Origin of the sequence: Roseobacter litoralis Och 149, assembly GCF_000154785.2 — a bacterium.
GTDB lineage: Bacteria > Pseudomonadota > Alphaproteobacteria > Rhodobacterales > Rhodobacteraceae > Roseobacter > Roseobacter litoralis.
Window position 1 is genome coordinate 1 of record NC_015728.1, and the last position, 83129, is coordinate 83129.

At 58.8% G+C, this 83129-nt stretch carries 92 protein-coding genes and 1 pseudogene; 34 read left to right on the plus strand and 59 right to left on the minus strand.

All coding sequences use genetic code 11. From position 1 onward, the window contains the following. Positions 1-100: 100 nt before the first annotated feature. From repA to RLO149_RS22090, 5 genes are all read left to right on the plus strand, one after another. The gene (gene repA, locus RLO149_RS22070; RefSeq protein ID WP_013959840.1) at positions 101-1318 is read left to right on the plus strand and encodes a plasmid partitioning protein RepA; all 1218 of its coding nucleotides are present in this window, start codon (positions 101-103) and stop codon (positions 1316-1318) included. Between the two features lie 73 nt (positions 1319-1391). Beyond that, a complete protein-coding gene (repB, locus tag RLO149_RS22075) occupies positions 1392-2387 on the plus strand; it encodes a plasmid partitioning protein RepB (RefSeq protein ID WP_013959841.1) in 996 nt (331 codons plus the stop codon). A gap of 164 nt (positions 2388-2551) precedes the next feature. Then, positions 2552-3817 (plus strand): plasmid replication protein RepC, encoded by a 1266-nt coding sequence (gene repC, locus RLO149_RS22080; protein WP_013959842.1) that lies wholly within the window; start codon positions 2552-2554, stop codon positions 3815-3817. 61 nt (positions 3818-3878) lie between these two features. Beyond that, positions 3879-5042 (plus strand): ATP-binding protein, encoded by a 1164-nt coding sequence (locus RLO149_RS22085; RefSeq protein ID WP_044025813.1) that lies wholly within the window; start codon positions 3879-3881, stop codon positions 5040-5042. A 272-nt stretch (positions 5043-5314) separates the two neighbouring features. Next, on the plus strand, positions 5315-6214 hold the full coding sequence (locus tag RLO149_RS22090) for an ArdC family protein (RefSeq protein ID WP_013959844.1): 900 nt from the start codon (positions 5315-5317) through the stop codon (positions 6212-6214). A gap of 132 nt (positions 6215-6346) precedes the next feature. Here the strand turns inward: RLO149_RS22090 and RLO149_RS22095 are convergent, their stop codons facing one another. After that, positions 6347-7225: a LysR family transcriptional regulator gene (locus RLO149_RS22095; RefSeq protein ID WP_013959845.1), complete on the minus strand. Its 879-nt coding sequence runs from the start codon at positions 7223-7225 to the stop codon at positions 6347-6349. Positions 7226-7354: 129 nt separating this feature from the next. Here RLO149_RS22095 and RLO149_RS22100 point away from each other — a divergent pair, with 129 nt between their 5' ends. From RLO149_RS22100 to RLO149_RS22110, 3 genes are read left to right on the plus strand one after another with little or no spacing between them, the layout of a single operon-like run. Further along, entirely contained in the window at positions 7355-7834 is a 480-nt protein-coding gene (locus tag RLO149_RS22100) for an ester cyclase (protein ID WP_013959846.1), read from the plus strand. 26 nt (positions 7835-7860) lie between these two features. Then, the gene (locus tag RLO149_RS22105; RefSeq protein ID WP_013959847.1) at positions 7861-8355 is read left to right on the plus strand and encodes a nuclear transport factor 2 family protein; all 495 of its coding nucleotides are present in this window, start codon (positions 7861-7863) and stop codon (positions 8353-8355) included. 45 nt (positions 8356-8400) lie between these two features. After that, positions 8401-8949, plus strand: coding sequence for a luciferase domain-containing protein (locus tag RLO149_RS22110; RefSeq protein ID WP_013959848.1), 549 nt, complete (start codon positions 8401-8403; stop codon positions 8947-8949). Between the two features lie 150 nt (positions 8950-9099). On the opposite strand, the gene RLO149_RS22115 is transcribed toward RLO149_RS22110, so the two are convergent. Then, positions 9100-9516, minus strand: a complete 417-nt coding sequence (locus RLO149_RS22115) for a MerR family transcriptional regulator (RefSeq protein WP_013959849.1) — start codon at positions 9514-9516, stop codon at positions 9100-9102. Positions 9517-9587: 71 nt separating this feature from the next. Between RLO149_RS22115 and RLO149_RS23345 the strand changes: the two are divergent. Then, a pseudogene (locus tag RLO149_RS23345) lies at positions 9588-9788 on the plus strand (transglutaminase); the annotation flags it as partial. On the opposite strand, the gene RLO149_RS22125 reads toward RLO149_RS23345, so the two are convergent. The 5 genes from RLO149_RS22125 to RLO149_RS24590 are packed head-to-tail and all read right to left on the minus strand — an operon-like array spanning position 9740 to position 12428. Then, positions 9740-10936 (minus strand): VirB4 family type IV secretion/conjugal transfer ATPase, encoded by a 1197-nt coding sequence (locus tag RLO149_RS22125; protein ID WP_013959851.1) that lies wholly within the window; start codon positions 10934-10936, stop codon positions 9740-9742. The pseudogene RLO149_RS23345 and the gene RLO149_RS22125 sit on opposite strands and share 49 nt — an antisense overlap. Continuing rightward, on the minus strand, positions 10926-11204 hold the full coding sequence (locus RLO149_RS22130; protein ID WP_013959852.1) for a VirB3 family type IV secretion system protein: 279 nt from the start codon (positions 11202-11204) through the stop codon (positions 10926-10928). The genes RLO149_RS22125 and RLO149_RS22130 overlap by 11 nt, the downstream gene beginning before the upstream one ends. Further along, complete coding sequence (locus tag RLO149_RS22135) at positions 11204-11485, minus strand: TrbC/VirB2 family protein (RefSeq protein WP_013959853.1); 282 nt, start codon at positions 11483-11485, stop codon at positions 11204-11206. Before RLO149_RS22135 ends, RLO149_RS22130 begins: the two co-directional genes overlap by 1 nt. Before the next feature lie 21 nt (positions 11486-11506). Next, positions 11507-12109, minus strand: a complete 603-nt coding sequence (locus RLO149_RS22140; RefSeq protein ID WP_013959854.1) for a lytic transglycosylase domain-containing protein — start codon at positions 12107-12109, stop codon at positions 11507-11509. Then, complete coding sequence (locus RLO149_RS24590) at positions 12072-12428, minus strand: hypothetical protein (protein WP_013959855.1); 357 nt, start codon at positions 12426-12428, stop codon at positions 12072-12074. Before RLO149_RS24590 ends, RLO149_RS22140 begins: the two co-directional genes overlap by 38 nt. A gap of 128 nt (positions 12429-12556) precedes the next feature. Between RLO149_RS24590 and RLO149_RS22150 the strand changes: the two genes are divergently transcribed. Then, positions 12557-13135: a hypothetical protein gene (locus RLO149_RS22150; RefSeq protein WP_013959856.1), complete on the plus strand. Its 579-nt coding sequence runs from the start codon at positions 12557-12559 to the stop codon at positions 13133-13135. A gap of 15 nt (positions 13136-13150) precedes the next feature. On the opposite strand, the gene RLO149_RS22155 is transcribed toward RLO149_RS22150, so the two are convergent. After that, a complete protein-coding gene (locus tag RLO149_RS22155) occupies positions 13151-13729 on the minus strand; it encodes a PIN domain-containing protein (RefSeq protein ID WP_013959857.1) in 579 nt (192 codons plus the stop codon). Then, positions 13726-14190 carry a helix-turn-helix domain-containing protein gene (locus RLO149_RS22160; protein ID WP_013959858.1) on the minus strand — a complete coding sequence of 155 codons (465 nt, stop codon included), beginning with the start codon at positions 14188-14190 and terminating at the stop codon, positions 13726-13728. The genes RLO149_RS22155 and RLO149_RS22160 overlap by 4 nt, the downstream gene beginning before the upstream one ends. A 158-nt stretch (positions 14191-14348) precedes the next feature. On the opposite strand from RLO149_RS22160, the gene RLO149_RS22165 reads away from it, so the two are divergent. Next, positions 14349-14597, plus strand: a complete 249-nt coding sequence (locus tag RLO149_RS22165) for a hypothetical protein (RefSeq protein WP_044025800.1) — start codon at positions 14349-14351, stop codon at positions 14595-14597. Position 14598: 1 nt separating this feature from the next. Here RLO149_RS22165 and RLO149_RS23695 read toward each other — a convergent pair whose 3' ends face one another. The 7 genes from RLO149_RS23695 to RLO149_RS22195 all read right to left on the minus strand — a co-directional run bounded on the left by RLO149_RS23695 (position 14599) and on the right by RLO149_RS22195 (position 18751). Further along, entirely contained in the window at positions 14599-14796 is a 198-nt protein-coding gene (locus RLO149_RS23695) for a hypothetical protein (protein ID WP_148264524.1), read from the minus strand. Positions 14797-14829: 33 nt separating this feature from the next. After that, positions 14830-15042 carry a helix-turn-helix domain-containing protein gene (locus tag RLO149_RS22170; RefSeq protein ID WP_044025801.1) on the minus strand — a complete coding sequence of 71 codons (213 nt, stop codon included), beginning with the start codon at positions 15040-15042 and terminating at the stop codon, positions 14830-14832. Between the two features lie 290 nt (positions 15043-15332). Further along, entirely contained in the window at positions 15333-15857 is a 525-nt protein-coding gene (locus RLO149_RS22175; protein ID WP_425357870.1) for a L,D-transpeptidase, read from the minus strand. A 140-nt stretch (positions 15858-15997) separates the two neighbouring features. Beyond that, positions 15998-16555, minus strand: a complete 558-nt coding sequence (locus tag RLO149_RS22180; RefSeq protein ID WP_013959862.1) for a methyltransferase family protein — start codon at positions 16553-16555, stop codon at positions 15998-16000. After that, entirely contained in the window at positions 16552-17469 is a 918-nt protein-coding gene (locus tag RLO149_RS22185; protein WP_013959863.1) for a cation diffusion facilitator family transporter, read from the minus strand. Before RLO149_RS22185 ends, RLO149_RS22180 begins: the two co-directional genes overlap by 4 nt. Beyond that, positions 17459-18214, minus strand: coding sequence for a transglutaminase-like domain-containing protein (locus RLO149_RS22190; protein ID WP_013959864.1), 756 nt, complete (start codon positions 18212-18214; stop codon positions 17459-17461). The genes RLO149_RS22185 and RLO149_RS22190 overlap by 11 nt, the downstream gene beginning before the upstream one ends. A 108-nt stretch (positions 18215-18322) precedes the next feature. Continuing rightward, entirely contained in the window at positions 18323-18751 is a 429-nt protein-coding gene (locus tag RLO149_RS22195) for a MerR family transcriptional regulator (protein WP_013959865.1), read from the minus strand. A 171-nt stretch (positions 18752-18922) separates the two neighbouring features. Here RLO149_RS22195 and RLO149_RS22200 point away from each other — a divergent pair, with 171 nt between their 5' ends. The 10 genes from RLO149_RS22200 to lnt are packed head-to-tail and all read left to right on the plus strand — an operon-like array spanning position 18923 to position 26381. Beyond that, positions 18923-19525 (plus strand): SCO family protein, encoded by a 603-nt coding sequence (locus tag RLO149_RS22200; RefSeq protein ID WP_013959866.1) that lies wholly within the window; start codon positions 18923-18925, stop codon positions 19523-19525. Positions 19526-19530: 5 nt separating this feature from the next. Further along, on the plus strand, positions 19531-19953 hold the full coding sequence (locus RLO149_RS22205; protein WP_013959867.1) for a disulfide bond formation protein B: 423 nt from the start codon (positions 19531-19533) through the stop codon (positions 19951-19953). Continuing rightward, positions 19950-20609 carry a DsbA family protein gene (locus RLO149_RS22210; RefSeq protein ID WP_013959868.1) on the plus strand — a complete coding sequence of 220 codons (660 nt, stop codon included), beginning with the start codon at positions 19950-19952 and terminating at the stop codon, positions 20607-20609. The genes RLO149_RS22205 and RLO149_RS22210 overlap by 4 nt, the downstream gene beginning before the upstream one ends. Before the next feature lie 23 nt (positions 20610-20632). Further along, complete coding sequence (locus tag RLO149_RS22215) at positions 20633-21100, plus strand: copper chaperone PCu(A)C (protein ID WP_013959869.1); 468 nt, start codon at positions 20633-20635, stop codon at positions 21098-21100. After that, positions 21100-21726 (plus strand): SCO family protein, encoded by a 627-nt coding sequence (locus RLO149_RS22220; protein WP_013959870.1) that lies wholly within the window; start codon positions 21100-21102, stop codon positions 21724-21726. The genes RLO149_RS22215 and RLO149_RS22220 overlap by 1 nt, the downstream gene beginning before the upstream one ends. Further along, complete coding sequence (locus RLO149_RS22225) at positions 21723-23096, plus strand: M23 family metallopeptidase (RefSeq protein ID WP_013959871.1); 1374 nt, start codon at positions 21723-21725, stop codon at positions 23094-23096. Before RLO149_RS22220 ends, RLO149_RS22225 begins: the two co-directional genes overlap by 4 nt. 3 nt (positions 23097-23099) lie before the next feature. Continuing rightward, positions 23100-23555 carry a DUF411 domain-containing protein gene (locus tag RLO149_RS22230; RefSeq protein WP_013959872.1) on the plus strand — a complete coding sequence of 152 codons (456 nt, stop codon included), beginning with the start codon at positions 23100-23102 and terminating at the stop codon, positions 23553-23555. Positions 23556-23567: 12 nt separating this feature from the next. Further along, positions 23568-24350 (plus strand): ZIP family metal transporter, encoded by a 783-nt coding sequence (locus RLO149_RS22235; protein ID WP_013959873.1) that lies wholly within the window; start codon positions 23568-23570, stop codon positions 24348-24350. A gap of 4 nt (positions 24351-24354) precedes the next feature. Next, positions 24355-24837, plus strand: coding sequence for a signal peptidase II (lspA, locus tag RLO149_RS22240; RefSeq protein WP_013959874.1), 483 nt, complete (start codon positions 24355-24357; stop codon positions 24835-24837). Then, a complete protein-coding gene (gene lnt / locus RLO149_RS22245; RefSeq protein WP_044025803.1) occupies positions 24804-26381 on the plus strand; it encodes an apolipoprotein N-acyltransferase in 1578 nt (525 codons plus the stop codon). Before lspA ends, lnt begins: the two co-directional genes overlap by 34 nt. A 9-nt stretch (positions 26382-26390) precedes the next feature. Here lnt and RLO149_RS22250 read toward each other — a convergent pair whose 3' ends face one another. Next, entirely contained in the window at positions 26391-26903 is a 513-nt protein-coding gene (locus RLO149_RS22250) for a L,D-transpeptidase family protein (protein WP_013959876.1), read from the minus strand. A gap of 63 nt (positions 26904-26966) precedes the next feature. Continuing rightward, positions 26967-29333 carry a heavy metal translocating P-type ATPase gene (locus tag RLO149_RS22255; RefSeq protein ID WP_013959877.1) on the minus strand — a complete coding sequence of 789 codons (2367 nt, stop codon included), beginning with the start codon at positions 29331-29333 and terminating at the stop codon, positions 26967-26969. Positions 29334-29552: 219 nt separating this feature from the next. Between RLO149_RS22255 and RLO149_RS24290 the strand changes: the two genes are divergently transcribed. After that, positions 29553-29783, plus strand: a complete 231-nt coding sequence (locus tag RLO149_RS24290) for a hypothetical protein (protein WP_245538201.1) — start codon at positions 29553-29555, stop codon at positions 29781-29783. Positions 29784-29802: 19 nt separating this feature from the next. On the opposite strand, the gene RLO149_RS22265 is transcribed toward RLO149_RS24290, so the two are convergent. The 5 genes from RLO149_RS22265 to RLO149_RS23360 all read right to left on the minus strand — a co-directional run bounded on the left by RLO149_RS22265 (position 29803) and on the right by RLO149_RS23360 (position 37246). Further along, entirely contained in the window at positions 29803-30444 is a 642-nt protein-coding gene (locus tag RLO149_RS22265) for a L,D-transpeptidase (protein ID WP_013959879.1), read from the minus strand. Between the two features lie 207 nt (positions 30445-30651). Continuing rightward, positions 30652-31167 carry a disulfide bond formation protein B gene (locus RLO149_RS22270; protein ID WP_013959880.1) on the minus strand — a complete coding sequence of 172 codons (516 nt, stop codon included), beginning with the start codon at positions 31165-31167 and terminating at the stop codon, positions 30652-30654. A 101-nt stretch (positions 31168-31268) separates the two neighbouring features. Beyond that, complete coding sequence (locus tag RLO149_RS22275) at positions 31269-31610, minus strand: copper-binding protein (protein ID WP_013959881.1); 342 nt, start codon at positions 31608-31610, stop codon at positions 31269-31271. A 33-nt stretch (positions 31611-31643) separates the two neighbouring features. After that, positions 31644-34826 carry an efflux RND transporter permease subunit gene (locus RLO149_RS22280; RefSeq protein ID WP_013959882.1) on the minus strand — a complete coding sequence of 1061 codons (3183 nt, stop codon included), beginning with the start codon at positions 34824-34826 and terminating at the stop codon, positions 31644-31646. Next, the gene (locus tag RLO149_RS23360; protein ID WP_013959883.1) at positions 34823-37246 is read right to left on the minus strand and encodes an efflux RND transporter periplasmic adaptor subunit; all 2424 of its coding nucleotides are present in this window, start codon (positions 37244-37246) and stop codon (positions 34823-34825) included. The genes RLO149_RS22280 and RLO149_RS23360 overlap by 4 nt, the downstream gene beginning before the upstream one ends. A 631-nt stretch (positions 37247-37877) precedes the next feature. Here RLO149_RS23360 and RLO149_RS22290 point away from each other — a divergent pair. The 3 genes from RLO149_RS22290 to RLO149_RS22300 are packed head-to-tail and all read left to right on the plus strand — an operon-like array spanning position 37878 to position 41279. Continuing rightward, positions 37878-38633, plus strand: a complete 756-nt coding sequence (locus RLO149_RS22290; protein WP_158308180.1) for a DsbA family protein — start codon at positions 37878-37880, stop codon at positions 38631-38633. A 59-nt stretch (positions 38634-38692) separates the two neighbouring features. After that, positions 38693-39148, plus strand: a complete 456-nt coding sequence (locus RLO149_RS22295; RefSeq protein ID WP_013959886.1) for a rhodanese-like domain-containing protein — start codon at positions 38693-38695, stop codon at positions 39146-39148. Between the two features lie 16 nt (positions 39149-39164). Next, positions 39165-41279 carry a protein-disulfide reductase DsbD family protein gene (locus RLO149_RS22300; protein ID WP_013959887.1) on the plus strand — a complete coding sequence of 705 codons (2115 nt, stop codon included), beginning with the start codon at positions 39165-39167 and terminating at the stop codon, positions 41277-41279. A 110-nt stretch (positions 41280-41389) separates the two neighbouring features. Here the strand turns inward: RLO149_RS22300 and RLO149_RS22305 are convergent, their stop codons facing one another. The 25 genes from RLO149_RS22305 to RLO149_RS22430 all read right to left on the minus strand — a co-directional run bounded on the left by RLO149_RS22305 (position 41390) and on the right by RLO149_RS22430 (position 66343). Further along, a complete protein-coding gene (locus tag RLO149_RS22305) occupies positions 41390-42715 on the minus strand; it encodes an APC family permease (protein WP_013959888.1) in 1326 nt (441 codons plus the stop codon). A 198-nt stretch (positions 42716-42913) separates the two neighbouring features. Beyond that, a complete protein-coding gene (locus RLO149_RS22310) occupies positions 42914-43579 on the minus strand; it encodes a methyltransferase family protein (RefSeq protein WP_044025823.1) in 666 nt (221 codons plus the stop codon). Beyond that, complete coding sequence (locus RLO149_RS22315) at positions 43579-43842, minus strand: DUF2933 domain-containing protein (RefSeq protein ID WP_013959890.1); 264 nt, start codon at positions 43840-43842, stop codon at positions 43579-43581. The genes RLO149_RS22310 and RLO149_RS22315 overlap by 1 nt, the downstream gene beginning before the upstream one ends. A 16-nt stretch (positions 43843-43858) precedes the next feature. Continuing rightward, a complete protein-coding gene (locus tag RLO149_RS22320) occupies positions 43859-46243 on the minus strand; it encodes a copper-transporting P-type ATPase (protein ID WP_013959891.1) in 2385 nt (794 codons plus the stop codon). A 292-nt stretch (positions 46244-46535) separates the two neighbouring features. After that, complete coding sequence (locus tag RLO149_RS22330; RefSeq protein ID WP_013959892.1) at positions 46536-46901, minus strand: DUF5676 family membrane protein; 366 nt, start codon at positions 46899-46901, stop codon at positions 46536-46538. Between the two features lie 84 nt (positions 46902-46985). Beyond that, positions 46986-47537, minus strand: a complete 552-nt coding sequence (locus RLO149_RS22335) for an EF-hand domain-containing protein (protein WP_245538197.1) — start codon at positions 47535-47537, stop codon at positions 46986-46988. A 606-nt stretch (positions 47538-48143) separates the two neighbouring features. Beyond that, positions 48144-48839: a CBS domain-containing protein gene (locus tag RLO149_RS22340; protein WP_013959895.1), complete on the minus strand. Its 696-nt coding sequence runs from the start codon at positions 48837-48839 to the stop codon at positions 48144-48146. A 112-nt stretch (positions 48840-48951) separates the two neighbouring features. Next, positions 48952-49131, minus strand: a complete 180-nt coding sequence (locus RLO149_RS22345) for a hypothetical protein (protein WP_013959896.1) — start codon at positions 49129-49131, stop codon at positions 48952-48954. Between the two features lie 6 nt (positions 49132-49137). Continuing rightward, a complete protein-coding gene (locus tag RLO149_RS22350) occupies positions 49138-50901 on the minus strand; it encodes a DUF3141 domain-containing protein (protein WP_013959897.1) in 1764 nt (587 codons plus the stop codon). After that, on the minus strand, positions 50894-51097 hold the full coding sequence (locus tag RLO149_RS22355) for a hypothetical protein (protein WP_245538198.1): 204 nt from the start codon (positions 51095-51097) through the stop codon (positions 50894-50896). The genes RLO149_RS22350 and RLO149_RS22355 overlap by 8 nt, the downstream gene beginning before the upstream one ends. A 218-nt stretch (positions 51098-51315) precedes the next feature. Next, positions 51316-51942, minus strand: coding sequence for an RNA polymerase sigma factor (locus RLO149_RS22360; protein WP_013959899.1), 627 nt, complete (start codon positions 51940-51942; stop codon positions 51316-51318). Positions 51943-52168: 226 nt separating this feature from the next. Further along, on the minus strand, positions 52169-53065 hold the full coding sequence (locus tag RLO149_RS22365; RefSeq protein ID WP_013959900.1) for a DMT family transporter: 897 nt from the start codon (positions 53063-53065) through the stop codon (positions 52169-52171). A gap of 304 nt (positions 53066-53369) precedes the next feature. Beyond that, a complete protein-coding gene (locus tag RLO149_RS22370; RefSeq protein ID WP_013959901.1) occupies positions 53370-54608 on the minus strand; it encodes an ABC transporter transmembrane domain-containing protein in 1239 nt (412 codons plus the stop codon). 17 nt (positions 54609-54625) lie between these two features. Next, a complete protein-coding gene (locus RLO149_RS22375) occupies positions 54626-55270 on the minus strand; it encodes a cupredoxin domain-containing protein (RefSeq protein ID WP_013959902.1) in 645 nt (214 codons plus the stop codon). After that, on the minus strand, positions 55267-55980 hold the full coding sequence (locus tag RLO149_RS22380; RefSeq protein ID WP_013959903.1) for a copper-binding protein: 714 nt from the start codon (positions 55978-55980) through the stop codon (positions 55267-55269). The genes RLO149_RS22375 and RLO149_RS22380 overlap by 4 nt, the downstream gene beginning before the upstream one ends. Before the next feature lie 44 nt (positions 55981-56024). Continuing rightward, positions 56025-57383, minus strand: coding sequence for a multicopper oxidase family protein (locus RLO149_RS22385; RefSeq protein ID WP_013959904.1), 1359 nt, complete (start codon positions 57381-57383; stop codon positions 56025-56027). 13 nt (positions 57384-57396) lie between these two features. Continuing rightward, positions 57397-58857, minus strand: coding sequence for a TolC family protein (locus tag RLO149_RS22390; protein WP_013959905.1), 1461 nt, complete (start codon positions 58855-58857; stop codon positions 57397-57399). After that, on the minus strand, positions 58857-59078 hold the full coding sequence (locus RLO149_RS22395; protein WP_044025807.1) for a hypothetical protein: 222 nt from the start codon (positions 59076-59078) through the stop codon (positions 58857-58859). Before RLO149_RS22395 ends, RLO149_RS22390 begins: the two co-directional genes overlap by 1 nt. Before the next feature lie 586 nt (positions 59079-59664). Beyond that, positions 59665-60432 carry a MauE/DoxX family redox-associated membrane protein gene (locus RLO149_RS22400; protein WP_013959907.1) on the minus strand — a complete coding sequence of 256 codons (768 nt, stop codon included), beginning with the start codon at positions 60430-60432 and terminating at the stop codon, positions 59665-59667. 16 nt (positions 60433-60448) lie between these two features. After that, on the minus strand, positions 60449-61384 hold the full coding sequence (locus RLO149_RS22405) for a DUF305 domain-containing protein (protein WP_013959908.1): 936 nt from the start codon (positions 61382-61384) through the stop codon (positions 60449-60451). A 65-nt stretch (positions 61385-61449) separates the two neighbouring features. Beyond that, the gene (locus RLO149_RS22410) at positions 61450-61968 is read right to left on the minus strand and encodes a potassium channel family protein (RefSeq protein ID WP_148264525.1); all 519 of its coding nucleotides are present in this window, start codon (positions 61966-61968) and stop codon (positions 61450-61452) included. 31 nt (positions 61969-61999) lie between these two features. Further along, a complete protein-coding gene (locus RLO149_RS22415; protein WP_013959910.1) occupies positions 62000-62380 on the minus strand; it encodes a rhodanese-like domain-containing protein in 381 nt (126 codons plus the stop codon). 9 nt (positions 62381-62389) lie between these two features. After that, positions 62390-63289: an MBL fold metallo-hydrolase gene (locus RLO149_RS22420; protein WP_013959911.1), complete on the minus strand. Its 900-nt coding sequence runs from the start codon at positions 63287-63289 to the stop codon at positions 62390-62392. A gap of 105 nt (positions 63290-63394) precedes the next feature. Beyond that, complete coding sequence (gene cueR, locus RLO149_RS22425) at positions 63395-63820, minus strand: Cu(I)-responsive transcriptional regulator (protein ID WP_013959912.1); 426 nt, start codon at positions 63818-63820, stop codon at positions 63395-63397. 12 nt (positions 63821-63832) lie between these two features. Then, entirely contained in the window at positions 63833-66343 is a 2511-nt protein-coding gene (locus RLO149_RS22430; RefSeq protein WP_013959913.1) for a heavy metal translocating P-type ATPase, read from the minus strand. On the opposite strand from RLO149_RS22430, the gene RLO149_RS24595 reads away from it, so the two are divergent. After that, complete coding sequence (locus RLO149_RS24595) at positions 66303-67325, plus strand: hypothetical protein (protein ID WP_425357869.1); 1023 nt, start codon at positions 66303-66305, stop codon at positions 67323-67325. The two genes, RLO149_RS22430 and RLO149_RS24595, sit on opposite strands and share 41 nt — an antisense overlap. Positions 67326-67419: 94 nt before the next feature. Here RLO149_RS24595 and RLO149_RS22445 read toward each other — a convergent pair whose 3' ends face one another. The 11 genes from RLO149_RS22445 to RLO149_RS22495 form a co-directional block, all read right to left on the minus strand. Beyond that, positions 67420-68088 (minus strand): L,D-transpeptidase, encoded by a 669-nt coding sequence (locus tag RLO149_RS22445; protein ID WP_013959915.1) that lies wholly within the window; start codon positions 68086-68088, stop codon positions 67420-67422. Positions 68089-68142: 54 nt separating this feature from the next. After that, positions 68143-68871 carry a DsbA family protein gene (locus RLO149_RS22450; protein ID WP_013959916.1) on the minus strand — a complete coding sequence of 243 codons (729 nt, stop codon included), beginning with the start codon at positions 68869-68871 and terminating at the stop codon, positions 68143-68145. A 10-nt stretch (positions 68872-68881) separates the two neighbouring features. Then, the gene (locus RLO149_RS22455; protein WP_013959917.1) at positions 68882-69358 is read right to left on the minus strand and encodes a c-type cytochrome; all 477 of its coding nucleotides are present in this window, start codon (positions 69356-69358) and stop codon (positions 68882-68884) included. Further along, positions 69355-70740 (minus strand): multicopper oxidase family protein, encoded by a 1386-nt coding sequence (locus RLO149_RS22460; RefSeq protein WP_013959918.1) that lies wholly within the window; start codon positions 70738-70740, stop codon positions 69355-69357. The genes RLO149_RS22455 and RLO149_RS22460 overlap by 4 nt, the downstream gene beginning before the upstream one ends. Next, the gene (locus RLO149_RS22465) at positions 70737-71459 is read right to left on the minus strand and encodes a copper resistance D family protein (RefSeq protein WP_158308181.1); all 723 of its coding nucleotides are present in this window, start codon (positions 71457-71459) and stop codon (positions 70737-70739) included. Before RLO149_RS22465 ends, RLO149_RS22460 begins: the two co-directional genes overlap by 4 nt. Before the next feature lie 147 nt (positions 71460-71606). After that, positions 71607-71951 carry a copper resistance CopC family protein gene (locus tag RLO149_RS22470; protein WP_013959920.1) on the minus strand — a complete coding sequence of 115 codons (345 nt, stop codon included), beginning with the start codon at positions 71949-71951 and terminating at the stop codon, positions 71607-71609. A 26-nt stretch (positions 71952-71977) separates the two neighbouring features. Next, complete coding sequence (locus RLO149_RS22475; RefSeq protein ID WP_013959921.1) at positions 71978-72352, minus strand: c-type cytochrome; 375 nt, start codon at positions 72350-72352, stop codon at positions 71978-71980. A 65-nt stretch (positions 72353-72417) separates the two neighbouring features. Beyond that, positions 72418-72990, minus strand: coding sequence for a L,D-transpeptidase (locus RLO149_RS22480; protein ID WP_013959922.1), 573 nt, complete (start codon positions 72988-72990; stop codon positions 72418-72420). 121 nt (positions 72991-73111) lie between these two features. Further along, positions 73112-74566 (minus strand): ATP-binding protein, encoded by a 1455-nt coding sequence (locus RLO149_RS22485; RefSeq protein ID WP_013959923.1) that lies wholly within the window; start codon positions 74564-74566, stop codon positions 73112-73114. Beyond that, entirely contained in the window at positions 74563-75291 is a 729-nt protein-coding gene (locus RLO149_RS22490; RefSeq protein WP_044025829.1) for a response regulator, read from the minus strand. Before RLO149_RS22490 ends, RLO149_RS22485 begins: the two co-directional genes overlap by 4 nt. 2 nt (positions 75292-75293) lie before the next feature. Beyond that, a complete protein-coding gene (locus RLO149_RS22495; protein ID WP_148264527.1) occupies positions 75294-76601 on the minus strand; it encodes a sialidase family protein in 1308 nt (435 codons plus the stop codon). A gap of 117 nt (positions 76602-76718) precedes the next feature. Between RLO149_RS22495 and RLO149_RS23710 the strand changes: the two genes are divergently transcribed. The 8 genes from RLO149_RS23710 (at position 76719) to RLO149_RS22535 (ending at position 82714) form a co-directional block, all read left to right on the plus strand. Next, on the plus strand, positions 76719-77165 hold the full coding sequence (locus tag RLO149_RS23710; protein WP_044025810.1) for a DUF6010 family protein: 447 nt from the start codon (positions 76719-76721) through the stop codon (positions 77163-77165). Between the two features lie 3 nt (positions 77166-77168). Next, entirely contained in the window at positions 77169-77420 is a 252-nt protein-coding gene (locus tag RLO149_RS22505) for a hypothetical protein (RefSeq protein WP_013959927.1), read from the plus strand. 55 nt (positions 77421-77475) lie between these two features. Continuing rightward, positions 77476-78000, plus strand: a complete 525-nt coding sequence (locus RLO149_RS22510; RefSeq protein WP_013959928.1) for a hypothetical protein — start codon at positions 77476-77478, stop codon at positions 77998-78000. A 108-nt stretch (positions 78001-78108) separates the two neighbouring features. Further along, on the plus strand, positions 78109-78666 hold the full coding sequence (gene petA / locus RLO149_RS22515) for a ubiquinol-cytochrome c reductase iron-sulfur subunit (RefSeq protein WP_044025811.1): 558 nt from the start codon (positions 78109-78111) through the stop codon (positions 78664-78666). Positions 78667-79113: 447 nt separating this feature from the next. Continuing rightward, positions 79114-79563, plus strand: coding sequence for a hypothetical protein (locus tag RLO149_RS23895; RefSeq protein WP_052304825.1), 450 nt, complete (start codon positions 79114-79116; stop codon positions 79561-79563). Between the two features lie 133 nt (positions 79564-79696). Then, complete coding sequence (locus RLO149_RS22525; RefSeq protein ID WP_013959931.1) at positions 79697-81553, plus strand: ParB/RepB/Spo0J family partition protein; 1857 nt, start codon at positions 79697-79699, stop codon at positions 81551-81553. Between the two features lie 272 nt (positions 81554-81825). Beyond that, complete coding sequence (locus tag RLO149_RS23900; RefSeq protein WP_158308182.1) at positions 81826-81975, plus strand: hypothetical protein; 150 nt, start codon at positions 81826-81828, stop codon at positions 81973-81975. A gap of 400 nt (positions 81976-82375) precedes the next feature. Continuing rightward, positions 82376-82714: a DUF736 domain-containing protein gene (locus RLO149_RS22535; RefSeq protein WP_013959932.1), complete on the plus strand. Its 339-nt coding sequence runs from the start codon at positions 82376-82378 to the stop codon at positions 82712-82714. Positions 82715-83129: the final 415 nt, after the last annotated feature.

An 83129-nucleotide genomic window follows, 5' to 3' on the forward strand; every position in this document is an offset into this window, starting at 1 on the left:
GCCGCCCGCTGAAAAAATCGTTGTGGATAACCCACTTCCGCTGTAGTCACAGTTTAACGAAAGAAATCGCGATAAAAGCGATATTAGGCGAGGCGGCAGGATGGCGACAGCACCATTCCGGCAAGATACAGGCGAGTTGGCCTTCGATGAAATCATTCTCCAGCAAGGAGAACTGATTTCCGACCGACTCAATATCTTGCGTCAGGAACAATACCCCCCCGATGCCCAGAAGGGTCTGCGGCAGTTTTCTCTCGCCGAGGTGGCCTATTTCCTCGGCGTCACGCAGTCGACGATCAAGAAGCTGCATCTGGAGGGCAAAGGGCCGGAGCCACAAACCTCGGCCTCTGGGCGGCGATCCTATTCCGCAGCACAAATGCTCGAGCTGCGCGCCTATCTCGATGCCCATGGCCGTCCGGGCAAGCGGCGTTACCTGCCCCACCGCACCGAAGGCGAAGATCTGCATGTTATCTCCGTCGTCAACTTCAAGGGCGGCAGCGGCAAGACAACGACCGCTGCCCATCTGGCGCAGCACCTGGCGCTCAAGGGCCATCGCGTGCTGGCGGTCGATCTCGATCCCCAGGCCTCGCTCACCGCATTGCACGGGATTCAGCCTGAATTAGACTCTGTTTCCTCGCTCTATGAGACCCTGCGCTATGACGCGGAGCGCCAGCCGATCAGCGCAGTCATCCGCTCCACGAATTTCCCAAACCTCGATATTGTCCCGGCCAGCCTCGATCTTCAGGAGTACGAATACGACACGCCGGTGGCCCTCACGAGCCGTGACCCGTCCGAAGGCCGCGCCTTCTTCACCCGCATCTCAAAAGCGCTGGAGGAGGTCGAAGACCGCTACGACGTGGTGGTAATCGATTGCCCGCCCCAGCTTGGATATCTGACCCTAACCGCGCTGACAGCCTCGAGTTCGGTGCTGATCACCGTGCATCCCCAGATGCTCGACGTGATGTCGATGAGCCAGTTCCTCCTGATGCTGGGCGGTATCCTGCGCACCATCCGCGAAGCCGGGGCCGAGATGCGGCTCAAATGGTTCCGGTATCTCGTCACGCGGTTCGAACCCACCGATGGGCCGCAAAAGCAGATGGTCGGCTTCCTGCAGGCAATGTTTCCCAACCAGATGCTCGAAGCGCAGATGGTGAAATCGACGGCGATCTCGGATGCCGGGATCACCAAGCAGACGCTTTACGAGGTCGAGCGGGCGCAGTTCGTGCGGTCGACCTATGACCGCGCGATCACCTCTCTGAATGCCGTCAACGACGAGATCGCCGGTCTCGTGCATCAAGCCTGGGGGCGAGAAGGCCCATGAGTTTGACAGCCGTGCAGATGCGTTTTGACAGCCGTGCAGACAGGGGGCGCCGTGCGCCGGAAAGGAGGGCATCATGGCCAGAAAAGACCTGTTGAAATCCGTGATCGGGCAGCCGACCGACCCGCCGGTCGATGGGGGCCGCTCGAGCTATGCGATGCGGGGTGCTTCGAAGTCCATGAAGGTCTCGATCGACAGTCTCGCCGAAAACTCCAAACGCCTCCTCGAAGGCGAAACCATCGTCGAGATCGATCCCGCCCTGATCGATGCCTCCTTCGTCAATGACCGGCTCAGCGGTGATGACGAGGCCTTCGAGGAGTTGAAAGCCTCGATCGCATCAAGCGGGCAGGACACGCCGGTCCTGCTCAGGCCGCATCCGGAGGCCGCCAATCGCTACATGGTCGTCTTCGGGCATCGCCGGGTGCGTGTCGCGCGCGCGCTCGGACGGCCGGTCCGCGCCGTGGTCAAGGAGATGGACGATGTCGCCCATGTGCTGGCGCAGGGCCAGGAGAACACGGCCCGGGCCGATCTTTCCTTCATCGAGAAGGCGCTTTTTGCCAGGAACCTGCATGATCTCGGCCAGGCCAAGGAGGTGATCCAGCAGGCGCTGACCATCGACGGCACGCTCTTGTCGCGCATGCTGTCGGTCGCGGGGACCGTGCCGGGCCATGTCATCGCCGCGATCGGACCCGCCAAGCAGATCGGGCGCGACCGTTGGGAAGACTTCAAGAAGCTGATGGCGGTCAAAAGCAATGTCGCGGTGGCCGACCGTATCCTGGCCACGGAGGGGTTTGACCAGCTCGACAGCGACACAAAGTTCGAGATTCTGCACAGCAAGGTGACCGAGGCGGGCAGGGCACCCCGGCGCCGGGCGGCGAAAGCCACCCCGGCCAAGCGCACCTGGACCGCCGGAGAGGGTCGGATCAAGGGCGTCATCGGACGCGCGGGCCGCGCCTATACCATATCGCTGACATCCAAGGATTCCGCAGGCTTTGGAGAGTTTCTCTCGGAGAACCTCGACCAGCTCTATGCGGAGTATCTGTCTCAATCGGAGGAGACATCGACATCATGACCTGAGGCAAAAGAAAAGCCCCCAAGCCGATCCGGCCCGAGAGCTTATCCAAATAGATTAGACACCTTCTGGATACCGCTCCCGCGAATCACTGTCAACGAAAGAACGTCGTTTTGGCGCACGGGACTCTTTTGCCTCCACAAAACCGGAGGTGAGATACAGGCATGACACAGAGCGGTTGGCGCAAGCCGACGCCGGCTCTCGGGACCGCGGATCAGCTGGCCCGAGACGGCGAACAGATTTCCATTGCCAAGACACGCAGTGTTGTCGCGGCGAAACGTGTGGGGGCCCATATCGGGCTGAAAGCGGCGGATCTTCTGCTGCTCGATACGCTTGCGGCCTTTACCCAGCCCCAGGATTGGGAAGAGGGGCGACGACCCATCGTCTGGGCGTCGAACGCCTATCTGATGGAGCGGACCGGGTTTTCCCTGTCGACGCTCAAACGCCACGCCCGGCGCCTGGCGGAGGTCGGCGTGATCACTTTCCGGGACAGCCCGAATGGCAAACGCTGGGGCCGCCGCGATGCCGATGGTGTGATTGTCGAGGCCTACGGGTTCGATCTCGCCCCCTTGAGCGCCCGGGCCGCGGAGTTCGAGGCAGTGGCGGCCGATCTGGCGGCGGAGCGCGCGCTCTGTCAGCGTCTTCGGCGTCAGATCACAATTGCCCGGCGCAGTATCCGAGCGCGTCTCGAGGCGGCGCTGGAGCGCCAGGAACACGTGCCGGGGCTCCGGAGCCTGCAACAGGCCTTCGAGGCGCTTCTGGCATGCCTGCCGGGCCCGCGTGCGGGGGCCGACATGCTTCAGCGACTGGTTGATCGCTTCGCTGATCTGCTGTCGCGGGCCGAGAAGGTGTTTCTGCGGGAGGTAAAACCTGTGGGTCAAAGTACCGAGATGATCGAAGAAAGAAAAAATATGGACCCCAGGGAGGTCAGTTCCGGACCTCACATACCAATTACAAAACAACTTCATCCTGTAATTCGTAATTCCTCAGAAAATGAGGAAGCGGCAGCCGAACCGCCCGGACCGGCACAGCCAGCGCCTGTGGCACGGACAGCGTCGGACAGTGGGGCAGGGGAGGCGAACAAGCCGCAGGTCGGGATCGAATTGGGAACGATATTGCAAGCCTGCCCGGAATTTACCTCCTGGGGACGCAATCTGGGCGGCTACATCCGTGATTGGCGCGATTTCGTGCGGGTCGCCGGTGAATTGCGGCCAATGATCGGCATTTCAGAACATGCCTGGGTCGCCGCACAGGAGCAGATGGGCAAACCCGCCGCTGCGGCTGCATTTGCCTTGGTCTTCGAGAAGGTCCATTCAGGCGAGGTCAACTCGCCGGGCGGATATCTGCGGGGCATGGTCGAAAAGGCCGGGGCAGGGGAGCTGCATCTGGAGCGCAGTTTCTTCGGTCGGCTGAGTGAGATGGCGGCGTGAGACGGGGCTTCGCCTCTCGAAGTCCTTGCAAATCTTCCACGAGGTGGAATAAATGCAAGGTATGATCGTGCGCAATCACCTCAAACGGGTCGAAGACGCCCTCGATGCCCAGGCGGGGGTCGTCCTCCTCGGGCCGCGTCAGGTCGGCAAGACCACGCTCGCCCAGGACATCGCGGAGACCCGCGAGGCGATCTATCTCGACATGGAGCGGACCGCGGACCGGCGGATCCTCGAGGAGCCCGATCTCTATCTCGATGCGCAGATGGGCAAGCTGGTGGTGATTGACGAAGTGCAGCTGATGCCGGGGCTGTTTGGTGCCCTTCGGGGGCAGATCGACCGCCGTCGCCGGGCCGGGCACCGCACCGGGCAATTCCTGCTCCTGGGGTCGGCCTCCAATACGCTGTTGCAGCAAAGCGCAGAATCGCTGGCAGGCCGGGTCAGCTATCACGAACTGACGCCGTTCACGCTGGATGAAGTGGGGCAGGGGGCCTTGCAGGGGCTCTGGCTGCGCGGCGGCTTTCCCGACAGCTTTCTTGCCCAGTCGGACCGGGCCAGCCTGACCTGGCGCGAGGATTTCATTCGCACCTATCTCGAACGCGACATCCCGAGCTTCGGCCTGCGCATCCCGGCCGAAACCTTGCGGCGGTTCTGGACCATGCTGGCCCATGAGCAGGGCGGGCTCTTGAATGCGGCAAAGCTGGCGGCGGGGCTGGGTGTCTCCGGCCAAAGCGTCGCGCGCTATCTCGATCTGCTGGTGGACCTGATGCTGGTGCGACGGCTGCCGCCCTGGCACGCGAATACCGGCAAGCGGCTGGTGAAATCGCCCAAGGTCTACATCCGTGATGCGGGCCTGACCCACGCGCTCTTGGGGATCGAGACCGCGGAAGCGCTGCTCGGTCATCCGGTGGTCGGCGGCTCCTGGGAAGGTTTCTGCATTGAAAACCTGATTGCGGCGGCCCCGCGAGGCACGGAAGCCAGTTTCTATCGCTCCTCGGCCGGGGCCGAGATCGACCTGATCCTGAAATTGCCCGGCGGCGCGCTTTGGGCCATTGAGGTCAAACGCACGACCAGCCCCAAGGTCACCCGCGGGTTCCACATAGCTGCAGACGATCTCGACGTGGCGGAGCGGATTCTGGTCTATGCCGAGACCCGCGAGGTGCCGGGGCAGGGCGGTCTGCGTGCCATGCCGCTCTCGGCCGCAATCGACCGGCTGCGCGCGCTATAGGAGCGCGTCTCCGCCTGGGTTCCAGGCCAATCCGCGGCCCAAGCGCCGATGACACGGGGCTGATCAATCCTCGACCCGCCTGCCAGCTGCGCCTTCCGTCAGGTCCCCCGTGCGAGCAGGGGAGCGCGGGCGTGACAGACGCCGCCGCCAGCGCAATGGCCTGCCCGCGCCGGTCGCGGACGCTCCCCCGTGTTGACCATGCGCCGTCGGCTCACGGCGTCCGTCCTGCCTTTTCGCGTCCCGCACGAGGGACCTGCCGAAAGGAGGACATCATGGCAAAACGACCCGACATCTACACCCGCGTCACCGCGAAGATCATCGCCGATCTCGAAGCCGGGACCCAACCCTGGCACAAGCCCTGGAACACCGAGCATCTTGCGGGGCGGGTTTCCCGACCCTTGCGGCACAACGGGGTCGCCTATCGCGGTCTCAACATCGTCCTGCTCTGGATCGCCTCGGTCGCCAAAGGCTTCGCCGCGCCGACCTGGATGACCTATCGTCAGGCGTCAGAACTCGGCGGCCAGGTGCGCAAGGGCGCGAAGGGCGAGTTGGTCGTCTATGCAGACACCTTTCGCAAGACCGAAACCGACGCCGCCGGTCAGGATCGTGAAGTCGCGATCCCCTTCATGAAAGGCTACACGGTTTTCAACGTCGACCAGATCGAGGGCCTTCCCGAGGGGTTCTACGCCGTCCCGGAGCCGATACTCGACACAGTCGAGCGCGATGCAGCTGCAGACGCCTTCTTTGCCGCGACAGGGGCCGACATTCGTCACGGGGGAACCCAGGCCTATTACGCCGTTGAGCCGGACTACGTGCAGATGCCGTCCTTCGAGACTTTCCAAGACCCGGAGAGCTACTACGCAACACTCGGTCATGAGATCACCCACTGGACCCGCCATCCCGATCGCCTGGACCGGAGTTTCGGTCGAAAACGCTGGGGCGATGAAGGCTATGCGCAAGAGGAGCTTGTCGCGGAACTGGGCGCTGCGTTTCTGGCCGCCGATCTGGGATTGTCGCCGGAACCGCGCGCGGAGCATGCCGCCTATATCGATCATTGGCTTCGCGGTCTTCGGAGCGACACGCGATATATCTTCCAGGCCGCGGCCCATGCGCAGCGTGCAGTCGATTTTCTGCATGATCTGCAACCGGATCGGGACGAGGCCGTCGCTTAGGCGGTCGCAAGACAGACCTGCCTAAGGGTTCGCAGGTGACGGTTACGGACCTTCATCGCGCCAATAATCGGTGGCGGCAATGCGGGACTTAGTGAGCTTTCGCTGCGGCTGCGCCAAGGGCTGCTTTAACAATCATCTCTGGCTCAGAGCGTCCAACGCCAGATGAATAAGGCCGTGCTTTGGAGCATTAGCTGGCCAGGTTGCGAAGACATCAATAGCGCGTAACTTCCAATCGGGCAGAACGTAGCTCATTGATCCGGCTTCCACGTCTTCACTGGCCAGAAAATCTGGAACGATTGCAAGCCCCGCGCCCGCACGGGCCAGACGATAGAGCGCCTGGGCATCGTTTGCAAAGATGTGCGCTTCTGGTTTGATGGTTGCTTGAACGCCGCCAGATTTTCCAAACTCCAAGGGCACGTTTTGCGCAGGTGTCAGAGCCAGCCAATCCCAACCAATCAGGTCCTTTGGATCATCGGGGCCCGGTCGCAATGAGAGGTACTCAGCAGAGGCGACCAACTTACGCTCGACCGAAAAGAGTTTGCGTGAAGTCGCAGTGTTCTTCGCCTTCGGCCCCATTCGGATCGCAATATCAAAGCCGTCATCAATGAGCGCACGACGTGTGTCTGAGAAATCCAGAAATAGTTTGATCCGAGGGTATGTTCTGGAAAAGGCGGCGATTTGCTCTGTGAAATTCGATTGCGACAGGACAGAAGGAATGGTGACACGAAGCTCACCGCTTGGCGCACTTGCGGAAACAGACAAATCAACCAATTCGCCTTCGACGGCCTCCAGCATCTTGTGAGTCGCGGCCAGCAGCCTGTGACCCTCCGATGTCAGCGTCAGCTTTCGGGTCGAGCGATAGATCAATGCGACCCCAAGGATTTCTTCAAGCTGCGAGACGTGGTGGCTGACCACCGACGGTGACAGCCGAAGTTCCCGAGCCGCGCCTCGGAAAGATCCGTGATCAATCGTTTTGGCGAAGATGGCCATCTGGCGAAGTCGATCAATCATTATGTAAGTAATCCGAACGGTTAAATTTGTTTATCCCATCTTATGATTGTATCTGGATTTGTCCATCTTGGATGCACAGCGCTCGCAACCCCGTGAGGCATAGTCATTTATCGACCAGGAGACATATCTATGAACGCGTTCCGAACAACTCTCGCAGCGGCCTCACTTGGCCTCGCATCCATCGCAACGAGTGCCGCAGCCGACGACACAGCCACTGTGCAAGCTGTCTACAACCTGCTGAGCAATCCCGGTTCCGAGGCGCAAGTGGCCGCATTTCTCAGCGCAACCTCAGAGAACTGGGAGAGCATTGGCGACTACTCCGACGAGAATGAGGGTCGCGATGGCTTCGTCGGCCAGATGGGTTTCTTCAGCCAGCTCATTCCCGACCTCGACTGGTCCGTACAAGCCATGCATCAGGACGGTGATTTCGTGACCGTTCGCAGCCGTGCAACGGGAACGCCGACGGGCCCATTCCTTGGTGTTGATGGTGAAGGGCGCAGCTTTGACATCCTGACCATCGATATCCACGAGCTGGACGATGGCGTGATTATCCGCACCTATCACGTCGAAGACTGGGCCAGCGCCTTGCAGCAGCTTTCCGGCCAGTAATCATCACCCAAGATTGGATTATCCCTATGGATAGACGACAACTTCTCACCGCATCGGCAGCCGCCGCAACGGGGCTCGCCCTTTCTGCGCCAGCAAGCGCGCAAACTGCAGATGATGAGACCCAAGCATCTTTTGATACGGTCATGGCCTTCATGGGGGCCATGGGCGGCGGAGACATGGACAGCATGGGCGGGCTTATGGCGGATGACATGGTCTGGCAAAACGAAGGCGACCCCGACCTTCCATGGATCGGCACGTGGGAAGGCAAGGAGACGATCTTTGGTTTCCTCGGCACATTTTCGCAGAATGTTCAGGTGACTCATTGGGAAAACCAAGATGCCTTCGCCTCTGGTGATACCGTGGCCGTGTTTGGTCGGATGAAAATGTTGCTGACTGGATCAGGCGCAGAAACGGAGGAGTTCACCTTTGCTTTGCGGGCCAAGGTGCGCGACGGTCAGGTCGTGCTTTGGAACTGGTTCGAGGACACCTACGCTGTGAGCCAAGCCTTTCACGCGGCCTAAGTCACTCTCAATCAACGCTGCGGCCGGGATCATAAGGATTTAGATGTGACGACGTTTCCAAAACTGTGTTTGATATCGGCCGTCGCTTCCATGCTGGTTATGGTTGCGCCTGCACTCGCCCAAGACAGTGCCTTCCCAATGCGTGAAGCCCCTCGGCCTGAGACAACGAATGGGGTGCCGCATGTGCAGATCGATGTGCAGGCAATCCCTGAACTATCAGAAGAAATGCTGCGTCAGGTCGCAGAGTTTCCCGGAGTTGTGCTCGGGGCGACCCGCGTGTCTCTCCCCGGTGCCGTCGGATTTCAACTTGGGAGTGATGTCCCAATAGCCCAACCGCAAGCCATTGTCGGGGGCCGCGAGTTTGCGCATCTTCATCCTGATGGCAGCCTTCATGCGTCGCTCCACCCGGACACAGCTCGCGCCGCAATAGATGCTGGTTGGGCCGTGGCACATCCGTGGGCCGATCAACGCGCAGGTTGGGAAGGGTTCGTAATGATCTACACCCCGACCACCGAAGCCGAATTGGACGTGGTGCTTAAATTGGTGCGCGGGTCATACAGCTTTATTACAGGCGAGTTGTTGCCCGAAACATAACGATGGCAGCCATTGGTGCAACGTGAAGCATGCGTCAAAGTGGTCTCTTTCCGAACCTTCGCCGCAACAAGGGCTAAGGTCGGTATGCGAGACATATACCTTTTTGATCAATTGAGATTGCTGCTGACAGAAACATCCGATCTTGGCCTATCAATGCTCCCGCTCGCACAGCTCGTGGTCGGCCAAGGATGTTAGCACGTAGCAGTCCTCTGACACGCCTTCGCCATCACACCCTTTAGTGATACGGAGTAACTCTTTCTCCAGCGCACGGAGCCTTCTGATCTTCGCCCGGACATCCGAGAGTTGCGCGGCCGCGATATCGGTTGCCGCCTGGCAGGACCGGTCGGGATGGTCTTGCAGCTCGATCAGCGACGAGATCGCTTCAATCGAAAACCCGAGGTCGCGTGCATGCCTGATGAAGCTCAATCGTTGCAGACCCGCCTGATCGTACCGTCTCTGGTTGCCTTCGGTGCGCTCGGGCGCGGTCAGCAGGCCGACAGTCTCATAGTAGCGGATGGTCGGAACCTTGACCTTGGTGCGTCGTGAAAGCTCGCCGATGGAGAACATCAGAATATTCCTTGAACCTCTAGTCGCTAGAGACATTATCCTGTCTGGGACAACGAATCCAGAGGCTCGCCATGTCCCGTGACCATCTCTCCGCAACGCCGCTTCTCGATTTTAAAGCGCAGTCTATTCAAGGGCTGATTGCCGCGCGTGGTTGGTCTGCCCTCGCGACCCATGACCGGGTCGGGGTCGTCTATGATTTTGTCCGCAACGAAATCCTGTTTGGCTACAATCGCGCCGATGACATTCCGGCATCCGAGGTGCTGTCTGACGGGTAGCCGTAGTTACCGGGAGCCTGCCCAAAATAGGTTGCCTTGAGGGCCATGTTCTCTCGCACGATCACGGCCATGATTTCCTGCCCCAGACGTTTGATCTCGGCTGCGGCCTGTTCGAGCGTCGGTTGATCGGGCGCGTGGACGGCGATGGACAGGTGATGATCGCCGAATGCAATGCGCCCTGCTTCCTGGTCATCGGCCGCTTCCATGAGTTGATCCCGCAAGGAGACTGCCGCATCATCGGCCGCGCGCATCTGCCGAACGATCCGTTGAATCCGTTCTGCCATGATATTGGTGGGGATCGGCGTGAAGGAATTCGTCAGCACGACATCAAGCGGAAGGTCGAGACCGTCAAACAGAGAGACATCGGTCAGTGCAGGATAGCTCTTGATGCTGAAGAGGGCCCCATACCGTGTCTCACCCGTCGTGCCACATGTGATCCGAGCCGTATCTGCGTCAAAAGTCGCTCGGCAGGACCCAAGCGCGTAGGCCAGGGGCAGGGGGGCGTTTGGTCGGGCAATCGGGGCGTATTGGCCGGTGAGCAGCGTCGCAAGAAACCCGAGCCATTCGCCGGTGGTGTTGTCGAGACGAACAGGTTTTGCAGGCCCAAGCGCAGTCTCGAAGAATCCGGCCACTTCATCGAGTTCCCGCGCGCGACCCGCGCGGTCTTTCATCCAGGTTCGCTTGGCAAAGGCGTTGAGCAGCGGGACCCGTGCCCCGATCTCCGGACGTCGCAAGATGCTCAGATAAAGCTGCGGTTTCTTGGGCGCGAGTTGCGCGATGTGAGCTTGCCAGCGTCGGTCGATCTCGGCTGCAAAGCCGTCACGTTGTACAGGAGGCAGCGTGAGGTTCTGGGGAACAAATATGCGGTGAACATAGAAGCCGTAGAGATTGCCTGTTTGCGCGATAACCGCCGCGACCGCGCGTTTCATGGCATCGAGATCGATGTCCGGTGTCGTCGGTGCCGCAAGTCCCTCGAGGCGGAGCGTGGCCATCAGATCGCCCTCCCGCAAGACCATGACGTCGGGTTCGGCGAAGGCGACGTAGGGCAAATGCTCGGCGAGATGGCTCTCGCGTGCCAAGGCTGGGCCGCTGGTTTCAATGACCGCCGGGCTGGGCTTTGCATATTTCATCCCGTTAAGCGCCATAGCTGTCTCCGCCGTGAAGCGCTCGATTGCGCGTGCCGCGCACCGTGCCGTAGGAGACGCGCAGAACTTCGAAGAAATGCGGCTCCTTGTCGGCAACAAACCAGAGGACAGGATAGGCGAGCGCACCGACCAGAAAGAAGACCGGTGACTTCGTCCAGATAAAGGGCAGGACCACGCCAAGCGTGAGCACGACGAGATATCCGACCGGCAAGCCGAGATATTTCGGTGGGCGGGCCAACCCGAGAAAGAGAGGGGATCGCATGGCCATCAGGTAAACCCGTCAACGATGGTGCCCGCGGAGAAGATCAGGACGATCCCGATCACCACGGAGGCGAACCATCCCCAGTTGAGCCGCCCCATCATGCACATGAAGCCAGTGCCGATGACGGCGAGCGTCGCGACCGCGATGCCGATTGGGCCGGTGAGCGCCGCTTCGATTGTCTCGAGCATTGTCTGGATGGGCGAGAGGTCCTGGGCAAGGGCAGGGGAGGCCCATAAGGCCAGAAGGCCAATGATTGGAGGTAGGTATCCTGGAGGCAATCTTCGCATCGGTTTCCCTCGTTTCAGGTCTTACTTCAGGTCGAGCACGACGACGGGACGCGTGGCGTCGCGCATCGTCGGTCCGGTCAGGTCTTGCGTGGCTGCGCCGGAAAGGCGCGCTCGAATGCGATGCACCCGGGCGATGTAGTCGCGTGTTTCCGTGAAGGGTGGCACGCCCCCGTATTCTACGACGCGATGCGGCCCGGCGTTGTAGGCGGCCAGCGCCAGATCGACATCGTTGAAGGATTCTAGCTGCGCCAAAAGGTACCGTGCTGACCCGTCGAGGTTCTGCGCGATATCGGTTCTGTCCACGCCAAGGTCGTGTGCGGTGGCGGCCATGAGTTGGCCGAGACCATAAGCGCCTTTGTCACTGATGGCGTCAGGGCGATAAGCGCTTTCAGTTTCGATCAAGGCGCGGAATAGAGCCAGCCAGTCATCGGAGCTGATCTCGAGTGCTCGTAGGGCTCGGTTGCGTTCATGTCTTGAAGCTGTCGCATGAATGGCCGCCAGCACATCCGACGGGGCCGTGGTCGTAAAGTTCTGAGAGTGTGTGGGCGGGGGGTTCTTGTCTACCTGGCCGTGAACCGTCCAGCCGTCAGTTGTTCTGACGCTTCCGTCCGCTCCGAAGATCATCGCCTCCGCCGGGAGCGTCGAAGGGGATAGAGTAGTCGCTGTCAAAACACAGAGTGCGACCATCGCCGAACTCGTAGTGATGTTTGAAGAGGCCGGGCCAGATGTTGAAGAGGCGGGGTTCTGGTCCGTAAGGTCCGAACCGTGTGGAGACGAGGATCGCCTCGGGCTCTCCTTCGCGCAGGTAGACACACTGATAGCGGGGCTTCCCATCGTCCGTGAACTCGACAAGCTCGTACCGACAGCGGAAGTCGACTCCCGACCCGATGAGGTCCTTCACCCCATCAATAGTAATCAAGATTTGGTCTCTTGCGATCGGCACCGGACTCCCCCACTGGGAGTCCTTCTACAATCGGCAGCATTCCGCAGAAAGCCATCACTCTGCAATATATAATATTGCGCAATACGTATTTTGAGCGAGAATTGGCCTAGTCACTCCAGGAGGCCGATATGAGACACACCCGCCTTGCGTCACTGGTTCTCGCAGCCGGGCTGACGGTCGATGCCCAGAAAGCCCGTGCCTACGATATGGATTGCGCCATCATGCTGTGTATGGCCGGGGGGTTTCCGTCGAGTGCTGTGTGTTCAGCCGCCTATGCCGAAATGATCCGGCGGATTACGCCTTGGCCGAGCCGGCCACCCTTTGGGGTTTGCACCTATGCTGCCGTTCCGGTTGCTTTGGGCGGACCGCGGGGAGAGGATGCTCTCGATATTTCGACACCGGACTACGAATGGCTGCGCCGAACGCGCGTGCTTTGGTGGCGCGGTCGATCTTATGAGCCGCGCGATGAACCACGTCAGTGGGACTGGTCCATCAGATCCTGCGATCATGAAAACAAGAACTGTCATTACATCGTGCGCGTCTACGGCTCACATTCGCCTTGGCCGGCTTCGTTCGCGTCGGAAAACGGTCAGGACATCCCGACACCTGGCTCGGGTGGGCTTTGGACCTTCTATAGCCGCGCCGTCATGATGGAGTATGGCGATTACGACGGCGCCATGGATTACACCGATTGGGTCAGATACTGAGGCGTCGTTCGGCAACTAAAGGTATTCGATATCGGCACGGGCCTGCGCCGCCAGTTTCGACAGGCCATGCCGGGTCAGGTCGAGCAGGAACTCGGACGGCGTCATCGGCGGGTTTTCATACCTTTTTCTCACGCGGCGGAGTGCACGGGCGCCGCCAGATGGATACAGGTCGTAGGTATTGGCGAGCATGTCATCCGAGCCGAGCGTTTCAACGCCATACTCGTCGAGAACTTCGCTTGGGAAGTCTCGATGGTTTTCTGTCACAATAACCTGTGCCGAGCATCGAATCGCCGCCGCGAGAACGTGTCTGTCGTCCGGGTCCGGCAGGTCCAGACCAGCAATCAAGGGCTGGTATCCGGTCACGAAGCATTCTTCGAAGGTCTCTCTGATGGCGGCTTCCTGCTGGCGAACGCTCTCTTCGAGATGTGGTTTGAGCGCGATCAGGTTGCGTGTCCATTCGTCGAGAATCTCATCGGTGACCCTGGCCCGAAACAGGCCTTCTTGTGTGAACGTTAAGAGGACGTCCCGAACCCGGAACGGAAACAGGACGTTGGCATCGAGGACAACCACGAATGGGTTGGCCACAAAACTCATGCGTTGTCGAACTCCTGACCCAATCGCGCAAGGTCGCGCATCGCCTGCTCCTGGCGCCGCTCTTTCTCTTCCCGGTATTGCATGAGCGCCATCAGAGGCACGCGCCGGTGCTTGCCCACCTCTTCAAATCGGATTTTCCCCTCCTTGAGCAACTTCGTGAGATGAGGGCGGGATACGTTCAGCATGTCAGCGGCTTGTTGGGTTGTGAGCATGGTGCCTACCGGAACCAGCGTGACCATGTTGCCATTGCTCACATGGCCGAGCAGTTCGATGATCAGTTTTCCAACCTCTGGCGCGATGGAGACCGGATCGCCGTTCTCTCCCGAGACTTTCAAGCCTCCGTCCAGCTCCATAGCCACGGCGATGGCCGTTGCGGCATGCGCGGCACTGTCGATTTCTTCCGGGGTCGGCGGGCGCTCCATGAGGCCGCTCTGGGCTGGTCTTTCCGCGGTATCGGCCATGGTTTTTCTCCTCGGTTCACCCCCTTAGATGTACCCAGGGAGTCACGCATGCAAGAGAAATAAACGGAATAAGTGAAATAAGTGTAAAGATTTGATAGACGGGTCGCGCCATAGGATGTAGACAAAACAGGAACAGAATCGCCTTACGGAGCAGTATCATGGGCAAGAACACGAAACGCACCTCGCGGAAAGTCGCATCGCAGGCAGCGGCCACGCTAAGCGACCCGAACGCCTCCGCAACCGCCAAGAGCCTGGCGGCATCGGCGCTGGCGCAGTCCGGGACTGGTAAACAGACGGGGGCGGCGATGGAGGACAAAGCCTCCAAGGTCCTGCAAAGCGACAAGTACAGCAGTGACACGAAATCGTTGGCAGGAACGGTTCTCTCGCAATCGAACAAGGCGCGCTAGACTAGGCGGGTCCGGATCTATCGAGATCGATATCTCGTTCGATGATATTGACTACGCAAATCTCCTCGGGCCTTACGAGCCAGACCCGCGTGCGGTCGCCAGTGTTCCAGAGATGCTCTTGCCAGACGACAAGTTCTGACCCGTTCACGATTGCTACGCCTTCGCGCACGGGCACGCCTTTGAGCGGACGATCATCCACCCGCCATCCCGGAGCAGGGTGTCGTCCGGCCTCCTAGCTGCGGGGTTTGAGAAGTTCCGAAGGATCGATGTTCAGAGCTTGGGCGATCTTTTCGAGCGTTGTCAGCGAGGCGGAATACTTGGCGTTTTCGATCTTGCCGACATAGCCGCGGTTCACACTTGCACGATGCGCCAATTCCTCCTGACTGATGCCCTTGGCGCGCCGGGCATCTTGAAGATTCAGACCTACTCGTTCCTTCAGATTCATGACCGAAGCTCGGCCATGATGTGGCGTATTTAACCACGCAATATACTATACATTCGACGATGAAGCGGCTGATACTGTGTGATTTTCGGTTTCTAAAGGTGTCGATCAAGCTCGCCATTTGGTTGAATAAGATAGCATGGTGACTTCATGCAGCGAGGCGGTGTGGTCCTGTTGGGCAAAGTTTTGCCCATCGTCGCGGCTGAGGCAGGGATGGGCCGAGCGGGCATTCCGAGTCTGATAAGGTTTATTATGTAAAGAGTTTGGAAGTATCAGCCATCTTTCCTTGGCAATCAAAATATCCTGACTTGGGTTCCCACTTCTGCCAGAGCAAAAAGTTCAGCAATGTGCTCGTTGTAGAGCCCAATACAGCCGTTTGATGATTGCCGACCGATTTTGCGCGTGTCACCGGTTCCGTGCACCCGGTAATACTGCCACGACAGATAAAGTGCGTGTGTTCCAAGCGGGTTGTCAGGACCCGGCGGCCAATAGTCAGGCCATTCAGGGTTACGCTCTTTCATTGATGGAGTGGGCCGCCAACTCGGCCCCTCCACCTTCCTTATAACCTTTGTATATCCTCGGCGGGTCAACTCTTCCGAGGCAGGGACACTCGACGGGTAGAGTTTGTAGACACTTTCGTCTTCCGACCAATACTGGACTGCACGCGAGTCGATGTCGCACAAAATTGCACCGTGCTGAAGGTTATCGAAGTGGTCTTGCCAGGGATCCGCGCTAAAGGACGAAATATTTCTGCGTACCGCCGAGGGCTCCTGCTCCTGAGCACGGAGAAGGGAAGGTGTTGCCAGAAGTCCGATCATAGTTGTCGAGACGAACTGGCGTCGTGTTTTCAGTGTTTTTGTCATATGCCTTGCCTCACTCTTTTGTTGGCTGACGGATACGACCTCTAGTAGCTGGAGGTTCAACTGAAAAACGATGACGTTCTCGTGAGGCAGCGAGTTTACAGGTATCGACGCGTTTCAGCGCAATAGTCGCGATACTTGGAGCCGTATTGTTCATGCAGCCATGGCTCTTCCGCGAGCGGGGCAAGAGCCAGCGCGGCAACTCCAACGATGACGATAGCCCAAACCCAAGGTGAGGCGAAGAGAAGACCACAGCCTATCAGGATGGCCATGTCGGCAAGGTATTGCGGATGCCGAGAGAAACGGTAGAGACCCGAAGTGATCAGCTCGTCTTTCGCACCGCTGGTGGCTTTCAGTCCAATGCTGAATGCCCCCCACCAGACGATCAGATTTCCGGTTGCGATCAAGAACGGCCCGACCGCCCAACGGAGTGCGTTGGCCATAGAAGCGGATTTCCAATCCAAGATGCCCAAACCGATCACCGCCCCAAACACGGCCAATGTGAGTCCCCATGCAATGTTTGGTATGACTGAATGCTCTCTGTTTGGAGGCCAGATGCGCTTGGACGGGCGGGCGATCGACCAAAGGAGCGCACCAATCAAAACCAGACCGGACAGCAGGCCAACGACCACTAGTATGCCTTGGGCAATCGTCATGAGCGGTGTCCGAACACCTGCGCCTCCTGATGCGCATTGTCGCTCGCTTCGAATTCAAGCGTGGAATGCTCGATTGAGAAACGTTCATGCAGCACCGATTTGACGTTTTCTTTAATCTTGTCGGCCTCACCCATCCGTTCGCGTTCGACGACAATATGGCAGTCCAATGCCGCAGCGTGCTCCTGCATTTGCCACAGGTGGACATGATGCACGTCCACAACGCCATCGACACTCTGGATCGCTCTGACCACGTCATTTCCATCAATATCTGGTGGGCTCCCAAGCATCAGGGTTCGAATTGGGCCCCCTATTTCGGTGAAGGACAGATACAGAATATAGAGTGCGATCCCGATGGTGATGGCCGGATCAACCCAACGCATATCATAAAGTATAATGAGCGTCCCGCCGACTATGACGGCCACTGAAGCCAACGCATCCGAAAGGTTGTGGAGAAACAGCGCGCGGATGTTCACGCTCCCCTTCTGCATCGAATAGGTCAGCATTGCGGTCAGCGTGTCGACCACAAGCGCGATTCCACCGAGAATGACGACGGTCCACCCCATGACTTCGGGTGGATCAATCATGCGCATGCCACCTTCGTAGATCAGATAGAAGCCGATCACGATGAGGGTGGTGTAGTTGATCAGGGCCGCGACGATTTCGACCCGACCATAGCCGAAGGTCATGCGCTCATCGGCTGGGCGGCGCGCGATCTTGCGTGCGGCGAAGGCAATGACAAGCGAGGCCATATCGGAAAAGTTGTGCAGCGCATCGGCGATCAGTGCCAGACTGCCTGACAATATGCCCCCGACGATCTGCGCAACGGTAAGAAGCCCGTTCGCCCAGATCGCAATGGCAACCCGCCGATCGCCGGAATCCGGATCGATATGCGCGTGCCCATGATCATGCGGCATTGGCAGGCTCCTCATGCGCGTGTGTCGCGCGTCGGTCAGTCTTCAGGCGGCCGCTGCGGAAACCACGTACGCGCGCATTCATCCAGTGGCGTATGATATGACGGTAAAGGGCACCACGCAGCCATCCAAAGGATTGCCCATGGGACAAATAGAAGGTGTCCGGCGTATCAAACACGCCGAAATCCTGCACGATACCGGTTTTCTGAATGTAGGTATCTTCTCCGTTCCAGTCGACGGGAGGCGCGCCAAGGCAATCCGTGCCCGCGCCATAACCGCAGAGACTGTCCGTGTCCGGGAACGACGTTTGCAGGACTTTCAGGAAAGCGTCATCCAGAATGAAGCCTTCGAGGTTGATCCAAGCCCCTTGAAATTCGATCTCTACCCATGAGTGGAGAATTTCCTGCGGAGCAAGCGGATACACCAACTCTGGGACAGCACCGCGCTGCAAGCCTTTGTGGATCGTAAACCCATGCAACCGGCAACGAATGCCAACACCACGCAGCAGGGCCATCAAGAGCGTGCCTTTGGTATTGCACTGCCCGTAGCCGTCGGAAAGCACTTCGGATGCGGGGATGTCGTCAGCTCGATTGTATCCGAACGCGATTTCATTCCGAACGAAATCATAGGCAGCTCCGATCCGATCGTATTCGGATAAGCCGCGCCAACTGCGGTTCTCAATTAGATGCGCAAGAGGCGCGGCATCAAAATCCAGTAGTTTGGTGGGTACAAGTAGGGGGTCGGTCATCTGCAACGGGTCGCTCCTCGAATCGTCTTGGAACAAGACTAATTGCTATAGTCACTGTAGCTTCAACCCTTTGCTCAAAGATTTTTGATTTTTGCCCCAACTTTTGAATTATGCCCCGATTTCCTCGTGCTCGGTCAAGCATTCCGAATGGTCCCGCAACACCTCAAGCACCTTGCAATCTCCCGTCCGCCCGCCGCTGCATTCGTGAACCATGCGTTTCAGTTCCGTGCGCAGCGCCTTCAGGCGGGCCATGCGCTGCTCCACCTGTTTGAGCTGGCGACGCGCGATGGCATCTGCCTCGTCGCAGGGGCGGTTGGGATGGTCGCTGAGGTCGAGCAGCTCGCGGATCGCATCGAGCGAGAAACCGAGTTGCCGCGAATGGCGGATGAAGGACAGTCGGTCGAGCTGTGCATTGTCGTAGCGCCTCTGTCCGCCTTCCGTCCTGCCAGGTTCGGGCATGAGTCCGATCTGTTCGTAGTACCGGATGGTCTGCACCTTTGTGCCAGTTTTCTTTGACAGAGTACCGATCGTGAGCATTTTCGCCTCCATGAAAAAGATACAGTTTGTGTAGGTTTTGCCGTCGGAATAAACAAGTGTCGGATTCACAGACGCGTGAGTTCAAGCTATACCATGATTTCGTGCTTGAACCTCTAGCGGCTAGAGGATGTATCCGCACATGCAATAAGAATCAAAAACAGGCGAACAGGATTGTCCCTTACATCGGCACAGAAGTTTCTTTGGGTTTTGGCAGGCGTGGCAGCGCTTGCCTTCGTATGGCTCTTGCTATGGTCCGATTATCGTGCCGATAGCGCCCGAACTGACGCCGAGCCGCCTTTTTTCGCTGAGTTCGAACTGACGGACCACCAGGGTATGGTTCAAACGGAGGAGGACTTTGCGGGGCGTTGGATGCTGGTTTTTTTCGGCTTTACCAACTGCCCCGACGTCTGCCCGACGACCCTATCTGAGGTCGCGGCGGTGATGGAGGGTCTGGGCGACGATGCCGCCAAGGTCCAGCCGATTTTCATAACAATCGACCCTGAACGAGACACGCCCGCAGCACTCGCCGAATACGTCCCGCTGTTCGATGCGGGCATCATCGGGCTGACGGGCACGCCGGAACAGATCGCCGCCACGTCCGAGACGTTTCCAATCTTCTTTGAGCGCGTCGAAGAGGCCGCAGCGCCGGATGGTTACACGATGGGCCACACGTCGCATCTGTTCCTCTTCGATCCCGACGCGGGCTTCGCCGACTCGTGGCCCTACGGCACCTCCGCCGAAGAGATCCTCGCCGATCTGGAAGAGAGGATCTGACCGAAATGAACCGCATATCCGGAGAAACAGCCCTCGGGCTGGCGTGGATCATCGCACTCGTCGCCTCGCTTGCCGTGCTTTTTATCGGCGAGGTGCTGGGGCAGACGCCCTGTTTGCTGTGCTGGTTCCAGCGCGCCTTCATGTTTCCCTTGGCCATTGTCCTCGGGCTCGGCCTTTGGTGGCGGGACGGCCGCGTGGGGCGCTACGGCATCGCATTGGCGCTTGGCGGCGGCGCAATCGCCCTCTGGCACATGGGGCTGTACGTCGGTCTTGTTCCCGAACGCATCCAGCCCTGCACGGCCACCGGCCCCTCTTGCACCGATGACAACCAACTGGTCTTCGGCATCCCGATCCCGCTGATGGCGCTCGCCGCCTTCGCGCTGATCGGGGCGCTGTCGGCCCTTTCATTGAAGGACACACGAACATGAACCGACGCGGCCTGATCCTGTCCGTTCTCGCCCTCGGCGTCGCCGGTTTCGGCGGAGCCACCTGGTTTGCAACCCGCCCCGGCCCGGTGGCCGAAGCGGAGCCTGTTGCGCCGGAACTCGCGGACGCGATGATCCGCCCCTACTCGCCCATCCTCGGGCCTGCGGAAGCGCCCGTCACGATCGTCGAATTCTTCGATCCGGCCTGCGAGGCCTGTCGCGCCTTTCATCCCATCGTGAAGGACATCATGGCCGAGCATGGGGATGCTGTCCGCGTCGTGATCCGCTACACGCCCTTCCACGGCGCGGCATCCGAGGAAGCGATCCGCGTGCTCGAGGCGGCGCGCATGCAGGACGTTTACGTGCCGGTGCTTGAGGCCGTTCTGCGGGAACAGCCGAGATGGGCGTCGCACGGTGCCCCGGCGCCTGGCCTGATCCTTCAGATCGCCGCCACGGCCGGACTCGATGCCGAGGCCGCGCGCACGCAAATGCTGGCACCCGATGTCGTGGCGATCCTGAACCAGGATCGTGCTGACGTCGAGACCGTGGGAATTCGCCAGACGCCCACATTCTTCGTGAACGGCAAGCCGCTCGATCCATTCGGAGAGGCAGAATTGCGTCGTCTGGTGGCTGCCGAAGTCGCTGCCGCGCAAAGCTGAATAGAAAGGGCAGGATCAGAACGATGAAAAAGTATATTTTGACCAGCACACTGGCGGCGCTTTTGACCCTTGGAGGGTTCTCAGCGCCCGCGCTGGCCGGACTCGAGTATGTTGTCGTCGAGAACGCGTGGTCCCGCGCCTCCATCGGGATGAACCGTCCCGGGGCCGCTTACATGACGATCCGCAACACTGGCGACGAGCCAGTGACGCTGATCGGCCTTACAACACCGCTCGCGATGATGCCCGAAATTCACGAGACGAAGACAAATGCCGAAGGTGTGAGTTCCATGAGCCCGGCGGGGGAGATCGCGATCGCCCCGGGCGAGAGCGTCGCGCTCGAACCGGGGGGCCTGCACGCAATGCTGATGCGGCTACAAGAACCGATGACGGAAGGGGACACCTTTCCGCTGACCCTGCTTTTCGACGACGGAGGCGAAGTGACGGTCGAGGTGCCGATCCTTGGAATCGCCGCGCGGGGGCCAGAGGACTGATGCGGCGACGGGCGATCCTGGGGTACGGGGCGGCTGGTGTCGGGGCGGTCGCCCTGATGCTCTTCGTCGGTTGGTGGCAGGTCGATGGACCCGGTGGACCCGAACCTGTCGGGCAGCGGCCTGTGGCCCTGACCGAGATGGATTTCCGTCTGACGGATCATGAGGGCAACGCGGTCGGGCCAGAAACCCTGATCGGTCGCCCGACGATGGCGTTCTTCGGCTTCACCTACTGTCCCGATGTCTGCCCGACCACGCTCTCGGACATTTCGGGATGGCTCGACGATCTGGGAGACGAGGCCGACGAAATGAACGTGGTTTTCATCACGGTCGATCCCGAGCGCGACACTGTCGAAACGATGGCCGAATATGTCGGCTACTTCCATCCTGGGATACGTGGCTGGACGGGACCGGAAGAGCAGATCGCGCGCGTCGCGGACGGCTTCCGCGCCACCTACGAGCGGGTGCCGACGGAGAGCGGCGATTACACGATGAACCACACCGCGAGCGTCTTCCTGTTCGCAGCCTCTGGGCGGTTCGTCACCATGATCGACTATCACGAACCCAGAGAATTCGCGGTGCCGAAAATTCGCCGCGCGCTAGCAGAAGAAATGGAGGGGGCGACATGAGGCTCAGAACTTTGGCGGCGGGTGTCGCAATTGCGGGGACGGTTTCGGGAGCGGCTATCGCCATCTCTGATTTCATGTCGAAAGAACCCGTGCCGCCGGAACTTGCCCAGGCAGGTAGCTGGATGCCCCAAGGTCCTGAAGCCCCTAGAAACGTTGAAATCCTCGTGACGCTGCCCGCGACGGCATGGGCAGAGGATGCACCCGACCTCGGCCCCCTACCCCTTCTGCAGGTCGCGTTTGCCGACAGGCCGGTAAGGGCGATCGAGCCACCGCTGTCGACGTGGTCGCGCGACATTGCACCTGGCGAGACGCTCGATTTCTTGCTGTCCGAAGCTGGACTTGCGGCACCTGACAGAGCCGAAGTTGCCCTCGCGCTTGGCGCGGAATACGATCTGCGACGGCTGCGGCCGGGGCACTCGGTCACTGTCGCTTCGACCGTGGACGGCAGCCCCCGCACCGTCTCACTCGCCGTCGAGGACGGGGTTCGGATCGAGGTGGTTTTCGGCGAGAAGTTGTCCACGCAGGTCGTGGCTCCGGATCCGGAGATCGTAACCCTTGCCGGCGAAGCGGTGATCTACAGCTCGATCTTCGCGGCACTCGACGAAGCCGGCATACCCGCCCGTTTTTCCGTGGACCTTGCGCAGATGCTGGGTGGGACCGTGGACTTCCGCCGCGAGTTGGCCGGTGGCGAGACACTAAGGCTTCTCTGGCGCGAGGCGCGTGTGGGCGAGGACAGGATCGGACAGCCCGAGCTCGCCTTCGCCGCATTGGAGATCGGCGGTTCGCTTTACGAGATCGTATGGCCAAACGACGGCAGCGGTCAGGCGACGATCTACGTCGATGGCGAGGTGCTGCGCGTCTTCGCACAGCCGGTCGAGGGTGCGCGCCTCAGCTCGGTGTTCGGACGCCGTACGCATCCGGTCTTTGGCAACGTCCGGATGCACACCGGCGTCGATTTCGCAGCGGCACGTGGGACACCGGTTCAATCGACGGCACCGGGGCGGGTCAGTTTCATCGGCTGGCGGGGCGGCTATGGTCGAGTGGTCGAAATCGCCCACGGCTCCGACACCATGACGCGCTACGCGCATCTGAGCGCCGTGCCGGAAGACCTGGCACAAGGCCAACGCGTTGCGGCGGGAGATGTGATCGGCCGCGTCGGCGCGACTGGTACGGCGACAGGTCCGAACCTGCACTACGAAGTCCTCGTGGATGGGCGCCCGACTGACCCCCTCGCTGACGACCGGCTCGCCGAAGCAGCCGAGAGCGAAGCGGATGATACCGCCGCGCTCTCGCGTCTGGCCGAGGCGCGCGCGCTTCTGAATCAAAACCTCGGCAGCGAGATTGCCGAAACGACAACCGAAAGGCTCTGACCCATGAAACGTATGACCCAAGCTCTTGCCATCACGCTCGCCCTGTTCCCGGCGGCACAGGCCCTCGCAGAGGCAACGGCGATCGACGTCCGCAAGACGAACGGTTGCGGCTGCTGCCTCTCGTGGATGAACCATCTCGAAGAAAACGGGTTTGCGCCGACGGGCGAGAACATGTTCGGTGGGTCGTTGGTTCGCTTCAAGCTCGACAACGGCGTGCCGCAGCGCATGGTCTCCTGCCACACCGCGCTCATTGATGGCTACGTGATCGAAGGCCATGTCCCAGCCGCTGACATCCGCCGCCTTCTCGAGGAGCGCCCGGACGCCGTCGGCCTCGCCGTTCCGGGGATGCCCTATGGCTCGCCCGGCATGGGGCCAGAAGACGACCGCGAGGCCTATGATGTCTTCCTCATCCGCAAGGACGGGTCGACGGAAGTCTTTTCGAGCTACGCCGAAGGATAATCTGGCCCGCCCATGGAAAATCTGTCTCCGATAATGCTCGGCTTTCTCGGAAGTCTCGCTGCCGGTTCGCTCACGGCAGTCGGGGCAGCTCCCGTGCTGTTCGGGCGCATCCCGTCCCGGGCCACGCGCGATCTGTCGCTCGGCTTCGCTGCCGGTGTCATGCTGTCAGCCTCGTTCTTTTCGCTGATCATCCCGGCATTGGATGCGGCAGAGCCAATGTTCGAAAACGGCGCGATGCCTGCGGCCATCGTATGCGTCTCGATCCTTCTGGGCATGGGGGCTGTCGCGCTGATGAACGAAAAGCTGCCGCACGAGCACTTCAAGACGGGACGCGAAGGGCCCGAAGCGGCGTCTTTGCGGCGGGTCTGGCTGTTCATCATCGCGATCACGATCCACAACTTCCCCGAAGGCCTCGCGGTCGGGGTCGGCTTCGGATCCGGAGGTATGGAGGGCGGTCTGCCGCTCGCCATCGGCATCGGGCTTCAGAATGCGCCCGAAGGATTGGCCGTCGCTGTATCTCTGCTGGGCGAGGGATATCCGAAGCTGCGCGCCTGGGGCATCGCGGCGCTGACGGGCATGGTCGAGCCGATTGGCGGCCTGCTCGGGGCCGGGATCATCACACTGTCGGAACCGCTGCTGCCTTGGGGTCTGGCCTTTGCCGCGGGAGCGATGCTCTACGTCATCAGCCACGAAATCATCCCTGAAACCCATCGCAGCGGCCATCAGAACAGGGCAACGCTCGGGCTGGCAGTCGGGCTCGTTCTGATGCTGTTCCTTGATGTCTGGTTGGGATGAGGCAATGTCACTAAACAAGGTATCTCCGGTTATCGGCGTCTTCGCGGCGCTTGCTGCGTTCGCGATTGATCAGATCACCAAAGCCATTGTCGTTGCGAATTCCGCCACTTTAAGCGCCGGGATTTCCGTGTTTCCGCGATTCAACCTCGTCTTTTATCGTAATGACGGCGTGACTTTCGGGATGCTGGGCGGCGCGCCGTGGTGGAGCCTCATCGCTCTCGCTCTTGTCATCTGTGTTTGGCTGGGGATTATGCTGTTTCGCGCCGACAATGCGGTCGAAACGCTTGCCTATGGCGCGATGATTGGCGGAGCCCTGGGCAATGTCATCGATCGTGTGCGGTATCGGGCTGTAACAGACTTTCTCGATTTCTACATTGGCACAACACATTGGCCTGCCTTCAACTTGGCCGATGTATTTGTCGTCAGTGGCGTGGGGCTCTTGCTCGCCGCGCCATGGATCAGCGCGCGGCGTTCGATCAAGTCGTGAAGCCGGAAATTCTGAACCGCATCGCTCTGCGCCACCGTTTTCTTTCGCGGATGACGCTTGGTTTCGTCGCCGGGGCGCTGACCGTTCTGACTTTCCCGCCTTTCTCGCTTCTCTTGCTTGTTCCCATTGCCTATTCCGCGTTGTTTGTCGGTCTTCGCGATCTCTCCTTCGGGCGCGCTTTCCTCGTCGGCTGGGCATTTGGTCTTGGCCAGTTCGGTTTCGGGATTTCGTGGATTGCAGAGAGTTTCTACGTCGAGGCCGAGCGGTTTGGGACGATGGCGATCCCGGCGGTCGCGGGATTGTCCGCAGGTCTCGCGATTTTCCCAGCCATTGCCGCCGCGCTTTTTGCCGAAATCGCGCGGCGCGGAGCCATGGGCAGTCTCTTGGCCTGCCTCCTGTTCGCGACCTCCTGGACCGCTGCCGAGTGGTTGCGAGGTCACGTTTTGACAGGATTTCCGTGGAACCTCGCCAGCTACGCTCTGGTCGATTACGCCGCTTTTCGCCAGCCCGCCGCCTGGGTCGGAAGCTATGGGTTAAGCTTTCTCACCGTGTTCGTTGCGGTACTCCCCGGCGCGGCTGCCATGGCGTCCGGGCGGCAACGATTGACCATCTCGCTCATGGCGCTGGCCGGCATAGCGACGATGTGGGCTGTCGGCACGCTTCGCCTCCAGTCGGATGCACAACAGCCATCCGGTGTCGACCTGCGCATTGTCCAAGGCAACATTCCACAAGAGGAGAAATGGGCGCCCGAGAACCGCGAGGCGACATTCGCGCGCTATCTTGAGCTTTCAACCCGGCGCGGCGATTTCGACGTTCTTCTCTGGCCGGAAACCGCCTTTCCGGGTTTCCTCGATGAGGATACGGAGGCGCAGACCCGCATTGCCGCTGCGCTACCAGAAGGCAGCGTGCTGCTCACCGGGGTGCCGGACCGGGTACCGAGCGAGGATGGCACCCGATATTTCAACACGGTCCAGGCTTTTGGCGCGACCGGCGGAATCCTGACCGGATACGCGAAACACCATCTCGTACCCTTCGGCGAATATGTGCCATTCCGCGGCTGGTTGCCCATCGAGCGGCTCACGGCGGGTCTGGGCGATTTTACGCCCGGACCGGGCCCGAGAACGCTTGCGCTTCCGGGTGTGCCGCTGGTCGCCGTGGCGATCTGCTATGAGATCATCTTCCCAGGGCATGTGGTCGACGACCTGTTCCGGCCGGACTGGATTTTGAACGCGACAAACGATGCCTGGTTTGGCACCAGCATCGGACCCGAGCAGCATCTGGCTTCCGCACGTATGCGCGCCGTAGAGGAAGGCCTTCCAGTCATCCGAGCCGCGAATACGGGCATCTCTGCGGTCATCGACGCGAGCGGAGAGATCGTTGCGCGGCTCGATACCGGCGAAACGGGCATCATCGACGCTAGCCTGCCCTCCGCGCGACCGCCGACACTCTACGCGAGCTTCGGGGACTGGATGCTGTTGGCGCTCATCTTGGCTTCGTGGAGCTGGGCAATGGCGCCAATGCGACGGCTCACTACCGCCGCATGAGAAAGACCGTCATGCAAAGATGTGGATAGGTGTTCCGTCTTTCACCATTGCATAGATGTCCTCGATCTGCCGATCTGTGACCGCGATGCAGCCAGCTGTCCAGTCGCGGACGTCCGTTGGGTCGATGCCCGGGCGTGGACCACCATGGATGAAGATGTCGCCGCCGGGGGAAAGGCCCTGCGCTTCGGCAAAGGCGATGTCGACCTCGTTCGGATAAGAGATACCAACTGAAAGATGATACGTACTTTCAGGGTTGCGCTTATCTACTATGTAGGTGCCCTCCGGGGTCCGGCCGTCTCCCTCGAATTGCTTGTGACCCTCAGGAGCGAAACCCAGCCCGACCGGATAGGTTTGCAATACGCGATCGGCTCCGTCGAGAACAAGCAAGCGCTGTCCCTTATAAAGCCGAACACGGGTCACCTCGGGTCCGCCATAGCTGCGGAACTTGCTGGCACAGCCGGACAAAAACGCTGCCAACCCGCCCAACAGGACGGCACGGCGGGGAAATCGGATGGTTTTCACTGCTCGATGCCTCTTTCGTGAGGTCTGATATGGACCTTACGTTACCTTGCAAATGCTGCGTGATCAATGGCCGTGGGCAAGCGCGGCCTTTGTCATCTGTGGACCAACCTGTTCACCGCCGGACGGCGGCGCCTTGGCCTCTTGGCTGTTAAGCAGGCGCAGGGCGTTGGCCACCACCAGCAATGACACTCCTACGTCGGCTGCAATAGCGCCCCACATCGATGCCACTCCGAACGCAGTAGCGACGACGAAAACACCCTTGGTCGCCAAGGAAATACCGATGTTCTGATGGATAATCGACATTGTCCGGCGCGAATGACCGATCAGCCAAGGCACCTTGCCGAGGTCGTCGGTCATCAGGGCAATATCCGCCGTCTCGATTGCCGCGTCCGAACCAACAGCACCCATCGCGATGGCGTAATGCGCACGTGCCATGGCGGGGGCGTCGTTCACCCCGTCGCCGATCATGGCCACCATGTCATGCGTTTCGACCAGTTCTTCGATGGCAGTCACCTTGTCTTCGGGCAGAAGCTCGGCGCGGACCTCGTCGATGCCGACCTCGGCGGCAACGGCGCGCGCTGTCCGCTCGTTGTCGCCCGTCAGCATGACGATGGTCTTCACGCCTTGCGCGTGGAGCCGTGCCACGATGCCCTTGGCGTCGGGGCGGATACGGTCGCGCAATTCCAGAATGCCCGTCACGCCGGTGTCGTCGCCCACGGCAACAAGGGTGCTGCCGGCGCCTTCGATGCGGTCGCGCAAATCCTTCGGAATGGCGTCGCCGAAACCCTTATCCTCGGCAAACCGGTCGGACCCTAGCCAGATCGACCGGCCGTCTGTGCGTCCTTCAAGTCCCCTACCGGGAACGGTTCGGGTATCTTGCGCGGCGGACACATTGATCCCGTCGGCTTCTGCCCGCGCGAGAATGGCGCGCGCCAAGGGATGCGAGGAACGTGCCTCCAGTCCAGCGGCGAGGGTCATCAGATCTTGCGCCGATGCTTTGCCCAGCGGATGCACCGCCGCCACCTCGGGCTCGCCCATGGTGATCGTGCCGGTCTTGTCCATGGCCAGTGCAGTCGTCTTGCCCGGTGCCTCAACATATGCGCCGCCCTTGATCAGCACCCCGGCCCGCGCTGAGGCGGTGAGTGCAGCGACGATGGAGACCGGTGTCGAGATGACCAGAGCGCATGGGCAAGCGATCACCAGCAGCACGAGTGCATTGTAGAACCAATAATCCCAGGCCCCCCCGAAAATGAGCGGCGGCAGCAGGGCAATTGCGATGGCGAGAGCCATGACGATAGGCGTGTAGATGCGGGCGAACTTCGCCACCCACTGCTCCACCGGCGCGCGGCGGGCATGGGCGTCACCGACCATGCGGATGATCTTGGCCAACACGGTATCCGAGGCGGCCTTCGTGGCGCGCACCGTCAGTGTGCCTTCGCCGTTGATCGTACCGGCGTAGACTTCGTCGCCCCGTTCCTTCGGGACCAGCGCACTCTCTCCGGTGATTGGCGCCTGATCGACGGCCCCTGCCCCATCGACAACCTCACCATCCAATGGGATGCGGTCGCCGCCCCGCACGATGAAACGTGCGTTGATAGCAACCGCGGAAGCCGGAACGTCCGCTTCCGTGCCGTCATCATTAAGAACTCTTGCCGTCGGCGGCGCGAGGTCGAGCAGAGCTGAAATCGCATTCCTCGCACGCCCGACGCTCCAGCTTTCGAGGAAAAGCGAGAGCGAGAAGAAGAACGCGACCGTTGCCGCCTCGAAAAATTCGCCAAGGCCAATTGCACCCGCGACTGCGACGACCATCAGCAGGTTCATGTCGGGCGACAGCCGCCGTGCGGACGACCATGCCTTGGGTGCCACGAGCCAGACACCGAACAGGATCGCAACCGCGAATAGCCCTGCCTCGACCAGTGGCATCGGCGCTTCGCCGTGCCCCGCGAAGAGGCCGAGTGCCCCCCCCATGCCGGTCTCGATGATGTGCCACAGAAATCCCGCGGCCCAGAAGCCGCCGCTCAGAATCGTGAACCATTTCTGTTTGGCGAGATACGACGCCTGATCGGCGCTGGCATTGTCCGCGTCCCACGCACGGGCCGTCATCCCCGTGCTGGCAACCAAGTCCAAGATCTGGCTGTCCGAAATCTGGTCAGCGCTTTCCAGCACGGTCATCCGACCGTTGATCACATCAAAAGCCAAGTGCTCTGCCCCGCCGAGTTTCGGGCCGACGACTTTGGAAAGGATAGAGACCTCTTCGACGCAGTCGAGGCCGCTCACCTGAAAGCTTCGGCCATGCTCGGGCGGCGTTGAAGGGATTACGCCCCCAGATCCCGTGCCGCCACCGCAGCAGGTTGCCTCACCAGACTCATGCGTTGGATGGTCGTATGCGTGAGAGACGTCGTGTTGCTCGGTCTCGGAATTTGCCGCCATTTGATCTCTCCAGAATCATATGTTGAAATGATTCTAATGTCTCCAGTGGCTTTAGGTTCAAGGCCTAACTCCAATGTCGTTGTAGATTTCCAAACGGCACAACTGAGGTCGTTGCAACATGGCGCAGAGAATGCGATTGATATCCGTAGAAACGCAAATTGTGTGAACTGGCAGGGGGTTGTCGTGCGAATTGGATCAGGAACACTATTGGCAGGCGCTATTTTATTGAGCGCGTGTTCAGCTACGACGCCTCCAAACGGGCCATCCGATATCGGGAACGTCCCGGAAGCCGTGGTTGAGTTGGCCGGGCCTGGTCAGAATCTGGCTACAGCCCGCCTTCGCCCAGAAGACGGTTGCTACTGGTACGAACACAGTGGCCCTGTCGAAACCACGCTGTTGCCGTTGCGCACGGCGCGCGGCAACCCGATTTGCGTGGCCAAAGAAGCCTGACCGTTGCTCGTGGAAGAGGTCATTCGGCAGCGTAAAGGTGTGCTGTCGAGCCAATCTGTACATTTGGGTAGAGATCGTTGATATGCGCCATCACCATACGGACGCAGCCTGAACTGGCCCGACCACCGATAGATCGCGCCTCAGGCGATCCGTGTATTCTTAGATAGGTGTCTCGATTGCCAACAAAGAGGTAAAGCGCACGGGATCCAAGCGGATTACTCGGCCCCGGTTCCTGCCCATCTGCCCATTGAGCGTATTCGGGGTTCCGCTCGATCATGGAGGCCGTTGGCGTCCAATGCGGCCATTCAACCTTGCGCTTTATTGTGTAGGTTCCCGGCTCGTAGAGATTACCCCTCGCAATGGCCACACCATAGCGCATCGCTGTGCCGCCATCCTCGATGTGGTAGAGATAGCGCGCAACTGCATCGACGTGAATGTCCCCCGGTTTCAGCCCATCGTTCGCAGTCACTCGCTGCGGTAGAAACCGAGACTGCAGCCCCCATGGGTTTGACGTCGCCGGATCGTACCCTACCGGAGTAACTTGCGCATCCCAGGCGGCCTTCTCGCTATTTGTCGGCCAGCTTTTTGCCAACACGGGGCTTGCCAACGGTGCCGAGAACAATGCAGCGCTCGTTGAAATGAAATGACGTCGTGTCAGCATTAATCGTACTCCGGCTTCTAATTCCAACAGTCTTGTGGCGTTTGTCATCGGGTTTTATCGTGGTGATACAACCTCAAGCAACTATAGGTTCAAGTGTCCATCTCAGTTTTCTGGTCAAGTTTTCTTGAGTAATGGGGCTGATGAAACAGCCGAATTTGGCCATTCACATGTCATATCCCACCGAATTCCCTGAATGCGAGTAACGCGTCACAACGGTTCCTGTTGCGCGATTTTGGGTTGCGTGAATGAATGCTTGTAAGCGGCGTAGGCCCAAACCACTGCAAGCATAAGACTAAGCACGGCGTTCCAACTCGCCATAGACAGGCTGAGGAACTCCCAGGCGACTTCGTCGCACATGACCAAGGCCGATGCTGTGGATGATGCAGAGGGCAGAAGGTCCGCAGCTGACAAGTTTGACATATCAAGACCAGAGCCTGTGCAAGATGTCGGACCTTCCCACCAACCTCGTTCGACGCCGGTATGAAACATCCCGATGCCTGCTGTCACGGACGCAGCGACAGCGCCTGCCATCAGTAGCAGTAAGATGGGCAAACCAACCATGAGGAGCGCGCCAATAGCGATGGCGATCGCGTGAGGGTATCGCTGCCAAATGCACATCGCGCATGGTGCGTAGCCCGCTGCCTGAAACAAGAAGGCAGCCAGCAAAAGAACGGCCGATCCGCCGGCAGCGATCAAACCAAGTTGTTTCGAAGACAGCGGCATTCACTTTCCTTTCGCCTACATGCAGCTCGGCGGTCGAATTCGGTGTACCTCTCCAAGCACGCGCCGCAGTTGCCGATTTCTCGGCAACTGCGCATTCGTGATCAGTTCGGCATTATGGCCCCGATTGCGTACATGCCATCCTCGCCCTTGACGAGCATCAGGGTCACCTCGTCACCATCGGTCACCTCTCCCATCATCTGCGCGTTTTCCAGAACCGTCATATCCATCGTCATTGCAGGCCAGCCGATCTCGGGAATCGGGTCATGGCTCACATTTGCAGTGCCGTCGCCGATCGAATTGATCACGGCCTTCGCGTGAACTGCGCCCTCCATTTGTTCGGCGGACATCGGCATGTCCGAATGATCCATATTGTGGTTCATTTGTGCGATAGCCCCTGTCGCGGACAGGGTCAGAAGTGCGAGACTTGCAGTCAGTATCTTCATGAGAAGCTCCATTCTTGAGGTTTGTGCGTTCGATTATTCGGCAGGCAGTGCTGCATCGACGGGCTGCTGAATTGGGGACGTGATTTCGCGGTTTACGCGTTTCAGCGCGAGCCGTTTCCAAATCACGAATGTGGAAGGAATGACAAAAAGCGTCAGCAGGGTCGCTGTCACCATACCGCCGATCATCGGTGCAGCGATGCGTTGCATGATCTCCGAGCCAGTGCCGGTGCCATACATGATCGGTATCAGCGCCGCGAAGATGGTGGCCACGGTCATGACTTTGGGTCTCACCCGAAGAACAGCTCCCTCAAAGACGGCCTCCTCGATATCGTCTTGTGTCAGCTTGCGGCCTTCGGATTGACCGAGTTTGCGTCGCTTTTCCCAGGCGAGATTGAGATAAAGCAGCATGACGATGGCTGTTTCGACGGCCACGCCGGCCAGGGCAATGAAGCCGACGAGGACGGCGATCGAAATGTCGAAGCTGAGATACCACAGAAACCAGACACCGCCTGCCAACGCGACAGGAAGCGCGGCGAGAATGATGCCAACTTCGATCACCCTATTGAACGCCATGAACAACATCAGCGTGATGATCATAAGCGTGGCGGGGGCGACGATCGCCAGCCGGTCCTGCATCCGCTCGATGTACTCATACTGCCCGGACCATGTCAGAGAATATCCGGGCGGCAGGCGCACCTGATCGGCCACGACCCTCTGCGCCTCGGCGACATATCCGCCGAGGTCTCGTCCTGCGATATCGATAAACACGAACCCCGTGCGCCGAGCGTTCTCTGATCGGATCATGCCCGGACCATCTACAATTCGGACATCGGCCAAGGCGGTCAGCGGCACATGAGCCCCCGATGGGGTGACAACGGGCAAGTTTTCGAGGCGTTCGGGGCTGTCGCGCCACGCCTGCGGATAGCGCAGGTTAATCGGAAAGCGCTCCAGCCCTTCAACGGATTCCGATACCTGCATCCCACCGATGGCGGTTTGCACCACATCCTGAACATCCCGCACGCTCATCATGTATCGCGCTGCGGCGTCGCGCTTGACGTCGATTTCTATGAAGCGCCCGCCTACCGGGCGCTCCGCATAGGCGGAGGCAGTTCCCTCGATATCCGACACGGCTCGTTCCACTTCGATCCCGATGTCTGTGATGACGTTCAGATCAGCACCCGAGATCTTGACACCAACCGGCGTTCGTATCCCGGTGGCAAGCATGTCGATCCGGTTCTTGATCGGCTGGATCCAGACATTGGTCACGCCTGGAATCTGCACAGTCCGATCAAGCTCATCGCGAATTTTTCCCATGGTCATGCCAGGGCGCCACTCAGCTTCTGGTTTGAGTTGGATCGTAGTTTCCACCATCGTGAGTGGTGCAGGATCGGTCGCTGTCTCTGCGCGCCCCACTTTGCCGTGCACAGTTTCAACCTCTGGGATTGTAGCGATCAGACGATTGGTCTGCTGCAGGACCTCGCGCGCCTTACCGATCGACACTCCCGGGTAGAAGCTTGGCATATAGAGGAAGTCGCCCTCATTCAGCTCGGGCATGAACTCGGACCCGAGCCGTTGGTACGGATACCACATTGAAGCCACGAGGGCGCCGGCAAGCAAGGTTGTCGCCCACGGCCAAGCGATGGCTGCATCCAGAAAGGGACGATACAGGAAGACCACCAATCGGTTCAGTGGGTTTTTGCGCTCGGGCAAAATCCGGCCCCGGACAAAGTATCCCATCAAGACCGGAACCAGTGTGATTGATAGGATCGCGGCGGCGGCCATCGCATAGGTCTTTGTATAGGCCAGCGGGGCAAAAAGCCTGCCCTCCTGATTTTCCAGCACAAAGACAGGCAGAAAGCTGACCGTGATGATTGCCAAGGAGTAAAAGAGGGCCGGACCGACCTCAGAGGCGCATTCCTGCACGATCCTCCACCTGTTTTCTGCGGTCAGCTTTTCCTTCTCCAGCCGCCTGTGCATCGCCTCGATCATCACGATCGACGCATCGACCATGGCCCCAATGGCAATCGCGATGCCACCAAGCGACATGATGTTCGCATTCACACCCTGCGCTTTCATCAGAATGAAGGCAGCGAAGATGCCGAGGGGCAACGACAGCAGGATCACCAGTGATGAGCGCAGATGCAGCAGAAAGGCCGCACAGACGAGGACGACGACAACGAATTCCTGAGTCAGCTTCTTCTTGAGATTGTCGATTGCGCGTTCGATCACGCCGGACCGGTCATAGGTCGTGATAATCTCGACACCTTCCGGCAGGTTCGGCCGCAACTCTTCGATGCGGGCCTCCACCGCTTTGATGGTCGCAAGGGCATTGCCACCCCATCGCATGATGACCACGCCGCCAACGGCATCGCCCTGCCCGTCAAACTCTCCGACTCCGCGGCGCAATTCCGGTCCTAGGCGAATGTCAGCAACGTCGCCGAGGGTCAGAGCGGCTCCACGCTCGTTGATCATTAGGGGGGCGCTGGATAGATCAGAAAGCTCATCGATGTATCCGGACGAGCGGATCATGAATTCTGCTTCGCCCATCTCGATCACGCTTCCGCCGGTCTCTCGATTGGCCGCCTGTATCGCGTTCCTGAGTTGTGTCAGTGTGATATCGTAGGCCCGCAATTTGTTCGGATCGACGACGACCTGATACTGTTTGACCATGCCGCCAATCGTTGCGACTTCAGACACACCGTCGACAGCCTGCAGTTCGTATTTCAGAAACCAGTCCTGCAGCGTTCTCAGTTGCGCGAGATCGTGTGTGCCGGTTCTGTCGATCAACGCATATTGGTAGATCCATCCGACCCCGGTGGCATCCGGGCCAAGCTGAGGGGACACTCCGTCCGGCAGGCTCCCGGTGATCTGCCCAAGATATTCGAGGACGCGGGATCTTGCCCAATACAGGTCCGTGCCATCTTCGAAAACGACATAGACAAAACTGTCACCAAAGAAGGAAAAGCCGCGTACATCCTGTGCGCCAGGTACCGCCAGCAACGATGTGGCGAGCGGATAAGTGATCTGGTTTTCGACCACTTGCGGCGCCTGCCCCGGATAAGGGGTGCGGACGATCACCTGCACATCGGACAGGTCCGGTATCGCATCGACCGGTGTCTCGCGGATGGCCCAGATGCCTGCGACACCCATCATGACGGCAAGGACCAGAATAACAAACCTATTGGCCAGCGAGGCGCGGATGATCGCCGGGATCACTGGGTAACCCTCCCGTCACGGACAACATCGATCAATGTCATCGAGAAATCCGGGTTGCGCCGCAGGATGAGCGTGACGTCCGTTCCCACTGTGAGTTGGGAAATCTCGAGTTCCTCAGCCAAGGGAAAATCCATTGTCATTCCGGGCATGCCGATATCGGTCATCGGCCCATGGGTGATGTTCGCCGTCCGTGATTGAGCATCGATGGAGTTGATTTGACCTGAAACCTGCATGGGCGGTGCCACAGGTTCGGCCGCCGCCAGCACCATATTCATGCCGTCCGGGCGCGCGAAAGTGAGCACCATCTCCACATCTGTCATCAAAGCGGCAGCGTCGAGTGACGGATCAATATCAAAGGCCATGGTCATGCCAGGCATGCCGATATCGGTCATCGGTCCATGGGTGATCGTGGCCTTTGAGGCGTTTGTATCGACACTATCGATCGTGCCTGAGACCACGATGGGCGGTGCCGCAGCTGCCTCAAGCTCGACATCAGACAAGATCATGTTTAAGCCATCCGGCCGTGCAAATGTGAGGGTCATTTGGACGCCGGTTTTCAGCGATGCCATGTCCAAGCCCGGATCGATAGGGAAATCCATGGTCATGCCTGGCATTCCGATCTCAGCCATGGGCCCGTGGGTGATCGTTGCGGTTTCGGAATTCAGATCCAGGTCGTCGATGGTGCCGGACACCATGATCGGCGCTGCGGCATTTGTTTCAGCCGCTTCCACCTCTTCGGGATCGGTGCCCTCGGCGCGGACCGCGACTACGGAGAAAAGGCCGCCATCACCTGCCGTGAGATCGAATTCGATCGGCGCATCGAGAGGCACGGCCTCAAGATCAACCCCCAACACCGGCAGGTCCATCGTCATTGCGGGCCAGCCAAGCTCTGGGATCGGGCCATGCTCCAGCGTTAGCTTGCCATCCGACGTCACCGCGCGTGCAATCCCAGTGCCGGTACCGGCAATTCCATCATCTGGCGCAAGTTCGGTGAGGCTCAGGAGTCCATCTGCGCCACGGGCCACGAGAAACGCGACTGCCTCCCCCTCCTTTAGCCGATCCAGGGGAACATCGGCTCTCACCGGGAAGTCGGATGTCATCGCTGGCCAGTCCAGGCTTTCCAGGGCGTCATGCTGCACGGTTGCCACCCGACTCTGTGGATCGAGAGCAACGAGAACACCGCTGCCCCGCGCCGGGTCGGCATCCGTTGGCGCCATGCGCGTGAAGCCTGCGCTCAAAGCGCTTTCGCTGTCGATCAGGAACTGTGCGGAGGCAACGACCTCTTCACCCGGACCCAGGCCCTGAAGAATTTCTGTCCGCCCGCCTTCTCCGAAACTGTCCCGGAGACCGGCAGTCACCAATCTCGGTCGGAAGGTCCCCTCCCCTGTTTTCAGGATGACGCGCTCAGCCGACCCTGTGCGTATTACGGCCTCAGATGGCACTGTCAGGACCGTCCGGCTTTCGTTGGGTGTGAGACTGACACTTCCGAACATTCCGGGGCGGAGCACGCCATCGGAATTGTCAAACCTCAGTCGAACAGGAAGCGTTCGTGTTTGGGGATCGAGTTCGGGATAGATGTAGTCGATGTCGCCTTCAAACACGCGCCCTGGCAAGTGTTCGAACCGAGCGATGGCCCGCATATCCTCAGACAGCCGGGCAATATCACGTTCAAAGACATCTACAATGAGCCAGACCTTCGACAAGTCAGCGACGGAGAAGGCAAGCGTTCCAGGTTGCAGATACATGCCATCGGCCGCATTCAGGGCGATGACCACGCCGTTCTGTGGTGCTTCGATCTCGATGTTGCGAACCATTTCGCCGCCCGCCTCGATCTCCGCAATCTGGCGGGCGGACATGCCATGGCTCATCAGCTTGCTGCGCGCCGCATCCAGAATGCGGGGGTCACCAGCCTCGACTGCGCGCACAAGGTCCCCGGTCGCCGTCGCGATGAGCGGCGAAAAAAGCTCAAAAAGTACCTGTTCTTGGCTGACCCGATCGCCGACTGCTCGTACTTCGAGCTTCTCGATCCATCCCTCAGCTCGCGTATGCACATGACTGGTCAGATGCTCGTCATACCCCACGAAACCCACAGTCTCGATCTGGGGTCGCACTTCACTCATGCGGGCGACCGCCGTGCGTACGCCGATTGCGTTGATTTCGGCCGCGTTCAGTGTGACCTCGGCAGGATCACCAGATGGCTCCTGTCCGGCATAGACGGGAATAAGATCCATCCCCATGGGCGACTTGCCGGGTCCTGGTTGACGGAAATTCGGATCCATGGGCGCAACCCAATAGAGAACCTCGGGGCCTTCAGATCCGCCTTGCACTGCTGGATTCAGGTACAACCGCTCAACGTAAACCCCACCACCAAGGCCGGCTGCCAAGGCAAGAACTGAAAGTGCCGCGTATCTTCCACGCATAAAAATCGTCTCCTGACGGCTGCATTGGATGCAGCGATCGATTGGTCAAACAGCCCGCATATGCGGGCACCGAAATGTCAGGAGTGTCGGGGCGGGCGATCGGGCACGAGGGGCTCACGGGATACATGAGCCCTGAAAAATCCGACCCGTGTTGGCGCTGTAAAAGCGGTTTCTTCAGACCGATGATCTAGATGTTGCTGGTAGTCCATGACACAGCAAAGACCGTTGTGACACCCGTCGCCGTGTCCTGCGTGAGCGTCCGCTTGCCGCTCGCCATTGTTTTCGGGGTGGTGCGCGTGGACGTGGTTGGGCACTTCTCCCGCAGAAGCGACAGCGGGGATTTGCGGACCGCACTCCGCGCTGCTCATCTCTCCTTCAAACGGCATTGCCTGCGTTCCGACGACGGTAATCGTCAGACACACAAAGGCAAGACATGCCGATCGCAGGAAAGAGAACGCATTCCAAACCATACGCGTGAAGTAGCGCTCTTCAGAAGTTGCAGCAATTGAAGCGGGGCTGAAAGATTGTATCATTTTGTAAAGTTGACCTTTTCCAAGTTGTGCCAGTACGACTCCAACGGTGGCATAATCAGATCAGGCGTCAGATGGATTCCAAGAAACGATCAACACTCTTGACGATCGGTGCGGTCATTGCAGGCTATGCGGCGCTTCGAACCGTGCCCTCTTTGCTGCCGGAAAAACTTGAACTTGAAGCACTCGATCGTCCGAAAGGCTTCCGGAGATTTATCGCTGGTGAGACATCCGGATCGTTTGACGCGTTCGTCGGCTTGGACAGTCCGGACAGTGTGGATGTGGCAGCACGGAAGGCGGCGGCTATCGAGCGAGTCTCAGCAGATATTTGCGGCGCTCTCTACGGAGACCTCGACATGAGCAATGCACGTATCCCTCTGGCATCATTTTCTGACTATTATTGTCCTTTTTGCAGAGTACAAACCAAGAGCTTCGCCGATATGACAAGCAAAATGCCAGATCAGGTTGCAATAGCATGGCACGAGCTTCCTCTGCTGGGCGACAGCTCTAATCTGGCAGCAAAGGCGGCCTTGGCCGCCAAGCGTCAAGGTGCCTACGTCGCATTCCAGGAACGTTTGATGACCTCGCCATTTCAAGCCACACCGGAATACCTTGCCCGTCTCTCTGAAGATCTGGGCGTTGATGGCGAACAATTGGTCGCTGACATGGAGAGCCCCGAAGTCGCGCGCGAGCTGGAAAATAGCGCGGCTCTCGCGCAGGTTTTTGCCTTTGTTGGCACGCCTGCCCTCGTCATCGGTCGTACAGTTGTCCAAGGTCAGGTCAGCGACAGAATGATACGAAAGATCATTGACCTTGAGCGTGAGGAGGGCTGGGACCTTGCCTGTGTGTCGGCCTGACAAACCTATGCTGTCTGCTGTTCTCTCCGCCTTACTCTTCTATCGAAATTGGAGACGGAATGGATAGACGGCACTTCATCCTACTAGCTTCTGCGTTGGTCATGGTCCCCTATTCTGTGACGGCCGCCACGCGCAAAGTCTGGTCAGCCGTCGAAGCCTCGGCCGCGTTGGCGCAGGGCGAGATTTCTCTGATTGATATTCGTTCACGCGTTGAGTGGAGGGACACAGCCGTGGCGAAAGACGCCTGGCCGATCAGTATGCATGAACCGAGGTTTGAGCAGAGGTTGTTCGCTGCACGCGATCTGTCTGGCGAAAAACCAATCGCCTTGATCTGTGCCACCGGAGGGCGGAGTGGCCGTCTCTTGAGCGCTCTAAATCGAGCGGGATACCCGGGCTTCATCGATGTCTCAGAAGGCATGTTGGGATCACTGAAAGGGCCAGGCTGGATCGCACACGGTTTGCCTGTGATGGATCTGGAGGCGGCCTTGGCCAATCTGCCGGACGTTCTCCGTTGATCGTGGGTCCGCGTCCATGAAGGGAGCGGTTTCTCAAATCTGGGCTGGGTTGCTGTCGATTGTTTTGGGTTGCGTAATCATCCTTGCCGCCGCTGGCGCCGATGCCGCGGAATCCGAGTCTGTTTCAAATCCTGCGGTCACGGCACGTCTGATCTCGGCCGAAAACGGGATTGCGCCGGATGCCGCCTCCGTTTCCCTTGGATTGGCCTTGGAGTACGGCGAGGGCTGGAAAGGATACTGGCGTACGCCCGGCGAGGTTGGCTTGGCACCCGAGATCAACTGGTCGGGTTCAACCAATCTGAAATCCGCCGAGCTCCTCTGGCCCGCGCCGGAACGGTTCGAGGCCTTCGGGATCGAGAACTTCGGCTATTCAGGTCAGGTTGTCTTGCCGATCCGCGCGAGACTTGAGGACGCCGGCCAGCCTCTGGAACTGCGTGCCCGCGTGTCCTTGCTGACATGTTCGACTGTCTGTGTGCCCCATGACTTCGAACTTTCACTCGCCCTGCCACAAGGCGTCGGGATCGATACAAACTCGGCTCGCCAGATTGCCACTTATGCCGATCGCGTTCCCGCGGTACCCGAGAACAGCGACATCAGAATATCGGTCACGGCCCTCGATGCGCGCGACTCGGCTCTCATCGTTGTGGCAACGAGCGACACACCGTTCGATGAGGTCGACGTGTTCCCGGAATTCGGACCCCTTGTGACCTTTGGCAAACCAGATATCCGATTGGATCGGGATAGAACGGAACTCTGGGCACAAATACCGATCAACGCCTGGACCGAAGAGCACGCAGAGCCTTCGGTGACGATCGCAGACACCGCACGTGCAATCACGGCGCCGATCACGCTTACCTCAGATCCCCCTGCCCCACCGTTTTCAAGCGCAAACCCTCGAACGAGTCTGCTGAAGGTCGTGGCGGTGGCCGCCATCGCCTTTCTCGGTGGTCTGATCCTCAATGTCATGCCCTGCGTGTTACCCGTTCTATCGATCAAGCTCACATCTGTTTTGAAGGCAACCGGTCAAACCCGGCAGATGACGCGCAACGGATTCCTGTTTTCAGCTTTGGGGGTACTGGCTTTTGTCTGGGCGCTTGCGGCTGTTTTGCTGTTTCTCCAATGGATCGGTGTATCCGTCGGCTGGGGCATGCAGTTCCAAAACCCGGTCTTCGTGACGCTGATGTTCATGGTCATCACTGTCTTTGCGGCCAATCTCTTTGGGGCATTCGAGATAACCCTGCCCGCGGCCCTTCAAGACCGCCTGGGTGCCAGCAATGCCAGAGCCGGGTACATCTCAGACTTTGGCACCGGATTGCTTGCGGCCATCCTCGCTACACCGTGTTCCGCCCCGTTCCTCGGCACCGCGATCACCTTTGCGCTCGCTGGTACATCACTGGACGTGATAGTGATATTCACGGCACTCGGTCTTGGACTGGCCCTCCCCTACCTCGTCATTGCCGCACGTCCCGAGTTGGTCACGCGACTGCCCCGGCCCGGGCGATGGATGCTTCTGGTCAGGATCCTTCTTGGCGGTCTGTTGCTGGCAACGGCCGCATGGCTCTTGTTCGTTCTTGTCGGCGTGGCGGGTGGGCGGGCAGCTGCCTTTATCACGTCACTCACAGCTGTGTTCATCGTCGCCGCATCAATCCCACAGGCAAACCAATGGGTACGGCGTGCGGTTCTCAGCGCCTGTGTTTTTCTGGCGATTTTCGGGGCAGGTCTCACCTCAACCCCTGACCGCACCACTCCGGGGGTTGATGCGACGTCCCATTGGCAGGATTTCGAACCCCTCGGCATCGCGCGCCGCGTCTCTGAAGGCGAGACGGTGTTCGTCGATGTGACCGCGGATTGGTGTCTGACCTGCAAAGCCAACAAGTCTCTCGTGCTTGACAGGGATCCAGTGCGTGCGCGGTTGCGCGGCGGTTCCGTGATCGCCATGCAGGCGGATTGGACCCGCCCGGATGACAACATAGCGCGGTTTCTCGAGCGATATGACCGCTACGGCATTCCGTTCAATATCGTCTTCGGGCCAGGGTCGCCTTCCGGCATCGCTCTCCCGGAGATTCTAACGCCACAGGCAGTGCTCGACGCGCTCGACACCGCTTCTGTGCGCAGTCTCGTGTCAGAGTGATATGCCAACTTGCGCGTGTTTGATCGAGTTGACTACTTCCACATATGATTTCCCCGTTGTCTGATACCTTTGCGTCGTATCCCATGCGAAAGTCCGAATAAACTCTAGCATCAGTTTTCGTGAGCACCCTGCGGTGCGAGCCAGCGCGATAGATACAGTCGTTCAAGTATAAAGACCGCGGTAATTCCGACGGCGGCATAAAGCACGATGGCCGGGTCACTTTGCAGTTTCATCGCAGTGAAGGCTGCCAGCACAAGCGCATCGAATGCGAGTGCCAAGAGCAACACAGAAGCCGCCGCTCCGATCTCCTTCCGGCGGAAGCGGAAGACGCCCCAATGCACGACCATATCCATGATGAGATAGAAAAACGCGCCCAATGAGGCGATCCGGCCCAGATCGAAGAACACAGCCAGTGTCGAGGCGATCACCACCGTATAGATAAGCATGTGGCGCTGGATCCTGCCTGACATGCCAAAGTGGCTGTGCGGGATCATTTTCATGTCCGTCAGCATTGCGAGCATTCGTGACACGGCGAACACACTGGCCAGAACGCCTGATGCAGTAGCCACGGCGGCCAGCAAGACGGTTAGATAGAACCCGACCTGCCCAAGCGCGGGGGCCGCCGCTTCTGCCAGAGAATAATCACGTGCGGCAATGATCTCGTCGAGTGTCAGGCTGGCGCCGACGCCGAACGCCACAAGCAGGTAGACAACCACGCAAATCGCGATGGAGATCATGATCGTGCGGCCCACGTTGCGATGGGGATCGGTGATCTCTCCGCCGCTGTTGGTAATGGTCGTGAAACCCTTGAACGCAAGGATGGCCAGTGCGACAGAGGCAATGAACCCCACGATCCCTGATGGCTCGGCCGTCTGCGATGCGGCGGCGAACTGAAATCCGCTCGACCACAGAGCGGCAATACCAAAAAGAGCGATGCCGCCGATCTTGATTGCCGCCATGATCAGCGAAAACAGCCCGACGGAGCGGTTGCCTGCAATATTGACAAGAAACGCGAAAACGATCACTGCAACCGCCAGAATGGGGACGAGCGGCCCGCCGGTGATGTCGAAGGGGCGCAGGACGTAGGTGGCAAATGTCCTTGCCACGAGGCTTTCTGCAATCACCATGCTCAGCGCCATCAGAAGCGCTGCTCCCGCCGCGACTGCGCCTGATCCATAGCATTTCTGGAGGATCATCGCGATCCCACCCGCCGAGGGCCAGGCGTTCGACATCTTGATATAGCTGTAGGCGCTGAAGCTGGTGACGATGGCACCGGCGATGAAGGCCAGCGGGAAAAGTGGTCCGGCCAGTTGGGCGATCTGCCCGGTCAGCGCAAAGATGCCCGCCCCGATCATAACGCCCGTGCCCATGGCTACGGCACCGCCGAGGCTTATTGATCCTTCGTCATAATCGCTGCTTCTCTGGTTATGCTGCATACTGGTTCTTGCCTGCTTTCAGATTTCTCGTTTCATTTGGCGCATCGCTGTTCTGGCCAGAACCTATTTCTGCAGTTCCATTATCGCACCCGATCGAACCCTACTGGCCTTCAGCTCTCGCTGGCAAAAGGCCCGAAAATGCAGTCAACGATGGGGACAACTAGCAATGCTAGGTACGGGCCTCATTTCCACATATTCTCAGACTTCGCGGCTGTCGTGTTTATTGCCCGCCCCCGCAAACCTTGGAATAAACGCTGGCACTGATTGCGCGTATTGCTCATAGACCTGTCCGAAACGGGCGCTGGTGTCGGCCTCCTCGCTGCGTGCCAATCGGACGTACATCCAGACCAGTACCGGGAACATCGCCAGTGTCAGAATGGTCGGCCATTGAACGAGAAATCCGAGCATGACCAGAATGAATCCCACGTATTGGGGATGTCTGATCCTCGCATAGGGCCCGGTGACGGCCAACCGGCCCTGCCGCTGTGCATTCCACAGTTGGTGCCATGCCACCGAGATCAGCCAGAACCCTCCTCCGATCAGGGCGAAGCTCAACAGGTGGAACGGTCCGAAATGCGGGCTCGACTTCCAGCCGAACATCATTTCGGGCAGATGTCCGCTATCGTGGGCTAGCCAGTCGATGTCCGGCCAAGTGGATTGCAACCAGCCGGACAACACAAAGATCGTCAACGGGAACCCGTACATTTCGGTGAACAGTGCCAAGATAAAGGCGCTGAATGCACCGAAGCTCCGCCAGTCTCGGGACGTTTGCGGCTTGAAGAAGCTGAAAGCAAAAATGATGAAGACAGCCGAGTTGATGAAGACCAGAAGCCAAAGGCCATATGATGCGCCTGCATCAGTCATCATTGATCATCTCCCTTGCCATATCCGCCGTGGCCTCCATGCCCGCCATGCATGAAGAAGTGCATGCCAACACAGAGCAGCAACGGCAGCCAGATCAGCAACCCGCTGCCCAGAATGTGCACCCGATGCTCGTAACCCAGCAGAAGTCCGCCAAGGACAAGCGCGAAGATAAGGTAGATGCCAGACCGTGACTTCCAGAACGAGGGCGGCGTCGGCGGATTGTCCTGCGGTTCTTGATTGTCGTGCGTCGAAGGGTTTTCCATATCACTCGTCCTTTTGTCAGATTTTCGCGCCGCGCAGCCGCAAAGCGTTCAGAACCACAGAGATGGACGAGGCGCTCATCGCGAAGGCGGCGAACATCGGGCTGATCAGGATGCCAAGGAAGGGAAACAGTACGCCCGCAGCAACCGGCACGCCCGAAGCATTGTAGATCAGTGCAAAGAACAGGTTCTGTCGGATGTTGCGCATCGTAGCGCGCGATAGACGCCGAGCGCGCACGATCCCGTCAAGGTTGCCTTTGATCAGCGTGAAGCCCGCGCTTTCGATAGCGACATCCGCACCGGTGCCCATGGCGATGCCGACATCCGCCTGCGCTAACGCGGGCGCATCGTTGACGCCGTCGCCCGCCATGGCGACCTTGCGACCGGCTTCCTGCAACTCGCGGATGATCCGTGCCTTGTCCTCAGGCAGAACATCGGCGCGGATCTCGTCGATTCTCAGCCGTGCGCCAATGGCCTTTGCGGTGAGTTCGTTGTCACCTGTGGCCATGATGATCCGAAAGCCCAGATCATGCAGCGCCTTTAGCGCAGCTGGCGTCGTTTCCTTCACCGGGTCGGCGACGCTGACCAGCCCGGCAATCGTGCCTTCCAGTACGACAAACATCACCGTTTCGCCTTCGTCACGCCGCGCGTTAGCCTTTGCGGTCAGCGCACCGGCCTCTAGACCCATATCCGAAATCAATGCGAGATTTCCCAGAGCCACCGCGTGGCCGTCGACCACACCCTTGACGCCCTTGCCGGTCACCGCCTCGAAATCGCTGGCGTTCGCCATATCCACGCCGCGGTCTTCAGCACCACGCACGATGGCTTCGGCCAGCGGATGTTCCGATCCGCGTTCCAGCGAAGCGGCCAGTCGCAGCACCTCGGCCTCGTCATGCCCCGGTTCGGGCAGGACTGCGATCAGCCGGGGCTTGCCTTCTGTGAGAGTGCCGGTCTTGTCTACGATTAGAGTGTCTACCTTCTCGAACCGCTCCAGCGCCTCGGCGTTCTTGATCAGAACGCCCGCCTGGGCACCGCGCCCTGTGGCCGTCATGATCGACATTGGCGTCGCCAGACCCAGCGCGCAGGGACAGGCGATGATGAGGACCGCCACTGCAGAGATGAGGGCATAAGAAAGGGCGGGCGCTGGTCCCCAGATCGCCCACGCGATGAACGACAAGATGGCGACCACAATCACTACAGGCACGAAGAACCCCGCGACTTTGTCGGCGTATTTCTGGATCGGCGCGCGCGACCGCTGGGCATTCGCCACCATTTCGACAATCTGCGCCAGCATCGTGTCGGCTCCTACTCTCGTCGCCTCCATCACCAGGCTGCCGGTGCCGTTGATCGTAGCCCCCGTCAGCACGTCACCTTCGGTTTTCTCGACCGGAACCGGCTCCCCCGAAATCATGCTTTCATCCACCGAAGAGCGTCCATCGACCACGGTGCCATCGACCGGTACCTTATCACCGGGACGAACACGTAGATGGTCACCGACTTCCACCTCTTCCAGCGGAATTTCCTCTTCGCTCCCGTCTTCGCGGATCACGCGCGCAGTCTTGGCTGCCATGTCCAGCAGCGCGCGGATCGCTTTGCCGGTGCCTTCACGGGCGCGCAATTCCATCACCTGCCCTAACAGGACAAGGGTAACGATCACCGCCGCAGCTTCAAAATAGACGCCAACATGGCCTTCGGGATCGCGGAAGCCATCGGGAAAGATGTCAGGTGCAAGAACGGCCACGATGCTGAAAAGCCAGGCCGCCATCACGCCCATGCTTATGAGCGAAAACATATTGAGGTTCATCGTCCGGAATGAATTCCAGCCGCGCACCATGAACGGCCAGCCGCTCCAGAGGACGACGGGTGTGCCCAGTACAAGTTCGATCCACAAGGTCGTGCGTTCGCCGAATATGTCGCGGACGCCCCCAAAACCTAGATAAGGGCCCATCGTCAGAACCAGTAGCGGCAGGGTCAGCACTGCGCCGACCCAAAACCGGCGCGTAAAATCCACCAGCTCGTGGTTCGGTCCGTCCTCGACCATCGTGGCGCTTTCGAGCTCCAGCCCCATGCCGCAGATTGGACAGGATCCCGGATCGGTCTTGCGGACTTCGGCATGCATTGGACAGGTGTAGACTGCGCCTTGGTAACCGGCGGGCACGGTGTCGTATCTGCCTCCCTTTTCACCAGTCGTGGTGGCGGAATGCCCATGGGCGTGGTGGCCGTGCCCGTCCGCGGCACCGTGTCCGGCGTGATCATGTTGTGGAGCCGCAACCTCGCCTTCAGGCACAAGATGCATGCCGCATTTCGGGCAATCTCCAGGTTCGGTCTTGCGCACTTCGTGATGCATCGGACAAGTATAGATCACACTCTCTTGCGTCGGGTCAGGATTGGGTCTTTGGTTCATGTGTCCGCCTCAAACGTATTCGGGTTTCTCAAGTCGTTGTGGGTGTCAGGACAGCGTGTCGAGCCTAGGTCGGCGGCCGACTACGCAGGGTCCGCACCGCATGGGTCGCTAGACACCGCGTTCGATTCCTTGCTCATCGGCAAAATCCCGATGTTTCGATACATATTGCTGTACTTCGTCCAGTAGCTGGAAGGTCAACACCTCTTATCACCATGAGGCAGATTTCGGCGACGACGGGTGATGTGTCGATATCATTCGACACGCGTGCCACTGATCGGTTGGGGAGTTGGCGTCATAACTTTACCCCCTTATTGGCCATGGCGTTGAAGAGCCCGCCGAAGATCAGCGCTGCATACCAGCCATAAAGAAAGCTTTCGGCCAGACCGATAATGAAGCTCATCGGGGTCAGCCAGACGAACCCAGGCAGCAGGCCAGCCCAGGTTTCATACATCGCGTAGTCGGGGAAAATCATGTCGAACGCGACGCAGACAACGAATGTCACTGCCAAAAACAGGCTTAGTGCCCAGCCCAGCGGAATAAGCGGCAAACCTGCACGCCCTGCCCCAGTATTTGCGCCCATGACACAGGCCCCGCAGGTCATGCGCAAGGCCAGAAAAAGGATCGCCGCTATCGCAGTGAAATAGATAATTGGCAGCATGGTTCGCTCCTTTTTTGTCGGTCAGATTGAGAACGAAGAGATCCCGCAAAATGCCGGGCAAGCTGGCTTACCCGGCATTATATCCTAGTTGTCGGAATTATCCGTCGACATAGCGCCCATCCTCTCGCGCATGCTCATCCGACCGGCCGGAGCAACCATCTCCGAGGGGCTCACTGTGCCATCTCCGTCGGCATCCAGATGCTGGAACCGGTCAACCATGGACTCGCGGATCATTGCGCTGTGCAGGGTTTCAAATTCGCTCAGGGACAGGCTGCCATCGCCATCCGCGTCAAACTCGCTCAACCGCGCTTGCATCGCCGCGGTAGCCTCCTCGACCGAGGGTACTCCCATCATTCCAGGGCCCATCATCATCTGCATCATGCCCCGATCCATCATAGCCATGCCCGGTCTGTCGCCATGATCCATCATCCGGGCGTGCATGCCCATCATCATGGGCATCATCTTTTGCATCATGTCGGTCTGATCACCAGTCATGGGACCAGACTCGCTATCGCTTGTTCCCGTGGCCACACCAGGCTGCTGAGCACCATGACCGTGACCGGCCTGGGCAAAAACCACACCCGTAGCAGCCAGCAACAGCGTGGCGGAGGTCGCGAGTATCTTAAGAGTTTGCATTATGTATTTCTTTCTTGTTTCAGTTGATCATGTTTAGCAGAAACGGCCTTGCGACCGTCTGAATCAGAGACGCCAGTGCGTCAGTTGCTGCTGCAACAGCAGCCCCCTTTGCCCGCCTTTTCCGGCTTGCTGTCTTCCGTTGGTCGCGATTCTGTCTCGGCAACGGCCTCGGTTTGAGTCACGCTTCCGCAGCATTCTTTCGACGACCCAGTGTTAATGTCTTGGGCCGGGGTATCGGAACGATTGTCCATCTGAACCTCCTCGGGTTTTTGCGTTCATTCAGTAGACGCTCACCGTCGAAAAACGTTACAGAAAAAGAAAAGTATCATGATTTTGGGGATGAGATCCGGCAGCCGCGTTGATAAAAAACGACCGGATATTAATGCCTTGGCAATCGTTTTCTGGAATAGCGACACACGGGTCCATAGACCCCCTTGAAAGTGGTCCTGCTTGTCCTCTCACTCGTTGGTCAGTTCGAATTGGACCCGACAAATCGTGTCCGTCGATATTTTTTGGAGCTCTGTCTCCGCTCCCGCGATGGTCGATCATCCCCACGCAAATGCTGTGCCGACTTCCAATCGCCGGTATCTGTTTGGGCATGCGCTCTCAAATGCCGTAGGCCCATGCCGCCAGTCGGCCCATGTGGATGTCAACACTATGGACACCGGACACGTTTTCCACGGCGACCCGAATGGCGTTCTCTTCGAAATCGCTGTCTGCAACGCCCCAGATCGCGACATTGCCCTTGTCCACGGTGTAGTTGATCAAATTGACTGTCGCACCGGGAACCTCTTTCAGGGCTTCATCTATCTTCGAGCGCAGCACCCTATCATCTTCCGATGGTTCCCCCAGTGCCCCGTCCGGGAGTGCCGACAAAGCATGGAGCAGGTTCGCACGACTGACAATTCCAACGACGGGCCCCTCTCGCAGCACCGGCACCCGTTTGATCCGGTGCTTTTCCAGAAGGCGCGCGATCTCGGCAACCGGTGCGTCTTCCTCGACCGAAACGACATCGCGGGTCATCACGTCCGCGATATGGTGGCTGTTGAGCTTGACGAATTCCTGGGCAGAATTGCCCGACCCGCTCAGCAGTTCGAGCCACCAGGATCGGCGCGGGCCGTCGGTGTCGCGGACGCGCCGCATCAGGTCTCCTTCGCTGACCAGTCCCTTCAGGGCGCCGTCCACGTCTACGACGGGTAGCGCGCTGACGTGATGGTCGAGCATCAGGCGCACGGCGTCCTCGATTTTTCCGTCCTGCGGGACGGAGATCACGGACGTCGTCATGATATCCTTGGCTTGCATGTCGTTGTCTCCTTCTCAAATACTGTGTTGACGCGTCGATCAGTTGCCGATGACCAGGCCCTTGCGACCGGACAGGTCCAAGAGTTCCATGGGATCGCAGCATTCGGGGAAGTCAGGCATCTTCCGGTTGAACCCGGGTATCGGCGGGTGCGTCTAGCACCTTCTTCTGTGCAGTTTGACGCTTCGCGGTCTTGCCGTGCTTATGCCCGCCGTGTCCATGCCCGAAGAGATGCATCACAGCCATTCCGCCGATCACGAGGACCAGAATCCAGTTTTCGATAATCCATTCCATGATTGTTCACTCCTTGTTTGATGTGTCGGGCGGCTGGCCCGTTTGCGTGGTGGTGGCGAAAGGAAAACTGCCGTACATCGCGCCGAAGACATGTGTGAGCCATGCGTCGCGCGCTTTGCGCAATGACGCCAGGCTTTCGCCGGTACGCGCCAACAGCGCGCGTTCGGCAAGGATGGCAGGATGGTCTTTCGGCAGGGGATCGCGCGTCTCGCGCACGGAGTCGGCTGTGGATTTCACCAGCGCCATCCATGGGTTCACACGTTCGGAAAACATCGTTGTGGTCCATCGCATCGGATGCAGGGCGCGCAGCATCTCGGCACTGGCCGGGGACGTCGCGGCCTTGATCCAAGGGCTGACGAATGTCGAATAAGCCGCCTCGTTGATCCGTGATATCTGCGCGACCTGCGCCAGCGCTCCATGGTCTGACCCAAAACCGAGATCTTCGACGTCGCGCTTCACAAAACGCACGTCGTAGTCGCTGGTTTTGCGCTTTGCGCCGCCCGAAGGAATATCGAATACCATCTCATAAAGCCCGGGCGCCAGCGCCTCGACCGCCTCCAGGCTTTCCAGGATCGTCCGATGCTGAAGCCGCGCGACAGACCCGGAGACGAAGATACCCAGATGCCCGACAGTCTCGTGCGTCATGTAGACGATGCGCTGTCCTGCGGCCTTGAGCGCTTCGGTGTCAGGATACAACTTGGCAATCCAGCCCAACGCCTGCTGCGGTGGGGTGATGTTGTCGCCCTCCGAGGCAAAGACGATGATCGGGTTGCGGATCCGTTTCAGATCGATGGTGCAATGCGCGTCCAGTTGCATTTCGCCCTGCTCCAGCCGATTGCCGATAAAAAGGTTCTGCGTGATGCCGAGAATTTCCTCGCGGCTCAGCGTATAGTAGCCATTCCACCAGCGTTCGAAGTCGAGGAACCGTTCACGTTCGGTATCGGCATGGGAAAAGAGGTTGACGTATTTCTCCCAGATCGCCTTTTCGGGTTGCAGTGTTTCGAAGTTTTGCGCCAGCCACGCGCCGTCGAACCGCCCGTCGCCCAGATCGGCAATCATGTGCGCCGCCCACGACCCGCCCGAGAGCGCGCCGAGCATCCGCATCGGGCTGCTGGCCGCCTCGCCCGACCAGTAGCTGAGCGGCGAGCCATTCAGGACGATGGGTCCGGTTAGACCGTCGCAATCGGCAGCCAGCAGCGCGGCGGCCCAACCAGCCTGGCAATTTCCGTAGAGTACAGGTGCTTTGTCCGGGTGACGGCGGGCAACTTCGGTGACGAAGTCACGCAGGGCATAGTGTACGTCGGCCAGCGTCTGTCCTGGCACCGGCTCTAGAAAGAAGATCACGAAATAGACCGGATGGCCCTCGTGCATAGCCATGCCGACCTCGCTGTCGTGCTTGAAGCCGCCGATGCCCGGCCCATGACCCGCGCGCGGGTCGATGACGATGACCGGCGGTTTCGCCTCGTCCACGCAATCCTCCCAGCAATCGTCTCCGACTCGCGTGATCCAGAGCAGCGCATAATTGGCGGGCCGGACGAAAGTGCGGGCATCCAGCAAAAGCTCGTAATCGAAATCCAGAAGCGGCGGCATGCCCAGCCGGTCATGCGCGATCATGTTATCCGCGCGTTCACGTAAGGTATCAAGGAACAGCAGCCAGCGTTCGAAGGCGTCTTGGGCGTACGGCACATTCGCGCCAGCCGAGGTCTGTTCCGGCACAGGTTGTGAGGATTGAGTGGGCGTCACAGTTGCAAGTCGCAAGCTCTTATTCATCATCAGTTCCCTTCTGATCATTGATTTCTCTAGATGGCCGCCCTGCAAGAAGCGCAAGTGCCATGTCCTTTGCGACATCCTCGCGCAGACCGGCCAGCAGGTAGGCCGCATCACCGGGTTTCAGACCCAGTGCGCGGGCCGCCAATTCCAAGGGTTGCTTCAAGACTTCCACGCGCTGGAACAACGCCAGAGCCATCGGAGCGTCTGAATGCGCGGGAGGCTCTGCACAATTGCATATCATCCGCGACACGAGCCCCGGAACGGCGGCATCCCGCGAAGATTCCGTTGCTCCCGAGCGCCTATTCGTCCTGACCCGTGGCATGTTCCGGTTCCTCCTGCTGTGCTGCTATAAGGTGCAGTTACAGAAGAAGACGTCGGTAGACGGAGAACGTTACAGAACCGACCGCGTTTCGATCAGGAACTCTGCTGATCTGCTTCGCAATCTGTTTTGTGCTCGGCGTTCTTGCAACCCTCAGGCTGACAATAGCAATCGTCACGGTCATCTTGGCAGCAAGCGCCGCAATGATTTGTCAGCGCCTCGCGCAGAGCCGTGCGCGCCCGGTGTAGCCGAACGCCAAGGGCGTTGCGGGTCAGTCCAAGGTCGCACGCCACGTGCTCGCGGTCCTCTTCGCCGAAGTCGATGCGCCGGAGTAGTTCCGAATCCGCCGGGCGCAGTTCGGAGATTAGTCCACGATGACAGGTGCACAACCGCGCCATCTGAGTCGGCGCATCGGCGATCCATTCCTCCGGTTCGCGCGCCACTGCCGCATCCAATCGACCACGCCGCATGCCCTTGCGGTAGAAGTCATTCAAAGTGGACCTCAGGATCGCATAGAGCCAGGCATCCATCCGTTCGACGTCTCTGAGCTGATCCTTGCGTCCCAGCACGCGAATGCAGAAGTCTTGCAGGACATCCTCTGCATCCGCCCGATTTCCAAGCCGTTTGATCAGAAACCCCAGAAACGCGGTCCGTCCATCCAGCAACGCACGTTCCGGCGAGGTGTCCGGCACCTTCGCTTTTCCGGTATCTTGCAGTACCATAACGTTCCTGTCCTTTCCAAGTTTTCAGAGATTTAATCGATCAACAACGAGATCATCGTCTTTTTTCACATTCAATGCTTCGAGACGCTAACATGAACTATCCATCCTCCTTTCGTTTCATCGCGCCGAATTCCATGAAGACTCTTCCGTTTTGCTGAGAAGTCATTCGACGACGACAACCACGATAACCGGAGCGCCTTAACTCATTGAATTGATTTTTTCCTTTCTAGATTTTGCTAAGCTGATCCTGCAGTCTACCGTTAAGATTGACGAACGAAATGCCCACAATGACCAATAAGATGCCGAAGAGTTGGACAGCGGAAAGACGCTCGCCAAAGAACAGTGCACCAATTGTGAGGCCGAAAATCGGCACTAAGAAGCTGAACACGATCGCTCGGTTTAGTTCCACGACCTCCAGCACAGAAAACCAAAGCCAGTAAACCAATGCAGAGCCAAACAAGGCCAGACCCAACAGCGACATTACGAAAACCGATGTCCATTGGATGGCAGATTGATCTTCAAGGAGTAGGGCCGCCACGGCAAGAGGGACGCTGCCGATCAGCATCTGAAATCCCATTGCAAACAGACCGTCAACCTCACCTGCGATAGATTTGATAGCCACGTTGCTGATCGTCACTCCAACGGCTGCTAGAACAATGTACGCAAAGCCGATGGCCGTTTCATCCTGCACTTCGTTTTCCAATTGCGGCAGTGCGATCACAAGTATCCCGGCGAAACCGATCAAGAGCCCGCCCCACCCGACCTTCGCCAGTCGCTCGCCAAGCCATGCGACACCGAGCATCGCGGCAAGTAGCGGCTGAGCATTGGCGACAACTGTAGCGAGTCCGGGAGATACGAATTCTGCCGCATGAAACATTCCCACGAAACCCAGACTTGTCGCGCCAACGCCAACAACACAAAGCGTCAGCCATGTGCGACGGCCATGCGGAATCGGCCGACCCAAAAATATTGCAATAAGCACCAAGGCGACACCGGCCAGAACCGCACGCAGTGTCGCAAACGTCAGATGTGGCGAATACTGCAGTCCCGCCGTGATCAGCGGGAAGCACAGGGCCCACAAAAGCATGGCCATAACGATCTTGGTTGTTGTCGTCAGCGACACTGGGCTTCCTTTTTCATGTCAACAGCAGCGGGAATTTCCGGAAATCATCCGGTTGGTAACTGTCGATCGAGGGCAATACCAAAATTGCACACGCAATAGATTCAAAACGCAGCCCTGGCGACAATCCAATTGATCATACAAAACGCCTACCAAACATACCAAACACCTGCCGCCAACGCGACTAAGGCAAAGAATAGGGCCGCCAATCTCATAATTTTTATTCCTTCGATGTTTGGTCGGCCTAGGTATCGCCCACATACGTCGGCAGACTTCTCCTAATCACCCACCGGAAGCAGAACGAAAATCACGCATGTACTACCTCCAAAGCAAAATCATGCCTTGGCACTTCCTTTCGGTTTGCCTCAACCTTTGAGAAGAATGTGGTTATCTCGTGATATCTAATCCGGGTGTCTTCCAGAGTCTGATAATAGCGAAACAGTTCTTTCAGAGGCGCTGAAAAATCTTTGTGTGCCGCCAGCACAGCAACTAGCGCACCAAGGCTGATGCGTCCTTCGATAACGAAGTACCCTCCTAGGGAGTAGAACAGGAATGGCGTCAGCGCGGTCAAAAAGTTGTTCAGGGACTTGATAAAGAATTTCAAATGGAAAATGCGACGTCTTACTTGCTCAAGCTCACGAAAGCTGGTGCTTGTCCGTAAAAGAGGCTGGGACCCGGCTGCCTCTCCTCGTAATTGGTCGCTCAGAAGCCTGCCCAGTTGGCGAACCTCGGAAATTCGCTTTCTAGAAAGGATATTCACCCGTCTTTGCAGTTTTGGAAGCAGGATAAGTTGTATCGGCAAGACAGTCAGCGCAGCGGCACCCAAAACCGGGTCTTGCATGAACATGAACAAGAGAATGGTCGCAAGGGTTCCCCCCTGCATGATGGGTAGCGTAAGCACGTCGGCCGCGAAGCCACCGATTGGCTCAACCTCCTGTGCGAGTATGGGAACAATCTCACTCTGGTTCTTGGAATCCGGATCACTGCGCCACTGACGGAAAACCAATAATCTGAAGCGACGCAGGAACCTCTCGGCAACATAGCCCTTGAAGACGTTCAGGATGTATTTGTTCAGTCCGCTAAGTATGATGGCAAACAAGTAGAGGCCACACAAAACAAGGAGGAACGCCACCTGGTCAAATTCATAGTCCCAAAAACGGACTGGGAACCGATCAGAGTCCAATGCATTGTTCACGATTTGCTTCGGCAACTCGAGTGTCAGATATAAGATGGGCATGGCGATAAGGCTCAACGTGATCATCAAAGCCTGTTGTTTTCGCGAATGCCGCAGGACAGCGTTGAATAGGCGAGGGTCCAACCCGCGAATCCAATCTCGCTGCGGCGTTACAACTCTTGGGCGACGCCACTGTTTGAGGATAAATCGAATTGTGAGAAAACCAGTAACAGCAGTGAGAAGTGCTGGCGCAAGCACCAAGATCAGGTGTAAAAATGGGTGAACCCAATCTGGAGTTGACTCGTGATAGTGATATCCAAATGTGGCGGATATTTTGTGAAAGACGTCGTGATAACGATCCAACAGAGACATGCGTTTGATTCTCGAGCTTATGGTCTTGAGCGGAAATGATCATGCACAATGATCACACCGAACATGCCTGCCTCACGGTGACCCGGGATCAGACACACAAACTCCAGATTGGTTATGTTCGAAAACTCCCAATCCAACGTCGCAGTCTTTGCGCTTGGAATTTTAACTGAGTTCTTTTCACTATGCTCCATATCAGGGTGCTTCTGCATCCATTGTTGATGTTTGGCTATCTCATCAAAGGAACCCAAAAAGAACTCATGGTCGATTGAACCTGAGTTATCTACTACGAACCGCACCACCGATCCGTGCTCGATATTGATCACATCCGGTTCAAACAGCATATAGCCGCTCTCAGTTTCCTTTATGTTCACTTCAATTGTTCGGGTGATATCCGCGCCGGCGGCCGGTCTTCCGATTGAGGTATGCCCAGGTTGTTCATATGCATTCTCATGAGGTCGAGCGCCAACCCCGGAATCTGCGCCAGCTATCATTGGCGGCAGGCTGGCTACAATACCAATAGCGATTGCCATAAACAACTGCTTCGGTTTCTTAATCCAACGGCCAAGCTTCAGAAGCGCGAGACAGTTCAGCATTTTCACTCCAATCAAATCCGAGGCGAGGTGAAAGGAGACGATAAAGAATATCGCCTCCTTTATGGTCATTTGAGTTGAGTGACAGTCAACTTGCCTTTTACGCGGTCGGCAACGAATTCGATGTCTTGACCTTCGGACATCTTGGCAATCATCGCCTCGTCGGCGCGAAACACCATTGTCATCGCGGGCATGTCGAGATTGACTAGAGGGCCGTGGATGATCGTCACCTTGCCAGCCTTAGCGTCGATCTTCTTGATCTTGCCGGTCGTGTAGTCCACATCCGCTTGCGCCATCTGGTCCCCAACTGCAACCTTACGGTGCATGCCAGACTCGTAGTGGCCGGGGATCAGGCACGCGGCCTCGAACGTACCGGCATTTGCGAAAGTCCAGACGACCTCACCAGATGCGCCCGCATCGAGGCGGATGCGGTTCGGGTCGTCGTGTTCCATGTCCATCTTGGCCATTTCAATCTTGTGCTCGGCATTGCGCTCAACCGTGTCGAGGACAAATTCGTGCTCCAATTCACCCTCGTTCGTGATCTTGAAGCGTATGGTCTCACCCTGTTTGATGTTCATCTCTTCGCTCTGGATCAGCATTTCGCCGTCATCGTTCTCAAGCAGAATGACATCAATGGTGCGATCAACTTTTTCCGAATGGCCCGGCATGCCGACAATCATTTCCGATGCATCCGTTGTTTCTTTTTTTGCATGGCCGACATCCGCGAAAGCGCCTGATGCGAACATAATGGTGATAGCTGTGCTCAGAAGTAGTTTTTTCATTTGATTTCCTATGGTTTTGGGTGGGTCGAACTTGAAGAGGCTAGTCAGCCCTTCGAGTTTGGTTTTGGTGTGAGAATGGTCTTGGGGCTGTTGTTCGAGGCGAACTCGGGCAACTCGCCGGTCCATTCGTAGGCCATCTCGCCCGGAGGATTTTCGTACCAGCCGGGGTCGGAGTAATCGTCCGCGTCGATGCCGTCCCGCACCTTTACGACCGAAAACATGCCGCCCATCTCGATGGGGCCGTAGGGCCCCCAACCCGTCATCATCGGGATGGTGTTGTCAGGCAGCGGCATTTCCATTTTCGCCATGTCCCCCATGCCGGACATCCCCATGGGCATGTATTCCGGCTGGAATTGACGGATCTTCTGGGTCAGTGGTTTCTTGTTGACCCCGATGAATGTGGGCACGTCGTGTCCCATCGCATTCATGGTGTGGTGCGACTTGTGGCAGTGAATCGCCCAGTCACCCAGATGGTCTGCGACGAACTCATATGCGCGCATCGCGCCCACGGGGATGTCGATGCTGACCTCGGGCCACTGAGCAGACTCCGGAACCCAACCACCATCAGTACAGGTGACTTTGAAGTCGTAGCCGTGCATGTGGATTGGGTGGTTTGTCATGGTCAGGTTGCCAACCCGAACCCGCACGCGGTCGCCCTTGTTGACGACCAGCGGGTCGATGTCCGGAAAGATCCTGCTGTTCCACGTCCAGAGGTTAAAGTCTGTCATCGTCATGATGCGAGGGACATAGGTACCTGGATCAATGTCGAATGCGTTCAGCATGATCAGGAAATCGCGGTCCACTGGCATGAACGTCGGGTCCTTCGGGTGGACCACGAACATCCCCATCATGCCCATCGCCATTTGGGTCATCTCATCGCCGTGTGGATGGTACATGAACGTGCCCGACTTCACCAAATCGAACTCGTAAATGAATGTCTTGCCCGGTGGGATACTAGGATGGCTCAGACCTGAAACACCGTCCATGCCCGAGGGCAGGATGAGCCCGTGCCAATGAACTGTCGTTCCTTCGGGTAGCTTGTTGGTGACGTAGATACGTACTCGATCGCCCTCGACCGCCTCGATTGTGGGACCCGTGGACTGGCCATTGTAGCCCCACAAATGCGCGATCATGCCGTCTGCAAGTTCGCGTTCGACGGGTTCGGCAACAAGATGGAATTCCTTGACGCCGTTGTTCATCCGATAAGGCAACGTCCAGCCGTTCAGCGTGACAACCGGGGTATAATCCACGCCCGAAGAGGGGCGCGGCGTCACCTGTGTGGCAGCGGTGTCCATAAGTGCCGCTTCCGGCAGACCCATGTTCAGTGTCTGGCCCCAAGCTTTGGAGGATACCAGGGTCGCACCTGCGGCACCGGCTCCGAGTAGTTGACGTCTATTTAACATATCATCATTCCTTTCAGTGTCCTGGGCCGCCGCCGGCGGCTACGGCTGCGCCCTCACCATCGCCACCACCGGCGACGCCACCGCCGTAGATCGCGGCTGTAATGTTGGCTTGGGCAATGTAGAAGTCGCGCTTCGCGTTAGCTGCTTCCAATGAAGCTGCCAGTTTTTGACGGACGTCCGTCAACAATTCAAACGTGTTGGTAATCATGCCGTTGTAGGAAAGAAGGCCTTCCTCCTCGACCGTCGCGCGCAACGGAACCAAAACGTCCCGATAGTGCCGTGCGATCTTGTATGAGGAGTGATAAGCGACTTCCGCGCTTCTGGCCTCGGACCGGACATTCACCGCCCTTTCGGCCAGAACATTGGCCGCCTGAAGGTACATCAGTTCAGCCTTGCGCATGCGTGCCTTGCCAGTGTCGTAGATGGGGATCGCGAATTCGACCTCAAGTTGCGGCAGGGTTTCGGTTTCCGTATTGCCATCCTCGCGCTCACGTTCCGATTCGACACCGGCGACAAGCTCTAGATCGCTAACGATGCGGGTTTGGTCCGTCAGTTCGAAAGCTCTCGCCTGTGCTTCCAAGCCGAGTTTTGCCACGCGAAGATCGACGCGGTTGGCCAGCGCTTTTTGTTCGATGCTTGTCACTCGCCCGACGGATCCAGGCAAAGCGGGCAAGGCATCCGGAACATAGTAATTAACATCGCTGCCCCAGAGTCCCATCAGCCGGGTCAGCCGCTCTTTGGCGAGAGTTGCGTTCAGACGCGCCTTCGCCAGTTGGCCGGCGAGTTCGGCGTTGAATGCCTGCTCCCTTGCCTGCCCTGCTTTGTTCAACGCGCCGGTCTCGCCCAGACGCAGAGCAAGCTCGGACCCCGCATCCGATGTGGCCTTTGCCTTCTTGAGGTAATCTGCTGTCTCAAAAGCGGCGACAGCTTCGATCCACGCCATACGCGTTTCATTGGCCAGCGCCAGCGTGTCGCTGACCGCTTCCAGCTGAGCACCCTGAAAGTTGGCATCTGCGATCGCGATACGCTGCTTGCGGGTTGTCGCGTCCAGAATGTTGGTCCGGATCAGCCCCTCGATGGACCGGTAGACTCCCAATTCCGGTGCGCCGATCCCGATCAGCCCGATGGAGATGACCGGGTTTTCAGGTGTTGCCTGCTGCCAGGCTTCCGCCGCTGACAATCCTACATTTGCATAGGCAGCCTGCAACCCTTTGTTGTTCAAAAGCGCGACCTGAACCGCGGTTTCCGCAGAAATGGTTTTTCCGTGAATCATGGATCTGACTTCTTTGGTCAACGCCACGTTCTCGGCTTGTGTCTGCGCGAAAGCAGTCCGTTTGCCAAGAGCAGCAGAAGTCTGGTTGGAAACGTTAAGGAAACCTGCTTTCGGCTCGGTATAGGCACTGGGTACGGCTGTTGCGCAGGCACCTAGTAGCAAAGGAAATCCAAATATTACGGGAAGTTTTGAGACGCGCATCAGTTGCCCTCCGTCTGTTCTTCGTTGACCGAGCGCCAGTCGCGTGGACCGGTGGGTGCGCGATAGGTATAGCCGGCCAACGGGTCCTGATATTGGACCGGTGAAAGGACGGAACTGTTCACAGCTGCTTGTTGATCTGCAACAATCGGTAGAGGAGTTGGCTCATACGCACACGCGCCGAGCACGAGGGCCAAGGCCCCCGAAAAAACATAGGATTTCATGGATATTACCTGACTTTAGTGGACGATGTCGTCGCGGCACGAGGGCCAGATGACAAACCTCAAAGAAGAAAAATCAGATCAATTCTCGAGGCGGCCGCAGATCGGCAGTCGCACCTGCTGAGGGTTCAAATTCTGCGGCCCGTACAAAAGTCTCGGACGCCTCTACACGCACAGCAGCTTCTCGGGGCTGTGGTGGCATGAAGGACATGCAAACGCCATCGCAGCACTCAACAGATGCCTGATGTTCGCCCGCGGCCAGTGGCTGTGTCTCACAGATGCCTGATGCGGCATGTAACTCACAATGGTGTGCTTCATTATCAGAGATCAGACTGTGTTCATGAACCACGTTAGAAAGAGCGTAATCAGGCGCATGTGAACCAGCATGTCCGAGTCCGGATGTCGCAACGACCAGCGTAGATACGACGACTAGCTTCAGAAAAGCCAAACGTAACTGAGGTGTCCAAAGGCGTTGCATCATGCCGTACACTTGCCGAATGACTGCGAAACTGTCAATGGGAACAGCGCCTTACAATTTGATACATTTCGCGTTGGCGCCTGTTCCGATTTCTAGCATTGGATCTCGGCCCTAAGTCCACCCAAGAGCCCGCGCTGGCATCCAGAGACCCATAAAGATCATCATCAGGTTCTCGGTCAACGACACAAAGCCAAGGGGAACGTTCGATCCGCCACCGACGCAAGCGCATTTAAGTTCCCGCTTGTCAATGTAGACGGCTTTGAACACGGATACCGCACCGATGGTCCCAATGACGAGTGCAATCGGCGCGCTGATCCAGAGAAGAGCCCCCGCTACCATGAGAATGCCGGCGATGGCTTCCCCAAATGGATAGACGTAGCCGTACCGTACCCAATGCTGCGCGAGTAAATCGTAGTTCAGGAACATCGTGGAAAATCCTTCGATATCCTGGAGTTTCTGCACGGCGAGGAAACACATTGAGATCGCGATGAACCATTCGAACGCGCGAACGGTGAAAACCGAGCCATAAAACGCCCAACTAAGACCCAAAGCCATCAAGAAAGCGACAGAGAAAATCGCGATGACGGGCTGGTAGGACGTTTCATCATCGCCGCGGACCTCCTGTCCAAAGTGCTCACGTAACGCGTCGTATCCGCCGATGCGCTCACCACCGATAAATGTCTGCGGGGTGGTCTCGACCGAATACTCTTCCTTGAAAGCATCGGTTTCTTCTCGGGAAGTAAGGTGGTGGTCCTCCACCGTGTATCCTTCACGCTCCAGAAGATCCTTTGATTTCAATCCGTAGGGACACAGATGGTCCTCCATAACCATCCGATAAAGAATGGCCTTTTGAGCGGGTTGATTGCTATCTTTTGGCATGTCTCATTCCTTTTCTTCAGCTGCGGCAGGTCCAATAGCCCATAAAACCGACTGCGAGAGGCGTTTCACCCGTCAGCTCGAAGAGAAGGCTGGAGCCTTCACCATCATCGGCGTCGCTTGGCGTCAATGTCACTTTGCCACCGTCGGCTGTCAGCACACCGCCTGACGCCACACTGCCCTGCGCACTGAACGTCACCAACGCGCCAGATACCTTTGCAATGGCTTGTCCGTTGCCGTCTGTCGCCAAAATCGGATCAGCATTGACAGCGCGAACAAAAGTGCAAGCCGGTTGGGCTTTCAGACCACGGTCAATCTCTTCGGCCGAGAGCGGAGCGGGACGAATGCCTGCGATGACCGGGGTCGAAATCGCTTGCGTCAAGCTCTCCAACGGCGCAGGACCTTCTGACTTACCAAGCGGCCAATCTGACCCGGCTTCACCATTGGCCGCGATGTCAGCCAGCAAGAAGCGCATCTCCGCGATTTCCCGATCTTGAGCCACGACAATTTCTTCAGCGAGGACTTTGACACGTGGGTCGGTGATTTCGGCTCTCTCACTTGTCATGATGGCGATCGAATGGTGGGGGATCATGGCACTCATCCAGCTTTCATCTTGCACGGTCTCCTGGCTGCGCACGAGCCAGAGCGCGCCAGCAAACATCACTGCAGAGCCTGCAAGGATGGCAACATTGGCTGCCATGTTTTTGTACATGCCCCACATGAAAAGAAGCATCACGACTGCCATCGTCGCGCCCATGACAAATGTCATGTAGAAACGCGTCTCGCTCCAATAGATGTGCTCAAGTGAGTAGGAGTTGAGGTACATCAACCCGAACATGATGGCGGTTGACGTACCAACCATTGCGAGAAAGCGGCCATACGATGACTTGCAGTGCGCCTTATTGCTTTCTTCACCCTCAACTCTCGAATGATTTTGATATGTTGAATCTGACATAGGAGTTCCTTTCGCTTTCATCCAAAACTAGGCTCCAGCGCTGGAGGGTTCCCAACGGTTCAAATTTATTTTCGGAAAGGGTTCTTTCCAGACATCACCTGCAGCAAATAGCCACCCGACGCAGTGATAAGCAGAAAGCCATGAAACGCGCTAATACCAGTCAGGAACCGAAAATGACCTGATGGTTGAAGATCACCCCGGCCAAGCGTCGTGAGGTTCACAAGCGCGAAATAGAAATAATCCATGGGGTACAAGTTCTCTGTGGGATCCTGCGCCAATTGCAAAGAGCCAATGTCAATCTGGTGCACAGCAACCCAGAAGGCCGAGGCGTAGATGGCCGCCTCTATGATGTGCGCTGCGGTGATCAGCGAGACTGAGATGAATAAACATCTTTTGGGGTGCGCTGCCGGATCAACATGAGCGTTGCAAAACGAAGAGCGCTGCAATGAATTGCTGTGCACGCAAGGATGAGAAGCGCCGCAAGAAGCATTGATTGAAGCATTTGTTGATCTCTGTTCGGTTGCTTTGCGCGGCCGTCTCTGGCGTGCGAGAAGAACAGGATAGTGATCAGGGACAGCGCTCAATCCGCGATCCGTTACCGTACCCTAGCCTATGCTATTTGACTGATTTCCGTACAGGCGCACCACTGGCCATATCCGCCGCGACATAATCCAGCTTTGCGTCTTTCCACGCGCCAAACCCTCCTTCCAGATGGGCGATCCGTTTTGCGCCGGATTGCAGCGTTTTTCGCGCCATCATCTCTAATCGCGCCGACGAACCACACATCAGAATAAGTCGCTGTTCGTTGTCTTCCGGCAAGAATCGCGGATCGAAAAACGCCATGGGCAGAAGCAAGGCACCCTCGACGTGCTCAAATGTATACTCGGCCGGCTTGCGGACATCCTCGAGGACGATCTCACCCTTGCGCAAGGCTGCTTCAACCTCTTCCGGCGTCCAGGTTTCGAGGGCGCCACTATCAACCATTTCTTTCTTCATTTCTTCTCCTCAGAATTTGTTTGCAGGAATCTTGAAATAGGAATTTCCGTCTGCCTCGGCAGGTGGAAGACGCCCACCACGCAGGTTGACTTGCAAGGCAAAGAGCACGCGATCGGGTAGCCCCAGCGTCGCGTCGCGCTCTTCCCGCAGTTTGATGAACGCCTCTTTCGACTGATTGCCGCCGACGTGCGGATTGTCGGTCCGGTGTTGGGCGACAGTTGCCTCACAGGCCGGTCTCTCGCGTTTATCGGCCCCGTAGTCGTGACCGATAAAAAGACGTGTGTTTTCTGGCAACGACAGAATTTCTTGTATCAAGTCCCAAATCTCTCCGGTGCTGCCACCCGGAAAGTCTGCGCGCGCGGTCCCCACATCGACATGCATTAACGCGTCATGCACGAACGCCGCATCGTCAACGACATAGCTGACAGAGCCAAGCGTGTGTCCTGCCGAAAGCAGGACTTTGACACCAAGTTCACCGATGGAGAAATCGATGCCCTCGGGAAGCAGACGGTCGAAATCATCTGCCACCGGAAAAGCGTCAGGCAGATGATAATAGTCCCGCCAAAGCTTCGCGATCTCGGTGACCTTTTCTCCTATGACATGCGGCGCACCGGTGCAGTCCGCCAGCCACCGTCCGGCGGTCAGGTGGTCGGCATGCGGATGTGTGTCGAGGATCCATTGCACGTCGTAGCCGTGCTGCTTCACGATCCCCAAAAGCTTTTCCGCAGACTCGGTTGACGTGCGGGCATGGGCGGGATCGAAATCCAGCACCGGATCAATGATTGCGCACTTTCCAGTGGCGGGATCCGCACAGATGTATTGCCACGACCCGGTATCGGGTTCGTACAGACAGTGAACCAGCGGCCCACCGCTGCTAGAATGGCTGGTGAATTCTTGTCCGACCGACATGTGTTCCCTCCTGTCTTTTTCGCACTTATCAACTGAACAACCTTCCAGCACTGGATGGTTCCAAGGGATTTCGCCAACGAAAAGAGGAATTTGGAAAACGTTGCACTAATCCGCGCTTCTTCCGGTCGTTGGTTTGCATCCAGCGAGCGCACCAGAAAGATCCTTCAAGATCGGGCAATCCGGTCGGTGGTCGCCGTGGCAGGCCTCGACGAGATGCGACAAGGTCTCGCGCATCTCTTGAAGCTGAGCGATTTTGTCGTCGATTGCGCTCAGGTGCTCTTCAGCGATGGTCTTTACCTGGGCACTTTCCCGCGTTTCATCCTCGTAAAGGCTCAAGAGATTGCGGCAATCCTCGATCGAGAACCCGAGCGCGCGCGCGCGACCCAGGAACGCAAGCTTGTGCAGATCGGTCTCGCGGAACGCGCGGTATCCGTTGCCGCTGCGCTGCGGTCTGACCAGACCTATATCCTCGTAGTAGCGGATGGTTTTAGGCGGGATGCCGGACCGCTCCGCGACTTCTCCAATGTTCATGAGACGATCCTCCTATTCTGCGGGTTGGGTCTGTGCACTGATCCGTGGTGCGGTGACGTCTCTGTCTTCACGCAAGGCCGGCGCGATGCGGCGCAGACGCAGGGCGTTTGTCAGAACCGATACCGATGACAGGGCCATCGCACCCGCCGCGAAAACCGGGGAAAGAAGCAGACCAAAGGCCGGATAGAGAACCCCGGCGGCGACCGGGATCAGCGCAACATTATACCCGAAGGCCCAGACGAGGTTCTGGCGAATATTCGACATGGTGCGCCTGGAAACCTCGACCGCATTCACCACGCCGCGCAGATCGCCTGACATCAAGACCACATCGGCGGATTCGATGGCGACATCGGTTCCGGTGCCGATGGCGATTCCGACATCCGCATGGGCCAGGGCCGGTGCATCATTGATGCCGTCGCCCACGAAAGCAATCTTTCGGTCTCCCGCGCGCAGATCGTCGAGAGCTGCGACCTTGCCATCCGGCAGGACACCCGCGATCACGTGGTCGATTCCGGTTTCGCGCGCGATAGCCTCCGCCGTCTCGCGTTTGTCTCCGGTGATCATCGCAACCTTGAAACCGCGCGCGTGCAGGGCTGCAATGGCTTCCTGGCTGGCGGGTTTCACGGGGTCTGCCACGGCGATCACTGCGGCCAGTTTGCCGTCGATAGCCGCATAAAGCGCTGTCCGGCCCCGCTCTGCCAGCTCGGCTTCCGTTTCGACCAAGGCGGCGATTTCGATCCCTTCGCGGGACATATAACGGTCCGCGCCTACCATCACCTCCTGACCTTCGACGGTCGCGGCGACGCCATAACCCGTGATCGACCGGAAGCCCGTAGCACTCGGAATGGCGATCCCTTCGGCCCACGAGCCGCGCACAATGGCTTCGGCGATGGGATGCTCAGACTGGGCCTCCACGGCAGCGATCATGCTCAGCACCCTGTCTCGGTCCAAACCGTCGGTGGTGACCAGATCGGTCAGCGACGGCTGACCTTCGGTGACAGTCCCCGTCTTGTCGAGTGCGATGACATCGACTTCGGACAAGGCCTGGAGTGCATCACCCTTACGGAACAAGACCCCCATCTCTGCGGCGCGCCCGGTGCCCATCATGATCGACGTGGGCGTGGCCAAGCCCATGGCGCAGGGACAGGCGATGATCAGAACCGAGACGCCGGCCACCAGCGCAAAGGTCAAAGCCGGGTCCGGTCCGACAAGCAACCAGACCGCCACCGTGAGCGCCGAGAGCATCATGACCGCAGGCACGAACCACAGGGTCACGCGGTCAACAAGGCCCTGGATGGGCAGTTTGGCGCCTTGAGCTTCCTCGACCATGCGGATGATCTGTGCGAGCGTGGTATCCGACCCGACCCGTGCGGCCTTGAACGTCAGGCTCCCGGTGCCGTTGACGGTCCCGCCCGTTACCGCCGCACCTGCAGCCTTCTGCACGGGCACAGGCTCTCCGGTAATCATGCTCTCATCCACATTGCTGGATCCCTCGGTAACCTCGCCGTCCACAGGGATCCGCTCACCCGGTCGGACCAGGATCACATCGCCGACGGCAAGTGCATCGACATCGACCTCCACCGTCTCACCACCCCGAATGACGCGCGCGGTGCGGACCTGCAGGCCCAGCAGAGCCTGAATCGCAGCGCCGGTGCGGCCCTTGGCGCGTGCTTCGAGCCATCGGCCAATCAAAATAAGGACGACGATGACCGCAGCGGCCTCGAAATAGACCGCACGCACCCCTTCTGGCAAAAGTCCGGGAAGAAAGGTTGCGACCACCGAATATCCCCAGGCCGCGCCGGTGCCGACGGCGACGAGGCTGTTCATGTCCGGCGCGCCCTTGAAAAGCGCGGGAAACCCCTTGGTGTAGAAATGGCGTCCCGGCCCGAAGAGGACGAGTGTTGCGAGGACGAACTGGATGATCCAAGACGTTTGGAGACCAATCGTCGTCATCACCATGTGATGAAATGCCGGAACAAGATGGGAGCCCATTTCTAGAATGAAGACCGGGAGCGTTAGAATTCCTGCCAAAAGGACGCTGCGGCGCAGTCCGTCGGCTTCTTCTGCCTTGCGTGCGACGCGAGACTGGCTCGCCTGCGCCTCTGCAATCTCGGCCGGATAACCAATCGCCGCCGATGCGGCCATCAAGTCGCCCAAGGACACTGCGCCCTCGAGATACTCGACCGTCGCCGTTTCTGCCGCCAGGTTCACGTTGACGGAAAGCACTCCGGGCACGTCCGCCAGTGCCTTGTCCACCCGCCCGACGCAGGATGCGCAGGACATGGACGCAATGTTCAAGGTGACCTTGGATGTCCGCGCCGGATAGCCCAAGGAGGCAAGCGCCTGCGTGGCGTCGGTAAGGCGAGACGGATCATCCAGCGAAAGGCGCGCCGTTTCGGATGCGAGGTTGACGGCGACTTCGGAAACCCCGTCGAGCCCCGCCAAGGCCTTTTCAACACGCCCCACGCAGGATGCACAGGTCATGCCTTCGATGCTGAGCGTTGTTTGGCTGGTGTCGGTCATGGCATGTTACCTCGATTGCGTACTCGAGGCAGATATAGGGCTTCCAGTCACTGGAAGCTCAAGGGGTTTATCGGAGATTTCTTTTTCAACCGGCACAGCATCAACCTACAGTCTCTCTAACCCTCTGTTTCCGATTGAAATGTATCGATTTGTAAACTTGTCGCACGAGCGATTGGTGCGCTATCTCCGAAGAAGGAGTATGTTCGGTGAATATGCCAGATCAAGAAAAGCAGCCGCAGAATTCAAAGATGATGCACGTCGGCATGTGGGTGTGCTGCGCTGTGATGCTGCTTCCACTGCTCGTTTTCTTTTCCCGAGGCGGCACACTTTCTGGCTTGCAGAACAGTTTGGGCGTTCTAGCCCCAATCGTCCTTTGCCTCGGCGCACATGGCGTGATGTTCTTCTTCATGGGAAAGTCTTGTCATGGAGGCAGCAAGTCATCGAACAGCAACGCAACCATCGCCGCAAAAACTTCTGTCCCGACATCAACGGACGCTTGACCTTCCACCAACTGGAACCTCTATTTTCAACTGGTGAGAAAAGGATGCGCCATGAAATTTCACGTCCCAGAGATGAGCTGCGGCCATTGCGTCGCTGCAATCGAGAAAGCGGTAAAGGCCGCAGACCCGTCAGCAACCATCCGGACGGATTTGGCTACACACGCGACAGAGATCGACTCGATAGTCTCCACGGCTGCCCTGCTTCAGGTTCTTGCGGAAGCTGGTTATCCGGCGACCGCTCTGGGAGAAGGTCCGGAGGATTGAAAATCCGGATGAACGCGACCTCTAAGGCGTTGGGCCTGATTTTTGGTGCGTATTTGCTGACCGGATGTGCCACGACGCCGGCGGTTGATGCGGACGGTGCCTTCACCGAATTGCCTGAACCACTCGTCGGTCTCGCTGCGCCATACCAGAACCTCAACAAGGTACGGCTTGATCCGAATGACAGTTGCTTCTGGTATATGCACAACGGCCCTGTCTAAGCGACTTGGTTGCCGCTCAGAACTTCACAGGGCAATCCAATCTGCCAGGCGGTGAGCTATTCCAAGATGCTCTGAGCGACATCAAGGCGCCCATTTAGCCACCGATCGCATCTTCGGGCGGATACAGGTGAGCGGTCTTGCCCGTTTCCACGTTGGGATAGAGATCGTTGATATGTGCCATGATCATGCGTACGCACCCCGAACTCGCACGACCTCCGATCGAACGCGGCTCAGGCGATCCATAAATACGCCTATAAGTGTCCCGGTTCCCCACGTAGAGATAAAGCGCACGGGATCCCAATGGATTGGTTGGCCCCGCGTCCATCCCCTCCGCATGCTGTGCATAAAGGTCCGGGTCGCGTTCGATCATGTCGTCCGTTGGACGCCAAGTGAGCCACTTGGCTTTACGCTGGACCGTGTAGACACCCGGCTCGTACAATGTCCCGCGTGCGATGGCCACGCCATAGCGCATCGCCGTGCTGCCGTTCGGCTCGATATGATACAAGTAGCGCGCAACGGCATCGACATGGATGTCACCTGGAACAAGGCCCGCCTTTGCCTCCACCCGAACCGGTAGGAAACGCGGATGAACCCCCCACAGATTGGAAGTTGAGGGGTCAAAGCCTAGGGGTGTGACTTGCGCATCCCAGACATCCCACATTGCGCGCGGAGACGTGGGCGCTGCAGATATCGACGTGGCGAGCGGTGCCGAAAAGAGCATTGCAGACCCTACCACAAAGTGCCGACGCGTCAGTTTGGCCATCAAAGTACCTCTTTCACTCGTTTTGACTGTGTCTGTTCGGCCATTGTCCGGAAACTATTGACCTGCGACGCGTGCCTCCTGCGCAAGACGGATCATCTGATCGGCCTCGATGACCCCTGGAACCAGCGCGTCTCCGATCACAAAGGATGGTGTGCCATTGAAGCCGAGCGCGCGGCTCATCTCCATTGACGCCGCGATATGGGCATCGATCTCAGGCGCCTGCATGTCCCGTCGCAGCTGCGCGATATCCAAACCAATCTCCTGTGCGACCTGGATGACGGACGCTTCCTCGGCCCGGCCTTGCATGCCCATCAACGCCCAGTGGAATTCCTCGTATTTGCCCTGCTCTCGCGCGGCCAATGCGGCGCGCGCGGCAAACACCGAGCCATCACCGAGGATCGGCCACTCGCGATAGACCAGCCTCACATTGGGATCTTCGTCCAAGAGCGCTTCGATATGCGGCTTCACCCGACGACAATAGGGACAGTTGTAATCGAAGAACTCCACGACCGTGACGTCGCCGTCTGGATTTCCGAGAACCGGCGCGTTCGGGTCGTTCTCGAGGAGATCGCGGTTTTCGGAGAGGACACTCGCCGCTGCGGCGGCCTGCCGCTCCTGTTCACGCCGTTCAATGATCTGAACCGCCTCGAGGACAATTTCTGGGTTTTCGCGGATGGCCTCCAGAACCAATTCCTTGACCCGGTCTTCGCTGAGTGCGTCAGCATGAGACGCGAGTGGAGCAAGCAGAGTGGCGACCAGTGAGATTGCCATTGCGATCTTCATGAGCGTTCTCCTAGTTCACCGGCACGCCATTGGTGCGCGCGGCTTGCATGTCCTGTATTTCCTCGGGCCAGGTTGACTTGATGTACCCGAGGACATTCCAGATTTCCTGATCGGAAAGTTGGTCGCCGAAACCGGGCATGCCGCTGTCGAACTCCATGCCCTGAGCGGCCATCACTGCTCGGCCCCCAAGCTTCGTGTAGTCAAACAGAACCTGGTCCCCGTGATGCCAGGTGTGACCGGTTTCATCATGGGGAGGTGCCGGCAGCCGACCGTCCTCGCCCGGACTCCGCCAGTTGTCCTGACCCTCCAGATTGGCCCCATGGCACGCGGCACAGGTCTCGGCATAAAGCGCCTTGCCGGCGACGAGATCGACGCTCTCCGGCATCACCCCGCCTTGGCCGTCATCGGCAGACCCGGTCCAGACATAGGCCCCTGCCCCGAGAGACGCCAGGACGCCAATCCCGAGGATGGCAGCCAGACCTCTCATGCCACATTAACCCATGTCATCATGCCGGACGCTGCGTGGGACAGCATATGGCAATGCAGCAGCCATTTTCCGGGGTTGTCTGCCACGAAGGCAATGTCGCGCACTTCGCCCCGGTCGAGCAGCGTGGTGTCGCGCAGCGCGCCGAGGCTGCCATCGGGTGCGATCTCGTGAAAATGCATGCCATGAAGATGCATGGCATGCGGAAACGACGTGTCATTGGTGATCTTCAGCCGAACGGTTTCGCCACGCGACAGTTCCGCCAGTGCTGGACCATCCATGCCCCCCACCGCGCCATTGAAGGCCCAGAAGTTTCCTGTCTCCATCATGTCGCGCATCGAAGACATCCGCCCGCCCATCATGGCACCGCGCATGCCGCCCATGGCCCCCCCTTCCATCAGCAATGCGATGTCCCTTGCCGATGCCAGATCGGGCATGGCATGGGCATTCAGCGGCAGGGGTAGAGGCGTTTCGCGCCGCGCGCGTGTGCCGTCGCCAGTCACTTCGAAGGCCACCTGAGAAAAGCTTTCATCGCGGCTCAATTGCACGATATGGCCCGCGCTGCCGACCTCTGCGGTCACGTCGACGATCAGGTCCACCCGTTGTGCCGATGACAGCAGGAATGAACCTTCCACGGGTTGCGGCACGGCCAGCGGCATCCCGTCCATGGCCACAATCCAGCCTTCGAGCCCCTCCAGCGCGAGTTTGAAAATCCGCGCGTTGGACGCATTGATCAGCCGCAGACGCAGCCGCTCATGCCGTTTCACGGTCTTTGCGAGATTGTAGACGCCGTTCGTCGTGATGTAGTTCCCGAGGCGCCCGGCATGGCTGAGGTCATGCATCGCCCCGAATGTATCCGCAATCTGGGCTGTCTCCGGATCGATGCGCCAATCGTCGAGGATCAGGACTTCTTCCCGGTCGATATCGATCTGCTCCGGCTCTTCGACGATCAGCGCACCCTGAAGACCGCGTGCGACCTGCTCGAACGAGCGGTTGTGCGCGTGATACCAGTAGGTGCCCGCATCGGGGACAACGAAATCATAGTCAAAGCTGTCCCCGGGGCGAATGGCCTCTTGCGTCAGACCGGCCACCCCATCCATCGCATTGTCGATGCGGATTCCGTGCCAATGGGTCGATGTCGGATCGGGTAAGTCATTGATGACCCGTCTCTGTACCCGTGCACCTTGCGTAACCCGGATCTCCGGGCCCGGCGCGATACCATCGAACCCCCAGATCTGTGTTTTTCCGTAGTCATCAGGCAAAAGCTGTATATCTGCGACCCGGGCTGTCACCGCGCGCATGTCTGTCTGCGCGAGCAGTGAATTCGGCATGCACACCAAACCGGCAGCACTCATGCGAAGGAAGTCGCGTTTTGAAAGTTTCATGATGGCACCGTTAGTATTGAGGTGAAGACAGCCGTGGCAAGCAAGATGACACCGATACAAACCCATTCGAGAGAAATCGATCTTGCAAGGTGCGGCCCAGCTTTCTCATCGCCTCTCTGCAGGGATGGCACGAGGCGCGTTTTGTTGATTGCACCGAGGGTCAGAAGCACAACGACTGCTGCAGTCTTAGCCAGTAGCGTCAAACCGTAACTGGTCTCAAACATAGCCGATATCGACCCAACTAGTTGCCAAGTCATGATCACGCCGGCAAGCAGCAAGACTGGCACCGAGACAACAGCAACTTGACCAAAGCGATGCCCAAGTCCGGCAGCCGATACCAGCCTCTCGTGCGAACGGGAAAGTCGGAGGAGCGGTGGCAAAACACCGATCCAGAAAGCAGCGGTAAATAAATGCAAAAACAATACAACCTGAAGCCAGAACAGCTCTTCGATGGCCACATGACCGATTGCACAAAAACTCCAGATCGCGACCGCAGTTCCCAAGACCGCAACCCACAACCACTGTCCCCCTAAATACGATCCCAAGAGTACGGCGCTCAAACCGAGAACGCGCAACATGAGCGCGTCGCCAGGTGGGGTCTCCCAGAGTAGCAGCAAGATAGGGACATCAATCATGCCAGCGATGTCTCCCAACAGCACGGCTCCACGTAACAAGAACCCTATAACAGCCATTGCCAACCCCAATGTGGCGAATGCCATCACACACGTCCTAGTGAAACGATCTATGCATTGCATTTGTTCTGCGAACATTTGGCGGCACAGAACAAGCCCACCACTTACCAACACACCAAGATAGAGCAAGAACTTTGCTCCGATCGCGGCTAAGCCCCATGCATCAATCACGGCTCACTTTACCTCGAAGGAAAAGGTGCCATTCATTGGATGCCCATCGATACCTAGACCGCGCCAGTCGATTTGATAGATGCCCGTCCCCATTGAGATAAGTGGAAGCGAGAATTCCTTGAGAAAACCAGACTGCGAACTAACCTCCAGCGTTTTCGGTGCTGAACTTGCATAGATCATCTCGACCTTGGTCAAGCGCATCCCGTCGGTGAACCGCAACCCAATGGTTTCCGGAACGTCTTCAACAACGGCACCGTTGGCTGGTGTTGTGCTCTCCTTTTCCGAATGGGCGAGCGCTTGCGCGCTGGTCAGCGCTAAAAAGATTGTTAGTGCGAATCTGTATTTCACGGGTCGTCCTTCGTCGATTTGCTGGTTCAGTTTATGCCGTTCGCGCGCTGCAACTCACGAACATAGGTCACGATCATTTTCACATCGCCATCAGTGACACCTTCGACCGTCGGCATGTTCCCAAAGCGCCAATGATGCGCACGAACACCATTCTTGGCCGCCAGAAGGAATGCGGCTTCCCCATGGTGACTGGGTTCGTAGATCTTGTGCACAAGCGGAGGGGCCGCACCGTCCTGCCCGGCGGCATCTGCGCCATGACAGACTGCACATTTCGCATCATAGGCCAGTTTGCCGATCTCCGCATTGGCCGAGAGCGTCTCCGGGACAGCAACCGCAACTATCGCCGCACCTGTGCTCACCGGTTCGTCCGAAGTGGATGACACGTCGTCCCGGCCTGGCACTGTCCACCAAAAGCCAATTCCGAGAACGACTGCAATAGCAACGGCAAAGACAGCGTAGCGCCCGATCAAATCAACCTGACCTTCGTGCCAACAGGGACGCGCTCGAACACCTCTTCGATGTGTTCATTGTAAAGACCGATGCAGCCGTTGGACGATCGTCGTCCAATCTTGCGCGTGTCCTGAGTGCCGTGAATACGGTAGTACTGCCAGGACAAGTAGAGCGCGCGCGTCCCGAGAGGGTTAGCAGGATCGCCGCCCGGGATTACGGCGGGCCACTCGGGATTGCGCTCGCGCATGGACGGTGTTGGTGCCCAACTTGGGTTTTCTCGCTTCTCCACAACCTCTGTGTACCCGAGCCGTGTCAAGTCCTCTGACAAGGGAACTGATGTCGGGTAGAGACGCATTTCCCCATCGGCCGTCCAATGCTGAAGAGCTTTTGAGCCGGTATCCGAGATGATCAAACCGACGCCGAGCGTATCGAAGTGATCCTGCCAGTTGTGGGTCTGGAAGGACGACACATTGCGCCGCACCGGGTCGACTGTCTGAGAGCTGACAAGAGAGGGCGAGAAGAGAATCGTAGCCCCGATCGCACGTGCGAAGCCGCGACGGGTGAAGGAAGATCGGTTTCTTGCCTGCATGGGTCTGCCTCATTTCCATGTCCAACGACAGGGTATCTACTCAAATTCAGGTACTAAAGGAACGCCGCGCGGCGCAGTTTTTTGTAAGGATATGTAACAACGCATCTGTCAGACGACAGCTTCACGCCTTTTTGATCCGTGTTGAAAATCCGCTGTCCAATTCTGTTTCTGTGTGCTCGGCTGTCGGTATCGTTGCGGCCCGGAGCATTGTCATCGGCAAGGCGACTCGCGCGCAAAGCCCGCCATCTTTTCGGTTCGAAAGGGTGATGGTACCGCCGTGTTCCAGAACGATGCTTCGCGCGATCGAGAGGCCCAGCCCATGTCCGCCCGTCTCATGAGAGCGCGATTGTTCCAGGCGGAGGAATGGCTGGAACACATCGCGCAAACGGTCTTCGGGGATCCCGGGCCCATCGTCGTCGACCACGATCTCCAAACTTTCGGCTGACACGCGCCAAGACAGCGTCGGGTTACACCCATACCGTTGCGCGTTGTCGATTAGATTGCGCAAGGCTCGGCGCAAGGCCACTGGCTTGATGTGCACCATCGCCCCAGATCCCGGTTTCAGGTCCAGCGCACCATGCGTCTGGTGTTTGATGTCGGTCAGGTACTCGGTGATCTCGATTGCCTGCAGGTGCTCGTCCCGTCCTACGCCACGGGCATAGGCGAGCGTGGCTTCTACCATGTCCTGCATTTCGTCGAGCGAAACTGTCATGCCGCTTTTGGTCTCCGGATCCTCTACCATCTCGGCATGAACGCGCAGGGCCGTGAGTGGCGATCTCAAATCATGTGCCAATGCGGCCAGCATCTGCGTCCGATCCGAGACGAAACGGGCCAGACGGGCTTGCATTTCATTGAACGCCATCGTCAGGTTCCGTACCTCGTTCGGTCCGGCCGCCGTGAGTGGTTCTTGCCCGCCACCGCGCCCGAACTCCTCTGCGGCGGCGGCAAGTTCATTCAATGGCCGCGTCAGGCGCGTGAGCAGAAACCAGAATATAGCCAAGAGTAACACCCCTGCCGTCAGCACGAAGGAAAGCGTGGACGCCCAAGACCATTGAATTGGCGGTCGCTCGAAACGGGTGGCGACGTTCAGCCATTGGCCCCCGGCAATGGAGATCGAGACCTCCATCTCGATAGCCGCGAGCGTGCCCTGCATCATCTCGGCGTGCATCTCTGCCATTTCCGGCGAGAGGTTCGGCAGCGGCAGAAGACCCTGTTCGATTTCATGGACCTCAACGCGGATATCACGGCTGTATTCATCGTTCAGGAGTGCGCGAATTCGGGCTTCCACGGCTCCATTAACATTGTGATCTGTGTGTACGACGGCTGGTTCGTTTTCGAGGTCAAACCGCACGAGCGGCGAATTTGCGGCAACAACGATTTGCTGTCGTAGATCGCTCGGTGCTTCCTCGATAAGACGCGCAACATTCGCGGCGCGCCCAGCGGCCTCACTGCCGATAGCCGCCTGAACTGCAAGAGACCGTTCATCCACAAAAAGCCAAAGACCAACGACCTGCGCCACGAATAGAACTGATACGACCAAAATTGCGATCTGTGTGCGGAATCCCATGCGCTTCATGCATGGCTCTCCACGTCACTGTTCAGACAATAACCGCCGTTGCGCACTGTCGAAATGATACGAGGTCGAAGAACATCGGCTTCAATTTTTCGTCGCAACCGCGACACTTGATTGTCGATGGTCCTGTCAAATGGTCCTGCTTTACGCCCTGCGCTCAACTCGAGCAGCTCATCACGGCTCATCACTATTCGTGGGTTTTTCAGGAAGACGGCCAGCAGCTTTGCCTCTGCTGTCGTCAAAGCTTCGATCCTTCCATCAGAACGAGTAACTTGACGGGCGTCATGATCGAATATGACCCCAGAAAACGTGACCCGCTTGCCCGCAAATCCACCTCCGTGCAGAGTGTATCCAACGCCCGCGCGCCGGAGGATTGCGTTGATCCTGGCAAGTAATTCGCCAGGATTGAACGGTTTGGCGAGATAGTCATCCGCACCCGTGTCGAGACCCTTGATCCGATCATCATCCTCGCCAAGTGCCGTCAACATGAGAATTGGAATACTTTGGTGCTGACGCCGCAACCTTGCACAGGCTGCCAGCCCGTCCTCGCCCGGCATCATGATGTCGAGCACGATCAGATCGAATGTGTAATCCTTCAGTTGCGCATCCATATCGGCAGCACTTTTTGCCCCTGTCGCCCGCATCCCGTTTATCTTCAGGTAGCGTGTCACGGAATGCCGGATCTCGGCATGATCATCGACCACAAGAATGCGTGGTGGGGTCGCCATCATCAATCAAGGCCCATCAAGGTGGCCCGCCGCATCGCAATGCTGTCGCCAGTGCCATCAGGTTGGGTCCACGCGAAGTATATGTCGCGACCAAGCCGAGCCATCTTCGGGAAGTTCATTGATGCACCGCCCGTGTTGATGGCAACTACCTCGCGGGCCAGACAGCCTGTTTCGCTCGTGATTTGGCATACCATGAGCGCCTCGTGGCCCTTGGTCCATTCGACCCAAGAGACCACAGCCATCCCGTTTTCGATCATCTCAACATCCACTCTGCCGACCGGATTGCCCAGATCGATCCGGGCAGGTTCCGCAAAGCTGTGGCCAGCATCGTCGGAGAAGGCCACATGCACCACAGCGACGTCATCCGCACCGGTGAACCAGGCAACGGCCACACGATCTTCGTGTGTCAAGATTGCTGGTCCATTTACGGGACATCCTGCCAACTCCCAACCATCGTCATGCACTCGAACCGGTGGCTGCCATCCATCCTTCGTCAGCCGAGCGACGGCAATATCCCGGATCTCACCCTCAGTTCGATCGCGGTACGCTGCGAGGACTTCGCCGTCGCGTGTCGCAGCCATGCTGGTCTGACAACACGAGCAGGTTTGCATGTCTATTGCCACATCCCGTCCAAGCCGTGCGTCGCTGCTCAGTGTTGTGGCGCGGAGCTGCATCGCATCAGGCAAAGCCGTTGCTTTGCCCCTGTTCTTTCCATAGGCTCGACCGTCAAGCCAAACAACGACCATATTGTTTGAACCGATGGGCAGTAATGATACAAAGCCATGCTGTGAGAATGATCGATCCCCGTGCGGGATCACTGGTTCGCTCCAAGTTTCGCCGTGGTCATGGGACAGCGCGATTTCAATACGGTAATCATAGCCGGACGCTCCGATTTCACGTAGCCAATGCACGGCAATTGTGTTGTCAGGAAAAACCGCGATGCTTGGGGAGTCGGCCCAATTTACAAAAAGATCAGCGCTCTGATGGACAATGCTCGGTTCGGTCCAGCTGTGATTTGAACCGCTGGACATCATCACTTTTGTTTGACCTTGCTCGTGTTCCATCCAGCTCAAATAAAGCGCACCGTTCTGACTAGTCAGAGATGGTTCGTGCGCACCAGGTGTGGTTACTGCCGTAATTTCTTCGACCCGTTCAAAGAGCCGCACTTCGGTTTGTGCGGTTGCTAAACTCGCACTCGCAGTGAGAAGCGCAGCGAGTAGAGTTCCAAAGAGCACACCGAACCATTTCGCATTTGGGTATCCTTGGAAATAGCTATGGATTCTCTTCGGTGTCATCGGTTTATAAATCATGAGGCGCACAATAGATTTATTTTTCGGGAAAGGCCCGCATTTCGTTTGTCGCAATATGTATCAATGACCCAGACATGTCTTGACCTTCCAGTAGCTGGAAGCCCCATTCAACCCAGCATGACAAACACACGACAAGACACACCGGGGCAACATCCCGCCCAATCGGTGCACAAGACCGTGGCGGCACCCGCGTGGATCGGGTTTGCGCTTTTTGTGGTTACAATGCCCGCCCACCTCCTCCTGGAACAGGCAGACTCGCTTGCCTTGGCAGCGGTCACACTGGCCCTGATCGGCGGGGCCTATATCGGGTTCGGTGCCGCCGATGGCCGTCGCTCCGTGTTCTGGTCCGAGCTCGGCGTCGCCCTTTTCTTCGGGGCAGCGGCCGTGTCGGGCCTTCTCTGGCATTGGGCAGCCCTGCCTCTGGGCCTCGCGCTCCATGCGCTGTGGGATCTTGCCCATCACAATGCGGTCCGCCTCGCCCGGGTCCCACACTGGTACATCCCGTTTTGCGTCGTCTTTGACCTGATGGCGGCAGCCTTTCTTGTGCTGCTTTATACGAGGTAGGCCATGGTGCGTGTCGTTGTTCTTGTCCTTCTGGGGCTCTTGCTTCTCGTCCTGGCGCGTCCGGACCTTGCGGGGCTCGATGCCGATCTGCCGGAGCGCGACGACCTGCGCCTTTGGATCGAGGCGGCTGGTCTTCTTGGTCCGCTTCTGGTCGTGGCGCTGATGACGCTGGCGATCGTGGCCAGTCCCCTGACGCGCAGTTGTCGGGAGAAGGTCGTAGGGCTCTGGCAGCATATGATTGAAATCATATTCTAGAGCAGGCCTGCGTGCTAGGAAAAACGGGTATCGTGCCGTTCAAAAGGATCTCGCCATGCGCCTTGTTGCTCTCCTGCTTGCCCTGTCATTGTCTGGACCCGTCGCGGCCCAGCACAGCCATTCCGCGACCGGGCATGCGATGCCGGGTCCGCAGGAAACCGGGCAATCAGCCTTTGCCGCCATGGCCGAGATCGTGGCGCTCCTGCGCGCCGATCCCGCCACCGATTGGGCAAATGTCGATATTGCGGCCCTGAGGCGACATCTGGTGGACATGGAGCTTTTGACGATGGAGGCCGAGGTTACCCGCAGTGTGCGGCCCGCCGGTATCCGGTTCGAAATCCGGGGGGCACCGCGCGTTCTCGAGGCCATTCGCGCCATGGTGCCTGCCCATGCGCCGTTCCTGGCTGCCGAGACAGGTTGGGAGGTCACGACAGAGGATCTCGGGGATGGTGTTGCCCTGCTCGTCGATGGCGATTCCGACCAGATACAGGGTCTTGGGTTCTTCGGTCTGATGACCATCGGCGCGCATCACCAGGAGCATCATCTCATGATGGCAAAAGGCGCACCACCCCACCATTGAGCCGATGATCCGCCACAGTTTCCATCCGCCAGCCCCCGGGTTGCAGACAAAACAGTACAAAACCCGCGTTGACGTTCCGGTGCGGGAAGGTTGCACATTTGCGATGCTATGGATGCGACCGAGGACACTGAACGCAGGGATTTCCTGTACTATGCCACTGCTGGCGCGGGCGTGGTCGCCTCCGGTGTGGCGCTCTGGCCGCTGATCAATCAGATGAACCCCTCGGCGGATGTGCGCGCCCTGGCGAGGATCTCGGTGGATATGTCCGGGCTTGCGGAAGGCACGCAACTGACCGTCAATTGGCGCGGAAAACCCGTTTTCATCCGCCACCGGACGCAAGCGGAGATCGCCCAAGCGCGTGAAGAGGCGGTCTCCGCCTTGCCGGACACCGATGCGCGCAATCCCAATCTTCCCGGCGAGGCCGCAGCGCGGGATGAGAACCGCGCCATTCCGGGCCATGACGCCTATCTGGTGATGATCGGTGTCTGCACGCATTTGGGATGTGTCCCGCTTGGCGATGGCGCGGGCGATTTCGGAGGCTGGTTCTGTCCCTGCCACGGGTCGCATTACGATACTGCGGGTCGTATTCGCAAAGGCCCTGCGCCGGAGAACCTGCACATTCCACCCCTCGCCTTATCCGACAACATGGTGCTGACGCTCGGTTAGGTGCATGAGGCGTTGTCATCTTGACTGGCCCGCCAATCGCACGGCTGGGCAGGCTCTAGGGCACAAGATGCCCCGGAGCCAATGGTGTCTCCGCCCTCCCGGGTAACGATCCTTCGGGCACAGGACAGAGGCAATCTCGGGCCTGCCCGCGATCACGGGGTAATCGACGGGGGTGCCGCCGCTCTGCTATGGCACCCCCGACGGTTTTACATTTTTCCTCCGCCTGACATCCGAACGACGGCGCGAACAGGGGCTCGGGTGCCACTGGCGCGTCAGCCTCCGCCGGAGAAATCCGGTGCCTCCCGTCGGTCGATGCCGTCGGGTCCCTCCCGATTTCACCGCTTCGGCCCCCTGTGTCCCGCCGCCGCCCGGCCGCAGGTCGGGCTATGCCCTTCCCTGCTCTGCCCTTCGGAAGACGCGGGGGTCTTCCGAACGCCAGAGACAGGGATGGCCCGCGCCCAAGGCGGACAATGGGCCAATGCACAAGAAACCCATGCCGCGCCAACCACGAAGGAAAGGAGCGAGACCATGGGCCTCGACCAATATGCCTATCTCAAGACACCCGAAAGCGGAGACGAAGGGGAAGTGCCCGCCTTTGTCTGGCGCAAGCATTCCAAGCTGCAGACATTCATGGAAACCCTCTATGTCGCCCGCACCGGCCTCTCGGCCAGCGACCTCAACTGCGGCGAGTTGCGGCTCGTGCCGGAGGACATCGACCGTCTGGAACAGGCCGTCACTGACGGCACTCTGCCCCAATGCGACGGCGGCTTTTTCTACGGCCACCAGTTTCAGGACGAACAGGCGCAAGACTATCGCGCGTATGATCTGGATTTCTGTGCATGGGCGCGGGCCGAAGTGCAGGCCGGATCAACCGTGGTCTATTCCTGCTGGTGGTAACCCGACAGCGCCTCAGAGACGCCCTGAGCGTCTTCGGCCCCTTACCCCACCCTTTACCACCCACAGGCCTTTCTGCGCCGCCCAGAGGGCGCAGGGCGGCCCCTGTCCATCCAAACCGAAAGGAGACTTCCCCATGACCAAGCAAGACCCAATCCCCACCGATACAGGCAGCATCGAACTGGTGCCGCTGGACGCCCTCACGCTCTCGGACCTCAATCCGCGCAAGAGCGTCTCGGATGCCCATATCGATACGCTTGCGGCCAGTATCGCCCGCTTCGGACTGATCCAGAACCTTGCAGGCCTGCGCACAAAGAAAGGCCGCGTCGAGATCGTCGCGGGCGGATGCCGCCTGCGGGCATTGCAGAAGATCGCCGCCGAGGCCGAAACCCCGGCCCCGGTCACCGTCCCGGTGCGCATCACCGAAGATGCCGAGGAAGCCGCCATCTGGGCCAATGCCGAAAATGCCGCGCGTGAAGCCCTGACCCCGGCGGATGAAATCCGCGCCTTTGGAGCAATGACGGCCAAGGGCGCGACGGTGCCCGATATCGCGCTGGCCTTCGCCACCAGCGAGGCCCGCGTCTATCAGCGGCTGGCCCTTGCCGCCCTGCCCGCTCCGGTCATTGACGCGCTTGCCGCAGGCGAGATCACCCTCGGCGCGGCCAAGGCCTTCACCCTGTCGGAGGATGCGGCGTTGACGCTCGCGCTTCTCGAGCAGATCAAGGGGCAGCCGATCTCGGAGGCGCAGCTGAAATCCGCGCTCACCCCCGAAGCGGTGACCGGCAGTGATCGGCGCGCGCTCTTTGTCGGCCAAGAGGCCTATGAGGCCGCAGGCGGCGCGATTACGCGGGACCTGTTTTCGCAGGCGGTCTATTTCACCGATCCGGCTCTGCTGGATGATCTCTTTGACGAACGGCTCGAGGCGGCCCGTGCCGCGTTGGTGGCGGATGCGGGCTGGCTCTGGGCCGAGGCCAAACGCGAGCCATGGCTCAACTACTATGAAATCGACCAAGCCAAGCTGACACGGCTCTACCCGGTCGAGGGCGATCTGAGCGACGCGGAGGCCGAGGATTACGACCGGCTGGCCGAGATGTGCGAGGCGGGTGTGCTCGACGCGGACGGCGAGGCGCGGCTGGCCGATCTGCAATCCACCCTCGACGGCTCATACACCGAAGATCAGAAGCGCGTCTCCGGTTGTCTTATCCTTGTAAATCAATCGGGTGAGGTGGAGATCACCGCCGGTCTGGTGCGCCCCGAAAACAAGGACGTGGCCCTCGCGGCGGGCGTTCTTACAGCCCCCGACCGCCCTGCCCCCGCGCCGAAATCGCCCTACTCCCAGAAACTGAGGACCGACATGCAGGCGATCCGGCTGGCGGCGGTGCAATCGGCCCTTCTGGCCAAGCCGGACCTTGTGCTCGATCTTCTGGCCTTCGGCCTGTCGGAAGCCTCCGGGTCGTTCGAAAGCCTCTTTGATCTGCGCCTCGGACGTCCCAACAACGTCCCGAGCATCGAGGATGGGTTTGACCGTGAGCCGCGGCTTGATCACGGTCTCGACCCGACCGCCGCGTGGCAGACCGGTACCCGTGTCGATGATCTGGAGGAGGCCTTCGCCGCCTTTCGGGCCAGCGGCAAGAAGGCCCGCAACGCGGTCCTCACCGAAGCTTTCGCGCGCGCCCTACCCGATCAGGCCGGGGACGAAGGTTTCTTTGCAGCCATCGCCGCCGAGGCCAAGGCCGATATCCGTGCCCACTGGACGCCCACGGCGGAGAATTTCTTTTCGCGCGTCTCCGCCGGGGTGCTGACCGACCTGCTCTGCACCTTCCTCGACTGCGATACCCGCGACGCGCGCGTGGTGTCCTTCGGCAAGCTCAAGAAGGCGGAAAAGGCCGAGAAGCTGGAAAAGCTGATCGGCGATGCAACCACGCAGAAACTCATGGGGCTGACCTCCGAGCAGAAAGACGAGCTGGCGATCTGGGTCCCGGATTGCCTCTGAGCCTTCCTTCGTGGGAAGACCACCTGGCCCCGCTCCGGCGGGGTCTTTTTTTGCTCCGGCCAGCGCGGGTACGGGATGGAGCAAAATTGTCCGGCGGCGGGGCAGAGGAATGCCCCCTGCCCCGCCGCCGGACCGGCGCTGCCCGCGCGGGGGTCGCTGCGCGACGGGAGGTACCGGGGAAACACTCAGGGGGGGTCGTCAGGACCGTTGGGCGTGGAGTGGCCACTTGCGGCAGCTCCGGGGCGTGCCGTTGCAGCCAATGGATCGCCCCGGTGGCCCATGTGGCTGGGCGGGAGCCTGACACCCGGCGCGCCGGGCATGGCGCTGAGACAGGTGGCCTGCCCGCTGCGACCTGTGCCGAAACCCTGATTGATATCTCACGGGATCGCCTTGGCGCTAAGCCTGAGTGCAGCGGCCTCTAAGGTTTACGGCATCGGGCCCATGGCGATGACCGGTGCCGGAGCCAGGCTAGCAAGTTCCCGGGCGAGAGGCGGGATGGCGTGCTGTTCTTGCGTTCCGGCGACATGCGTTGCCGAGGCGCAGATCTTGTCTAAGCCATTGGCGCTGATCGTGGCGGGCACCTGTTGTTGTCCGGGGGTCCGGCCCGTCTCCGACCGGTGTTGCTGAGCGTTGCCGGTGGCAGGGCACCCTGGGAGCCGCAAAGGTTGGGGCCCGTCTTTTTCCCCTGCCCGTGCCGGGCATTCCGCGCGGGTCAAAAAGTGCGCCCCCCTGCCCTTCTCCGCTGCGCTGCGCCTGCGGTGCTGTCCCTCGGGGGCCCTGCTTTGGTCACCGGCATTGCAACACCAGACAAGGAGACACGCAATGACCCCGAACTGCATCAAATTTGACGCCGCCGAGATCGGCACCGCCAAAGGCACCGGGTCGATCTCGACCCTGACCTTCGATCTCGACATCTCCGTGGAACCCGTGACCAGCGACAATCCGATGGCACCCACCCACCGGGTGCTGGGACGCTCGCCCCGCGGCCGTCTCGTCGAATGCGGCGGCATCTGGCGCAAACAGAACCGGGAGACCGGCGCGGACTATTTCACGCTGACGATCCGGGACTACGGGTTCAATGCCAATCTCGGCCAGGCGGCGCATCAGGACGACCCGACCCTGCAGGCGGTGATCCCCTGGGGCCCGAAAGAGGCCGCATGAACCCGCGGTTGGCCGGGACACCCGGCCAACCCACCCGGGCTTGGGCCTGGGAATCGGGGCCCGATTCTCTCCAATGGGTGGGCTGGGGGTGTTTCTTGCCGGGGTCCTCCGAGCGAGACCCCGGTGCGCTCCGTGCGGACGACCGTGATTGTGGCTCAGGCCTGCATCGGAGTTCGCAGGCAACGGCCATCTGGCTCCACGGCCCATATGCTCGGATCGTGATTTGTCTTTCTTGACAGCCGTGCAAATCCAGAAATATGATTAAAAACAATAATCTATAGTAATTCTGCCGGCTTCTGCGCAAAGACGTAAGGACTGGACCGGTAGTGCACCCTACCAGATGTTGCAGGTTCTCTTGTCCTGTCTACGGGGTCTTGTGGTCTTCCCGATCTGTGCCATGATCCGGCAGTGCTTT

Bases quoted from the DNA above. Each gene is read 5' to 3' on its own strand.
- repA (WP_013959840.1), top strand. From the start codon at position 101: ATGGCGACAGCACCATTCCGGCAAGATACAGGCGAGTTGGCCTTCGAT.
- repB (WP_013959841.1), top strand. From the start codon at position 1,392: ATGGCCAGAAAAGACCTGTTGAAATCCGTGATCGGGCAGCCGACCGAC.
- repC (WP_013959842.1), top strand. From the start codon at position 2,552: ATGACACAGAGCGGTTGGCGCAAGCCGACGCCGGCTCTCGGGACCGCG.
- RLO149_RS22085 (WP_044025813.1), top strand. From the start codon at position 3,879: ATGATCGTGCGCAATCACCTCAAACGGGTCGAAGACGCCCTCGATGCC.
- RLO149_RS22090 (WP_013959844.1), top strand. From the start codon at position 5,315: ATGGCAAAACGACCCGACATCTACACCCGCGTCACCGCGAAGATCATC.
- RLO149_RS22095 (WP_013959845.1), bottom strand. From the start codon at position 7,225: ATGATTGATCGACTTCGCCAGATGGCCATCTTCGCCAAAACGATTGAT.
- RLO149_RS22100 (WP_013959846.1), top strand. From the start codon at position 7,355: ATGAACGCGTTCCGAACAACTCTCGCAGCGGCCTCACTTGGCCTCGCA.
- RLO149_RS22105 (WP_013959847.1), top strand. From the start codon at position 7,861: ATGGATAGACGACAACTTCTCACCGCATCGGCAGCCGCCGCAACGGGG.
- RLO149_RS22115 (WP_013959849.1), bottom strand. From the start codon at position 9,516: ATGTTCTCCATCGGCGAGCTTTCACGACGCACCAAGGTCAAGGTTCCG.
- RLO149_RS22125 (WP_013959851.1), bottom strand. From the start codon at position 10,936: ATGGCGCTTAACGGGATGAAATATGCAAAGCCCAGCCCGGCGGTCATT.
- RLO149_RS22130 (WP_013959852.1), bottom strand. From the start codon at position 11,204: ATGGCCATGCGATCCCCTCTCTTTCTCGGGTTGGCCCGCCCACCGAAA.
- RLO149_RS22135 (WP_013959853.1), bottom strand. From the start codon at position 11,485: ATGCGAAGATTGCCTCCAGGATACCTACCTCCAATCATTGGCCTTCTG.
- RLO149_RS22140 (WP_013959854.1), bottom strand. From the start codon at position 12,109: ATGATCTTCGGAGCGGACGGAAGCGTCAGAACAACTGACGGCTGGACG.
- RLO149_RS22150 (WP_013959856.1), top strand. From the start codon at position 12,557: ATGAGACACACCCGCCTTGCGTCACTGGTTCTCGCAGCCGGGCTGACG.
- RLO149_RS22155 (WP_013959857.1), bottom strand. From the start codon at position 13,729: ATGAGTTTTGTGGCCAACCCATTCGTGGTTGTCCTCGATGCCAACGTC.
- RLO149_RS22160 (WP_013959858.1), bottom strand. From the start codon at position 14,190: ATGGCCGATACCGCGGAAAGACCAGCCCAGAGCGGCCTCATGGAGCGC.
- RLO149_RS22165 (WP_044025800.1), top strand. From the start codon at position 14,349: ATGGGCAAGAACACGAAACGCACCTCGCGGAAAGTCGCATCGCAGGCA.
- RLO149_RS22170 (WP_044025801.1), bottom strand. From the start codon at position 15,042: ATGAATCTGAAGGAACGAGTAGGTCTGAATCTTCAAGATGCCCGGCGC.
- RLO149_RS22175 (WP_425357870.1), bottom strand. From the start codon at position 15,857: ATGATCGGACTTCTGGCAACACCTTCCCTTCTCCGTGCTCAGGAGCAG.
- RLO149_RS22180 (WP_013959862.1), bottom strand. From the start codon at position 16,555: ATGACGATTGCCCAAGGCATACTAGTGGTCGTTGGCCTGCTGTCCGGT.
- RLO149_RS22185 (WP_013959863.1), bottom strand. From the start codon at position 17,469: ATGCCGCATGATCATGGGCACGCGCATATCGATCCGGATTCCGGCGAT.
- RLO149_RS22190 (WP_013959864.1), bottom strand. From the start codon at position 18,214: ATGACCGACCCCCTACTTGTACCCACCAAACTACTGGATTTTGATGCC.
- RLO149_RS22195 (WP_013959865.1), bottom strand. From the start codon at position 18,751: ATGCTCACGATCGGTACTCTGTCAAAGAAAACTGGCACAAAGGTGCAG.
- RLO149_RS22205 (WP_013959867.1), top strand. From the start codon at position 19,531: ATGAACCGCATATCCGGAGAAACAGCCCTCGGGCTGGCGTGGATCATC.
- RLO149_RS22210 (WP_013959868.1), top strand. From the start codon at position 19,950: ATGAACCGACGCGGCCTGATCCTGTCCGTTCTCGCCCTCGGCGTCGCC.
- RLO149_RS22215 (WP_013959869.1), top strand. From the start codon at position 20,633: ATGAAAAAGTATATTTTGACCAGCACACTGGCGGCGCTTTTGACCCTT.
- RLO149_RS22220 (WP_013959870.1), top strand. From the start codon at position 21,100: ATGCGGCGACGGGCGATCCTGGGGTACGGGGCGGCTGGTGTCGGGGCG.
- RLO149_RS22225 (WP_013959871.1), top strand. From the start codon at position 21,723: ATGAGGCTCAGAACTTTGGCGGCGGGTGTCGCAATTGCGGGGACGGTT.
- RLO149_RS22230 (WP_013959872.1), top strand. From the start codon at position 23,100: ATGAAACGTATGACCCAAGCTCTTGCCATCACGCTCGCCCTGTTCCCG.
- RLO149_RS22235 (WP_013959873.1), top strand. From the start codon at position 23,568: ATGGAAAATCTGTCTCCGATAATGCTCGGCTTTCTCGGAAGTCTCGCT.
- lspA (WP_013959874.1), top strand. From the start codon at position 24,355: ATGTCACTAAACAAGGTATCTCCGGTTATCGGCGTCTTCGCGGCGCTT.
- lnt (WP_044025803.1), top strand. From the start codon at position 24,804: ATGGATCAGCGCGCGGCGTTCGATCAAGTCGTGAAGCCGGAAATTCTG.
- RLO149_RS22255 (WP_013959877.1), bottom strand. From the start codon at position 29,333: ATGGCGGCAAATTCCGAGACCGAGCAACACGACGTCTCTCACGCATAC.
- RLO149_RS22265 (WP_013959879.1), bottom strand. From the start codon at position 30,444: ATGCTGACACGACGTCATTTCATTTCAACGAGCGCTGCATTGTTCTCG.
- RLO149_RS22270 (WP_013959880.1), bottom strand. From the start codon at position 31,167: ATGCCGCTGTCTTCGAAACAACTTGGTTTGATCGCTGCCGGCGGATCG.
- RLO149_RS22275 (WP_013959881.1), bottom strand. From the start codon at position 31,610: ATGAAGATACTGACTGCAAGTCTCGCACTTCTGACCCTGTCCGCGACA.
- RLO149_RS23360 (WP_013959883.1), bottom strand. From the start codon at position 37,246: ATGCGTGGAAGATACGCGGCACTTTCAGTTCTTGCCTTGGCAGCCGGC.
- RLO149_RS22295 (WP_013959886.1), top strand. From the start codon at position 38,693: ATGGATAGACGGCACTTCATCCTACTAGCTTCTGCGTTGGTCATGGTC.
- RLO149_RS22300 (WP_013959887.1), top strand. From the start codon at position 39,165: ATGAAGGGAGCGGTTTCTCAAATCTGGGCTGGGTTGCTGTCGATTGTT.
- RLO149_RS22305 (WP_013959888.1), bottom strand. From the start codon at position 42,715: ATGCAGCATAACCAGAGAAGCAGCGATTATGACGAAGGATCAATAAGC.
- RLO149_RS22310 (WP_044025823.1), bottom strand. From the start codon at position 43,579: ATGACTGATGCAGGCGCATCATATGGCCTTTGGCTTCTGGTCTTCATC.
- RLO149_RS22315 (WP_013959890.1), bottom strand. From the start codon at position 43,842: ATGGAAAACCCTTCGACGCACGACAATCAAGAACCGCAGGACAATCCG.
- RLO149_RS22320 (WP_013959891.1), bottom strand. From the start codon at position 46,243: ATGAACCAAAGACCCAATCCTGACCCGACGCAAGAGAGTGTGATCTAT.
- RLO149_RS22330 (WP_013959892.1), bottom strand. From the start codon at position 46,901: ATGCTGCCAATTATCTATTTCACTGCGATAGCGGCGATCCTTTTTCTG.
- RLO149_RS22335 (WP_245538197.1), bottom strand. From the start codon at position 47,537: ATGCAAACTCTTAAGATACTCGCGACCTCCGCCACGCTGTTGCTGGCT.
- RLO149_RS22340 (WP_013959895.1), bottom strand. From the start codon at position 48,839: ATGCAAGCCAAGGATATCATGACGACGTCCGTGATCTCCGTCCCGCAG.
- RLO149_RS22345 (WP_013959896.1), bottom strand. From the start codon at position 49,131: ATGGAATGGATTATCGAAAACTGGATTCTGGTCCTCGTGATCGGCGGA.
- RLO149_RS22350 (WP_013959897.1), bottom strand. From the start codon at position 50,901: ATGAATAAGAGCTTGCGACTTGCAACTGTGACGCCCACTCAATCCTCA.
- RLO149_RS22355 (WP_245538198.1), bottom strand. From the start codon at position 51,097: ATGGCTCTGGCGTTGTTCCAGCGCGTGGAAGTCTTGAAGCAACCCTTG.
- RLO149_RS22360 (WP_013959899.1), bottom strand. From the start codon at position 51,942: ATGGTACTGCAAGATACCGGAAAAGCGAAGGTGCCGGACACCTCGCCG.
- RLO149_RS22370 (WP_013959901.1), bottom strand. From the start codon at position 54,608: ATGTCTCTGTTGGATCGTTATCACGACGTCTTTCACAAAATATCCGCC.
- RLO149_RS22375 (WP_013959902.1), bottom strand. From the start codon at position 55,270: ATGACCATAAAGGAGGCGATATTCTTTATCGTCTCCTTTCACCTCGCC.
- RLO149_RS22380 (WP_013959903.1), bottom strand. From the start codon at position 55,980: ATGAAAAAACTACTTCTGAGCACAGCTATCACCATTATGTTCGCATCA.
- RLO149_RS22385 (WP_013959904.1), bottom strand. From the start codon at position 57,383: ATGTTAAATAGACGTCAACTACTCGGAGCCGGTGCCGCAGGTGCGACC.
- RLO149_RS22390 (WP_013959905.1), bottom strand. From the start codon at position 58,857: ATGCGCGTCTCAAAACTTCCCGTAATATTTGGATTTCCTTTGCTACTA.
- RLO149_RS22395 (WP_044025807.1), bottom strand. From the start codon at position 59,078: ATGAAATCCTATGTTTTTTCGGGGGCCTTGGCCCTCGTGCTCGGCGCG.
- RLO149_RS22400 (WP_013959907.1), bottom strand. From the start codon at position 60,432: ATGCCAAAAGATAGCAATCAACCCGCTCAAAAGGCCATTCTTTATCGG.
- RLO149_RS22405 (WP_013959908.1), bottom strand. From the start codon at position 61,384: ATGTCAGATTCAACATATCAAAATCATTCGAGAGTTGAGGGTGAAGAA.
- RLO149_RS22415 (WP_013959910.1), bottom strand. From the start codon at position 62,380: ATGAAGAAAGAAATGGTTGATAGTGGCGCCCTCGAAACCTGGACGCCG.
- RLO149_RS22420 (WP_013959911.1), bottom strand. From the start codon at position 63,289: ATGTCGGTCGGACAAGAATTCACCAGCCATTCTAGCAGCGGTGGGCCG.
- cueR (WP_013959912.1), bottom strand. From the start codon at position 63,820: ATGAACATTGGAGAAGTCGCGGAGCGGTCCGGCATCCCGCCTAAAACC.
- RLO149_RS24595 (WP_425357869.1), top strand. From the start codon at position 66,303: ATGCCTTCGATGCTGAGCGTTGTTTGGCTGGTGTCGGTCATGGCATGT.
- RLO149_RS22430 (WP_013959913.1), bottom strand. From the start codon at position 66,343: ATGACCGACACCAGCCAAACAACGCTCAGCATCGAAGGCATGACCTGT.
- RLO149_RS22445 (WP_013959915.1), bottom strand. From the start codon at position 68,088: ATGGCCAAACTGACGCGTCGGCACTTTGTGGTAGGGTCTGCAATGCTC.
- RLO149_RS22450 (WP_013959916.1), bottom strand. From the start codon at position 68,871: ATGAAGATCGCAATGGCAATCTCACTGGTCGCCACTCTGCTTGCTCCA.
- RLO149_RS22455 (WP_013959917.1), bottom strand. From the start codon at position 69,358: ATGAGAGGTCTGGCTGCCATCCTCGGGATTGGCGTCCTGGCGTCTCTC.
- RLO149_RS22460 (WP_013959918.1), bottom strand. From the start codon at position 70,740: ATGAAACTTTCAAAACGCGACTTCCTTCGCATGAGTGCTGCCGGTTTG.
- RLO149_RS22465 (WP_158308181.1), bottom strand. From the start codon at position 71,459: ATGGCATTCGCCACATTGGGGTTGGCAATGGCTGTTATAGGGTTCTTG.
- RLO149_RS22480 (WP_013959922.1), bottom strand. From the start codon at position 72,990: ATGCAGGCAAGAAACCGATCTTCCTTCACCCGTCGCGGCTTCGCACGT.
- RLO149_RS22485 (WP_013959923.1), bottom strand. From the start codon at position 74,566: ATGAAGCGCATGGGATTCCGCACACAGATCGCAATTTTGGTCGTATCA.
- RLO149_RS22490 (WP_044025829.1), bottom strand. From the start codon at position 75,291: ATGGCGACCCCACCACGCATTCTTGTGGTCGATGATCATGCCGAGATC.
- RLO149_RS22495 (WP_148264527.1), bottom strand. From the start codon at position 76,601: ATGATTTATAAACCGATGACACCGAAGAGAATCCATAGCTATTTCCAA.
- RLO149_RS23710 (WP_044025810.1), top strand. From the start codon at position 76,719: ATGACAAACACACGACAAGACACACCGGGGCAACATCCCGCCCAATCG.
- RLO149_RS22505 (WP_013959927.1), top strand. From the start codon at position 77,169: ATGGTGCGTGTCGTTGTTCTTGTCCTTCTGGGGCTCTTGCTTCTCGTC.
- RLO149_RS22510 (WP_013959928.1), top strand. From the start codon at position 77,476: ATGCGCCTTGTTGCTCTCCTGCTTGCCCTGTCATTGTCTGGACCCGTC.
- petA (WP_044025811.1), top strand. From the start codon at position 78,109: ATGGATGCGACCGAGGACACTGAACGCAGGGATTTCCTGTACTATGCC.
- RLO149_RS23895 (WP_052304825.1), top strand. From the start codon at position 79,114: ATGGCCCGCGCCCAAGGCGGACAATGGGCCAATGCACAAGAAACCCAT.
- RLO149_RS22525 (WP_013959931.1), top strand. From the start codon at position 79,697: ATGACCAAGCAAGACCCAATCCCCACCGATACAGGCAGCATCGAACTG.
- RLO149_RS22535 (WP_013959932.1), top strand. From the start codon at position 82,376: ATGACCCCGAACTGCATCAAATTTGACGCCGCCGAGATCGGCACCGCC.